The organism is Actinoplanes cyaneus, assembly GCF_016862095.1.
GTDB classification, from domain to species: domain Bacteria; phylum Actinomycetota; class Actinomycetes; order Mycobacteriales; family Micromonosporaceae; genus Actinoplanes; species Actinoplanes cyaneus.
This window is the reverse complement of record NZ_BOMH01000027.1, coordinates 1-114,315: the sequence shown is the minus strand read 5'-3', so window position 1 is coordinate 114,315 and position 114,315 is coordinate 1. Positions and strand designations below refer to the sequence as shown.

Here is a 114,315-nt window from a genome sequence, read left to right as displayed (position 1 = left end):
CGGGTGGGCTGTTCGTGCTGCGGCGGATGCTGCTGATGGCCGCGCCGCAGTGCCTGGGCGGGCACTGGCACGGCTGCCTCGACACGGACAACGGCGTGGTGCTCGTGACGCTGGCCGGGGTGCCGGTGGCGGGTCTGGTGGCGTGGCTCCTGGCACGGGTGCGGCGGGTCCCGGCCGACGTGTCCGCGTGGCGGCTGTCGCTGGCCGAGGTGGGCATGGTCTACGGGACCGTGCCGATGGTGTGGCTGACCATGATGCCCGGGCCGGCCGCCGGCCTGGTCGACGGGCGGGTCAGCCTGGTCCCGCTGCGTGACCTGGCCACGATGGGCACGCTCGGGATCGCCGGGAACCTGGTGATCTTCGCGGCGCTGGGCTTCTTCGCCCCGACCCGCTTCGCGGCGCTGGCGACCGCGCCACGGATCCTGGCGCTCGGGGCGGGATGCTCGCTGATGGTAGAAATCGGTCAGTACGTCCTGCGGCTGGACCGGGTCTCGTCCGTCGACGACGTGCTGCTGAACGCCGCCGGCGCGCTGCTCGCGGGGCTCGCGTCCCGGCACTGGTGGCGCACGGGCCGGCGTGATCGTTTCGCAAGCGAAGTGACGTACCCTCGTGCGGGTGAGCATCGGCAAAGGTGACATCGCCCCCGACTTCGAGCTGCCCGACCAGGACGGCACGCCGCGACGGCTGACCGCCCTCCTGGCTGACGGGCCCGTCGTCCTCTTCTTCTACCCCGCCGCGATGACGAAGGGGTGCACCGCCGAGGCCTGCCACTTCCGCGACCTCGCCGCGGAATACCAGGCGGCCGGCGTGCAGCGCGTCGGCATCAGCAAGGACGCGGTCGAGAAGCAGAAACTCTTCGCGGAGACCCACTCCTTCGACTATCCGCTGCTGTCCGACCCCGATTCACAGACCATCGCGGCGTACGGCGTGAAGCGCAAGATCGCCCTCGGCCCGCTGAGCACCAAGCGGCTGACGTTCGTGATCGGCACTGATCAGAAGGTGCTCGACGTGATCCACAGCGAGCTCGACATGAACCAGCACGCCGCGGACGCGCTGCGCGTGGCGGTCGCCGCGAACGGCTGATCCGGGGCCGGCCCGGCACGGCGTCGTCGTGCCGGGCGACCAGAAACCGGGGAACGCGGCGCGTCGCCCGTTTCTCAGAAGCCGGGGAACGTGGCGCGCAGCTCGTCGAGCGTGATGTTGCCGGTCGTGCCGACGCCGGCCGGGGTGTGCCGCGGCGCCAGCCGGCCGTAGATCAGCCGGATCGCGGCCTCCAGCGGCCCGTCGAACGTCGCGGTCACCGGCAGATCCTCGGTGGTGAGCCGCGCCTTGTCGTCGAGCACGATCCGGTACGGCGTCTTGGCGATCTCGACGACGGCCTGCTCCCGCTCCTCGGCCGGCTTGCCGATGAAGCCGAGCAGGAAGCTGATCCCGGCGCTGAGGTGCTCGGCGAGCAGCTGCGCGGACGGCTCGGCCACGGTCGCGGCCGGGTCGGTGCCGGCCCGCACGTCCCACGTGTGCGGGGCGACCTCGCTGAGCCGCATGGCCGCGAACGACGCGAACGGGATCGGCTCGGGCAGGAAGCCCATGTCGACGGCGAGGTCGTCGTGACGCTCCGCCGGGATGGCCTCCAGCGCCGCGACGAACGCCTCGTCCGCGGCGATCCAGCCGGCTGCCTGGTCCTGCGGCCTCAGCGCGTTCCACCGGTCCCAGATGCCCTGGTTGAAGCCGGGGCCGGGCTTCTCCGCCTCGCCCAGCGCGGCACGCAGGGTCGCGAGGTTGATCTCGGCGCCGCTGCCCAGGTGGGAGAGGACGTCCGCGATGGACCACTCGGTGGCGCCGGAGGGCCCGGTGAGCTGATCGGCGGTGAGGGCGGGGACCGCGGTGGCGAGCGTGTCGTGCTCACTGCGCAGGGCCGCGATCGTGCGGCCGGCGAGGGAAGTCATTCCACTGATCGTAGTCCCCGGCATGAGGGTGATTTTGATATGACCCGGCCCGGCAAGACATCCGTAGTGTTCGATCCCAGGTCCCCACCCCCCTGGAGGAACACATGCGGGTTCGTAAGCTCGCCTACGCGGGCGCCGCCGCCACTCTCACGGCTGTCCTGGCGCTCACCGGAGCGACCTACGCCGATGCCGCCCCGATCACCGCGGTCGCCGCCCCGATCGCCGTCGCCCCGCCGGTGATCAGCGCGGACGCCTCGATGGCGCATCTGCAGAAACTGATGGACTTCGCCCGCGCCAGCAACAACACCAGGAAGATCGGCAGCACCGGATTCACCTCCACGGTCACCTACATCAAGCAGCAGCTGGACGCGCTCGGCTGGAAGACCACCGTGCAGAACTTCACCACCGGTGGCAAGGCCGCGGCCAACGTCGTCGCCGAATGGCCGTACGGGGACGCTGCCCACGTGGTCATGGCAGGTGCCCACTCCGACTCGGTCGCGGCCGGCCCCGGCATCAACGACGACGGCTCCGGCGTGGCCGCCCTGCTGGCGAACGCCGCCGCGATCTCGCAGGCCAAGCTCGTGCCGGCCAAGCGCATCCGCTTCGGCTTCTGGGGCGCCGAGGAGCAGGGTGACGTCGGCTCGACCTACTACGTGTCGCACCTGGCCAGTGGTGAGCCGAAGAAGATCGACGCGTACCTGAACTTCGACATGATCGGCAACAAGCCGGAGAACGGCCGGACGGTCGGCTGGAGCCTTTACACCGAGGGCCAGTCGAACGGGCTCAACGCGCCGTTCCAGACCTACTTCACCTCGCAGGGCATCACGGTCAACCCGTCGCTGGACACCGACGACCGCTCGGACCACGCCGCGTTCAAGCGGGCCGGCGTCAAGGTCACCGGGGTCAGCTCGGTCCGCAGCCTCAACGCGCTCGGCGCCTGTTACCACAAGGCGTGCGACGACCTGACCGACGTCAGCGCGACCAGCATGGCGCTCGGCTCGAACGCCATCGCGGCCGCGGTCTGGTCCCTGTCCGGAGCGTAAGACCGCGCCGGCGGGCGGTGATCGGGGTGGCGGGTGGCCCGTGACCCCGGTCGCGCCTATGGTGGCGGAGCCGCACGCTCCGTCCACCCTTGAGGAAGCCCCATGTTCGCCGAACTCGGCTGGGCCGATACCCGTATCGGTGAGATCAGCCTGCGCCGACGTCGCGAACCGACGACGAGGACCGAGGTGTACGAGGTCAAGCTCGGCGACGAGTACCTGATGTCGAGCATGTTCACCGTCGCCGAGGAGGAGCTCGCCCGGCTCGGGCTCGCCGCGTGGCGGGACGGGCCGTGTGACGTCGTCGTGGGTGGGCTCGGTCTCGGCTACACCGCGCACACCGTGCTCGCCGACGATCGGGTCCGGTCGCTGGTGGTGGTGGAGGCGCTGGCGCCGGTGATCGACTGGCACCGGGAGGGACTGATCCCGGGCGGCCGGGAGCTCACCACCGACCCGCGCGCCGTGATGCTGAACGGCGACTTCTTCGCGCTGCTGCGTGACGGTGACGGCTTCGACCCGGCCGACCCGGAGCGGCTCTTCGACGCGATCCTGGTCGACATCGACCACTCGCCGGTGAACGTCCTCGATCCGACTCACGCCGACCTCTACACCCCGGCCGGGCTGGCCCGGGTCGGGGCGCGCCTGCGGCCGGGCGGCGTGTTCGGCCTGTGGTCGGACGACCCGCCGGACGACTCCTTCCTGACCGTCCTGCGGGAGTGCTTCGCCACGGCGGCCGCGCACGTGGTGACGTTCCCCAACCCGCTGACCGGCAGCCGCTCGGCCAACACCGTCTACGTCGCAACAGTGCCGCGCGGCTGACCGGCAACGACGCGGCGGTCTACTCCGGGACCGTGCCGCGCGGTTGATCCCCGCCCCGGCAGAGCGCAACGGCGTGGCGGTCTACGTCGCGATCGTCCCGCGCAGGTGACCGACGGCGTCGGAGGCGGCGCGGGCCAGCAGCGACGCGTCCGAGCCGACGCCGACGAACCGGAACCCGAGCGCGGTGTAAGCGGCCGCCTGCCGTGGGTCGCCGGCCAGGATCCCGGCGGCGATCCCGGCGTTCTTGGCGGCGGAGAGCACCTGGTCGAGCGCCGCCGTGAACTCCGCGGCCTCGAACCGCCCGGCGCACCCCAGGTCGGTGGAGAGGTCACGCGGGCCGACGAAGAGCACGTCCACGCCGGGCACCGCGGCGATCTCGGCGGTGGCGCGCAGGGCGCCGCGGCTCTCGATCTGCACGATCCCGACCACGCCGTCGTTCGCGGTGCCCAGTCCTTCCGGGCGCAGGCCGAAGTCGTACACCCGGTTGTAGGTGGCGACGCCGCGGTCACCCTCCGGCGGGTAGCGCAGGTGGCGGACCGCCGCACGCACCTCCTCGACCGAGTCCAGGCGCGGGAACATCACCCCGGACACGCCGGTGTCGAGCAGGCGCCCGGTGCGGATCCGCTCGGCCGACTCGACCCGGGCCAGCATCGGGACCCGGCGCGCCTCGCCGGCCAGTTGCTGGTGCAGCAGCGCCTGCTCGTCGCCGCCGCCGTGCTCGAGGTCGACCAGCAGCCAGTCGAAGCCGGCCACCGCGCACGCCTCGGTGGCCAGCGGCGAGCCGAGGCCCAGGAACGTGCCGAACAGGGTGTCGCCGGCGGCCAGCCGGGCTCGCAGGCCGCTCACCGGTTGCGGCCCGAGAGCTGCTCGACGCCGCGCAGCAGCACGCCGTGGTCGAGGTCGCCGTAACCGGCGTCGCGGACCGCCTCGACCAGCTGGGCGACCAGCTCGCCGACCGGCATCGCCACCTTCGCGGCGCGGGCCGCGTCCAGCACGATGCCCAGGTCCTTGTGGTGCAGGTCGACCCGGAAGCCGGGCTCGAAGCGCCGGTTCAGCATCGCGTCGCCCTTGCGGTCCAGGACCGTGCTGCCGGCCAGGCCGCCGCCGAGCACCCGGAGCGCTGGGGCCGGGTCGACGCCGCTCGCCTCCAGCAGCACGATCGCCTCGGCGACCAGCTCGATCGTGCCGCCCACGACCAGTTGGTTGGCGGCTTTGACGAGCTGGCCGGCGCCGGCCGGGCCGACGTGCACGACGGTGGTGCCGAGCGCCTCGAAGACCGGCCGGGCCCGCTCGAACGCGACCGCCGCGCCACCCACCATGATCGACAGTACGGCCTCGATCGCGCCCCGCTCACCGCCGGAGACCGGGGCGTCGAGCGCCTGCATGCTCGCGGCGCCGGCCGCTGTCGCGACCCGCTGGGCGGTCCGCGGCGCGACGGTGCTCATGTCGATGATCAGCGTGCCCGGAGCGGCGTGCCGGATCGCTCCCTCCGGGCCGAGCAGGACCGACTCCACGTCGGGGGAGTCGGGCAGCATCGTGATCACCACGTCGGCGCCCCGGACGGCGTCCGCGATCGAGTCGGCGTGCCGGCCACCCGCGGCGACCAGCCGGTCGGTGCCGCCCGCGCGCCGGGTGTGGCCGGCCACGTCGAAGCCGGCCTTCACCAGGTTGTCGGCCATCGGCGCGCCCATCACGCCGAGACCGATGAAGCCGATCGTCCACATATGTAGATGCCTATCCTGTAGTTGGATGCAGACCAACATAGGAAGCCTCTTTGCGTCGGTCAAGCTTCATTTACGTACGAGGATGTCTGTTAGGCTCGCGCCGACCGACACAGCGGGAGGTTTCGATGCGCATCCTGGTCACCGGCGGCGCCGGAAAGGTCGCCACGTCGCTGCGGACCCGGCTCGCCGCCACCGGGCGCGTGCTGCGGCTGTTCGACGTGGTCCGCCCGGCCGGGATCGAGGGCGCGGGCGCCGAGGAGGTGGTGCTCGGCTCGCTCACCGACCCGGACGCGGTCGCGGCCGCCTGCCGGGGCGTCGACGCGATCGTCCACCTGGGCGGGCAGAGCAAGGAGGCGGACGCCGGCGAGGTGCTGCGCGCCAACGCTCTCGGGACGTACCACCTGCTGGAGGCGGCCCGCCGGGAGGGCGTCACCCGGATCGTGCTGGCGTCGTCGTCACACGCCGCCGGGTTCCACGTGCGCGACGACGACACCTATCCGGACGGGTTGCCGGCCGGCGTGCCGCCCCGCCCCGACTCGCTGTACGGCTGGAGCAAGGCGGCCGTGGAGTCACTGGCCGGCCTCTACGCCGACCGGTTCGGCCTCGACGTGATCTGCGTCCGGATCGGGCTGTGGTTCGCCACCCCGCCGCAGAACCGAGGCCTGGCCACCTGGCTGTCCCTGGACGACGGCGCGCGCCTGGTCGAGGCGTGCCTCTCCGCGCCGAGCCCGGGCTTCCGGATCGTCTGGGGCGTCAGCCGCAACACCCGTCGCTGGTGGTCTCTCGCCGAGGGCGAGGCGATCGGCTACCACCCGAAGGACGACGCCGAGGTGTACGCGGCCGAGCGCATCGCCGAGTTCGGCGAGCCCGACTTCGAGCACGACCCGGAGCTCACCCGCGTCGGCGCCTGGTGGTGCGACTGGCCCCTCGCCCAGCGCATGGGCTAGGCGGTGTTCCGTGGTGCGGCCACGTCGAGCGCCTAGCGGATCCCCTCGCGGCGCAACGTGCGGGCGAGGTCGGTGACGTGCCGGGTCACCGCGTCGGCCACCTGCCGTACGTGCTCGGGGGTGGCCCGGTCCGCCGGCATCGAGCAGGACACCGCGTCGGTTGCCGGGATCCGGTAGCCGACCGCGACCGCCACGCAGGCCACACCCTCGGTGTTCTGCTCCCGCTCGAACGCCCAGCCCCGTTTGCGCACCGTGTCGAGCTCGGCGTGCAGCGCGGAACGGCTGGTGATGGTGGCCGGTCGCAGCCCTTCCAGCGTCGCCGGCAGCAGGGTGTCGACCTCGCTCTCGGTCAGCTCGGCCAGCAGCGCCTGCCCGAGCCCGGTGACGTGGGCCGGCAGCCGGCGGCCCACCCGCGACACCCGCCCGGCCGAGTCCCGGGCCTCCCGGCTGGCCAGGTAGAGCACGTGCGCGTCGTCGCGCCGGGCGTAGTGGATCGTGTAGCCGATCTCGCCACGCAGGTCCTCGATGGTCTCCTGGGCGAACCGCAGCGCCGGGTCCCGATCCAGGTACGCCGTGCCGGAGAGCAGCGCGTGCGGCCCCACCCCGAACGCCGAGCCGGTCTCGTCCGCCTCGACCCATTTGAGGTCGCGCAGCGTCCGCACCAGGGCGTGCAGGCTCGACCGTGGGTAACCCATCCGTTCCTGCAGCTCGGTGAGGGTGAGCCGGGTCGGTGACGCGGCGAGCGTCTCGAGGATCCGCACGGTGCGCTCGGCCGATTTCACCGGCGAGACGTCATTGGCCGATGTAGATCCGTCCACCACCTGCGGCATTGATACCCACCATCACGAAGGATTGTTTCCAGAGTGTTGACGGTCATCATACCGGCGGCTAGCTTGTCCCTACTCGCGTGACACAAACGAAGCACGCGTCCACATATGTAGACAGGAGGCAGTCGCGTGACTGGTCGGGGAGTGCTCGCCATGGCGGTGACCGCCGTCGTCACGGCCGGCTGCCTGGTGGCGTGCGGCAGCGACAGCCCGAAGACCGATCCCAAGGCCGAGCTGCAGATCTGGGTCCGCAAACCGCCCGGCTCCAGCACCGAGAAGACCGATCAGCAGCTGGCCGCCGCGTTCACCGCCAAGACCGGGGTGCCCGCGCACGTCACCGCGCTCTTCGACGACTTCGAGACCAAGCTGCAGCAGGCGGCCGCGCAGAAGAAGCTGCCGGACGTCGTCATCAACGACACCGACCGGCTCGGTGGCCTGGTCAAGCAGGGCCTGGTCCGCCCGGTCGACAGGGCGAGCCTGGCCGGGCAGGCCGATCTGACCCCCGCGTCGTGGCAGGCCGCGACCGGTGCGGACGGCAAGATCTACGGCGTGCCGTTCTCGGCGCAGTCCTTCGCTCTCTTCATCCGCAAGGACTGGCGCGAGAAGCTGGGCAAGCCGCTCCCGGCGACCTGGGCCGAGATGGACGCCCTGGCCACCGCGTTCACCACCGGGGACCCCGACGCCAACGGCAAACCCGACACCTACGGGTACGTGATCCCGGCCTCGACCAAGCGCGGCTACACCTCCTGGTACTTCGCGAGTTTCCTCTTCTCGGCCGGCGGCGACTTCCTCACCGGCGAGCCCGGCAAACTGACGCCGGCGATCGACAGCCCCGGGTCGCTGGCCGCCGCCCAGGAGTTCCAGAAGCAGTTCTGCACCGACAAGAGCGTGGTCCCCGGCTCGGTCACGGCCGAGACCACCCAGGCCCACCCCCTGTTCGAGACCGGCAAGGGCGGCATCTACCTGACCGGGCCGTACAACATGGCGCGTTTCGACAAGAACCTCGGCAAGGACAAGTACGAGGTCGTCGCGCTCCCGCCCGGCCCCGGCGGCAAGAGCGTCTCGCTGGCCGAGGGGGAGAACGTCTACCTGATGGCCGGCTCCGCCAACCCGTCCGGGCAGACCAGGTTCGCCGAGTACGCGACGTCCGTCGAGGGTCAGACGCTCGGCATGGCCGGTGACACCGACGGCAACGTCGTCCGCCTGCCGGTCAACACGAAGGTCGACATGGCCACGGTCCGCAAGGACACCCGCTGGCAACTGTTCGCCGGCATCTATCAGAACGGCGCCCGCTACGCCCCGGTGGTGCCGGACTGGACCCCGTTCCGCCAGGCTTCCGCCGACACCCTGAACGCGCTGGTCGCCGACTGCACCTCGGACCCGAAGGCCGCTCTGGGCAAGCTCGCCCGCACGTTCACCGACGAGCTGACCAAGCAGGGAGCCGGAGCATGACGGCGACCCTGGCCGCGCCACCGGCTCGGACGCAGGCGGCGCGCCGGGGACGCCGGCGGCGGCACCTGGGCGCCTGGCTCTGGCTCGCCCCCGCCCTGCTGCTCTTCGCCCTGTTCAAGTTCGTGCCGATGGCCCGGGCGATCAGCATGAGCTTCCACGAGGTCCGCCCCTACCTCGGCGATCGCTGGGTGGGGCTGGACAACTACCGGGCCGTCCTGGGCGACGACGCGTTCCGGGCCGCTGCCGGTCACACGATCGTCCTCGCGCTCGGCGAGACCATCGGCTCGATCGTGGTCGGCCTCGCCCTGGCACTGCTGCTGGAGGGCACCGCCCGGCACCTGTGGTTCGTGCGCACCGCGGTCTTCCTGCCCACGGTCACCGCGATGGCAGTGGTCGCCGCGCTCTGGCGGATCATCTACCACCCGGCCCCGGACGGCGCGCTCAACTCCGTGCTCGGCTGGATCGGGCTCGGCCCCGGCCAGTTCCTCGACTCGCCGCACACCTCGCTGTGGTCGGTGATGGCGGTCGGGATCTGGCGCGGCGCCCCGTACGACATGATGATCTTCATCGCCGGCCTGGCAGGGGTCGACCGCACGCTCTACGAGGCGGCGGCCGCCGACGGCGCCGGTCCGCTGCGCCGCCTCTGGCACGTGGCGTTCCCGGCGATGCGCCCGGTCTTCGGCATCGTCGTCACCCTGGCCGCGATCCGCGGGCTGCGCGTCTTCACCGAGATCTACCTGCTCACCAACGGCGGGCCGAACGGCTCCACCGAGGTGGTGATGACCCTGGTCTACAAGCTCGGGCTGGAACGCAACGAGCTCGGCATCGCCTCGGCCGGCTCGATGCTGCTGCTGCTCGCCACGGTCGTGCTGACCGTCGTGGCCCAGTCGTTGCGGCGGCGCGCATGAGGCAACTGGACACCGCGCTCGGGCTCGGCGCCGTCCGCGGCCCGCTCGGCCGGATCATCAAGATCGGACTGTACGCCCTGGTGGTCTTCGTCTTCGCCGGGCCGCTGCTGGCGCTGCTGGTCAGCGCGTTCGGCCGGGTCACCGACCCGACGAAGCTGTCGCTGATCCCGCACGACCTCACGCTCGACAACTTCCGCACCGCCGTCGACCAGGGTGTCCTGCGATACCTCGCGAACTCGCTGATCGTCGTCGGTGGCGGGCTGCTGCTGCAGATCTCGGTCAGCGTCACCGCCGCCTACGCGCTGGCCCGCAAGAGCTTTCCCGGCGTACGCCTGGTCCTGTTCCTGATCCTGTCGACCATGATGCTGCCGGAGGAGATCCTGGCGATCCCGTTGTCGCTGGTCCTCGCTGACGTCCCGGTCGTGCACGTCAACCTGGTCGGCACACTCGCCGGGATGATCGTGCCGGTCGGCGCGTGGGCGTTCGCGATCCTGGTGATGACCGAGTTCATGCGCGACGTGCCGATCGAGCTGGAGGAGGCGGCCCGCCTCGACGGCGCCGGTGACCTGCGGATCTTCTGGTCGGTGATCCTGCCGGTGTGCCGTCCCGCGCTCGGCGTGCTCGGCATCTTCGGCTTCACGATGATCTGGGACCAGTACATCCTGCCGCTGCTCGTCGCCCAGGACGCCGACCAGTTCACCCTGGCCCTGGCACTGCGCAGCCTGCGCGCCGACGAGCAGGTCGGCACCGGCGTCCTGATCGCGTCGGCGCTGCTCGCGCTGCTGCCCTCGGTCGTCGTCTTCCTCGCCCTGCAGCGCCAATTCATGCGCGGCCTGACCTCGGGAGCCATCAAAGGATGAGTCGTGTACGCGAGGTGACCGTCACCCCGGTCGCCTTCCCCGACCCGCCGCTGCTCAACTCGGCCGGCGTGCACCAGCCCTGGGCTCTGCGCGCGATCGTCCAGGTCCGGTCGGCCGACGGCGCGGTGGGGCTGGGGGAGACCTACGGCGACGCGCCGCACCTGTCGTTGCTGACCCGTGCGGCGGCGGCTCTGAAGAACGTGGACATCTTCGATCTGTCGGGACTTGTCCGCACCGTGGCGCGGGCGATCGGGGCGGTGGACGTCCCGGACCGGCACGGGCTGACCGGCGGGTCGACCACGGCGAAGACCCTGGCCAAGGTGGTGGCGCCGTTCGAGGTGGCGCTGCTCGACCTGCAGGGGCAGGCGATCGGGCGGCCGGTCCACGACCTGCTCGGCGGGAAGGTGCGCGACCGGGTGCCGTTCTCGGCGTACCTCTTCTACAAGTGGGCCGGTCATCCCGGCGCCGCCCCGGACGGCTGGGGTCCGGCGCTCGACCCGGACGGGATCGTGGCCCAGGCCCGCACCCTGATCGACCGCTACGGATTCCAGTCGATCAAGCTCAAGGGCGGGGTGTTCCCGCCCGACGAGGAGATCGCCGCGATCCGGGCGCTGCGCGACGCGTTCTCCGGCCTGCCGCTGCGGCTCGACCCGAACGCCGCCTGGACCCCGGAGACGTCGGTGAAGGTCGCCGAGCAGACCGACGGCCTGCTCGAATACCTGGAGGACCCGACCGGCGGGCTGTCCGGCATGGCCGAGGTCGCCGCGCTCGCCCCGATGCCGCTGGCCACCAACATGTGCGTAGTCGCGTTCGCCGACCTGCCCGAGGCGGTCCGGCGCAACGCGGTCCAGGTGGTGCTCGCCGACCACCACTACTGGGGTGGCCTGCGCGCTTGCGCCGAGCTGGCCGCGATCTGCCGCACCTGGGGGATCGGCGTCTCCATGCACTCCAACAGCCACCTCGGCATCAGCCTCGCCGCGATGGTCCACCTCGCCGCGTCGACCCCCGTGCTGACGTACGCCGCCGACACGCACACCCCGTGGCAGGACGGCGTCGACGTGGTCGCCGATCCGCTGCCGATCACCGGGGGAGCGGTGACCGTGCCCGACCGGCCGGGGCTGGGCGTGACGCTGGACCAGGACGCGCTGGCCCGGCTGCACGAGAACTACCTGCGCTGCGGCATCACCGAGCGCGACGACACCACGTACCGGCAGCGGTTCGAACCCGGCTACGTCAAGCGCAGGCCGCGATGGTGAGCGGGCACGCGTACCCGTGGGACGTGCTCGGCGATCCCGGCTTCCTGGACCGGGCGCCGCGACGGGTCACCCTCGCCGCGGCGTACCACTCGACCCGGGCGGCGACCCCGATGCACCCCGCACACCGGATGGTCGACGCCCGCTGGGCGGCGCTCTACCGTCCCGTACGCGAAGAAGCCTGGAAAGGTCAGGAGCTGCGGCCACTGGCGCCGGACTGGGCCGGCTCACCCGACGCGTTCGGCGACGCGGCACGGCTGCTCAAACGGGCCGGGCGCGAGGTCAGCGCGTGGATCGTGCTGACGCACAACACCCGCTTGGGCACGCTGCGCCCGGACGTCGCGGTGGTCAACGCCTTCGGCGAGGTCTACCGGTACGCGTTGTGCCCCGCCCACCAGGAGGTCCGCGACCACGCCGCGACCCTCGCCGCGGAAGCCGTCCACGACCTCGAACTCGACGGCGTCTCCCTGGAGGCGTGCGGCCAGCTCGGCGTCAGCCACCTGGGCCACCACGAGAAGACCGACGGCGCGTGGACGCCGGAGACCGCCCGGCTGCTCTCGATCTGCTGCTGCCCGGCCTGCCGCCGTGCGTGGGCGGAGGAGGGACTGGACCCGGAGGCGGTGGTCGCCGGGCTGCGTGCCGGCGAGGCCCCCGACGCCGATGTCCTGCTGGCGATCCGGCACCGGCACACCGACCTGCTGCGGGCGCAGGTGCTCGACGCGGTGCGCGGCCTGCCGGTCACCCTGCACGCCCACCCGGACCCGTGGGCCACCGGGCCGTCCCCGGGCCTGACCCCGGCCGCCGCCGCGGAGGTCGACGCGCTGCTCGTGCCGTGCTGGCCGCTCGGCTCGGAGGACCTGGTCCGGGCGGCCGCCAGGCACGGCAAGCCGGTCGACGCCTACGTCACCGTGCTGCACCCGATGGAACCCGGCGCCGTCCAGCCGCACCTCGAGGCGTTGCGGGCGGCCGGCGCGAGCCGCATCAGCCTCTACCACCTGGGCCTCGCCCCCGCCTGGCGCCAGGAGCTCCTCGCCACCGCCGACTGACACCGCCGACTGATGGAGTCCACCGTGTACCGGAAAGCAGCGGCGCTCGCCGTCGCCCTGTTCACCATCGCCACCCCCGTCCCCGCCCGCGTCGCCGCGACCGCCACGATCACCGTCGACACGGCCCACCCCGCCGGCCGGCTCGCCGCGGACGCGGTCGGGCTGTCGTTCGAGATCCGCGAGCTCGGCATCGGCAACCTCGACCCGGCCAAGGGCAACATGACCCAGCTCCTGCGTACGCTCGGGGCCAGCAACCTGCGCATCGGCGGCAACACCCTCGACCGGGACACGCTGTGGGTGCCGGCCGGGCAGCCGCCACCCGACCCCAAGCCGGACTGGGTGCAGGACATCGTCACCCCGAACGACCTGAAGCGGCTGCGCGGGCTGCTCGACGCCACCGGCTGGAAGGCCGAGGTCGGCCTCAACGTCGGCCGCTGGGACCCGGCGCTCGCCACCGACCAGGCCCGGGCGATGGACCGGATCCTCGGGAATCGCCTGGTCGCGGTCGAGTGCGGCAACGAGCCGGACCAGTGGGAGGGCAAGGCACTGCGCCCGGCCGGCTACGCCTACCCGCAGTACCACGCCGACTGGGCGGCCTGCGCCCACGCGGTCGGCCACCACCGGATCGCCGGCCCCGACACCGCGGGAACCTCCTCGGCCTGGGCGTCGTCGCTGGCCGCCGACGAACGGGAGCGGATGTCGATGCTGACCGTCCACCAGTACGCGTCCGGCCCCGACCTCACCATCGACCGGATGCTCTCCGCCGGACAGATCACCTCGCAGCTGAACGCGGTCGCCGGCAACCTGGCCGCGGCCACCGCGAACGGGCTGCCGATGCGCGTCGACGAGGCGAACTCGGCGTACAGCGGCGGCGTCGACGGCGTCAGCAACAGGTACGCCTCCGCGCTCTGGGTGATCGATTACGGACTGTCGATGGCGCAGGCGGGCCTGGCCGGCGTCAACATCCACGGCGGGCTCGGCGTCTGCAACGATCCGATCTGGAACGGCAAGTTCCAGCGCTACACCCCGATCTGCGCGCCGAACAAGGCGTACGAGCTGGCCCAGCAGTACCGGGTCATGCCGATCTACTACGGCATCTGGATGGCCCGGCAACTGGGCCCCGGCCGGTTCCTGCCGATCACGATCGACACCGATCAGAACCTTTCCGCGTACGCCGTGAAGGGCGACGACGGGTGCACCCGCATCGCCCTGGTCCACAAGGACGGCACCGCCCCGGTCGGCGTGACCCTCACCGTCGGTGGCCGCGACCGGTCCGCGTCCGTGCTGGCGATGACCGGGACCGCACTGGACCAGGAGGCGGCCGCCGTGCAGGGCGCCACCGTCGACGCGGCCGGCCGCTTGCACCCGGTCCCGTCGGCGGCGCAGGTCAAGGGCGGCAAGCTGACCCTGTCCGTGGACGCGGCCAGCGCCGTGGTGGTGACGCTGTGAAACGACGTACCCTCCTCGCGGCGGGGCTCGTGCCCTTCGTTCCCACCCCGTCGCGGCCCTCGGTGACGACGGTCGCGGCCGCCTCCGCCGCCCGCACGGACCGCCGGCCGGTCGCGGGTGGCGTGCACGACCCGTACGCGAAGAAGACCTTCATCTCCTGGGCCGGCTTCCAGGAGGACAACTACGTGCAGGAGTACGACCATCGGCGCGGCACCTGGTCGGCGCCGGTCCGGGTGGCCGGCGGCGACAACGACTCGCACAACTACCCGACCCTGATCCAGGCCGGCGACGGTCACCTGCTGGTCTTCCGTGGCCTGCACAACCGCGAGCTGTGGGTGGCCCGCTCACCCGAGCCGCACTCGATCGCCGGCACCTGGACCGACACGATCATCCCGGAGGGGCTCGGCGCCACGTACCCGATGCCGGTCAAGACGGCCACCGGTGACATCTTCGTCTTCATCCGGGAGACGGCCGGTGACTTCGATCCCGCGTTCCCCACCGACACCCGGCCGATGAAGTACGTGCGCTCGACCGACAACGGGCACACCTGGCAGAGCTCGGCAACGCTGACCGGCGACCGCTGGTGCATCGCCCCGCTCGGCCGGCCGGACAACATGAACGAGATCTACCTCGGTCAGCTGCGCCTCGAACCGGACGGGCGGATCGCGATGGTGTGGACCCTGGCCGGCGGCGGCCCGGAGGGTCACCTGCACGACCGTTACCACCGCAACATCTACCACGCCACGTTCTCGCCCGACGACCTGCGCTTCCGCTCCGCGGCCGGGCACGACCTGGGCACCACTGTCGACGACGCGGACCAGGAGCGGCACCTCAAGGTCGCCACGACGCCACTGCAGACCGTCAACCCGCGCTCGCCCGACTACATCAGCCTGGTCGGCTCGACACTCGGCGGGCGCGCCCCGTTCGTCGTGTGGATGCGCCTCGACGAGCAGGGCACGGTGCACACGCACAGCGCGGTGCACCTGCCCGGAACCGGCTGGCACGAGCGGGAACTGGGCGCCGGCGTGCGCGTGCGGGACATGGAACCGGCCGACGCGCTGTCCTGGCGGATCCACACGACCCCGGACCCGGCGGCGCCCGGGGTGGACACGTACCGGCTGGTCCCCGGCCTGCCCTGGCGTCACGAGTCAACCTTGGCCACGCCGCGGCCGATCCAGCGGATCGAGGTGATCGCCGGGCACCGGGCACCGGTCCGCCTGCTGCTGACCGGCGCCAGCAGCGCCCGCGACGTGTCAATCGCCGACGGCGACGTTTACGTCGCCTGAGCCGCCCGTATGGGGGACAAGAGGCTGTTTTGTCCTCGGCGCCGGGTAGTCCCTGAGTAACGCCGGCGGCACACACCGCAGCGCCGCACCGGACACCACGACTCAAGGAGCGATCGACATGGCCATGACCACCCACCCGCGCACCGAGGGCACCGACCACCACGTCCACCGGTCCCGTGGCGAGGAGACCAAGCCGTCCTACAAGACCACCGAGCTGATCGTCTACGTGCTGGCCGTCATCGGCGTGCTGATCGCCTCGCAGGTGCTCGGCGACGGCAACGCCGAGAACGGCGCCGACTACTTCGCGGCGGACAAGGCGTGGTGGTACATCACCCTGCTCACCATCGGATACATGATCAGCCGCGGTCTCGCCAAGGCCGGCAGCCGCAGCAACGACCACGACCCGCGCACCCACTGACCGGCCCCGGGCCAGCCCGAGTTTCCCCGGCCTTCCCCGGGGCTTCCCGGACTTCCCCCGGACCTCCCGGACTTTCCCCGGCTTCCGGGCCGATCAGGCGGACAGTGCCTGCTCGACCCAGCGGCGCAACGCCGCCGCCGGTGCCGCCCCGGCCTGCCGCGCCTTGACCTGTCCACCGTCGACGACCATCAGCGTCGGGACGGCCTGGACATCGAAACGCTGCGACAGCGCCGGGGCCCGGTCGACGTTCACCTTCACCAGCTTGACCCGGCCGGCGAAGTCACCGGCCACCCGCTTCAGCACCGGCCCGACCAGCCGGCAGGGAGCACACCAGGGCGCCCACATGTCCACCAGCACGGGCAGCGGCGACCTCTCGACCACCTCGGCGAACGTGTCGTCGTCCGCCTCGGCGATCCACGGCAGAGCGGCGCGGCACCTGCCGCAGACCGGCCGGCCCGCCGCCGTCGCCGCGATCCGGTTGCGCTGCCCGCAGGCGGGACAGGCCACGATGTCCGACATCGCGCTCACTTCCTGGCTCGGAGAGAACTGGCTGGTGCTGACGCCAGGAACGACAACGGGACAGCGCCGCGCATTCCTCGCTCAGGGAGACGGTGCCAGCGGTGCGGGTCCCCGGTCACGAAAGACCCGGCTGACCAGGAGGCCGCACGCCGCGGTGGCCAGCAGCCCGGCCAGCCAGACGACGATCAGGCCGGCGGTCGCCCATCCTGAGCGGCCGTGGGTCAGGAACACCAGGTCGATCGTCCACCCCAGGGCGAGCAGGCTGGCCCCGGGAAAGCAGATCATCAGCGGCAGGTACCAGTCGATCAGACGGTCCGGGCGCCGGTTCTCGGCCACCCATCGCGACCAGCCGAGACCGCCAGGGACTCGTGGGCTCAGTTTCTCGGTGATGTAGCGCGACGCCCAACGGATCGCGGACCGCTGGCCGATGTAGCGCCCACAGAGCAGATATGAACTCAGCGGCACGATCATCAGCAGGCCGATCGGAACGGGTTTGGACAGACCCAGCCCGAAGATCGCACTGGTGAGCGTGAGCTGCAGAGCCAGGATCTGCTGCTGGTACTTCGAGCGTGAGTCGATCTCGGCACGCAGGGCACTGAACTCCGCGAGTGCGCCGTCGTAGTTCTGGTCCGTCATCGCGGCCGGCCCTCCGTCCCATTCAGACCCGCCATGATCGGATCACGCCGAACGGCTCAAATCAATACGCCGTTACGATGAGCCACTCCGACTTCGCCGTGGGTAGCGTCCACCGTGCACCGTGGATCAATCCGACGCCCTACGGAATCGTGCTCATGATCCCTATCAATCCCGGTAACCACCTGAACGCGGACACCTGGGCCACCGCACTGAACGGCAGGCCCGCCACATCCCTGCGCGGCAAACGGGTGCTCGTCGACCTCAGCGAGCTGGAGTTCGCCGACTTCGTGACGCTCGGCCATCTGCTGATCTTCGTCCGTGCCGCAGCAGCGGCCGGCGCTGTCTGCACCGTGCGACTGCCTGGTGCCGACGAGCTGCCGGACATCACGGAACCAGATGTCCGGGTGGCACATCACATCGTCAAGCGTCACAACTGCCGCATCTATCTGGAGCAGGCGGGCGTGGTCGACGCGCTGGGGCCGCACGTCGACACCGGACAGTCGGACGGGGAGCCGACCGGGAGCGAGAGCGCGCCGAAGTACAACAACCCCGATCGTGATCCGCTCGTGACGCCGCCGACGTCGGGCCGCCCGCACCGGTATCGGCGGATCCTGCGCTACCAGTGGCTGCGCAGTGAGCACTACCGCACCATCACCCTCGTCACCAGGGCTCCCGACGCTGAGCGCACGCTGCGCGAGCTGGGATTGCCGGCTGAGGTCGCGTCTGCCGTCACCCGCGGCATACTGCTCGAACTCATGGAGAACGCCGCCAGATACTCCGGCCAGAGCGAGTTCCTCCTCGGTGGTGTGATCGTCGACGTGCCGACGTACCGGCAGCGGGCCGACGACTTCGACCCCGCATTGGCCGACTTCGCCGGGAGCGCCACCGAAGCGATGATCCGGCTCGTCGTGGCCGACACCGGTTCCGGTCTCGCGGCCGGGGTGACGGCGCTCGACGAGCGCTCGGCCGGGACCTCCGGCACGGCCCGTGCCCGGGGCATGTGGAAAGTCGCCCGGGTGGTGAGCGCGTACCAGGGCGCAATCCTGCTCACGTCGGGTGGATCGACGTCGGGCCGTGCCTACCGCGACGGCGAGGCTTTCGAGATCGCGGGGCGGACGACGGCGCGACTCCCTGGCCTCTTCGTCGAGTGCGACGTGCTGGCCCGCCCGAGCGAGACCGCGATGGCCGGGGCAGGTGAACTGAGCACGCCACGCCCGCTCCTGGGCGGTTCGCGCACCGATCTCGCCTGTCTGTCGGCTCCGGTCTTCTCGCCGTCCGGGCTGAGCGAGAAAGGCCGTGGGGTCATCCAGGCGACGCTGGCAGCCGAGGGTGACGTCGTCCTGGCGATCAACGTCCCGGGGGAACGCCAGGGCGCCAACGACGTCGAGATCGCGCACGCCATCAGCCAGGTCGCCGAAGTCGTCGCCGCGACCGGAGGCGACCGCTCGGCCACGGTGGCGTTCCCGAGCGTGAACCGTCCGCTGATGGCGGTCGCGGTGGAGTACCTCAACGCCGAGAGCGATGACCGGGCCGCAGCGGGCCACGCCCTCCCTCCCCCGATCCTCGTGCTCGCCGCGGGCAATCGGCACTACTGGGCCGGTGGCACCGCGGCCCAGCGGCGAGTGCTGGGACGTCTCTCCGGCGTGGCCGGCCCGGTGTCGCTGGACGTGTTCTCCCCGGATGAGGTGGAGATCCTGAACGGGATGGCCGGGCCGGTGTGGGCCGACGGCGACCGGGTGGCCCTGCGGACGCCACCCCGGGACGCGCTGACCGCTCTGGCGGCCTGGGTCGGAGAGCGTCTGGCCGCCGCCATCGATCGCCCGCCGGACGAGATCCAGCCGGGGGCGGTGTGGCGGGGGCGGTTTCTGACCCCGAGCCTGCGGGAGACCAGTCGCTGGTTCGATCTCGACGCCCTGCTGTCCGGCCTGGAACTGCGCGCCCTCGCCGGCGTCACGCTTGCTGCCCGCGCCGAGGAGGCCGGGGACACCGCGACAGTCGTCCTGCGGATGCCGCACACACCGGAGACGGTCGCCGCCGTGGTGGCCCGGGCCGTGACCGGCGGTGATCGCTACTACGACTCGGTGCGAGAGATTCCACCGGCCACCGGCGCAACCCGGGTGCTGCTGATCACCGAGGTGGTGTCCACCGGCACCACGGTGATCGGCATCCTCGGCGAGTTGGTCGAGCGCGGGCTGGAACCTGTTGCGGTGGCGACAGTGGTCGACGCGCGCCCCGAGGCCAGCCGTACCGCTCACCTCGAACTGTCCGGCCGGCGGGTCCCGCTGGTCAGCCTGGCAGGTGTGGACGTCAGCTCGACCGACGAGTCGGAGAAGCGCCACCCGATCGATCCGGTGCTCCGCCGGCCGGAGTACGGCTCCCGGCCGAGGCCCGGTCAGCTGGTCAGGCAACGGGCCTACCTGAACACCATGAACAGCAACGCGGCGACCCGTCTCGGGCACATCGGCCGCCCGGCTGACCGGCACTACACCGCCTACGTCGACCCGACCGTGCTCTTCCGCGACGCGGGCTGGTCCGAAACCGTGCTCGACGCCGTGGTGGCGAAGGTTGCGGAGCGTCACAGGAACACCTTCGCCGGCGAGTCCGCGAAAGTGACCGTCCTCTACCCGGAAGGCACCGCGGACGACCTCACCGTGATCGCCGAGCGACTGCGGCAGGAGCTGGCCAAGGCCGGCTCACGCCCCGGACTGGCCGAAGTCGATCTGGATGTGAGCGAAACGATCGTTCCGGTGCCGCGGGCGGCGTACGCGGAGCACTGGCAGTTGCCGGGGTCATCGATGGCCCTCACGATGGGCAGGCACGCTGTCGTCATCGACTCGGGTTCCAGCAGCGGGAGGACCGTCCGGCATCTGGTGGGACTGGCCGCCGACAACGACGTCACCACCATCACCGTCGTGCTGCTGCTCAACGGGATGAGCGACGGCGACGCCGTGAATCTACAACGCACCGGGACCGTGCGCCGGTCGGAGATCGAGGACGGGAACGATCGTGGCCAGGCCACGGTGGAGGTCTTCTACGTGTCGAGGACCGCGATGAGCAGCCGCAAGAAGAACAACTGCGGCGTGTGCGCGCTCCGGGACCGATACGCTTCGATGTCACTCTACGCTCCGGTTCCGGAGCTCCTCGAGAAACACCGCGAGTGGCTTGTGCAACTGCTCGACACCCGTACCAAACAGGACCTATTCGCGGAGCAGACGGCCGACCTGTTCGGCGCCAACGTCAGCCAGCCGGAGTGCGTGGAGTACCTGCGCTGGCGCCTTCGCCTGCGGGACGCGGAACTCAGCACCGACCACCGGCAGGTCGTCGTCGACCTGCTGGCCGTCGCCCGCCAGGACCGGCGGCTGCGCGATCCCCTGATCCGGCTCCTGGTGGCCGAGCCGCATTGGCTGGCCTCGGCGCCCCTGGCGTTCACCGACTGTCGCGCCACGGTCGAGGAGATGGCCATGGCCATCCTGGCCGGCAACGCCGCGTTGCTCCTCGAAGCCCGATTGCGCGTCCAGGCCGCGGTCCTGCTCGCTCAGCTGGCGCCCGAACGCTTCGCGCGGGAGCTGAACCAGATCCTGCGGGTCAATCGGGACGAAGGCCTGGTGGTGCCGCAGGTGCTGCTCGAAGTCCTGATGCTGCTCACCGCACCGCGGACCATCGCGCCGTTTCCCCGCCGCCAGGTGGTGGAGCAGTTGGCCAAGAGCCTCGAATTCACCTTGGACAGCCTGCGGGACCAGGAGAAGGCGCCGGGCATCGCCTCCGACTACGTGACCCTGATGCTGATCCGCTATCTGCTGCTGCACGCCCGGCGGCCGCTGCCGGAGCCGCCGGACAGCAAACAGGAGGCGTGGGAACGACTGCGCCACGAGATCGACTCGGCGGGGCACGACTTCTCCGACCCGTGGTGGAAGGTCCGGAGCGACATCGACCTGGCCGCGGTTGGTCGACCCGGATCCAAGCCGGAGAAGATCTGGGACAACTGGGCGACCTGCGTGGGTTACCTGCAGAGGTACGTCCTTCCGTACCTCCAGCCACTACGCGACATCCTGATGAGCAAGAGCGTGCTGACCGACATGCAGCCCGAAGAGGTTTCGCGCTGGGAGGAGACCCTGTCCCAGGACGGTCCGCAGGCGGTGGCGAAGACGACGGCCCGCGCGTTCGACGTGGTCGAGAAGCTCACCCGGGGCCTCGACCCCGGACCGGAACAGTACGAACTGCTCCGATCCGACCTGGTCTGGTGGGGACGCTTCGCGCTCGACAGCAAGGCTGCTCTGCTGAACGAGGTCATCTCGCGCGGCCCGGTGCACATTCTCCATGCCGTGGCCGAGTTCTTCGAGCCTGCTGAGATCGACGTCAGCGGTGTCCCGGCCGACCAGCGGGAGACCCTTCAGGCCTTCTGCACCGGTCGCCTGATCGAGCAGACGTTCCGGCATATCCGTCACAACGCGACGGCTACCCATCGGATCCCCGACACGCAGCAGGAATTCCGGGTGGACATCGGTTACGACACAGCGAGGATCCTCGTTACTGTTCGCAACACCGGCAGCAGTCCCGAGTCCCGTGGCGGCGGGAAAGGCCTGGAAACTCTCCGGCACCGGCTGGAGAGATTCGGGGGTTCCATCCGGGAGGCCGCCGCCGAGCCTCCCTGGACCTATGCCATCACGGTGGACCTGGAGAGTTGGAGGGGCCCCGCATGACAACGGAGCCGCGTGGCCTCATCGTCGACAACGAACTCGAGAACATCGAATACGTCCAGCGGGTCATGGACTTCGGCTTCTCGGTGCTGGGTGACTGGCGGGTGCGCTGGAGCACCGCCGTCGACCCGATCCAGGCGATCAATCTGATGCGGGACGAGGACTTCGATTTCGCGCTGATCGACTTCGAGCTCGACAAGGGGGACACCGGCCTGAGCGTGGTCAAGGAGCTTCGCCACCGCCGGGACGACTGCTTCATCCTGGTTCTCACCGGTAAATCGGACAGTTATCCGGATTTTCTCGACGACTCCAAGCACGCGGGTGCGGACCACGCCATCATCCGGACCAACCAGTTGACGGTGACCCCGTCGGCCAAGGGCGGCGAGGGCAAGTGGGACGCGACGAGTGTGGCCCGCCGGATCCGCCGCCGGATGCGCGTCTCCGGGCATGCCGACGGTTTCAAGATCGTGTTCGCGGAGGAGGCCGGCGTCCAGTCGATGCTGCACAGCCTGGGCGAACCGCCCGGTGAGCACGTCAACGCGCGAAAACGGGGCGAGCTCATCGCCCGGACGCTGGTCATCGAGTGCCTGGAGCGCGAGGACGACCGGGACACCACCCTCACGGTCCACCACCTTGCGGCGGGCCGTTCCGGTGCGCACGTCTGCAAGGTGGTCCGGGTGGCGCCCGACCAGGGCGAAGAGTCGTTCTTCCTCAAGATCGGATTGGGTCAGGCCGGCTTGGCCGCGGAGAAAGCCGCCAACGAGACCGCGGCGCGCGTGCTCGGCTCGACCGTCCTGATCCGGCTCGACCCCGAACTACGGACCGACGAGTCGTCCGGATATTCCGCGATCGCCGCCGAACTGGTCAATGACGCCGTCCCGCTGAACGAGTGGCTGAGGCAGCCCGGGGCGACCGCTGACCAGGCCGTCGAGCTCGCCGACGACCTGCACGGCCATCAGCTGATCGGTCTCCTGCAGCCCAGCTTGCGGCGCAAGGTGCCCACCGGGGATTGGCTCACGGTGTCGCCGGTCCTGCGCCTGCGCGTTCAGGACAGTCTGGCGGCGTACACCGAGGTCTGGAAGAGCGAGCACGGCGCCGGGCAGGCCGACGCCGAGACGAAGGCCGCGGCGTTGCTGGCGTTCGTCCACGACGGAACGCTCCCCGGCACGGATCGGGATCGCCCCGGTGACACCGTCCCGCACGCGCGGGGCTTCGGTGACCTGCACTCCGGCAACATCCTCGTGCAGAGCCTGAGCCGGCCTCGCCCGCTCCTGGTCGACGCCTCGCATTTCGGGGTCCATCACTGGGCCACCGACGTCACCCGCCTGCTGGTGGACCTGGTGCTGCACGTTCGCCGGCCAGGAGTCGAGTCGATGCTCTGGACCGAGGTCACCGCCGACGCCGCGTTCGCGAGCGGGCTGTGCCACTGCACCACCAGCCCGGCCACGACCGATGTCAACCCGGTCGACGCGTACCTCAATCACGTGGTCAGCCAGCGGAAACGATACCTCCGTCTGGATCAGCTGGAGCCCCGCGAGAAGGACTGGCACTGGCAGTGGCACGTGGCGCTCGCGCGGGAGTTCCTCCGCCTCGGATCACGGCCGGGTCTGCTGCCGACGCGGGCCGTGGTCGCGATGATCGCGGCGGCCTCGCACCTGGACCATGCAGCCGAGGTCCTGCGCGACTGAGTGGTGTGTCGTAGTGCGGCCGGGGCTGCGGCGTGGCCCGGAGCGCGCCTGGCAGCGACCGCGCCTAGGCCGCCGCCGGATGGTCGCCCGCGTGGTGGGTGAGCTGGTGCGGCGCCGGGCCCGACCGGCCGGCGCGCGGCTTCGAGTCGTGGGCACACCAGGGGGCGCACCACTGGGTGCGGTGACCGCGCTGCTCCAGCTCGTCCCGGACGAAGCACAGCCAGGCCGGTGGCTCGTCCGGGCTGCCCCGGCCGACCAGGCGGGCCGGGTAGTCCCGGTCGGCGACCGGGCGTGCTCTCCGGTGCAGGCACAGGTCCGCGAGGACGTCCTCGACGTCGTGCGGGGTGGCGGCCACGTGCAACACCCACTGGTCGATCATGACGAGTCACCTCCTGGCGACGGGTTTGAACACCTCTCAGAAATACTGATAAGACGTTGGCCGGGTCGCTGTCAACCCTGGTCAGGGCCACTTTTCCGACTGATGGCCGACAGCGGGAGAGAGGATGACTCCAGGATTCGTGCCGCGTCGATCAGCTGTCCTGCTCCCGCCGGTCAAGCCTGGGTTGACTGTGGAGCATGTGCCTTCAGCCCCGCCGCAGCCGCTCCCTCGATCGTGCTCCGGTCACGTATGTGACCGTCTCGGCGACCGCGGTGCTGCTGGGGATCGGGACCGGGCCGCTGGGGCTCTGCCCGCCCGGCGCGACGTTCGGGGCGCTGCTCGCCTGGGTGCTGGTGGCGGCGGCCGCCGAGATCGTCGTCGGGGGCCCGCGTCGGCTGAACGTGCTGCCCTGGGCGGTCGGCGCCACGATGCTCGCCGCGTTCTGCGGGCCGGGCGCGATCACGGCCCTGCTCGGCGCGGCGGCCGTCGTCTACGGCCTGACCACCGTCGCGATCGTGGCCCCCGTTCGCCGTGCCCCGTCGGTCGTGCGATCCGTCCCGTCGTTGGTGCGCCGTGTCTCTCCGGTGGTGCGCCGCGTCGCTCCGGTGGTGCGCCGCAGCGCGACGCCCGCGATGTCCGGTGGCCGGCCGTTCGACATCACCATCGACCTCAACGCACGGCCGGCCTCGGAACCGGCGGTCACCGGCTCGGTCCTGGCGCTCACCCTCACCTGACGCTGCCGCACGGATTCCGCCGGACGGCGCCTGTGCCGGGGCGCCGGGGCGGGCGATGATGGGCGGCATGCTGAGGATCGCGGTCGTCGGTTGCGGCATCGGCGGCCTTGCCGCGGCCGGATTTCTGCACCGGGCCGGGCTTGCGGTGACGGTGTACGAGCAAGCGCGTGAGCTGCGGACGGTCGGCGCCGGGCTGATGGTGGCGCCGAACGCGGCTCGCCTGCTGCGCCGGCTGGGCGTGCTGGAGCGGCTGCGGCGCACGGCGGTGCGGCTCGACGTCGGGTGGGAGTTCCGGCGGTGGCGGGACGGGACGGTGCTGTCCGCGGAGGATCTGACCTCGTGTGAGCAGCTCTACGGCGAGCACACGTACACCGTTCACCGGGCCGACCTGCTCGACGTTCTCCGGAGCTGCGTGCCGGCGGAGGCGATCCGGCTGGGGCGGCGGTGTGTCGGCGTGGACCCCTGCGGGCCGCTGGTGCGGTTCGCGGACGGGGCGGTTGCCGAGGCGGACGTCGTGGTCGGGGCGGACGGGGTCCACTCTGTTCTGCGCGGGCCGGCGGCGGTGACCGATTCCGGTCTGTGCGCGTTCCGGGCGCTGGTGCCCGCCGATCGGGCGCCGCCGTTCGCGCGCCGGCCGGCGCAGACACTGTGGATCGGTCCCGGTCATCACCTCGTCCACTACCCGATCTCGGCCGGACGGCTCGTGAACGTGGTCGCCGTCGCGCCGGCCCGCGAGCGCCGGGCCGAGTCCTGGACGGCGACCGCGACCGTCGAGGAGTTCCTCGGCGAGTTCGCGGGCTGGGACGACCGGCTGGGGGAGCTGATCCGCGCCGGCGGCACGCCCGGGCGCTGGGCTCTGCTGGACCGGGCGCCACTGCCCCGGTGGACGTCCGGCCGGGTGACCCTGCTCGGGGACGCGGCGCACCCGATGTTCCCGTTCTTCGCGCAGGGCGCGGCCCAGGCGATCGAGGACGCGGCGGTGCTGGCCCGGTGCCTGGGCGAGGGGGCGGCCGACCCCGCGGCGGCGCTGCGGCGGTACGAGGAGCTGCGGATTCCGCGGACGTCGCGCCTGCAGGCGGTGAGCCACGCCCGGTCACACGTCAACCACCTTCCCGACGGGCCGGAGCAGCGGGCGCGCGACGAGGCGCTGGCGGCGGGCGATCCGCTCGTCGCGAGCGGCTGGATCTACGGCTACGACCCGGCGGCCTGACCCGGCGATCGGTGACCGGTGGTGCCGGCCCTGGCCGCGCAGGACACGGGCCGGTTCCGCGGAACCGGTCACCGGTCACGCGGGCGCGCCTTAGGCTCGTGCCCGGGGAGGAGGCGACGATGCGTCAGGCCGTGTGGCTCGTTTTCGGCCTGCTCCTGCTCGCCCTCGGCGCGCAGGGCTGCATCCGGCTCCTGATCAACCATGATCCCGGCGCGCTGCGCGTGCTGCCGGGTGGATACGTCGTCCACCTCGGCGGCTACCTCGCGATGGCACTGATCGGCCTGCGCTGCGCCCGGCACAACCGCGTGCAGCCCGACCCGAAGAACGACCCCTATCGCTGACCGGCGTACCCCCTTCGGAAGACGGTCGTGGCGGCGGATCCGGTCAGAACCGCAACGGATCGGGCGGGAAGAGGTCGTGACCTTCCCAGGGGTCGACCGGCTCGGAGTAACCGGGCACGACCCGCTGCGCCCGGGTCGCGTCGGCGGTGGGAACGGGCTGCGCCACTGTCGCGTCGACGGTGGTGACGGGCTGGGCCGCGGTCGGGTCGGCGGCAGGAACCGGGTGCACCGCGGTCGGGTCGGCCACCGGGGCCGGGTGCACCGCTGTCGGATCGACTGCCGCGGGCGGGGACGGTGGCGGGGCGGGCGCCGCCAGCAACTGGGCGGCGGTGTCGCGCTCACGCCTCAACCGGGTGCGGCCGGCTTCGAAGACCGGACCGGTCAGCCCGCTCAGCGGTTCGTCCCGCCAGAGGTCGAGCGCCCGCCGGACCTGCAGGGTGGCGGTGTCGGACCGGCCGGTGCGCTGCTCGGCGCGGGCCTGTTCGAGCCCCGTCCGGAACCGGCCGGCGTCGATGGCGCTGTCGCTGACCCGGAGCACGTAACCGCCCTCGGTCAGGGCGATCAACGACGTACGCCCCGGGTCGAGGGCCCGCCGCAGGCCACCGATGTACCGCTGCACGAGGTCCACCCCGTTCTCCGGCGGGTCGTGATCCCACAGCGCCGTGACGAGCCGCGCGATCGGAACCGGCTCGCCGGCGTGCAGCAGCAGGACGGCGAGCACCGCCTGCTGGGTCAGCGGCCCGAGATCGACCGGCTGATCGTCGCGGAACGCCCGGAGCGGGCCGAGGATCTCGAACCGCAGCGCGCCGCCGATCATGTCGAGTCCCTGTTCAGCCGGTCCGGTGGTGCCAGCAGCATAGCCACGGCCCGGCCGGCGGGGCGAGCGCTGTCACCCGGCGGCCGGCTCCACGGCGTACGCGCGAAGGCTCTTGATCCTGGCGGTGAACCGCTCAGGCGAGGAGCAGCAGCACCCCGATGACCACCATGGCGGCAGCGGTCGCGAAGTGGATGCCGAAGGCGGCTGCTCTCGTGCCGCCGCTGCGCAGCACGCTCAGCCCGTCGACGATCGGGGAGACGGTGGTGACCAGCATGAACGAGCCGAGCAGAGCGGCATCCCCGTTGATCATCAGCAGGAACAGGACGAGCCCGAGGGTGATGTCGCGTCCCGCTTTGACGCGCAGCCAGGCCCGGACTGCCGGGTCGTCGATCGGGGTGGCGGGGATGCCGAAGCCGGCCGCGTTGCGCGGCTGCCACATCGCGAGGACGCCGATGAGGGTGATCCCCGCGCCGATCAGGCCGGCGAGAACGGTGGCGACGGTGCTGAGCATGGTTTCCTCCGATTAGCGGTGCATGGAAATCTAGCGGCGCTAGCTCTCGGAGCAAAGGTACATCTATCTGCGGCAGGATGTCTAGCACTGCTAGAATTGACTCATGTCCGCCATCACCGAACGCCGCGAACGCGAACGCGCCCAGCGTCATCAGCTGATCATCACGGCCGCCCGGGAGTTGGCCGAGACGGAGGGCTGGGAAGCGGTGACGACCCGCCGGCTGGCCGAGCGGGTGGAATACAGCCAGCCGGTGCTCTACAGCCACTTCAACGGCAAGGAGGCGATCATGCGCGCGGTCGCCCTGGAGGGCTTCGGCGAGCTCGCCGCGCTGCTGCGTGCGGCCCAGCCGGGTGGCCTGCGCGCCGTCGCGGGCGCCTACCTGGCGTTCGCGGCCGAGCGGCCCGCGCTCTACCAGGCGATGTTCGTGCTGCCGACCGACGTGAAGTTCGCGCACGCCGAGACGCCGCCCGCGCTGCGCGCCTGCTTCGACGCGTTCGTCGGCTGCTTCGCCGCCGGCCATCCACGGCGCGAGCTGTTCGCCGAGGTGAGCTGGGGCGCGCTGCACGGCATCGCGGCGCTGGCGGAGAACGGGCGCATCCCGCCCGAGGGCCAGGCGGACCGGCTCGACGTCCTGGTCACCCAGTTCGCCGGGGGGTGACCAGAAGAGCCGGGGCACGCGATCGCGTGCCCCGGCTCCGGCCCGGTCAGGTGGGGGGTGGCCCGCCGTTCCTGTCTCCTGGACGCCTCACGGTGGCGATTTGTGTAACGCGCGGAATCGCCGACCGCGCGGGCGCCCGGCGTGGGAAGCTCTCGGCAGGAGACCGCCGGCGGCATCGGTACGGGGGAGAACCATGCACCTGAGTCCACCTCTGCGACACTGGCACCCGCTTCGTGGCGGGCGGCGCGTGGTGACCGAGATGAGTCACACGCCCAGCGAGTTGCTCGTGATCGCCGGCGCCTGGCTGACCGTCGGGCCGCTGATCTTCGACCACCATGCGGCCACCGCGCCGTACGCCGGCTGGAGTGACGTCCTTTCCGGCCTGGTCCTGGTCGCGCTCGGCTATGTGGAAGCGGTTCATCCGGCCGGCACCACCAGGTTGACCCTGGTCACCGCGATGGTCGGGGTCTGGGTGATGCTGTCGCCGTTCGTCCGCGGCTACGCCGACTCGGCCGGCGCGACCTGGAACGACCTGCTCACCGGCGCGGTCGTGATCGCGCTGAGCACGGCCGGCTGGGTGACGAGCAGCGCCCAGCGCGCGTCGGAGGCGTGGATCCGCGAGATCGAGAAGGCGCGGGCCCGCCGCAGCCAGCGCGGCTACCGCTGACGCCCGCCCGCGCAGGCTGGCCGGCGCAGGCTGGTCGGCCTGACGCCTCGTGACGGTCAGGCTCCGCTGTAGGCGCCGCTCAAGATGTCCTCGATCAGGGTCGGTCCGGCCGGTTTCCAGCTCAGCAGCTCCCGGGTGTACGCGCTGGACGCGTGCATGTCAAGCCCGAAGAAGGTGCCGACCACCCCGAAGTGTGCGTCCGCCTCCGCCGGGCCGATCGAGGCCGTCGGCAGGCCGAGCGCTTCGGCGAGCGCCTCCGCGATCGCCCGCGTCGGCACCGACTCCTCCGCGACGGCGTGCAGCCGCACCCCGGCCGGTGCGCTCTCGAGACCGATCCTGATCAGCCGAGCGGCGTCCGTCCGGTGCACCGCCGACCACTGCGCCGAGCCGTCCCCGAGGTATCCGGAGACGCCCGAACGCCGCGCCGCCTCCGCGAGCCACGTCACGAACCCCCAGTCGCCGGCGCCGTGCACCGACGGCGCGAACCGGACCGCCATCGATCGCACACCCCGGCTCGCGTAGTCGAGCGCCAGGTTCTCGCTGCCGCCCCGGTCCGACCCGGGCCCGACGGCGGGCGACGGGTCGGATTCGAGGGCCGCGCGCCCCCGGACCAGCCCGGAGATCCCGTTCGCGATCGCGAACGGCCGCTCGCTGCCCGCCAGGGTCTCCAGCATCGCCTCGACCGCGGCCCGCTCCGTCCGATCATTGTCGGACGGGTTGGCCCAGTCGTGCTTGTTGGCGAGGTGGACCACGGCGTCCGACTCCCCGGCGCCGCGCCGCAACGAATCAAGATCGTCAAGATTTCCCCGTACGGCGACAGCGCCCTTGCCCTCGAGCGCCGCCGCACCGGCGTCGGAGCGGGCGAGCCCCGCCACCTCGTGCCCGGCTCCGAGCAGCTCGTCGACGGTCGCCGACCCGATCCAACCGGTCGCCCCGGTCACGAAAACACGCATGCGCGCTCCTGAGAACGTGGTACCTCCATTACGAGGCACCGTGTATCGAAACGCTAACACGTGTCTCGCATTAAAACGAGGCACGGTGTCTCGCTAAGATGCCCAGTGTGACGCAGCACAACGCCAAAGTCGGCCGCCCCCGCAGTGAGCAGGCCCGCGACGCCGTCCTCCACGCGGCCGACGACCTGCTGGAAGAGGTTGGCTACGCCGCGCTGACCGTGAAAGGCATCGCCGAGCGCGCCGGCGTCGGCCGCCAGACCGTCTACCGCTGGTGGTCCACGAAGGCCGAGATCCTGTTCGAGGCGTGCGTCACCGACGCGGAGGAGGAACTGTCCGTCCCCCGGGAGCCGGACCCGGCGGCCGACCTCGCGTCCTACCTGACCGCGCTCGTCACCTTCCTGGCCCGCTCACCGGCCGGCGCCGCGTACCGGGCGCTGCTCGCCGCGGCTCAGCACGACCGGGCCGTCAAGGAACTGATCGCGACCCGGGACGTTCTCGCCGACAGCGCGCGCACGGTCCTCGCCCGCAACGGCCTGCCCACGTCCGACGAGGCCGCCGCCCGCGTCATCGGCACCCCGTTCTTCTGGGTCATGAGCGGGCGGGACCCGGACGGGCTGCACCCCGGTGAGCTGGCTCGCGACCTGATGCGCGACCTCGCTCCGCCGAACTGAACCAGCGACCCGGCAGGCGCCGGGCATGGCCGTACGCGCCAGGCCCCGGTCCTGATCCGATCCGGTCAGAGAAGTGCGGAGGCGGTCAGCTCGACCGATCGGACGCGGTCCTCGATCTGCGTCGACTGGTGGGCGATGATCAGCTCGTCGGCCTGCGCCTCCTCGGCGAACGTGGTCAGATACGCGGCGACCTCATCCGGGGTGCCCACCGCCGAGTAGGTGAGCATCGCGGCGAGCTGACGGCCGTTCGGCGTGGTCAGGAACTCGTCGATCTCCTCGTCGGTGTAGTCGGCCGGGCCGGAGGACCGCGTGATCAGACCGCGCACGAGCGTACGGCGCGTCGTGGCGAACTGCCGCTGTGCGTCCTCGGCCGAGTCGGCGGCGACCACGTTCACGCCGGCGATCACGTACGGCGCGCTCAGCTGCTTCGACGGCGTGAACTCGTCGCGGTACAACGCGATCGCCTGCTTCAACAGGCCGGGCGAGAAGTGCGAGGCGAAAGCGTAGGGCAGCCCGTACGCGGCGGCGAGCTTCGCCCCGAACATCGACGAGCCCAGAATGTAGAGCGGCACGTCCGTCCCCGCGCCCGGCGTCGCCCGGACGCCCTCGACCAGGGACTCGTCGCTCAGATAGCCCTGCAACTCCAGGACGTCCTGCGGGAAGCTCTCCGCCGACATCGGGTTCCGGCGCATCGCCCGCATCGTGACCTGGTCACTTCCGGGCGCGCGGCCCAGCCCCAGATCGATGCGCCCGGGATACAGCGACTCCAGCGTGCCGAACTGCTCGGCAATCGTGAGCGGCGCGTGGTTGGGCAGCATGATGCCGCCGGCCCCGAGGCGGATCGTCGAGGTCCGACCGGCGACATGCCCGATCAGCAGGCTCGTCGCGCTCGACGCGATCCGCGCCATGTTGTGGTGCTCGGCATACCAGACCCGCTCGTAACCGTGCCGCTCGGCGGCCTGCGCCATCGCCACGGAGTTCCCGAACGCCTGCGCGACGGTGCCGCCGGGCGTGATCGGCGCGAGGTCAAGAACGGACAGGCGCGGCTTCGCCGAGAAAGTGCTCGTCATGAGGTTGTGCAACGCCCGGCCCGGCCGCTTCGTTCCCGCGCCGGACCGGGCGTTGATCACACCGGCCTCCGGCTCGCTGCCCGGGGTCCGGCTGGTGCTCATGGTCGTTATGAGGAACGAATAACGACCATGAGCACCAGCCGGGAGGGCTACTCGTCGGGGGAGGGTTCCCACAGCTCGTGGTGGCGGCGGGCCCAGGCGCGCGAGACGAAGCCGGTGCGCAGGCCGGCGCGCGCCTCCGGGTCGTTGGAGGCCATCCACATGTGGCCGGTGACCAGCGCGCCGAGCAGCAGCGCGCCCCAGTCGTGGACGAACGTCGCGCCGGTGCGATAGACCAGCGGCGCGAGCCGGGGGAACCACATGATCAGGCCGGTGCCGAGCATGACGAGGGTGCCGCCCGCGGCGAGCGACGCGTACAGCTTCTGGCCGGCGTTGAACTTGGCGGACGGGTGCGGGCGGCGGCGCAGCACGGAGCGCAACCAGCCCCGGTCGTGCGGGCCGAAACGGTTCAGCCGGGCGAGGTCGGCGCGGAACGCCCGGGACAGCAGCCCCGCCAGCACCGGGACGAGCGCGGCGATGCCGGACCACTCGTGGACGGTGACGAGCAGGTCGCGCCGGCCGGCGAGCTCGCTCAGCAGTGGCAGGTACAGGAACGCGGCGGTGACCATCGTCGTACCCAGCAGGGCGGCGGTCGCGCGGTGGATCCAGCGCTCGGCGACGGTGAAGCGCCGCAGCGGCGCGTCAGGAGGTGGGATGGTCATCACGCCCGTTCGAGCTGCCGACCCAGCCGTCGACGTCGTAACCGCGCTTCTCCCAGTACCCCGGGGTCACCTCGTCGGTGACGGTGATCCCGGCCAGCCACTTCGCCGACTTGTAGAAGTACATCGGGGCGGCGTACAACCGGACCGGGCCACCGTGCGCGTCGGTGATCGGCTCGTCGCGCATCCCGTAGGCGACGAGCATGTCCGGGCGCCGCGCCTGCTCCAGCGTCAGGCTCTCGGTGTAGACGCCGTCGAAACACGTGAACCGCAGCGCCATCGCGCCCGGCCTGACCCCGGCCGCCGCCAGCACGTCCGACAGCAGGACACCGGTGAACGCGGTCTGCGGCACGCGCCAGCCGGTCACGCATTGCACGTCCCGCACCAGACGAGTGCTCGGCAGGTCCTCTTTCAACTGCTTGAGTGTGTACGTCGTGGGCCGCTCGACCAGCCCGTCCACCGTCAACCGGTAGTTGTCCGCGGACCGGTGCGGGACACTCGCCGCGACGGAGTAGAACCGGAAGCCGCCACCACCCGGGAGCAGCCCGGTCAGGCCCGTCGGGTCCTTGCTGGCGACCGTCGCGAGCACGCCGTCGGTTGCTTTCTGCACCCGCGCGCCGACCGCGACCCCGGCGGCGCCCAGCGCGAGCACGCCGAGGACGACCCGCCGCCCGACCGGCGTGCCCCGGCGCTCGTCCGCTGTCATCGCCCGGCCGGCATTCAGCTCAGCATCTCGGCGACGTCCTTGCCGATCTCCTCGGGGGTGACCTTCGGCTCGTACCGCCGGATCACCGTGCCGTCCCGGTCGACCAGGAACTTCGTGAAGTTCCACCGCACGTCCTCGGCGGGGTCCACGTGCCCCCGCAGGTACTCGTAGAGCGGCGCGGCATCGGGCCCGTTGACGTCCACCTTGGCGAGGACCGGGAACGTCACGTCGTAGTTGACCGAGCAGAACTCCTGGATCTCCGCGTCCGTGCCCGGCTCCTGAGCGCCGAACTGGTTGCACGGGAACCCGAGAACCTGCAGGCCACGGTCGCCGAACTCGCGGTGCAGCGCCTCCAGCCCGGCATACTGCGGGGTCATGCCGCACCGGCTGGCCACGTTGACGATCAGCAGGACGCGGCCGGCGTAGTCGCTGAGCTGCTGCTTCCCACCGTCGGCCGTGGTGACGACGAAGTCATGGACAGTCATGGGAGGACTCCTTGTCGAGGCGAGCGCTCGCGCAACCGTACTGCAGGATGGTGAAACCCGATCGCGTCACCGGGCTGTCCGCGGAATCAGGTGTGGAGTCTGCCGTGGGGAGAGGCGGCGGCGGGCGGTGAGGTCGGCGGCGGCGGTCTGCCACCGCGGGTGGTCGAAGGTGAAGCCCGCTTCGGTGAGCCGGCCCGGGATGACGCGGCGGCTCTTCAGCAGCAGCTCGGTGTCGGAGCGAAGGGCGAAGGCGCCGAGCTCGGCCATGGGCCGGGTGGCGGGGAGACCGAACGGGATCCGCCAGGCTGAGCGCAGGTCTCGCATGAACTCGCGCTGAGGCAAAGGCGTGGGAGCGGCCAGGTTCACGGCGCCGGTGAGGTCGTCGTGGTCGATCAGGAAGCGGATGGCGCGGACGAAGTCCTGGTCGTGGATCCAGGAGACGTACTGACGGCCGCCCGCCACCGGGCCGCCCAGGCCGAGCCGGGCGAGGCGGCTGAGGACGTCGAAGACGCCTCCGCGGTCCGGGCTCATCACCATGGCGGACCGCAGGGCGACCTTGCGGGTGTGCGGAGTGGCTGCTCGTTCCTGCTCGGCCTCCCAGTTCTGGGCGATCCTGATGCTGTAGGACCAATAGCCGGGCACTCCCGGCTCGTGGCCGCCGATCAGGCCGGTGTGCTCGTCGTTGGGCGCGTCGAACCGGTGCGCGTAGATCGTCGCGGTGCTCATCTGCAGCCAGACCTTCGGCGGCCGGGCTGCCGCGGCGATGGCGTCACCGACCACGCGGGCGGACTCGACGCGTGAGTTCATCATCGCTGCGAGGTTCTCCCGGGTGTAGCGGCAGCTGACGCTTCGGCCGGCCAGGTTGATGACGACGTCGCTGCCGTCGATCTCGGCGGCCCAGTCCCCGAGCGTCGAGCCGTCCCAGTGGACCTGCCGCTCCCCTCGGGGTGAGCGGGTCAGGACCACCACGTCGTGTCCGTCGGCGGTCAGCGCCCGGTCGAGGATCGTGCCGACCTGGCCGGTTCCGCCGGGAATGACGACCTTCATGAGTCCCCCTGAATGACTGTTGAGCGGTCGCTCAAAACTCAGCATAGGTCGTTTTGAGCGACCGCTCAACACCGGGTCAGCGGGTCAGCAGCTCGCGGAGTTCCGCCGTGACCAGGGCGGGGTCCTCCTCGGCCATGAAGTGGCCGCACGTGACCGGCACATGGCGAAGGTCCGGGGCCCACGCCTTCCACAGCCCGGCCGCGTCGAAGCCGAGCATCGCGCCCCAGTCCTGCTGCAGGACGGTGACCGGCATGGTCAGGGTGCGCCCGGCGGCGCGGTCGGCCCGGTCGTGCTCGACGTCGACGCCGGCCGACGCGCGGTAGTCGGCGACGATCGACGGGATGGCGGCCCGGGAGGCGTCGAGGTACACGCGGCGTACGTCGTCGGGAATGGCCTTCGGGTCGTTGGTCCACAGGTCGAGGAAGTGGCCGAAGAACTCGTCGGACGCGCCGGCGATCATCCTCTCGGGCAGACCGGGCGGCTGGGCCATCAGATACAGGTGGAAGCCGACCTGGGCGCTCACCCCGTGCATGACGTCCCACATGTCGAGGGTCGGCAGCACGTCGAGCGACGCCAGGTGGGTGACGTTCTCCGGGTGGTCGAGGCCGGCGCGGATCGCGACCAGGGCGCCCCGGTCGTGTCCGGCCAGGGCGAACCTGTCCTGGCCGAGGGCTCTGGCGAGGGCCACCACGTCGGCGGCCATGGTGCGTTTGGAGTAGGTGTCCGGCCCGTCCCCGGCGGGCTTGTCGCTGGCGCCGTACCCCCGCAGGTCCGGGCAGATCACGGTGTGGTCGGTGGCCAGGTCGGCGGCGACGTGCCGCCACATCAGGTGGGTCTGCGGGAAGCCGTGCAGCAGGACGATCGGGCTGCCCGACCCGGCGATCGCGGCGCTGAGCTCCACGTTGTCGGCGACCGGGACGCGTACGTGCTGGAAGTTCATGAGAGCCACTCTGCGGTGGCCGGATGAGCAACGAATGAGCGCCAACGTAGCGTGACGAGGTGATCCGATTCGGCGTTCTCGGGCCCGTCGTCGCCGAGGACGAGCAGGGCCGGCCTGTCGCGCTCAAGGGCCCGATGCACCGGGCCGTGCTGGCGCGGCTGCTGGTGGCGCGGCGTCGGGTCGTACCCACCAATGACCTTGTCCTTGATCTGTGGGTCTCGCCTCCGGACGGCGCGGTGGCCGCCGTGCGGACGTTCGTGGCGGCGCTGCGCAGGGCGATCGAACCGGACCGCCCGGCGAGGGCGCCCGCGACGTTGCTGACCACCCAGGGCTCGGGGTACGCGTTGAGGTGCGCACCCGATCAGGTGGACGCCTGGCGGTTCGAGCAGGCCGTCGCGGACGTGAGCACGGCGGCACCGGCCACCGCCCTGGCCCGGCTGGACGAGGCGCTCGGCTGGTGGCGCGGTCCCGCGTACGCGGATTTCCCGGAGGCCGCCTGGCCGCGTGCCGATCGTGCCCGCCTGGCCGAGCTGCGGCTGCAGGCCGTGGAGCGGCGGGTCGAGGCGCTTCTCGGCCTGGGTCGCGCCGCCGAGGCGGTGCCGGAGCTGGACGAGCATGTCACCGCGCACCCGTGGCGCGAGCAGGGCTGGCGGCTGTTGGCCCTGGCGCTCTACCGGTCGGGGCGGCAGGGCGACGCGCTCGCCGTGCTGCGCCGGGCGCGGGAGCTGCTCGCCGGGCAGCTCGGGCTGGAGCCCGGCCCGGCGCTGCGCACCCTGGAGATCGACATCCTGCGGCAGGAGCCGGGCCTGGACGCTCCCGGTCGCCCGGATCCGGCCGGCGAGGTGCTGTCGCGGGCCGCGTCCGCCTACGAGCAGGTCGGCGCCGGGGCGCGGCTGGAGTCCGCGGTGGGGCTGCTGCGCAACCTGGCCGTCACCGGCGCGGGCGGCCTGGAGGTGGCCCGGGAGCAGCGGGCCGCCGCGGTCGCGGCCGCCGAGCAGCTCGGCGACCCCGGGCTGACCGCGCGGGTGATCGGCGCCTACGACGTGCCGGCGATCTGGCCCCGTGCCGACGACGCCGGGCAGGCCGCCGGCATCGTCGCCGCCGCCGAGCGAGCCCTCGCGGGGCTGCCCCGGACGGGCCACGACCCGGCCCGGGCCCGGCTGCTGGCCACCATCGCTGTCGAATCGCGCGGCACCCGTGATCCCCGGCCGCGGGAGTGCGCCCGGCAGGCCGAGACGATCGCCCGCGAGCTGGACGACCCCGCGCTGCTGGCGTTCGCGCTGAACGGCGTGTTCATGCAGAGCTGCCGTACGGCCGGCGGATCGGTGCGCCGTGACCGGATCGGCGCCGAGCTGGTGACCCTGGCGAACCGGCACGGCCTGGCGACAGTGGAGGTGCTCGGCCACCTGATCCGGCTGCAGTCGAGTTGCGCGGTGGCCGCGTTCGACCGGGCCGACCGGCACGCGCTGGCCGCCGACGAGCTGGCCGGGCGCCACGAGCGGCCCCTGGTCGGCGTGTTCACGCAGTGGTACCGGGCGCTGCGCGCCGACCTGGCCGAGCAGGTGCCGGCCGCGCGGGCCGAGTCGGCGTACCGTGCCGCGGCGGCCCGGCTGGACGAGGCGGGGATGCCGGGCATGCGGGACGGCCTGCTACCACTGGCGTTGCTGGGCCTGCGCCTGCGCCGGGCCCTGCCGCTGGTCTCCGGGGACGACGACTTCGGGCCGTACGAGCCCTGGGTGCGCCCCCTGCTCGAACCCGGCCGGGCCGCGCTCGCCGACGTGCCGGAACCACCCGCGGACCTGCTCGCCGAGGCGCTGTGGTGCCTGCTCGGGCGGGCCGCGATCGCCGCCGGCGACCCGGCCGCCATGGTCCGTGCCCGGCAGGCGCTGGCCCCGGCGGCGGGGGAGTGGGCCGGGGCAGCGAGCGGGGCGCTCACGGTCGGTGCCGTCGCGGATCACCTGGTGGCGCTGGACGCCGCCCTCGGTGAGGCGTGACCCCGGCGGAGGACTGGGTTCGCCGCCGCGACTTCCGTCTCCGCCAAAAGTCGTAGTGCGGTCCGCCGGGCATAGACCTTGGACGGATGACCACGGTGGAGCCCGGCGGGCAGGATCGCTTGCATGCGCCCGGCATGCTCACGGGGCGGCGCGACGGGGGAGGAAGAACGGATGTCGATCACGGGGGAACGGCCGGTGGAGACGCGCGAGGAGATCTCGCCTCGGTGGGTGCGGCCACCGTCGTCACGGCGCGCCGTGGCGCGGCTGGTGCAGTTCGTCGGCGCGGCCAGTGCGGTCTTCTCCGCGCTGCCACCCCGGCACCACCGGTTCTCGCTGCTGGCCGACATGATCCCGACCGCCGGGCTGATCACCGCCCGGGTGGCGGCCGCGGTCGTCGGCGTCCTGCTGGTCTACCTGGGCTCCGGCCTGCGCCGGGGCAAGCGCCGGGCCTGGCAGCTCGCCCTGGTCCTGTCGCTGATCGGCGTCGCGGCGCACACCGTCAAGGGCGGGCTGGTGCCGACGATCTTCGCGGGTGGCATCGCCGCGCTGCTGGTGGCCCGGCGGGACGACTTCACGGCCGAGGGTGACCGCCGCAACCGGTGGCGGGCATTGCGGGCCTGCGCGACGTTCCTCGGGGCCGGCTTCGCGCTCGGGTTCGCCGAGATCGCCGTCCGGGTCAATCACCTCGACGGGCGGCCGGGTGTGCTGACCTGGGCCGGGCACGCCGCGCTGGGGCTGCTCGGGGTCACCGGGCCGGTGCACTTCCGGTCGCCGCTGGGCGGCCTCACGGTGTCGATCACCACTGGCGCGTTCGGGTTGCTCGCGTTCGTGTCCGGCGCACTCCTGCTGCTGCGTCCCAGCACCGGGACGTGCGTCGCGGGAACCGGCGGTGACGACGACCGGGCCCGGCTGCGCGAGATGCTGGACCGGCACGGCGACGACGACTCGCTCGGCTACTTCGCGCTGCGCAGCGACAAGCAGCTCGTCTGGGCGCCGTCCGGCAAGGCCGCCATCGCGTACCGGGTGATCAACGGGGTGAGCCTGGCGTCGGGCGACCCGCTCGGCCTGCCGTCCGAGTGGCCCCGGGCGATCGGGCAATGGCTCACCGACTGCGCCGCCCACGGGTGGACGCCGGCGGTGCTGGGGTGTGGCACGAGCGGCGGGAAGGCATACCGGAAATCGGGTCTGGACGTGATCGAGCTCGGCGACGAGGCGATCGTCGCGCCGGCGCGGTTCTCGCTCGACGGGCGCGCCATGCGGGGCGTGCGGCAGGCAGTGGCCCGGATGCGCCGCGCCGGCTACACGTGTGCGGTCCTGCGGCAGCGCGACCTGCCGCCGGAGACCCTCGCCGAGGTGGTGAGCTGCGCCGACGCGCTGCGGGACGGCAAGGTCGAGCGCGGTTTCTCGATGGCGCTGTCCCGGCTCGGCGACCCCGCCGACGCTGATTGCCTGCTGGTGCTCTGCCGTGACGAGGCCGGCGAGCTGCGCGGGGTGCTGCAGTTCGTGCCGTGGGGCCGCCGGGGCCTGTCGCTGGACCTGATGCGCGGGGACCGGACCGCGCCGAACGGCCTGACCGAGCTGATGGTCGTCTCCGCGATCGAGGCCGCGGGCGCCCTCGGTGTCCAGCGGATCTCGCTGAACTTCGCCGTGCTGCGCTCGGTCTTCGCCCGTGCCGAGGAGCTGGGCGCCGGGCCGGTCATCCGGCTGTGGTGCCGGGTCCTGCGGGCCGCCTCCCGGCTGTGGCAGATCGAATCGCTGTACCGGGCGAACGCGAAGTACCTGCCGGACTGGCAGCCCCGGTTCCTCTGCTTCCCGTCGGCACGGGACCTGCCGCGCATCGCGGTCGCGGCCCTCAGCGCCGAGTCGTTCCTGCCGGCGCCCGGCACACCGGCCACGATCGCGGCGCGCGTACGACGCGCCGGGCCGGCGGCGTGAGGCTGACCGGGCTGCCGCTGATCCTGCTCGCCGGAGCGCTGACGATCGCCACGGTCGTCGCGACCGTGCGCTGGTGGCGGCGGCTGCCGATCCGGATCGCGGGCCTGCTCGTGATGGAGGTGCTGCTCGTGCTCGAGGCCGGCCTGATCGCCAATCGGATGGCCCGCTTCTACCCGTCCTGGCAGGCGCTCGGCGGCACGCCCGAGGTCGCGGTCGTGGCGGCCACCACGGCCGGGCGTCTCGACGCGTCCATCGCCGCCGGCGAGGCGATCCCGTGGACGCCGCCGGGATCCGGGAGCTGGGGCCTGGCCACCACGCCGCTGGTCGTCGTGCCGCCCGACTACCTGACCTGTCCGGATCGGAGGTTCCCGGTCGTCATCGTGCTGACCGGGGTCACGCCACGACCTGCCGAGGGTGTCCTGAGCGTCGTCCTCGCGCCGACCGCGCGGACCAACGCCGCGTCGCTGGCCACGGTCCCGGCAGCGCTGAGTGCCGACTTCCGGGTCACCGACACGTACGCGGTCGTCGCCGGACCGGGCCCGGCCCAGCCGGGGCTCCACGCGCTGCGATCGTTCGACGAGGCCGTCCGGGAGCTCCCGCCGCCGCTGACCGCGCCGCACCGGTTGCCGTCGTGAGCATCGACGCGTCCCGGACGGTCGTGGTCACCGTCGTGGTCGCGCTCGCGGCGACCGTCACGCTCGCGCTGCTCTGGTACCGGATCCGATGGGCGGGCCGCGCCGCGCTGATCACCGGGGTCGTGCTCAGCGTGATCGCGGCGGCGGCGCTGCAGGTCAACCGGCTCACCGAGACGTACCCGAGCTGGGGGGACCTCGTCGGCTCGGCCTCCGTGGCGACGTCGCCGGCCGGCAAGCCAGGTCAAGGGCGGGTTGTCTGGTACGTCGTGAGCGGCCCGTCCAGTGGCATGAGCATGCCGATGGGCGTCTACCTGCCCGCTGCCTACTCCAGCCGGCCCGACCTGAGGTTCCCCGTGGTGGAGGCGCTGCACGGCTATCCGGGGGCGCCCCAGACGTGGACCGAGCGGCTCGGCATCGCCGCGAACCTCGACCGGGAGATCGCGGCCGGCAGGATGGCACCCACGGTCGTGCTGCTGCCGTACCTGACCCCGCAGCGGCTCGTCGACACCGAGTGCACCAACCTCACCGGGGGGCCGCAGGCGGAGACGTACCTGACCCGGGACGTGCCGGCCTGGGCGCTGGAGCACCTGCGTGTCCGGCCCGAGCCGGCCGCCTGGGGGCTGGCCGGCTTCTCGGCGGGCGGGTTCTGCGCGATGAACCTGGCGCTGCGCCATCCCGACCGGTACACGGCGGCGGCGAGCCTGTCCGGATACGCCGACCCCGGCATCAAGGTCGGCGACCACAGCGAGCGGACCGGCAACAACGTCGCCTGGCGGCTGACACACCTGCCGCAGCCACCGATCGCCCTCTGGGTCGGCTGGGCCGACGACGACCACGCCGCCCGCGACGGGTCCCGCCGCATCGCCCGGCTGGTCCGCGCGCCGCTGACCGTGACGACGGCGGTCGTCCCGCACGGCGGTCACAGCCTGGCGGTGTGGCGGCAGATGTCGGCGCCGGCCTTCGACTGGCTCTCGGCCCATCTGGCCCGGCCGCTCCCCGCCTGACCGATAGCCCGTTCGTGCCGGCCGATGTGCTCCGATGACATCGTCAGGGGCAGATGCGGCGGTACGGGAAGCCACTCGCGTAGGTCTGCCATTCGTCCCGCGTGAGGTCCCGGCCCACCAGCTCGCAGACCCGCCGCAACGCCACCTCGGCGCCGAGCAGGTGATCCGCGAGGACACCGCCGTCCGCAACGATCACCCGGGCGCCGTCGGCGGTGAACATCACCGGGCTCGAATTGAGCCGATAGATCTTGTGGATGAGGTGGCCGCTCCCCAGGTCGCGGACCTCGATGGCGACGCCGCGCTGGTCGGTGGTCTGCATCTCCAGGGCGATCCGGGCGCCCTGCCGGTCGAAGGCGGCGACACCGATGGAGTGGAAGCGCCGGAACTCGGTTCCGGTCGTGAGGTCCCGCACCACGACGTCGTTCCCGGTCGTCAACCCGAGCCATCTGCCGTCCGGGCTGAACACCGGGTTGCCGGCGGAGTAGGGCAGCGGGACTGCCGTGGCCGTGCCGGACGAGGTGTCCCACAGCACCGAGCGATGCGAGTCGGCGTCGCCGGCGAACAGGTACCGGCCGCCGGGGCCCAGTGCCAGCTCGGCCGGGAAGAACCCGTCGCCGAACGGGACGGGCACGATGGCTCCGGTCGCGGTGTTCACGACGTAGGCCCGGGATTCCTCGATCGCCACGAGGGAGGTGCCCGCATGGTCGGACATGACCGTCCGGAGCCGGCGCCACGGGCCGGGGAATGCCCGCGAGGTGGTGGGCCGGGTCTCGGTGTTCCACAGCCGCACCTGGTGAGCCGGGTCGACCCCGGCGATCATGCCGGCGCCGTCGCTGAGAGCCATGTCCTGTGGGTCGGCCGGGTCCCGGCTGATCTCGATCCTGGTACTCACCTCGGATCTCGGTGGGTCGAGCGTGACGGTTGTCGCCACCGGGCGTTCGAGCAGGGTCACGTGACGTCCGTCGGCCCACAGACCGAGGCTCGGTTGCGACTCCGGCACCGGTACGGGATCGAAATCGCCGAGGTGGACGATCTGGACCGGTCCGTCCTGGACGAAGGCGACGGTGCTTCCGTCCCCGCTCAGCGCGACGGTCTTGCCGCTCGACGAGGAATCGGTCGGCACGGTCCGCACCCGTGCCCGATCGCTGAGCCGGACCACGGCTCCACTCTCGAAGAACGCCCATCGGTTGTCGGCGCTGAACACCGGCAACTCGCCGACGCTCCTCTCGGGGCTGAACCCGGGACGTGGTGCCCGGCGCTCCAGATCCCACCAGACCATGCCGCCGCGACTCTGAACGGCCGCGACGCGACCGTCCCGGGTGCCGGCGAGACCGGTGATGGTTTCCTTCCTGTCGAGGCCGAACATCCGTAGCTCATCCGCCGGAAGGCTCACCTTGACCAGGTTCTGCCGCTGCCCGGTCGAGACGTCCCAGGTCACCAGGTCGGTCCCGTCGGCGACGGTGATCGTGGCGCTGTCACTGTTCCAGGCGAACTGGCAGCCCTGCTCGGCGGCGGGGCGGGGAATCGTGACCCCCTTGGCCAGCCGGTCGACGGACCACGACAGATAACCGTTCTCCGTGCACGCCACGAGGCGCCGGCCGTCCGGACTGAATCTCAGTTCGGACACCGACTCGGTCAGCTTCTTACCCGTCGGCAGAAGGACCAGGTCACCGGTGGCGTGCCGCCAGAGCTTGACCCTGGTCTCCCGCTGTCCGGTCTCGGCGAAGGCCACCACGTCACCGGCCGGCGCGAAGTCCATCGCACTGCCGCCGTAGGCATAGCCGACCACCGGCACGGCGTGCACGAGTGTCCGTCGTTCGACGTCCCACAACTCGATGCGGTTCGCTCCGGACACCGCCAGCAGGTGAGGATCGGACGGACTGAAGACGATCGCGCCGGCCGAGGCTTCGACCGGCAGGAGATGGGACACGAAGCGGTACCTGCTGGCCGCGAAGGTGAGGTTGCCCGTGGTCTCGTCGTTGGGGAAGAACCGGTAGGCGGCGGCCGCCAGAAGGAGCCCCAGGTCCTTGCGCGTGTCCGCCGAGCCACTGATCTCCTCGGCCTGACCGACCAGGTAACGGGCCTGCGACTTGTTCGCCTGTCGTGCCTTGTCCCGGCCCTGCTCGAGCGCGATCACCCCGAGCCCGGCCGCGACCAGCCCCAGCACGGTCAGCGCCGCGACGATGGCGCGTAATCGGCGGACCGAACGACCCTGATAGACCTTGCTCGCCACGATGTAGCGCCGCTCGGCGTCGCCGATGTCGTCGTCCCGCTCGCCGAGCCAGCGCACCGCCTCCGCCAGCGGCATCCCGCGCAGCAGCGTCCCCACGTCCCGGTCGAGCTTCTGCCATTCCAGGACGTCCTTGCGTACGTCCTCCTGCCAGGCGCGGAACGCATGGTCCTCGTCGGCCCACTGCCGCAGCCGGGACCATCCGTCGATGAGCGCCTCGTGCACCAGCTCCAGCGTCTCCGACCCGAGCGCGTCCCGTCCCGCTGTCACCAGCCGGGTCGCGGCCAGCCGCTGCCCCAGTTGCCAGCGCCGTTCGCCGAGCTCCGCGCGCCGGGCCACCCGCCGCACCGGCTCGCCGCTCTCGCCGGGCCGGACCAGTTGGGTGAGCAGCCGCCGGAACGGCTCCCGGTCGGCCGGCTCGACCTGCTCCTGGTAGACCTGCTCGGCATATCGGGCCAGGGCACCCTTCACCCCGCCCAGCTCGTGGTAGGCAGCGTGCGTGAGCCGCCCGTTCTCCTGCCGCTCCCAGAGCAGGGTGAGGGCGAACTCCAGCAGCGGCAGCCGGCCCGCCTCGTCGCCCACGTCGTCGAGGATCCGGTCGACCAGGCCCGGCTCGTACGCCATGCAGGCCGGCAACGGCTCCTCGATCACCTGCCGCAGCCGGTGCCGGTCCATCTCGCCGACCGCGGTCACCGACTCGCCCAGCGCCTCGGCGAGGGCCGGCAGTTGCAGTGCCTGCCCGAGGAAGTCGGCGCGCAGCGTGATCACGGCGGTCACGCCGCCCTCACCGAGACCGCTCAGCACGATCCCGGTGATCTCGGCCGCGTCCGCCGAGCCGAACACCTCCTCGAACTGGTCGACGATCAGCAACAGCCGCCGCGCCCCGGCGCGGGTGAGGATCCGGTCGACCACGTCGCGCAGGTGACCGTCGCGCAGCACCCCGGTGAGCCGGGCCAGGGCGGCCAGGCGCTCGGTCTCGGTCTGGTCCGGCTCCAGCAACGGCAGCAGGGCAGCCGCCAGGGCGGCGACCCCGGACGAGGCCCGCGCCGCCCGCATGGTGGCGGTGACCCAGTCCGGGCGCTGATGCACCACGGGCAGCAGGCCGCTGAAGACCAGCGAGGACTTGCCGGTGCCGGACGGGCCGACCACCGCCACGAAACTGCGCCGGCCGATCTCCTGCACCAGCTGGGCGGTGCGGTCCTCGCGGCCGAAGAACACCGCCGCGTCCTGTTCCCGGAACGCGGCCAGGCCACGGTACGGACACGGTGGCCGGGTGATGTCGGACAGCGACGTCCAGGCGCGGGTCAGCAGAGCGGTGGGAATCATGTACGCGGCGCGCAGATCGCCGTCGACCTCGGCGGCCACCGCCATGCCGACCACCGCGGCCAGCTCGTCGTCCCAGACCGGTGCCCCGCTGAAGCCCGGTTCGACGGTGTACCCCGTGGTGCCGCTGCTCTCCAGTTGCACCCAGCCGATGGCCTGCCGGCCGCGCAGGATTCCCGCCGCCCACACGCCGTCCTCCCGGCCGCCGGAGAAGCCGAACAGCCGGCACGGGTGACCCCAGAGCTCGTCCTCGACGGCCATCCGGGCCGGGCGCGCGGCGGGTGGCGGATCCTCGGCGAGCGTGAGCACCGCGATGTCACCGGTGCCGTCGGCCAGCGCCGGCAGCAGCGCGGTGATCTCCGCGTCCAGCGTGGACGACCCTGGGAGCAGCGGAAACTCGACCCGCGCGCGGCCCGCCCGCTGCACGACGTGCGCGCAGGTCAGCACCGTGCGCCCGGCGACCAGGAAGCCGGCTCCGACAGCCGAGCCGTCCTCGCCGCGAACGCGGACGATCGCCGGCTCCAGCCCGCCGGCCAGTGGCGTCGCGACCGGAACCGCGAGCTCAGGCATTCCGGGTCCACTTGAGAATCACCTTGAAGTGGGCCTCGCCGCTCGACTCCGCGATCACGAACCCGGCCTTGGCCGTCAGCTTGAGCCCCAGCTCGACGTCGACCGCGTCGGGCGGGAGCGGGACCGCTCGCGCCTGGCGGATCGCCTCCTGCCCCATCCGCGTCACCTGCGCGAGGGCACGGTCGAAGCTTTCCGAGGCGCGCCCGACGACCTCCCCGGCGCCGGCCCGCACCACTCCCTGGCCGCTCACTTCGACAGTCACGTGGTCGTCGTCCCCGACGGGAAGCTCAACATAGGCAGCCATACGGCCGTCCTACCAGCCCGGCGACGCCCCGGTGCCGACTCGGCGATCATTCCACCGATCTGCGACAGCGCCGTGCCACGGCGGGTTCCCACGGTGGTCGTCCGGGACGAGCAACCACCGTGCGGACCAGCCGAGCCGGGTGCGATCTGGCCACGCCGCAGCCCCGGCCGCACCGCGGACCACCGCCTAAACGCTGCGCAGGGCTTCGGTGGGGGAGAGGCGGGCGGCCCGCAGCGCCGGGTAGAGGCCGGCGCAACCGCCGATCAGCACGGCAGCGGCCAGGGCGGCGCCGACGGCCGGGGCCGGGATCAGGGTCTGCCAGCCGCGCACGGTTGCCATCGACCAGGTCATCAGGCTTCCCAGTACGACGCCGGCCACGCCTCCGGCCGCTCCGAGCAGCACGGACTCGGTGAGGAACTGGGCGCCGACGTGGGTCCGGGTGGCACCCAGGGCACGGCGCAGACCGATCTCGCGGCGGCGTTCGAGAACCGAGATGATCAGCACGTTGGCGATGCCGATGCCACCGACGAGCAGCGCGACCGCGCCCAGGCCGAGCAGCAGGACCGTGGTGGCGCCGGTGACCGCGATTCGCGCGGTCAGCGCCTCCGACGGCCGGCTCACCGCGACCTGCTCCGGGTGGGCCGGGTCGGCCGCACGGCCGAGCAGCCCGGCGACCTCGGCGGTCCGTGACGTCAGCGCCCGTACGAAGATCCGGGTCGGATGCCCGGTGTAACCGAACGCCTCGCTCGCGACGGGCGCGCCGATCAGCGCCGCGGTGTCCAGTTCGGGCGCGAGGTCGACGGGCGCGAGAATGCCGACGACGCTGAACCAATGGCCGCCCAGCCAGACCCGTGGCCCGTCGGAGACGTCCGCGATCCCGAGCGCCCCGGCGGCGTAGTGGCCCAGCACCACCGCCGGATAGCGGGCCAGCGCCGGATCCAGGAACCGGCCGTCCACCAGCGCCGCGTCGAGCGTGCCGAGCAGGCCGGGGTCGGCGACCCGCACGGAGAGGCCACCGGTGCGGCCCGCGGGGATCCGGTCGTTGCGGTAGACGTGTTGCGGCACGGTCGCCGTCGCCGCGGCGGACAACACTCCCTCGGTACGGGCGATCGCCGCCCCCGCCGTCACCGGCAGCTCCGCCTCGGCCCCGCGGATGGTCTTGCCGTTCGCGACGGTGAGCAGGTTCGTCCCGGTCCGGTCGATCTGGGCGAGCACCTCCGCCTGGCTGGACCGGGTCACGCCGAGCACGGCGACCATCGCAGCGATCCCGATCGCCACGCCGAGGATCGACAGCGCCGTGCGCCCGGGCCGGGCCCGCAACCCGGCCGTGCTCACCGGCAGCAGGTCAGCCAACCGCAGGCGCGACCTCACGACCCACCCCCGGTGTCCGCGACGACCAGCCCGTCGCGCAGCGACACCCGGCGGCGCATGGACGCCGCGATCCGCTCGTCGTGGGTGATCACGACGATGGTGACGCCGCCGGCGTTGAGATCGTGCAACAGGGCGACGACGCTGTCCCCGGCGGCCGAGTCGAGGTTGCCGGTGGGCTCGTCGGCGAGCACGACGGCGGGGCGGCCGACCAGGGAGCGGGCGATCGCGACCCGCTGACGTTCGCCGCCGGACAGGTGCGCGACCGGGAAACCGGCGCGGTGGGCGAGCCCGGCCCGGTCCAGGGCGGCGTGGGCGGCCCGGCGGCGTTCGGGCGCGGGCACGCCGCGGTAGAACAGCCCGGTGGCGACGTTCTCCAGCGCGGTGCTGCGTTCGAGCAGGACGAACTGCTGGAAGACGACGCCCAGCCGGTGTGCGCGCACCCCGGAGAGCTGCCGGTCACCGAGCCGCTCGACCGGCTCGCCGGCGATGCGGACCGAGCCGCGGGACGGCCGGTCCAGCCCGGCGGCCAGGTTGAGCAGGGTGGTCTTGCCGGAGCCGGACGGGCCGACGACCGCGACCAGGTCGCCGGCGTGCACGGTGACCGTGACCCCGCGCAGCGACGCGACCGGCGGCGTGCCGGGATAGACCTTGTGGACGTCGCGAAGTTCGAGGACGGGGGTCATGTCGCGGGCACCTCCACGGTCTGGCCCTCGGCGAGCCCGCTGAGGATCTCGACCCGGCCGCTGCTCTCGTCGAACCAGCCGGGCTCGACCCGCGTGACAGTGCCGCCGGTCAGCCGCACCTGATAGCCGCCACCCGGGCGGGCCAGCAGCGCGGCGATCGGCACGAGCAGCACGTCGTCCCTGGTACGGGTGGTGATGTCCACGGTCACCGGCGCGGTGCCGAGGGTGACGCCGCGTGGCGGGCGGACCGCGACGGTCACCGGCACGGTCGCCGTGTTCGCGTCCGGGTCCTGCGGTCCGTCGCCGGCCGGAACGCTCGCCGCCTGACCGATCTCGGACACCCGGCCCGGGATCGGATCCGCGTCCGGCAGCGCCACGCCGACCTGGTCGCCGACGTGCACCGAGCCGAGGTCGGACGTGTCGACCCGGGCGATCACCGCGCGGGCGGTGGACGTCGCGGTGAGCACCGTGGTCCCGGGGCCGACCGCGGCGCCGACCCGGGACGCCTGCGCGGTGATCCGCACGGGCACCGGGAGGAAGACGACGTCACCCTGGGCCAGGCGTCCGGTGCGCTGCGACCACGGGCGGCCCCACGACGCCTCCCACCGGCGGATCGCCGCGGCGGTCGCGGCGCTGAAGTGCCGATCCACTGTCATCCGGTGGTACGGGTCGAAGCCCATCGCCGCGAGATTCCGCTCGAGCTGGCGGACGTCGGGGCCGTCGCTCATGCCGTACGCGAAATCGCGGAACGCCGGGACGACGCCCAGCAGCAGGCGAGCCGGATGATCAGCCACCCGGTAGAGGATCCGGCCGCGGCCGACGGTCGCGCCCGGCGCGGCCGAGGCGGTGAGGATGCCCGGCGGGCCCTGATGGTCTATCGGGTACGACCCGGCCCACCCCAGTTCGCCGCTGACCTGCGTCGTCCGGGTGAGCGTGCCGCGCTGGGCCGTCGCCGTGCCGGTGGCGATCCCGGCGGCCGCGGGTTGCGGGGCGGGCTGCTCGGAGTGCACGGCCCAGGTGACTCCGGCGGCCAGCGGCGCGGTCAGCGCGACGGCGAGAACGGCTGCCCGGCGGCTCATTTCTTGCCGCCGCCCGTCCCGCCGGTGATCTTGACGGCGCCGTCCCAGACGCTGTGGCAGGCGGCGTCCGCCTGGTCGCGCAGCTGCCCGGGGATCCCGCCGGCCAGCGCGGTCCCGCTGAGGTCGAACTCGCCCGCCTCGTTCGGATCCGGGAACGCGGGGATGCCGTGCTCGCGGACGCAAGCCGCGTACGCGGCGAGCTTGCGCAGGTCGTCGGCGGAGAACTTGTCCTTGGGCCGGAACGCGTTCGGCGGATACCGATCCTCGATCGACTGGCAGGCGTCGATGATGTCCCGGTGCTTGCCCAGGTCGGCCTTCCAGTTGTAGTCGCCGGCCGGGAACTGGAGATAGCCGTCCTGGGAGATCTCGGCGTCGGGCATCCGGGTCAGGCCGTGCGAACGCAGGCACTGCGTCCACTCCTGGCCGAGGGCCAGAAGCGTGGAGGAGCTCGGTGCGGCGGTGGGCGCCGGGTGGTTGCCACAGCCGGCGAGCCCGGCCGTGACCAGCAGCGGAAGGAGCAGTGTGAAAACTGTTCTGTTCATCGCCTCAGCCTGGCCGCCGCGAAGATCGAAGACTTCCTACCGCGGTCGGCACTTCGGCCGGGCCCGGCACCACCGATGTAGCACCTGAGTCTGACGACGGCGGCCGATCCGCTTCCTACGATGGAGTACGTGCTGCGTCGCTTGCGAACCGACGCCGTGCTCGCGGCGGCGCTGATGGTGCTGACCGTCGGGCCCGGAGCCGTGTCCCTGCTGATGGGGGACCAGAAGCCCGGCGCGACCGTCCCCGTGGACGCCGCCTGGTGGCTGCTGGCCGCCCCGGTCGTCGCAGGACTGCTGGTGCGCCGGTCGCGGCCGTTGCTCGCGCTCGCCCTGACCGCGATCGGGACGACCGGGCATCTCCTGCTGCAGACCAAGTTCCAGCTGCTGGATCTGGCGTTGCCGCTGGTGCTCTACACGGTCGCGACAGTGGCCCGGCACCGCCGCGCCGCCACCGCGCTGCTCGGGGTCGTCATGCTGCTGACCTACGCGGCGATGTTCACCGGCCGGGTGCGCACCGACCTGACGGCCCTGCGTGCCGGCAAGGCCGAGACGACGCAGGTCACCGGGGAGAAGATGCCTGGCAAGGGGAAAGAGCTGGTCGCGGTGGACACCACCGGGGTGTGGGGCGAGGCGTTGATCAGCACCAGCCAGCAGGTGCTGGAGATGTGGCTGCTGCTGGTCGCCGCGTTCGCCGTCGGTGACGGGATGCGCAGCCGTCGCGCGCACCTGGACACCCTCGAACAGCGCGCCGCCGACCTGGCCCGGGAGCAGCAGCAGCGGGCCGCCCTCGCGGTCGCCGCCGAACGCGCGCGGATCACCCGCGAGCTGCACGACGTCGTCGCCCACGGCATGTCGGTGATGGTGGTGCAGGCACAGGGTGCGGCGGCCGCCCTCGACCGGCACCCGGAACGCACCGCGACCGCCCTGCACCACGTGATCGAAACCGGACGGTCGTCGCTGGCCGAGATGCGTCGCCTGCTCGCCGCCAACCGCACCGGACCGGCCGGGGACACCGAGCTCGCCCCGCAGCCCGGCCTCGGCGCGGTGCCGGCCCTCGTCGATCAGCTCCGGTCCGCGGGGATGCGGATCGAGCTGCACGTCGACGGCGCGCCCGACGTGGTGCCGGTGGGGGTGGACCTGTCCGCCTACCGGATCGTGCAGGAGGCGCTGACCAACACGCTCAAGCATGCCGGGCCGGGCGCCGCCGCGCGGGTGTGCCTACGCTTCGAGGCGACCTGCCTGCACGTCGAGGTGACCGACGACGGTGCCGGGCCGGCCGTCAACGGTGCCGGGCCGGCCGTCGACGGTGCCGGGCCGGCCGGGGACGGCGCCGGGCTGCGGGGCATCGCGGAACGGGTCGCGATGCTCGGCGGCACTCTGGAGACCGGGCGCGGTTTCCCTGCCGGGTTCCGGCTCGGCGCGACGCTCCCGCATCACCGCCCGTCGCCGGCCGGGTGAGCCGATGACCGTCCGGGTCGTGCTCGTCGACGACCAGACCCTGGTCCGCACCGGGTTCCGGCTCGTCCTCGACGAGACCGGCGACCTCGAGGTGGTCGGCGAGGCGGCCGACGGGGCGCACGCCCTGGACGTGGTCGCACGCACCCGGCCGGACGTCGTGCTGATGGACGTGCGCATGCCGGGCCTCGACGGCATCGAGACGACCCGTCGCATCCGCACCGGCCCGCACCCCGCCAAGGTGATCATCCTGACCACGTTCGACCTGGACGAATACGTGCTCAGCGGGCTGCGGGCGGGCGCCAGCGGCTTCCTCCTCAAGGACGCCCTGGCCGCCGATCTGATCTCCGCGGTACGGGTCGTCGCCGCCGGCGAGTCGGTCGCCGCGCCCAGCGTGACCCGCCGGCTGATCGCCCACTACCTGGGCAGCACCACACCGGCGCCGGCGGCCGCGGACCGGCGCCTCGCGACGCTGACCAGCCGCGAGCGGGAGGTCCTGACGCTGGTCACGCGTGGTCTGTCCAACGCGGAGATCGCCGCCGTCCTGGTCCTCTCGGAGAGCACGGTGAAGACGCATCTGGGCCGGATCCTCGCCAAGCTGGGCCTGCGGGACCGGGTCCAGGCGGTGATCCTCGGCTACGAGTGCGGCCTCGCGCAGCCGTGATCGGTGCGGTTCGCCGCGTGCTCAGTCGTGATCAGGACGCCTCGCCTCGTGTTCGGCCGTGATCGATGCGGTTCGCGCCCGCCGCGTCCCTGACGTCGCCGGTTCCGGAACCGACGCCGCGTATTGACATCGATTGATGTGAGTGACAACGCTGTCATTCCCATGTCATGTCCGAAGGGACGGCACCAATGATCCGTGCCCTCGCGACCGCGGCCCTCCTCGCCGCCGCGGCCCTGTCGATCCCACAGGCGGCCCACGCCGCGAACCTCGACCTCACCGGATACGTCAACCCGTTCGTCGGGACCGACGACAGCAACTCACCCAACCCGGTCGGCGGCGGCGCCGGCGGCAGCACCTTCCCCGGCGCCACCGTGCCGTTCGGCATGGTGCAGTTCAGCCCGGACACCCCGACCGGCTCGCCGTCGGGCTACCGCGACTCCGACCGGACCATCGAGTCGTTCAGCCTCACCCACTTCAACGGGGCCGGCTGCCCGAACAACGAGGACCTCCCGATCCTGCCGATCACCGGGAATCTCGGCTCCTCGCCGGGCAACGCCTGGACGTCCTACGCCAGCGCCTACACCAAAGCGAACGAATCCGCGGCGCCCGGCTATTACAAGAACCGATTGGACAGGTACGGCGTCGACGCCGAACTGAGCGCCACGACCCGCACCGGCGCGCTGCGCCTGACCTACCCCGCCTCGACCACCGCGCGCGTGCTGATCAACGCGTCCCGGTCGGCCACCGGCGACCGGGCCGGGAACGTCACGATCAGCGGGAACCGGGTCTGGGGCGAGCACACGGCCGGCGGGTTCTGCGGCGGGCGCACGTTCAAGATGTACTACTCGATCCTGTTCGACCGCACGCCGACCGGGACCGGCACGTTCAACGGCGGAACCGTGACCGCCGGGGGCACGAGCGTCAGCGGCAACCAGGCCGGCGCGTACGTCACCTTCGACACCACCTCCGATGCCGTCGTGAACGCGACGGTCGGCATCTCGTTCGTCAGCGTCGCCAACGCGCAGAACAATGCGACAGCCGAGGCGGGCGCTTTCCCGGCCGTACGCGCAAATGCTCTCGGCTCCTGGAATTCCGCCCTGAACCGGATTCAGGTGACCGGCGGCGGGACGACCGATCTGCAGAAGTTCTACACCGCGCTCTATCACGTGCTGATGAACCCGAACGTCGCCAGTGACACCAACGGGCAGTACATGGGATTCGACGGTGTGGTGCACTCCGCCACACATCCGGTCTATCAGAACTACTCGGGCTGGGACATCTACCGTTCCTGGGCGTCACTGACCGCGCTGATCGCGCCGGACGTGATGACCGACATCGTCAAGTCCATGGTGCTCGACGGCCAGCAGGGCGGACTGCTGCCCAAGTGGTCGCACCAGAGCGTCGAGGACTTCGTGATGCCCGGCGACCCGGGGCCGATCGTCGTGGCCAGCGCCTACGCGTTCGGGGTCCGCGGCTTCGACACGGCGGCGGCGCTCGCGCTGATGAAGAAGAGCGCCACCGGCGGCAGCACCCAGGGAACCGTGCTGCGCGGCAATCGCGCCTCCTACGAGAGCGGCCATTACATTCCCGGAAACCCGTCGGAGACCCTGGAATACGCGTCGAGTGATTTCGCCATCAGCCAGTTCGCGAAGGCGCTCGGCGACACGGCCGGGTACAACACCTATGCGACGCATTCCCAGTATTGGCGCAGCCTGTTCAACGGCGAATCGTCCTACATCCACACCCGGGGCGGCGACGGCGCGTACACGTGGCCGCTGAACCCGGCCACCGAGAGCCCCTACACCGAGGGCAACGCCGCCCAGTACACCTGGATGGTGCCGCACAACCTCAGCGCGCTGATCACGCTGATGGGCGGCCCGTCCACCGCCGTGCAACGGCTCGACCATCACTTCACCGAGCTCAACGGCGGCCTGTCCCGGCCGTACTACTACGTCGGCAACGAACCCGAGCACAACGTTCCGTGGACCTACAACTACGCGCGCAAACCGGCCGGCGCCTCCGACGCGGTGCGCCGCGTGATGAGCGAGTCGTTCACCACCGGCGCCGGTGGGCTGCCCGGCAACGACGACCTCGGCGCGACCAGCTCCTGGTACGTCTGGGCGGCGCTCGGCCTCTACCCCGTCACGCCCGGCGCCGACACCCTCGCGGTGCACGGCGGCCTCTTCCCGCAAGCGCTGATCCAGCGGCCGGGAGGCAACATCACGATCACCGGGGGCAGCGCCACCAGCCGTTACGTGCAATCGCTTTCGGTCAACGGCGCGACCACCAGCCACAGTTACCTGCGATACCCCGACATTGCCTCCGGCGGCACCATCGCGTACGGCATGGCAGGCTCGCCCGGCACCTGGGGAACCGGCGCCGCCGACGTGCCGCCCAGCTTCGGCGACGGCGCCCAGCAGCCGCCCGCCGAGCCCGACCTCGGGCCGAACCTGGCGCTCACCAAGCCGGCCACCGGTGGAGCCGCGTCGTGCAGCAGCACGGAAGCCCCGGCCAAGGCGGTCGACGGCATCCTCGAGGACAACAGCAAATGGTGCACCGGCGGGACGCCGCGAACCCTGACCGTGGACCTCGGCTCGGCGCAGAACGTGTCCTCGTTCGTCGTCAAGCACGCCGGGCTCGGCGGTGAGCGGACCAACTGGAACACCGGCGCGTTCACGATCGCCACCAGCACCGACAACGTCAACTGGGCAAACGCGGTCATTGTCGGGTCCACCCGGGCGAGCCGGACCTACGCGCCGATCCCGGCTCGCACGGCCCGCTACGTCCGGCTCGACGTGACCACCCCGGCCGGCGACAGCAGCGGCGCCGCGCGGATCTACGAACTCGAGGTGTACGGAGCGAGCAGCGCCCCGGCCGACCTGGCACTGGCCCGCCCGGCCACCGCCGACTCGTCCTGCAGCGCCACCGAGGGGCCGGACAAGGCGGTCAACGGCAGCTGGCTCGGCGGCTGGAACGACAAGTGGTGCTCCACCGGCGCGGCCAAGTGGCTGCAGACCGACCTGGGCAGCACCAGACACGTCGGCTCGGTCGTGATCCGGCACGCCGGCGCGGGCGGCGAATACCCGTCCTGGAACACCAGGGACTTCGACGTGCTCACCTCTGCCGACGGCGCTACCTGGACCACTCGGGCGCAGGTGCGCGGCAACACCGCCGACAGCACCACGACGACGATCGACGCGGACGCCCGTTACGTCCGCCTGAACGTCCTCACCCCGGCGAACGACGGCAACACAGCAGCCCGCATCTACGAACTCGACATCCGAGCCTGACCCCTTCAGCGACGCCGGCCCGTTGTCGTCAGCGGGCCGGCGTCGTTCGTCAGCGGCGGCCGGTTGTCGTCAGCGCGTCGTTCGTCAGCGCGCGAGGCTGTCACCGGTTGCGGCCGCGACGCGGGTCGCTGTTGCGGGCTGGTTCTCATGGGCGTTATCCGGCACGGATAACGCCCATGAGAACCAGCTGGTCGGCCGTGCGGCGCGTGGCGGCCTGGACTTGGCCGGGGCCCGCGAGGCCGGCGCCAGTTGCGGCGGAGACGCGGGTCGCTGCTCTCGGCTGGCTCTCACGGTTGTTTCCGGGCCCGATAACGACCGTGAGAGCCAGCCGGCCAACCACGCGGCGCGTCGCGGCCCGAGCTCGGACGGCGCTCGCGCGGCGGCGTAGTTCAGGCCGGGCTGGTGGTGGCGGTTGTAACGGTGGGGTGGAAGCAGCCGTCAGTGCCAGCCGATCGCGGCGAGCTGGTGCTGAGGGTTGTAACGGTGGGGTGCAAGCAACCGTGAGTGCCAGCTGGGCGAGCCGGGCTGGTGGTGGGGGCTGGAACTGCGGGGTGGAGGCAACCGTGAGTGCCAGCTGGGCGCGGCGAGCTGGGACTGGGGTGTCGGGGTTGAGGTGGTGATCGGGACGGCCGAGCCCCGGGACGGCGAACGGAGGAGGGCGGATCGGCCGGGCGGTTGATCAACGGTGGTGAACCTCCTCAATGGATGGGAGCGCCGTTAGGCTGCACGCCATGCGGCTGGGCGTGAACCTTCCACAGACGAACCGGTACGACCTCGGACGTGACGTGACCACGTTCGCGCGCGCCGCCGAGGAGATCGGCTACGACAGTCTGTGGGCGTACGAGCGGATCCTCGCCCCGGAGGACACCAGCGGCCCGCACGGTCTCTACGGCGTTCCCGGCCTGGCCTGGCCGGAGAGTTACGCGCACACCACGGACGCGCTGGTCACCCTCGGTCTGGCCGCGGCCGTGACGAGCCGGGTGGAGCTGGGCACCAGTGTGCTGGTCCCCGGGCTGCACCTGCCGTTCCGGCTGGCCCGGACCCTGGCCGCGCTGGACACGGCCAGTGGCGGCCGGGTGATCGCCGGGCTGGGCAGTGGCTGGTCGATCGACGAGTTCGCGGCGACCGCGCCCCGGCCGATCGAGGAGCGCGGGCAGGCCCTCGACGAGTTCCTGGACTACGCGGCAGCGGTCTGGGGGCCGGACCCGGTCGTGTTCGAGAACGAGCGGTACCGGCTGGCGCCGAGCCGGGTGAACCCGAAACCGGCCCGGCGGGTTCCGCTGTTCCTGGCCGGCTCCAACCGGACGGCGCTCGGCCGGATCGCGCGGCGCGGCGACGGCTGGCTGCCCACGGGCGTGCCGCCGGAGAAGGCCGGGGAGATCCTGGCCGGTCTCCGGGAGCAGGCCGCCGCACACGGGCGGGACCCCTCCGAGATCGGCTGCATCTTCCAGCTGGGCCTCCGCGATCTGGCGGAGGTGCCGTCGGAGGGCCGGCAGCCGTACACCGGGAATGTCAAGCAGATCGTCGAGGACATCGCGGCGCTCGGGGAGGCCGGCGTGGATCACGTCTACGTGACGCTGGCCTCGGCGGCGAACGGCCTCGGCGAGCTGATCGAGGCCGCGCACAGCCTGCACACCGAGGTCCGCGCCGCGGGCCTGTAGAACCGTCGGCCCGTGCGTCAGCGCACCGGCTCGTAGCTGGTCACGACGATCTGACCGTCCAGCAGGCGGGACCCGGTCGCCCGCAGGGACAGGCGCTGCTTCGGCTCGGCGAACAGTCGCTTCCCGCCGCCGAGGACCACGGGATGCACGGCGATGTGGTACTCGTCGATCAGCCCGTGCTCGGTGAGCGCGCCGGCCAGCCCGGCCCCGCCGGTGAGGAGCAGGTCACCGCCGGGCTGCTCCTTGAGGGCGGTGACCTCGGCGCGCAGGTCGTCACGGATGATGCGGGCGGTCCAGTCGTCACCCTCGTACGTGCGGGAAAAGACGATCTTCGGGGTGGCACGCCAGAACGGTGCGAACGCCCTGGTGTGGGGATCGTCGGAGATCGACTCGGCGCGGGGCCAGAAGCCGACCATCATCTCCCACACCGGCCGGCCGAACAGCAGGGTGTCGACGGTGCGGTCGAGGCCCTCCGAGTACGCGGACAGCTCCGGGCCCATGACCGGCCAGTCGAATTCTCCGTCGGGCCCGTTCACGAACCCGTCGACCGACGTGTGCACCCAGTAGATGATCTTGCGCATGATGACTCCTCCGGCGGACCTGGTGAACTCGTTCGCCTGTCAGTCGGAGCCGGCCGGCGGTTCTGCACATCGCCGCGGACCCTGGCCCGAAGTTCCTCAAAGATCATGCAGCGGTACGACGTAACGGAGCACCCCGGCGGTGGAAGGTAAGCCGTCCCCTGCGGACCCGTCGCCGAGCAGACCTTCTAGGGTCGGCTCCGTGCGGATCGCGAGTGTCAACGCCTGGGGCGGCGCCCTGTTCGACCAACTGGTGACGTGGCTGCCGGAAAGTAAAGCGGACGTCGTCTGCCTGCAGGAGGTGACCCGGACACCGGGCCTGCACGGGTGGACGCGTTTCGAGGACGCGCATCGGAGCCTGCCCCAGCGCGCCGCCCTGTTCGACGACGTCCGGGCCGCGCTGCCCCGCCACCAGGCGATCTTCGTGGCCAGTGACTCCGGCCCGGTCCAGGACGGGCGCCGGCGCCCGCCACCGGCAGGACTTCGGCGTGGCGACTCTGGTCGGCGAGCACGTGCCGGTCACCGGGGTCGACTCCGCGTTCGTGCACGGGGAGTTCACCGACCACGACGAGTGGGCCGCCGGCGACCGTCCCCGCGTCGCGCTCGCCGTGCGCACCGTCGACCGCTCCGCGCGACGCCCGGTCTGGGTCGTGCAACTGCACGGGTTGCGCGACCCGGCCGGCAAGGGCGACACCCCGGCCCGCCGGCAGCAGGCGGCACGGCTCGTCGAGCTGCTGCACCGGATCCGCGGGCCGCGCGACCTCGTGGTGGTCTGCGGCGACCTCAACCTGCTGCCGTCGAGCGAGACGTTCGGCATGCTCGCCGAGGCGGGCTTCACCGACCTGGTCGGGGCCGCCGACACACGCACCTCGCACTATGCCAAGCCGGTGCGGCACGCCAGCTACCTGCTGGTCTCGGACGTCGCGGCGGTCGAGCACTTCGAGATCCTGACCGAGCCGGAGGTCTCCGATCACCGCGCCCTGCTCCTCGACGTGTAACCCCTCCGGCAGCTGCCCGGCCCGGGCGGCGAGACGGGCCGGGCCCCGGCTGGCACTCACGGCTGGTTTCCGGGCTGGGTCGAGCCGTGAGTGCCAGCCGGGTGCCTGCGGCTGGCGGTCACGGTTCTCGGGGCCGGGTTGCGGATCGAGCGCTACCAGCCGCAGCCGTCGTTCGCGGTCGCTGCGCGGGATCAGGTGGGTGAGTCGGCGACCTGGCGGCGGCGGACGGCTCGTCGGAGGGGCTCCCAGCGGGTGCGCAGGCCGGCGAGACCGCCCGGGACGAAGTAGACCGCCAGGATGAACAGCGTGCCGAGGAGGAACAGGGGTTCGCTGAGCGGGCCGGGCAGGTCGCCGCCGAGCCGGGCGAGGCGCTGGTCCAGGTAGGCGTAGAGGAGGCCGCCGGCCAGGGCGCCCCATCGGGTGCCGGCGCCGCCGAGGACGGCCATCACGATCAGGGCGAGGGTGAGGTCGGAGGAGGCGACGTGCGGTGACGCGCCGCCGACGACCAGGGCGTGGACGACGCCGCCGAGTGCTGCCAGGGCGCCGGCGACGACGAAGGCCAGGAGCTTCACGCGGTACGGCGACAGGCCCACCACCGCGATCCGTCGCTCGTCGTCGCGCAGCCCGATGAGGGTGCGGCCCAGCGGCGCCCGGTCGATGGTGTGCACGACCAGGACGATCACCACGAGCACGGCCAGCGCCAGCCAGTACAGGTTGACCGTGTTGGTGACCCCGACCAGCGCGGACGGCAGCCCGGCGGTGACCATCGGCAGCCCCTCCTCCCCGCCGGTCAGGCCGCCCGGGTCGCGGTTGACCAGGATGAACCCGACCTGCGCGAAGGCGAGCGTGACCATCGAGAACGCGATCCCGGAGGTGCGCAGCGCGACCGATCCGAGCAGGGCCGCGAGCGTCGCCGCGCCGAGCACGGCCACCGGGGCCGCGGCCCACAGCGACCAGCCGTAGTGGCTGACCAGGATGTCCACGCCGTAGGCCCCGGCCGCGATGTAGAGCGCGTGCCCGAACGAGAGCAGACCGGCCCGCCCGAAGAGCAGGTCGTAGCCGAGTGCCAGCGCGCCGAAGACCAGGCAGACGGCGAGCAGTTGCAGCGTGCCGGGGGAGTTCAGCGGCCCCTCGAACAGCCCCGGCACGGCGAGCGTGGAGAACGGCGCCACCGCGGCGAGCAGCAGCAGGGCCGGCGGGACGAAGCGTTTCACGCGGTGACCGCCTTTCCGGCGACGCCGGCCGGGCGCAGCAGCAGCACCGCGGCGAGCAGCACCACCACGCTGACGTCCCCGGCCCCGGCCGTGCCGTAGTAGTTCACGAACTGCTGGAGCAGCCCGACCCCGGCCGCGGCGACCGCCGAGCCGGTGATCGAGCCGAGGCCGCCGATGACTACCACGATGAACGCGAAGATCAGCAGCGACGCGCCCTGGCCGGGGGAGATCGACGTGAAGTACATGCCGCCGAGGATCCCGGCGAGCCCCGCGAGGGCCCCGCCGATCGCGAAGACCAGCGTGAACGCGTTCCGCACGTCGATGCCGAGCGCGCGGACCATGGCCCGGTTCTCCACGCCGGCCCGGATGATCAGGCCGTACCGGGTCCAGCGCAGGAACGCCAGCAGCGCGACCAGGACGAGGACGGCCGCACCGATCAGCAGGAACCGGTCGTCGGGCACGTTCGCGCCGAGGATCCCGGTCACCTGCGACGCCCACGCGGGCCGGAGGAAGACCCGCGCGTCGGCGCCCCACACGGACTGCAGCAGGGCCACCCCGGCCAGCGACAGGCCCACGGTGACCAGCACCTGCTCGGTGTGCCGGGCGTAGAGCGGCCGGATCAGCACCAGCTCGACGAGCGCGCCGGTCGCGGCGGCGGCGACGATGCCGAGCACGACGGCCAGGGGCAGGCCGACGTGCGGCGCGGCCCACCAGGTCGCGTAGGCGCCGGCCGACAGGAACAGCCCGTGCGCGAAGTTCAGGACCCCGGCCAGCCCGAAGACGAGCGACAGTCCGGAAGCGATCAGGAAGTACAGCGCTGCCAGGCCGAGCCCGGTCAGCGTCAGCAGAATCACGGTGGACATCGTCAGTGCCTCCCGACGCCGAGCAGGGATCGCGTCGTCTCGTTGTCGCCGAGCAGCTCGTCCGCGGGGCCGCGCCACGCGACGCGTCCGGCTTCGATCACCACGGCGTCGTCGGCGAGCTTGCGGACGACCGCCAGGTTCTGCTCGACGAGCAGCACGGGCACCCGGGCGGCGACCCGCCCGAGCACCGTGGCCACGGCGCTGACCACGGCCGGGGCCAGGCCTTTCGTGGGTTCGTCGACGAGCAGCAGCCGGTTCGGGTTCAGCAGCACCCTGGCGATCGCGACCATCTGCTGCTGCCCGCCGGACAGCGTGCCCGCGCGCTGGGCGGCCCGCGCCTTCAGCTCCGGGAACAGCTCGTGGACCAGGGCGTAGTCCGGGTCCGGAACCCGCTCGGCGAGTCGCAGGTTCTCCGCCACGGTCAGACCCGCGAAAACACACCGATCCTCCGGTACGTACGCGAGACCGTCCCGCACCAGCCGATGGGTCGCCCGCCCGAGCACCGCCCGCCCGTCGTACTCCACCGTTCCCCGCGCCGGCACCTCCCCGAGGATCGCCCGCAGCGTGGTCGTCTTGCCGGCGCCGTTGCGCCCGAGCAGCGCGGTGACCCCGGCCGGCGCCACGTCGAAGGTGACGCCCTGCAGGATGTGGGAGCCGCCGAGTCGCACCGAGAGCCCGGCGACCCGCAGGATCGGATTCACAAGCCCTCCCCGAGGTACGCCTCCTGGACGAACGCGTCGGCCATCACCGCAGCCGGGGTGTCGCAGGCCAGCAACGCGCCGTGGTGCAGGACGGCCACCCGGTCGGCGAGGTCGAGCACCACCTCCATGTGGTGCTCCACCATGAGGACGCTGCGCCCGGTGCCCGCCGTCAGCCCGCGGATCACCTCGACGAGCGCGGGCACGTCCTCCGTGCTCACCCCGGCCATCGGCTCGTCGAGCAGCAGGACCCGCGGCTCACCGGCGAGCAGCAGCGCGATCTCGAGCTTGCGCTTCTCGCCGTGCGCCAGGGAGCCGGCCGTGCGCCCGGCGCGGTGCTCGAGACGTACCTCGGCAAGAATCTCCGCGACCCGCAGGGTGAGGTCGCGGTCGGAGCGGCGACGCCAGGCACGCATCGCGCCGCCCCGGCGGGCCTGCACGGCGAGCGCGACGTTCCCGGCGACGGTCAGCGAGCCGAAGACGGCCGAGGTCTGGAAGGTGCGGCCCAGGCCGTGCCGGGCCCGCCGGTGCGGCGCCTGCGCGGTGATGTCGTCGCCACCGAGCAGGATCCGCCCTGAGTTGGGCCGGCGCAGGCCGCTGACCAGGTTGAACAGTGAGGTCTTGCCGGCGCCGTTCGGCCCGATCAGGGCGACGAACTCGTCCGGTTCGAGGTGCAGGGTGACGTCGTGGACGATCGGCACGGCGCCGATCGTCCAGGACACCCGCTCGACGGTGAGGGCCGCCATCTCAGCCCTTCATGGCGGCGGCCGGCGGCGCGGCGGCGTCCGGGGTGATCGTGCCGGTCAGCGTGGCCTTCCCGCCGCTGAGCCTCGCCTGGAACATCGGCTGGAGCAGCGCGTGGTCGTCGGCGCGGACGGTCAGCCTGCCCTTGACCGAGTCGAAGCCGTAGCCCTCCAGCGAGGTGACCATCTTGTCCACGTCGTCCGGGCTGGTGGTGAGCGCGTGCACGATCATCTGCGCGGCGGCGAACCCGTCCGGGTGGAACAGGTCGGTCCGGCCGCCCGGCACGGCAGCCTTGAGCGCCTGGTACGCCGGGTTGTCCACGGCCCCGTCGAAGTAGTGCGCGAGCAAGTTCAGCTTGTCCGCGCCCGGCCCGAAACCGGCCCAGCTCGCCTGGATGTCCAGGCCGGTGACCACCTTGGTGCTCGCGAGCACCCCCTGCTGGTCGAGCGCCTGCCACATCGCGCCGGCGGTCGTGCCGGCCCAGGCGACGAAGACCAGGTCGGGCCGGGCAGCCTTGATCTGGCTGGCGAACGGGGTGAAATCGGTCGCGCCGGCCGGCACCGCGATGCTCGTGACGTCCTTGTGCAGGGCGTTCTTGACGGCGTCGACGTTGGACTTCCCGAACGCCGAGTCGGGCGCGAAGACGACGACCTGCGCACCGTCGCCCAGGAACGACTTCGCGGTCAGGACGTCCTGGTACGACTGCCGCCCCGACCGGAACGTGTACCTGTTCGCCCCGGTGATCGCGTCGGTCGCGGCCGGCCCGGAGACGAAGAGCACCTTGTTCTCGGCGGCGAGCGGCGCCACCTGCAGCGCCACGCCCGAGCTGGTCGACCCGGCGAGCACCCGGTAGCCCTTGCCGATCAGGTCCTTCGCCGCGGAGACCGCCTTCACCGGGTCGCCGGCGTCGTCGGCCCAGCTGACGTCGATCGTCCGGTCGCCGATCTTGTTCGTGTTGTCCGTCGCGTACGCGAGCCCGGCCTTGAAGCCCTCCGCGTACTGCGCGCCGTAGCCGGCGAGCGGCCCGGACTGCGAGTAGACCACGCCGACCTTGATCGACGAGTCGTCACCGGCTGCCTGTTTCGGGCTGCCGCATCCGCCCGCACCGAGCGCGGCGGCGGTCAGCACGGCGCCGAGCAACGCGCGCCGGGAGGTCGACAAAGACTGCATCGCACGCCTTCCGTCAAGGAACTGTTTCGTGTGGCCACAAGCTACGGGCGTCGATGTGACGCAGGCCATCCACGACGTTCACAGGGGTTGACGTCCTCTTGTGTGGCGCGGCCACATACCCCGGTGCGGGCGTCGATCCGTACGGTCACCGGCATGACGACGGCACGGGTGGTCGACCTCGACCTGACAGGACGGACCGCGCTGGTCACCGGCGCGGGCAGCGGCATCGGGCGGTCCTGCGCCGAACGGCTGGCCGCGGCGGGCGCCGACGTGATCGCGGTGGACCTCGACGAGCGGACGGCGAAGGAGGCGGCCACGGCGATCGGCGGGCGGGCCATCGGCGCCGACCTGTCCGACCTCGACGCCGTCGACGCGCTGCCGGCACAGGTGGACGTCCTGGTCAACAACGCCGGCCTGCAGGTCGTGGCGCCGCTGCCGGACTTCCCGCCGGACAAGTTCACGCTGATCCAGCGCGTGATGGTGGAGGCGCCGTTCCGGCTCGTCAAACTGGTGCTTCCCCACATGTACGACCGCGGCTGGGGCCGGATCGTCAACATCTCCTCGGTGCACGGGCTGGTCGCGTCGCCGTTCAAGGCCGCGTACGTGACCGCCAAGCACGGCCTCGAAGGCCTCTCCAAGGTGACCGCCCTCGAAGGCGCGCCGCACGGCGTCACCTCGAACTGCGTGAACCCGGCCTTCGTGCGGACCCCGCTGGTCGACAAGCAGATCGCCGATCAGGCCCTCGCGAACGGGATCCCCGAGTCCGAGGTCGTCGAGAAGATCATGCTGGACCGGGCGGCGATCAAGAAGCTGATCGAGCCGGAGCAGGTCGCCGAGCTCGTCGCGTACCTGTGCAGCCCCCCGGCCTCGTTCATCACCGGCTCCTCGATCATGATCGACGGCGGCTGGACCGCGCACTGATGGGAGATCCGATGGCGCAGGAGATCGACGTCCCGGTCGCCGGGGGAACGCTGCGGGTGCTGAGCTGGCCCGGGGACGGGCCGCTGGTCGTCGCCGCGCACGGGATCACGGCGAACGCGCTGTCCTGGGCCGCGGTGGCGCACGCTCTCGCCGGTCGGGTGCACCTGGTCGCGCCGGATCTGCGGGGACGGGCGTTCAGTTCCGCCCTGCCCGGCCCCTTCGGGATGTCCTCGCACGCCGGCGACCTCGTGGCGATCGCTGATCACTTCGGCGTGGACAAGGTGCCCCTGGCCGGGCACTCCATGGGCGCTTTCGTCGTCGCCGCGACCGCCTTTCATCACCCGGACCGGGTCGGCCCGGTGCTGATGGTCGACGGCGGGGTGTCGTTCGGGATGCCGGCCGACGTCGACGTCGACGCTGTTCTGGACGCGATGGTCGGGCCCGCGGTCCGCCGGTTGGCGATGACGTTCCCGTCCGCCGGGGACTACGTCGCCTACTTCCGTGCGAATCCGGCGCTCGACCGCTACTGGACGCCGGAGATAGAGGCCTACGCCCTGCGCGACTTCACCGGGAGCCGGTCGAGGTGCAACCCGGACGCCGTCCGTGCCGACGCCACCGACATGCTCCGCAACCCGCTCCCCGCGCCGTACCCGCTGCTCTGGGCGCCCCGCGGGATGACCGACGAGCCGGCCGGCCTCTACCGCGCCGACCAGCTCGACGGCGTCGACGCCGAGCTGGTCCCGGACGTCAACCACTACACGATCCTGCTCGGCTCCGGCGCCGCCCGCGTCGCCGACCGGATCGTCGCGCTCGTCTGATTGCGGATCGGCCCGACCAGCAGCAACGCGGCGACGACGGCCAGGCTCACCCCCTCGCGAGGCGTGAGTCGCGCCACGGCCCGGCACGGAGGCGGGATTGGCGGCGGCTTGTTGGCTGGTCACCACGGTGGTTGTCGACGGCGTTAACGACGGTGAGAGCCAGCTGGCAAGCGTGAGTCGCGCCGCGGCCCGGCACGGGAGCGGGGCCGGCGGCGGGCGGGGTCAGCGGTGGGGCGCGGGGTGCGGTGTCATGAGGGGGACCTTGGACCAGTCGGTGTCGGAGGCCAGGTAGAAGCTCGGGTAGGACGGCTGGTTGTACGTGGTCTGCTGGCGGGCCACCTCGACCCGGTACTGCGGGTCGTGCATCAACGTGTAGAGCTTGTGCCCGGTGACCTCGGTGCTCGTGAAGATCCGCACGGCGCTGCTGTCCGCCGTACGCAGGAAGAGCTCTTCTCGCCAGTCCCCGAGGACGTCGGCGATGAGGGAGGCGTTGCCCTTCGTGCCGTTGTTCGACAGCGTGCCCGTCGCGGTGAGCAGGGTGCCGCGCCGCCAGTCGTCGACGGTCGGCGTGACCGTGCCGGCGCCGTTGAGGATCTGCGTGGTCAGGTCGGCCGACCAGCGGATGCTCTGGTTGGTGCCGGGCAGGGTGTCGGCGACCTTGCGGCCGTCGGCGGTGTAGAGGCCGAGCGCGCCCGAGCCGCCGGGCAGACTCGCCCACGCCTCCAGGCCGGGCTCCCCGGGCAGGACGTCGCCGATCATGCCGCGGCCGGTGTCGACGCCGGAGTAGGTGCCGAACACCACCTTGCCGGTACGGGCGTCGCGCATCGCCATGCCGTACGGCGCGGCGGTCGCCCCCTCGTGCACCGTGAAGATCTCCAGACCCGGCCGCCTCGGATCAATGTCGGTCACATGCATGGCGTCGCCGTGCCCGAGGCGGGCCGTGGTCCCGTCCGGCAGCGTGCCGGAGGAGGAGTAGAGCAGCGACCCGTCGTCGTCGATGGTGGCGCTGCCGTAGACGATCTCCTGCCGCCCGTCGCCGTCGACATCGGCGGCGCTGAGCGAGTGGAAGCCCTGCGTGGTCAGCGTGCCGAACTCCGGCGAGGTGCCGTCGCGCCCGTGCGGCGTGTCGTTGAACGGGTTGGTCATCGGCGTCCAGCCACTGTCCACGAACCAGTCCTTGACCAGGTGGCGGCCGTTCCAGCGGTAGGCGATCAGGGTCGTCCGGCTGTAGTAGCCGCGGGCGAAGACCGCCGACGGGTGCCGTCCGTCGAGGTAGGCGACGCCGGCCAGGAACCGGTCGACGCGGTTGCCCGGCTCGATCCGCGGCATCGCGTAGTCGCCCCACATCAGCCCGTCGTCGGTGCGGGCGGGCTGGTAGGGGATCGTCTCCAGCTGCCGCCCCGAGGCGCCGTCGAAAACGGTCAGATACTCCGGGCCGTCGAGGATGAAGCCCTCGAAGGCGCGCAGCACGTTCCGGGTGCTGCGGGCCGGCGCGTAGACGTCCATGAAGTAGTCGACGAGCGCTGACGCGTCGGCGCGACTCAGCGGGTACGAATACCGCGGCTCGATGCCGAACGCCTGCTCCAGCGTCGCCGGCCAGTGCCCGGCCCGCACCTCGGGATGCTCGGTCCAGCCCTGGAACATGGTGACCAGGTGCTCGTGATAGCCGGCCGCGCTGAGCCGGCGATCTTCGGTGACCGGGTGCCCGGGCGTGGTGATCGGGCGCCCGCGGCCGTCCCGGGTGCCGGGCGCGGTCTTCATCATGAGCTCGGAGCGGCCGTCACCGTCGAAGTCGTAGACCAGGAACTGGGTGTAGTGGGCGCCCGCCCGGATGTTCACGCCCAGGTCGATGCGCCACAGCAGGGTGCCGTCCAGCTCGTACGCGTCGACGTACACCTTGCCGGTGTAGCCGACCTGGGAGACGTCCTTGGAGTTCGACGGGTCCCACTTGACGATGTACTCGTACTGCCCGTCACCGTCCACGTCGCCCACGCTCATGTCGTTGGCCGTATAGGTGTAGGCCGCCCCGGCCGGGGTCACCCCGTCGGCGGGCTTGCACAGGGGCAGGTCGTAGTGGTTCCCGGCCCACGGCGTGACCGGTCTGCTCCGCGCGCCGCCGGCCGGGGCCACCTGGTACGCCGACGTGACGGTGCCGCCCGGGTCGAGGTAGTTGGTGCTGTCGGTGACCGTGGCGATGCGCCGGCCGTCGCGGTAGACGTGGAAGGGTGCGCTGGTCAGCCCGGTGGCGGAGTGCCCGGTGGCCTCCGGCCCGAGCAGCCGCCAGCTCACGAGGACGCCCTCACTCGTGGCCGCGGCGACCAGGCCCCGGTCGAGGCGCTCCAGCCGTCTCGTCCCGGCGGCGTCCGCTGGTGTTCCGACGCCCAGCAGCAGCATGACGACGGAGATCAGCAGGGCTCGTCTCATCGGACCCTCCTCGACGGGAAAGCGCATTCCCGCAGATCCTCTACCCGGCCGAGGCTCCGGTCAACAGCTGGGTGAATCCTTTCAGATCAAGCCGATACCACCCCGCTCGACGCGACGGCGACAGTGCCGGCGCCGCGCCGCTCCGATCCGTTTCAGCTGGAGCCGCGGACCGTCAGGGCGGTCGGCAGGCGGGCGGGCGGCGGCAGGGCCGGGTCGAGCAGGTGCTGGACCGCGGAGGCGGCCTCCTCCTCGGCCGGCATGAAGATCGAGGACAGGTCGGCCGCGTCGGCCAGGGCGCTGCCGTCGAAGCCGACCACGGCGACGTCGTCGGGGACGCGGCGGCCGGCCTCGCGCAGTGCCTGCAGGACGCCCATCGCGGAGACGTCGCAGGCCGCGAAGATCGCGTCGAGGCGGGGCTCGCGGGCCAGCAGCTGTTTCGCGGCGGCGTACGCGGTGGCGCGGGTGAAGTCGCCGTGTGCGGAGACCACTGTCAGGCCGGCGCCGGCCATCATCCGGAGGAAGCCGTCCTGGCGTTCGCGGGCGCACGGGGTGTCCGGGCCGAACACCGCGCCGACCCGCCGCCGACCGGTCGTCACCAGGTGAGCGGCGGCCTGGTGACCGCCGCCGCGGTTGTCCGGGGCGACGAACGGCACGCCGGGTGCGGACGCCCCGAGGGCGATGTTGCGGCCGTGCCGGGCATACGCCGCGGCGGGCAGTGGCGGCATGTTGATCAGGATGCGGCCGAAGGGCGGATCGCCGTCGACGGACGGCGGGGCCGGGACCAGCTTCAACTCCAGCGCGACGTCGTGCCCGGCGAGCGCCTGGGCCGCGCCGGTGAGCACCCGGCCGTAGAAGGGCTTGGCGCTGAGCGCCTGCGGATCCGGGTCGACGATGACGATCTCGATGCGTTCCCGCGAGCCGGCGCTGGCCCGGCCGGTCGCGAGCGCGCGGGCCGCCCCGTGCGGCTCGAAACCGAGCCGGTCGGCGACCTCGCGCACGCGCCGGCGCACTTCTGCCGAGACGCCGTAACCACCGTTGAGGGCCCGCGACGCGGAGGCCCGGGACACCCCGGCCACCCGCGCCACGTCGGCCAGCTTGACACGCCGATCTTCCATCACCGAACGATAACCGACGATGGGATCGGCTTTACCGGATCGAAGGGACCGCAGTCGTCAGGACCGGGCCGTCGTCGGCCGGGTCCCGAGCGCCTCGGCCTTGATCTGCTCGAACTCCACAGTGTCGATGGCGCCGGAGTCGAGCAGCGCCTTGGCCGAGGTGATCTGCTCGGCGGCGCTGCCCCGGCCGGTGTCGGAGGCGGCGACCGTCCGGATGTATTCGTCCTGTCGGGCCCTGGCCGCGGCCTGGGCTTCCATCGCCCGGGTCGACATGCCGTGGCCGCGGGCGAGCAGGTAGGCCAGCGACCCGATGATCGGCAGGAAGATGAGGAACAGGGACCAGATCGTCTTGCCGAACCCGCCGAGGTCCCGGCTGCGGAACAGGTCGCCGAAGATCCAGAACAGGCACATGAACCAGGCACAGAAGATGAAGAACTCGATCGTCGCCAGGAGGAACGATCCGTTGTCGTCGAACACCGTGGCACTCCTTCGGGGGTGGGTGGGCCGCTGCGTCGCGCTCAGCGGTGACGGGCCCGGCGCTCACTCCGTTGTGGCGACGGACCGGCCGCCGCTGTGCGCTTCGTGCCCGGCCATGCCGTACAGACTTCGGGTCGCGGGTGCCCCGGCGCATCGTCCGGCGCGGATGAGCCGCCCGGCGCGGATGAGCCGTCCGTCGTGCAAGCCATCCGCGCGGAATGAGGAAGCGCGCGGCCGGTGATGGCTGACTGGTCTGGTGCGATTGCCAAGCGGCTACGGACGGGACCTGATCGCCGGCACGGTGCTGACCACCCTGCTGGTGCCACAGGGCATGGCGTACGCGGAACTCGCCGGGCTGCCCGCGATCACCGGCCTCTACACGTCGATCCTGTGCCTGCTGGCGTACGCGGTCGTCGGTCCTTCGAAGGTCCTGGTCCTGGGCCCCGACTCGTCGCTGGGACCGATGATCGCCGCGGTGATCCTGCCGATGGTCGTCGCCGGCGACGATCCGGGCCGGGCGGTCGCGCTCGCCTCGATGCTGGCCCTGATGACCGGCGTGCTGCTGACCGTGGCCTCGGTGGCCAAGCTGGGTTTCGTGGCCGATCTGCTGTCGCGTCCGACCCAGCTCGGTTACATCAACGGTCTGGCGCTGACCATCCTGATCGGCCAGTTGCCGAAGCTGTTCGGCTTCTCGGTGGACGCCGACGGACTGTTCGCCGAGACCGCCGGTTTCGTGCGCGGGGTGGCGGACGGCGAGACGGTGCCCGCCGCCCTCGCGATCGGGGCTGCCGGGCTGCTGCTGATCCTGCTGCTGCGCCGGTACGCGCCGAAGATCCCGGGCATCCTGGTGGTGGTGGTCGCCTCGATCCTCGCGGTGTCGGTGTTCGATCTGGCCGATCGCGGCGTGCAGGTGGTCGGCACGCTGCCACGGGGCCTGCCGCCGTTCACCCTGCCCTCGGCCGGCTGGGACGACCTGGGCCTGCTGGCCGCCGGCGCGCTCGGCATCACCCTGGTCTCGGTGACCGACACCATCTCCACCGCGTCGACGTTCGCCGCCCGGTCCGGGCAGGAGGTGCGCGGCAACCGGGAGATGCTCGGCATCGGCTCGGCCAATCTGGCGGTCGCGTTCTTCCAGGGCTTCCCCGTCAGCACGAGCGGGTCACGGACCGCGGTGGCGGCGCAGGCCGGTGCGCGCAGTCAGCTGACCGGGGTGGCCGGCGCGGCGCTGATCGCGCTGATGCTGGTGCTGGCGCCCGGCCTGCTGCGCAACCTGCCCCAGCCGATCCTGGCCGCGGTGGTGATCGCGGCCTCGCTGTCGCTGGCGGACGCGGCCGGGGCGCGCCGGCTGTGGCGGCAGCGCCGGGTGGAGTTCAGCCTGGCGGTGGCCGCGTTCCTGGGGGTCGCCCTGCTCGGGGTGCTGCCCGGCATCGCGGTCGCGGTCGGGTTTTCGGTGCTCAACGTGTTCCGCCGCACCTGGTGGCCGTACTGGACGGTGCTGGGCCGGCCGGCGGGCGTCAACGGCTACCACGACATGACCTCGTATCCGGAGGCCGAGCAGATCCCCGGAATAGTGATCTTCCGGTTCGACGCGCCGCTGATCTTCGCGAACGCCCGGACGTTCCGGGAGGAGGTCCGCGCGCTGGCCCGGGCCGAGCCGAAGCCGCGGTTCATCGTGGTGGCCGCCGAGCCGATCACCGACGTCGACACCACGGCCGCGGACATGCTGGAGGATCTGGACGCCGAGTTGAACGCGGCCGGGATCTCGCTGGTGTTCGCCGAGCTGAAGACCCCGGTGCGGCAGAAGATCGACAGGTACAAGCTGACCCGCTCGATCGACCCGGCGCACTTCTTCCCCACGGTCGAGGACGCGGCCTCCGCCCTGCGCGGTGGCGGGCCCACCAGGGTGGGCCCGCCACCCGGCTAGCCGAAGGCCTTCACCTCCAGCAGGCCGACCGAGGCGGTGCCGCTGGTCAGGGCGACCCGCAACCGGGTGGTGCTCAGTTGCGGGAAGGTGACCACGTTGTACTGGTTCGCGGCGGTCGGGTATCCGCTCGCGGACGGAACGTCGGCGTACGCCGTGCCGGTCCAGTACTGGAGTTTCCACGACGCGGGCAGGTCGATGCCCTCGCCGTCGTCGAAGAAGTAGACCTGGGCCGAGCGCAGCGTCCGCGCCGAGGACCACGTGAGCTCGGCCCACTGCTGGCCGGTGTTCGGCCACGTACCCCATCGTGGGTTGATCGTGTCGTTGGAGGACGGCGGGTCGATGCCGTCGTTGAGGGCGTTCACCGACTCCCACGACGAGGTGTAGGAGGCGCTGGGGGTGGCGGCCGGCGCGAGATTCTGGGCCGGCGGATCCACGACCGTGCCGCGCTGGTACAGCTTGACCTCGGTCAGCCCGGTCTTGGCGCTGCCGGTCGGCTGGGTGACCTGGATTCGCAGCCGGCTGGTGCTCACCCCGGCGAAGCTGACCTTGTTGTAGTTGGACTGCGGCGTGGTCGGCGTCTTCACCTGCGACGACGCCGCGACGAAGGCGGAGCCGTTCCAATACTGCACGGTGTACGACGCCGGCGGCCGATATCGGTTGGCGGCCCGGTCGTTGCGGAAGTAGATCCGCGCCTCGTCGACCGTCCTGGCCGAGCCGAGGTTGATCTCGTACCAGTCGGTGGCGTTCGGGCTGCCGTAACTGCCCCACAACGGCGAGTTCGTCGGCAGCCCGTCGACAGCGGCGGCCGTGCTGGTGCCCGAGGTGGTGTAGGAGGCCGAGGTCGTCGCGCCGGACGCCAGGTTCGGCGCGGCCGAGGTCAGGTCGACGCCGGCCTTGGCGAAGACGTCCACCATCCGCGCGCTGCTCTGCACCACGTTCTGCGGCGCCTGCAACGACGGGAAGGCCGTGGTGTACGCGACGGTCCCGGTCCCGGACGGGAAGGTGACCGCCCCGGTCGCCGGGTTGTAGACGAACCGGGTGAGCTGGTCGACAGTGGCGACCCGGGTCCCGTTCAGGAAGATCGAGTACCCCTGCGGGACCCCGGCGTACTTGACCACCCCGTCGGCCGGGTCGTCCCAGACGATCGAGAGGTCCGCGTTGCGGTAGCGCAGGTTGTTCACCGCGAAGTTCGGCCAACCTATGTTGATGGGGGACAGTTCGATCTGCGCGTCGTTGCGCGGCCGCAACCCCGCCACGTCCTCGATGATCGTCCAGTTGCTGCTGCCCAGGATGTTGTGGTGGATCCAGGAGCGGTACGTGATCGCGTTGCCGTTCCAGTCGGCCCAGAACTCGTTGGCGTCCGGCCAGTCGGTGTTGCCGCCGACGTACTGCGCCCAGCTGTTCCAGTAGAGCAGTTTCTTGTAGTCGTCGGCGCTCATCCACTGGTTCGGGTAGTTGCGCAGCACCGACGAGTAGAGCCGGAACTGCACCGTCGAGTTGATCGTCGAGAAGTTGTTGCTGCCCGGGTTCCCCGCCGCGGCGGCCGCCGCCTTGTCCTTCTGGTTCGCGGTGTAGAACGGGAAGACCGGGTACTCGGCCGGGTCGGCGAACAGCCGCAGGGCCTGGCGGTACTCGGCCGTGTTCGGCATCAGGCCCACGGCGTACGGATAGTAGTTGTTGATCTCCTTCCAGGGCACGAACGTGCCGGTCGCGACGTGCTTGTGCTCCAGCAACTGGTCAGCCGGGTTCCAGAGGGTGCCGACCACGCCGTTCTTGATCCGGTCGGCGAGCGTCTGCATCTCGGTCGCCTTCGCGGTGTTCCCGGCCAGCGCGTACGCGTCCCGGGCGGCGTTCGCGGCCGACCAGACGTACGCCGTCTCGGCCCGATCCAGGTTGCCGGCCTTCCAGTGGAACGAGACCGCGTCGGCGTCGTTGCCGGTCATCGCGCCCCAGTCGTACTCGATCACCCCGTTGTTGTTCGTGTCGTAGGTCGCCAGCTGACCCTTGGCGTCGCCCTCGGCGTACCGGGCGAAGTTGGTCAGCATGGCCGGCTGGCCGCCGTGGATCTGATACGCCCGCCACGCCGCCTCGGCGATGTACTGCGTGTACGAGTTGGACCAGTTCTCCGGGTCACCGGGGTTGTCCATGAACCGGCCGTTCGCCGAGTACTGCCCGACCGCGAGGTACGGCCCGTAGGAGTACTCGGCGTTGCGCAGATACTTCAGGTCGTCGATGTGCATCGGCTGGGTCAGCGCGATCGCGTTGTTGTACCCGGTCGCGCCCTCCACCGACTGCGGGAACTGGAAGTCCTGCCCGGGGATGTCGGCGTCCAGGTGGTTGAAGCGCATCAGCCACCAGCGGTAGTAGATGTTCTTCTTGATCGCCGGATCGGGCACGTCGATGTAGGGGACGTTCTCGGCCCACCACTTGTTGTACGCCCGGACGTGCGTCGCGAACGCGTCGGCCGGGCTCCGCCCGCGGTACGCGGTGTAGTCGGCCAGCGACGCCGGGATCTCGTTCGCCACCATGCCGAGCTGCGTCTTCGTGGTCACCGTCGCGCCGGCCGCCACGGTCACCGAGCGGGTCAGCGCGCCGCCCACCGCGGTGAACCCGTCCCCGGAGAACCGCGGGTAGATCGTGGTCAGGTTGTTCTTCACGGCGCGGGTGCCGGTCAGCTCGGTGCCGCTGACCGTGGTCGCGTAGGGCGAGGTCGCGTTCAGTGTGACGGTGGCCGGGGCGGCGCCGGTGTTCACCACCGCCAGGTTGGTGACCATGACGTTGTTGTCGGTGATGAACCGGGTCGCCTCCAGCCGGATCGAGCCGCTGGTGTGCACCGTGCGCGCATACGACGGGGTCTGCCTGCGTTGCGCGGCCTGCTCGGTGAACGTGCCCGGGGAGGCGGTGATCGCGTACGCGTTCTGGCTGCTCAGGTTATCCCAGTAGGCCGCGTGGCCGCCGAAGCCGATCACGGCCGGGTCGTAGGTGTACATGAACGCCGCCCGCCCGCGCGTCATCAGGAAGTTGCCGGCCGGGTCACTGCCGTTACGGGCGAGCAGCCGATCCATCCAGAAGTCGGTGCCTCCCGACTCGGCGTCGTAGATCGCCTTCATCGTGTCGCCGGTGCTGTAGGCGACCGGGGGCTGCGGGACGGCGCTCCCGGAGAACGCCGGGAAGCCGATCGGCTGGGCCGCCCGGGCCGGCGCCGGCAGCCCCAGGGTCCCGGCCACCAGCAGGAGGGTCATGGCGAACGCGCGTTTCATGCTTGGAACGCCTTCCACTCGAGGACGCCGGTGGAGTAACCGGCCCGGGAGGTGATCGAGAGTCGCAACCGCGTGGTGCTGACCGTGGGGAACGTGACGACGTTCTCGGTGTTTCCGGCAACCCCACAGGACGATTGCCCGGGTACGGCGACATAGGCGCTGCCGTTCCAGTACTGCACCTGGCAGGAGGCGGGCAGGTCGATGCCCTGGTCGTCGTCGAACCAGTAGACGGACGTCTTGTCGATCGACTTGGCGGCCGGCCACTGGTACTCGATCCACTGCGTGCCCTGTTGCGGCCAGTTGCCGTACGCCGAATGGGTTCTGTCCTGTGAATTCGCCGGTGTCCCGCCGTTGTTGACCGCTGCCAGCGACTCCCAGGACGACACATAGGAGGTGGAAGCCGTTGCCGAGCCGGCGAGGTTCGTCCCGCTGGAGGATCCGGTTGTGGGGATCACCCGCTGGATCGTGCCGTCGTTGTTGAAGGACATCTTGTCCACCGCCACGGAACGGCGGAAGTTGCCACCGCCCGGCGCGTCGGCCGTGTGATAGACGAGGTACCACTGCCCGTTGAACTCGACCGCTCCCGCATGACTGGTCGTCGACGACACCTGGCCGAGCACGATGCCGCGCTGGGTCCACGGGCCGAGCGGATTCGACGCTGTCGCATAGCGCTGGCAGGCGTAATTCGAGTTCGTGACGCAGCCGTTGGTGTCATTGGCCGCGTACATCAGGTAATAGGTGCCGTTTCTCTTGAACATCCACGGCGCCTCCCAGTAATCGGTGAGGCCCGACGGCGTCACCACGGAGCCGACCGTGGTCACCATGTCGGCGGCGAGCTTGACCGCGCGCGGCCCCCAGTAGCCGCCCCAGTACAGGTAGGCCTGCCCGTCGTCGTCCACGAACACCGTCGGGTCGATGTTGAGCCCCGACGAGTTCGGCGTGCTGTCGCTGATCAGCGGCCCGCCCTTGGCGTCGGTGAACGGCCCGAGCGGGCTGTTGCCGACCGCGACGCCGATGTCCATCCAGCCGGCGCCGTTCCCGTTCACCGAGGTGTACCAGTAGTACTTGCCGTTGCGGGGCTCGACCTCGCCGGCCCACGCGTCCGCGCCCGCCCACGGAAACGTCGCGATGCTCGCCTTCGCGCCGTTGTCCGTCCACGAGTTCGCGTCGGTCGAGGAGAGCACGTGCCATTCGTGCATGACGAAATTGTTCGTTCCGGCCGGCGCCTCGTCGCGCCCGGCGTAGACGTACATCGTGCCGCCGACGACCAGGGGCGCCGGATCGGCGGTATAGATGCTGGTGATCACCGGATTGGCGGCCCGCGCGGGAACGGCGGCCGCGGCGACCGCCATGATCACGCCGCAGACGGCGGCCGTCCATCTTCTGCTGGACATACGAGCTCCTCTACTGAAGCTGGGAAATCTCGGAGGCGGAAAGGGCCCGGCTGTAGACGCGGAAGTCGTCCAGGGCCGCGGCCAGATAGGGGTCGCCCGCATACTGCGAACGGCCGATCCAGTTCTGCGTGGTGGCTCCGAGAGCGCCGGGCGCGACAGTGAGCGCGCTGTTGCGAGCCGCTTCGGCGCCGTTCACGTAGAGCACGCCGAGGGTGCCGGTGTGCGTGACGGCCACGTGCGTCCAGGCGCCGGCCGGCAGCGCGGCCGGGGCGTTGATCTGCTGCTCAGCCCCGGCTCCGCCGCTGGTGATCGCGTACCGCGCGGTGCCGGCGCTGCTGCGGGGCGTCAGGAACAGGTACGCGCCGGTCCCGGTGCCGAGATCGAAGACGCGCGACCAGGTGGTGACGGCGTCGAGGCGTACCCAGAAAGCGATGGTGAACGCGGTCGCGCCGGTCAGAATCCCGGACGGCAGATCGACGTACGCGTCCGAGCCGTTCAGCAGCACCGCGCCGCCGGTGCGCCCGGTCGTCCGGGTCGCGCCGCCGGCGAGGGTGCCATGGCGGCCGCCGCCACCGGCGTCGAGCACCGCGCCGCCCGACGTCTCGTCGAACGGATAGTGGACGGTGGTGGCCGGAGCGCCGGTGACGGTCCAGTAGACCGAGTATCGCTGCCCGTGCGTCTTGTAGAACGGCCGCAGCAGCACCGACCCGGCCGTGTACTCCAGCGGCACGCCGGTGGCCCGCAACGACGCGGGGTCGAGCGTGGGCAGCGCGGTCAGGTTCTGGGTGCCGAACTGCCCGGCCAGCACGATCGGCCCGTGCCTGACCGAGCGCACCGCGCTGTTGTCCGGCGCCGCCTCGGTCGTGAGCGCCATCGGCAGGCTGAGGTCGACGGTGTCGCCGCTCGCCCACATGCGGTTGATCGTCAGGTAACTGCCGGGCACGGGGCTGCCGGTGAGGGTGCCGTTGACCCGCACCTGCGCGCCGGAGGTCCAGGACGGGATGCGGATCCGCAGGTCGATCTGCCCGGAGCCGGTCACGGTCAGCCGTGACGTGGACGTCTCCGGATAGGTGGTGGCCTGCGTGATCGTGATGTCGCGCCCCGGCCAGGTCAGCGTCGAGGCGATGAACAGGTTCACGTAGAGCGTGGTGCCGTTGTGGAAGTAGATGCTGTCGCCGAACTTGGTGTTCGTCTCCATGCCCGTGCCGTGGCAGCACGTGAAGTTGTCGTAGTCGTTGCTGTAGCTCTTGATGCCGCCGGCCCGCAGCGGCACGTAGTAGCAGTGGAAACCGTGCGCCGACGACGGGTTCTGCGCGCCGAGCAGGTGGTTGTAGAGCGCCTTCTCGTAGAAGTCCATCCATTCCGCGGCCCGGCCCGGATCGGTGAAGAACAACTGCCGGGTCAGCTTGAGCATGTTGTAGGAGTTGCAGCACTCACAGGTGGTGTCCGACAGTTCGCTCGCGATCCGGTTCGGCGCCTGGAAGTACTCGCCGTTGGAATTGCCCCCGATCGCGTACGAGTGCCGGCGCACCACGAAGTTCCAGAAGTTGACCGCGATGTCGCGATAGCGGGTCGTGCCGGTGGCGTGGAATCCACGGATCGCCGCGATCGCCTTCGGAATCTGCGTGTTCGCGTGGAAACCGGCCAGCGCGTCGGTGTTCGCGGCGAGCGGGTCGAGGATCTGGGCGTGGTCGAAGTACTGCGCTGTGGTCAGGTGCGCCGCGTTCTCGGTGACCTGGTAGAGGTTGAACAGCGTTTCCCCGAGGCCACCGAACTCGGTGCGCAGGACCTGCTGGCGCTGGGCGTACGTCAATCGGCTGTTTCTCGATCGGATCCACTCCGCCTTGCGTTCCAGAATGGTCCGCGCCTGCGCGTTTCCGGTGAGCTGGTACATGTCGAGCAGCCCCGCCACGATCTTGTGCAGCGTGTAGTAGGGCGCCCAGACGCTCTGGCCGCTCTCGAGACGATCGAAGAAGCTTTCCGGGTACGCGGACAGGAAGCCGTTCGCCTTCTGGCAGAGCGCGAGCTGAGCGACCAGGTAGTCGCCCTTGGTCTTGAACGCGGTGTCGCCCGTGCCGGCATACGCCTGCGCCAGCGCGGACAGCATGTGCCCGGTCGAATGCCCACGCAGTTCCGTGGACGGCGACTCCCAGCCGCCGCACGGGGCGGCCGACGAGGACAGCCCCGCGGTGACGCGGAACATGTGCAGCAGCCGATCCGCGTCGATGAAGCGCAGGTAGGCCTGCGTGCGACCGGCGTTGTCGGCGAACGGGCCGGCGCCGAGACGGACGGCGGTGAGCGGGAACGCGTACGCCGAGACGCCGGTGTCCGGGCGGGCGAGGGCGGGGCCGGGCAGCAGCGCCCCGGCCGCGCCGGCGGCACCGGCGAGCAGGACGGTGCGCCGGGAGAGGGTGGGTTGGTGCATGGGGGATCCCTTCCGTCGGAGCGGGACGAAACGGTCATGCATCGACAGACGTCGATCAATGTGGATGGACTCCATCCCGCGCGCGGGTGCTGCGGAGCCGGTCACCGGGGGCGGTGGGGTGCGGGTGGGTGACCGGATACCCGGTCCATCCTGGAGGCCAGCGTTCCTTACGAAAACGTTTTCGGCAAGATGTCAAGCGCGTTACGAAGAGAAACTCATGAATGGCAATCTCGCTGGTGACGTCCCTGCAGGCGAGCCGCGGCGATCAGCACGACGGCGGGCCGCCGCCCTGCCTCGGTGTTTCGGTCGGCGGCCGGGGTGTTTCGGTGCCGGTGGGGCGCGACCCTGGTGGGACGGCGCGGACCCGGCCGGAGCGGCCGGCCGATTAGCATCGGGCGGCATGACGCCAGTGCGCGAAGCGGTTCGTGAGGCGGTGCGGCGTGGTGATCTTGCCTGGCTCTCCGCCCACCTCGGGGCGGCGGACTGCACGCCGGCCGTCCTGCGGCTCCTCGTCCGCCAGGATGACCCCCGCCTGCGCCACCTCGGCCTGGAACGCCTCGGCGCGCGGGCCGCGCGAGCCGGCGAGCCCGAGTCGGCCGAGCTCGCCGGGATGCTGCCGCAAACCCTGGACGGGCCGCCGGAGACCGCGCTGCTGCTGGCCGGGCTCTACGAGCGACTCTGGCGTCACGTCCCGCCGCGGCGCCGGCCGCGATGGCGTACCGCCGGCCTGCCCGCCCCGGTGCGGATCGCCTGGCTGCGCGCCGAGATCCTGCACCAGCCGGAGACCGTTCGCACGGAACCGGCCGGTGAGGTGCTCTGTCAAGCCGTCGACGGGATCACCGCCGACGCCGCGACCCGGCTCGCGGACCTGGTGGGTGAACTGGCCGGCACCGGAGACCCGGTGTTGCGCGGCGCCGCGCTGCGGCTGACCCGGGCCGGGCTGCACGCCGCGCTGCTGGCCCCGGGCCGGGCCCGTGCGCTGATCGGCGGGCTGCTCGACACCCCGGACGCCGGGGTGGCCGTCGCCGCCCTGCGGGAACTCGCCGAGCCGTGGGCCGCGTTCGCCCCGGTGCCGCGCGCCGCTCTGACGCCGTTCCTCCACCCGGCTGCCCCGGCCCCTTCCGGCGCGGCAATCCCCGCCGGGACACCCGGACCCGCCGGGATCGATGCTGCGATCGCGGTCGCGGCGCGGCACGGGCACGACGACCTGCTGTGGGACGTCGTCGTGGACGAGGCGGCACCGCCGGGCACACGGCAGGCGGCGCTGCGAGCGCTGGGTGATCTGGCCGGACGCGACGACATCTCCCGGGTCACGGCGGCCGCGGCCGCCGACCCGCTGCTGCTCGGGGTGGCCGCCATCGACTGCCTGCGGGCGATGCACCGGCGTGGTGAGTTCCCCGGCGATGAGGACGCCGCGGCCATCGTGGACCTGGCGCTGGCCGACCACGCGGTCGCCCCGGCCGAGGCCGCCACGATCCTGTTCACCTGCCGGCACCGGGCGTTCCGGGCGCTGCTGACCGAGGACCCCGGCGACGTGCGATGGCCGCGCCGGTTGGAACTGCTGGTGGGTCTCGCCGCGCAGGGCGGCGGCGACCTCGCGGTGGGTGACGCCGTCGCCGCTGTGCTGCCCGCGCCGTCACGCCCGGAACCGTTCCTGGACGCGATCCGCGCGCTGCGTCACCACCCGGCGGAAGCGGCGGTCATCGACGCGTTGCCGCGCTCGCCCGGATCGGCCCTGGGCGCGCTGGAGGCCATCGGCGGCCCGCGCACCGTGGCGGCGCTCGCCGACGGGCTCGGCCTGAACCCGCGGGGCGTGACGGCACCGGCCGGCGACCCGGTCCCGCCAGGCCCGGATCCCGCGATCGGCGTCGTCGCACCCCACCTGCGGCCGGTCCGCCATCGTGCGCTCGCGCTGCTGTGGCACCTCAACGACGACCCGGACCTGCGGCGTACGATCCTGGCCCGGCTGGACTCGCGCGACCTCCCGCCCCGGATCGCCGCCGACCTGGGTGCCGCCGACCCCCGGGAAGTGGCGCTGCTGACCGCCGGCGCCGATCCGGACAGCCCGGTACAGGCGCTGACCGGGCTGGCCCGTGCCGGTGACCCGGGCACGCTGACGACCATCACCGGTCTGCTGCTGCGGATCGTGTCCGACCTCGCCGGATCCGCCGTGCCCGGGCCCACGGCCGGCCCGCCGGTGGGTGAACCCGCCGTTCCCGTCGAGGTGGTGACGGCCATCCACGCGCTCGGTGCCCGCCTGCACGAGCGCGGCAAGCTCCGGCCGTTCTGCGTGGGTGCGGCGGGCAGCGCCGACGAGGCCGGGCACGCGCTGGTCGCGACCATCGGGCTGGACCTGCTGGACCGGCCCGGCCTGTCGAGCGGCGAGCAGGCGGTCCTGCTCGCGCTGCTGCGCGACGCGCCCTGGGCGGGCACCCGCGCCAGGGTGCACCGGCTGTTACGGCACCGCGACCGGCACGTCCGCAAGCAGGTGATCGCCCTGCTCGCCGCCGGGACCGGGACCGACGACGACAGCGCCGACGTGATGTCGGCGAGCCTGATCGCGCTGACCCGCGCCCGCGACCGGCAGACCGTCCGGCAGGCACTGATCGCTCTCGGTCAGGCTCGGGCCCGGTGGGCCGCGCCGGCGATCGCCGCGGGTCTCGAGCACCCCGCCATGAACGTCAAGAAGACCGCCGCCGAGGCGCTGGTCCGCGCCGGCACGCCGGCGGTGGTGCCCCGGCTGTCGTCCTGGCTCGGCCGCCATGACAACCCCGGCCTGCGCGCGACCCTCGTCGAGGCGCTCCGGGCGATTCTCGGCGACGCCTACCCGGCTACGGTCCTGGCGGCGGCCGAACAGGCGCCCGACGACCGGACCCGCGAGCTGCTGCTGGCCGGCGTCGACCGGATGCTGTCGGCGCGGGCGGTCGCCGCTCTGGCGCAGCAACGCTCACCGGTCGCGCCGCTGCTGCTCACGCTGGTCGCCACGGGCCGCGTCAGACTCGGCTCCGGAACGGTCGAGGACCTGGCGGAGCAGCTGGCGGCCTACGGTGTCGCCGGCCCGCCCCGCCCGGAGCCGGACACTGACGGCCCGGCCGACGACGACGTCGACACGCTGGTGCTCGACGGCTGGGACACCACGACCGCCCGGCGGATCGCGGATCGCCATCAACGCCGGCCCGGCGACCTGAGCCCCGATCAGCTCGACCGGCTCCGGCCGATGCTGGCCGACTGGCTGCGGCTCGCCGAGTCCTGGCCGGCCGCGCTCCGGCTCACGCTGCGGCTCTGCCCCGCCCCTTGGCGGGCGGACGAGCTCAGCACCTTCGCCGGGTCCGCCGCCACCCTGGCCGGTGGACTGGGCGACGTGACCGGGCCGGACCGCGACGACCTCCTCGCGGTCCTCGATGCGGTGGCGCCGACACTGGGCACAGCCGAGGCGCTGGACGTCGCCACCCGCATCCGCGCGACGCCGCCCGCCGCGGCCGGGCGCCGGTCACCGCTGGCGGTGCTGCGCCGGTGCGGTGCGGTGCTGACCCGTTCCGACGTGGAGTGGGCGATCGCGGCGGCCGGGCTCGGCCCCGACCCGTGGCTCGCCGTGAAAGCCGTGCTGCGCGAGGCCTTCGACGTCGATCCCGGGCACGTCACCACTGCGGCCGTCTCCACCGGGGCCCTCTCCACGGGGGCCGTTTCCACGGGGGCCGTTTCCACGGGGGCCGTTTCCACGGGGGCCGTTTCCACGGGGGCCGTTTCCTCGGCGGCCGTTTCCTCGGCGGCCGTTTCCTCGGCGGCCGTGACGTGGCGGCTCGGGCTCGAGACCGCCGTGCGGGGCGGCGCGGTCAGCGAGTTCCGCGCCCGCGACGACGCGACGATCCCCTCCCGGGAGTGCCTCGCCGCGCTGATCGACGTCTACCCCGAGGCCGGCCCGGACACCCGCCCCGAGCTGCTGGACTGGATGGACACCGTCCAGCCGGTCGGCGCACCACCGTGGACCCTGGCGGAGAGCGCCCGGCGGCCCGCCGTCGTGACTCGGATCCCGCACGACGGCGACCTCGACCAGCCCCGCTCGGCGGCCCAGCGGGAACGCCTCCTCGCCGCCCTCGCCGCACCCGCCGCGAGTCGGCGTGACGCGGCGGCCGCGACCCTGCGGGACTGGCCCGAGCCGGAGACCAGGCAGGCGGTGCTCCGCGCGTTCCTGCGCGGCGACGCCGAGGTGGCGATCACCGCCGAGCTCGCCGGGGCTCTCGGCGGCCTCGACGAGGTGCAGTTGCGGGCCGGCGCGCCCGCTGTCCTCCCGGAACGGGTGGCCCGCGTCGCGGCGCACCTCGGCCCGCCCGGCCTCCTCCGGCTGCTGCCGCTGCTGCTGGACTGGTGGGAGCACGGCGACCGGGCCCTGCGAGAGGCGGCGGAACGCGCGCTGCGCGCCGTCCCGGAACTCGCCGACGCCATCGCCGAGCACGTGCGCCCCCGCCTCGACGCGGGGGAGTGGGGCTTCCTCGACCTGCTCGTCGGCCGGCCCCTGCTGCGCACCCCGGCGTTGACCGCTACGTGCCGGCGACTGCGCGCCGACGGGCGCGACGACCTGGCCGGCAAGCTCCGTCTGGTCGACGGTCCGCTGCGTGGTCCGGGCGCTGCCGAGGACGATGCGGCGGGGCTCGCGGCGCTCGCCGGGCGGCCGCTGCCCACGGCCGGCGCGGCCGATGACGGTCCGGTGCGCGACGAGCTGTTCGACCTGATCCGTACCGGTCACACCGAGCAGGTCCGTCGCGCGTTGACCCAGCTCGCCGAGGCGTTCGAAGACGACCCGGGGACAGGCCCGGACCCCGAGCTGGAGAGCGTGCTGGCCCAGCTGTTGCACCATCCGGAGGGCCGGGTGCGACTGCACGCCCACCGTGTCGGCCGCCGTGTCCTGAGCCGTACCGACTACCTGCGGCACACCACGGTCCTGCTGGACGATCCCCGGCCGGAGGTGATCCGGTCCGCGGTCGGCACTCTCAGCCACGCCGCGTACCCACCGGCGATCCCCGCCATCGTGGGTCTGCTCGCCCACGCGGACACCGCCGTGCGCCGGGCCGCCGCTGACGGCCTGGTCCACCTCGGGCGCTCCGCCGTGCCCGCCCTCACCCACGCGGCCGGCCGGGCTCGCCCGGACCGGCGGCACCTCTACACCGAGATCCTCAACCGGATCGACGTGCTCGCGGCACCGGCGGCCGGGACGGCGTGACAGCTTCCGGAGACGTGGCGGCCGGGCTCAGGCCGGTGGGTTGAGGGCCCACTCCACGCTGATCGTCACCGACACGTCCTGGCGGCCCGGCTCGACCGGCGCGGCCTGATCCGCGTAGGCCAGGCCGCGCAGGCCGGTGCCGCCGGAGAAACCGGCGCTCTCCTCGCTCACCCTGATGACCCGGCCCAGCGGGCGGCCGGCCTCTCGCGCGTACAGCTCGGCCTTGCCGCGAGCGTCGGCGAACGCCCGCTTGCGGGCCTCGGTGAGCAGCGCGCCGTCGTTCTCGATGGCGAACGACGTGCCGTGCAGCCTCGCCGCGTCGCCGCCGGCCGTCATGGCCGCGGAGATCACCGCACCGGCCTTCGGCAGCGTCCGGATCTTGGCGGTGAGGCCCTGACTCACGGTGTACCCGGTGATCTTGGTGCCGTTCCGCCGTGAGTTGACGCTGACGTCCGAGGTCTGGAGATCGGCCTTGGCGACCCCGGCCCGGATCAGCGCGTCGCGCATCCGGGTGGACGCCGTGGCAGCCCGGTCCAGAGCCGGCCCGACCGCCGGAGCGTCGGTCTCCACCCCGAAGCTGACGGTGAGCACGTCGGGCTCGCCGGACACCTTGCCGGTGCCGCTGACGATCACGCTTTCGCGCGTCTCCTCGCCGGTCCCACTGACAATCACGCTTTCCCGTGTTTCCCCGGCGGCCGGCGCGCTCTCCCCGGCGACCGGCGCGCTCGCGGCGGCGGCCGGCCGGCCGCCGGCCAGCAACGACGGCCCGGCAAGCGTGGCCAGAACAACAAACGCATGCGCGACGTGTGACTTCTTCATATACCCGCCCTCGACGTTACATTTCCCCCATACTCGTGCCTGATGTCGGTTATGAGCGGCATATCTGACGTCTGTGAGGCGGAAGTGTCGGCAGCGGCGGCTCGCAAGGTCCGTCCGCTGCGTGTGGGGCCAGTACGATTGCGTGTTGCATCAACAGGACGGGCGGCGCCGCTGGGTGAGCTGTGGAGCGTCACACCGCGTTCCGCTGCGAGGGTCGCCAGGCAGGCCGTCGAGCCACTCCTGGATGTGGCGGCCGGCTCCTTCGTACCGTCGAATCGGTGGGGGTCCCGGGTCTGGGGTGGCGGTCAGCCGGCGGTGAGCCGGCGGAAGACCGTGCCGCAGATGTCGAGGCAGTGGGCCAGGGTGACGTCGGCCGGGAGTGACCCGGTGGTCGTGAACACGAACGCCTCGCGGTCAACGCGCTCGACCGTGCCGGTGAACGCCGCGGCCGCCAGGGTCTCCTCGAAGAGGTCGCTGCCGTCGGGGGCGGACAGGTCGAACCAGGTCAGCGCCTCGTCGCCGAACGCCAGGCCCCATTCCCGGCCGTCCCTCGTGCTCAGTGCCAGCGAGAACGGCAGGTACGCCAGGGCCGGGTCGCGGGGCAGCCGGGCGAGGGCGCCGGCCACCACCGGCCGAGCCGCCAGGGTGTCGCCCTCGTAGATGTCCCAGCCGGCACTGTTGCGGTGCGGCGCGACGCCGTCGACGGCGTACACCGGGCGGGAACGTCGCCACCAGCTCATCGATCCACTATCGGGCCGGGAGGAAGGGAAAGCACGCCTACCTGCGGGCCCGGGTGGGTATGCGGCAGAGACGTCACGAGAAGAAAGAGGTACCCGGCATGGACAAGAGCACCATCGTGCGGGCGGCGCTGCCCGTCGCCACGACCGCCGCCACCGCGTGGATCATGCGGAAGACGCGTCTGCCGGCCGTGGCCACGCCGGTCGTCAGCATGGCTGTCGGTGGCGTCGTCGCGAAGCTGGCGCAGCGCATCCGCTGAGCCGGTGGCGCTCCCGGCGTGATGGCGTAGGTTGATGACGCTCGAGCGCGATCGACGAGAGGCGAGACGCCTGATGGTGGCAGTAACTGGCAACGGCGCCAACGAGGATCTGCGGGCGCTGTTCGGGCAGTCCACCGCGGTGTTCGCGTCGCTGGCCGGGCCGCGGCACGTGGTGGAGACGGCGAGCCCGGCGTTCTTCACGGCGATCGGCCAGGACGGGGCCGGCCCCGGCGACGCGCTGGTGGACGGTCCGGCCGGTTTCCCGGCCCTGCTGGACGAGGCCTATCGCACCGGCGAGCCGCAGACCGCCCGTGACGTGCAGGTCGTGCTCGGCGCCGGCGAGCACGAGCGGGCGGCGTCCTTCGACTTCACCTGCGAGCCCCGCCGCGATGCCACCGGTCAGGTGATCGGCGTGCACGTGATCGGGGTCGAGACCACCCAGGTCAAGCAGACCCAGCGGTTGATGGCCGAGCATCGTGCGTTGCTGGAGCAGATCGCCCGGCAGGCCGCTCTCGGCGAGGTGCTGGACGGGATGGCCCGCAGCATCGAGGAGCTCGCGCCGGAGGAGGTGCTCGTCTCGGTCCTGCTGGCCGACGCCGACGGCCTGCATCTGCGGCACGGCGCCGCGCCGAGCCTGCCCGGCTTCTACAACGAGGCCATCGACGGGATCGCCACCGGTGAGGGCGTCGGCTCGTGCGGCACCGCCGCGCACCGGCGCGAGCCGGTCATCGTCACCGACATCACCACCGATCCGTTCTGGGACGACTTCCGGGAGCTGGCCGGCCGGGCCGGCCTGGCCGCCTGCTGGTCGACGCCGATCCTGGCCCGGGACGGCGCCCTGCTGGGCACCTTCGCGATGTACCACCGCACGCCGCGTGTCCCGGAGGAGGCCGACCTGGCTCTGGCGCGGGTCTTCGCCGGCACCGCGGCCCTGGCGATCGAGCGTCACCACATCGAGGAGGCCAAGGCGGCGGCCGAGGAACGTGCCCGGGTGGCGCACGACGAGCTGGCCAAGGCGGTCCGTGCCGAGCAGGAGCTCCGGGCCGACGCCGAGCGGCGTGCCACCGCCGCCGCGGAGCTCGCCGACCGGATGAGCGCCGCCGCGACCGCACAGGCCGTCAAGCCGCACCCGGAGCTCTGCCAGCTCGGCGGCGCTCAGGGGTGCACCGCCCCGGCGGAGATCAAGATCGCCGATTCGTGGGGCGACGCGGCGTGGGGCTGCTCCACCCACGTCGAGGAGGCCATCATCAACGTGCGCTCGGTGTTCATCGCCAGCGAGGAGCTCGGCGGCCTCGCTGCCTACCTGAGCCGCTGAGCAGTCCTGGTACAGCCTGCTGTACCAGGAATCGGGTAGTTGGCGGGATCGATGCCGGCGGCCGCCGGAAATAGCGTTTCCCTCATGACACCGAGGACGAAGTACCGCAGCCTGGCGGTCACCCTGACCGCCGTCACCGTGCTGGCCGGCGGCGCCGGCATCGCCGAGGCGCAGGACACGGGCGCCGCGCAGAAGGCGGCCGTCGCACAGGGGTCGGGCTGGGCCGGCATCACCCGGGAACAGGTCCGGATCGACTTCGGCGAGGGCTGGGTCACGCAGGCCGAGCTGACCTACCCCAGCCGGGCGAAGGGCCGGCTGCCGCTGGTCGTCCTGCTGCACGGCAGCGGGCACAACGACATGAACCAGACCCTGCCCGACGGCGGAGGCTCGACGTTCGTGCCGCTGGCGCAGGCCGCCGCCCGGGAGGGCTACGCGGCGCTGCGCTTCAACAAGCGCGGGGTGACCGGCATCGGCCCGGTGGAGAGCACCGATCCCGCGCAGCTGAACCCGAAGAACCCGTACGACCGGATCCAGCGGGACGCGGCCGCGGTGGTGCGGTTCGCAGCCGCCTCGCCCCGGGTGAACCCGTCCAAGATCTTCCTGCTCGGCCACAGCGAGGGCACGAACGTGGCCGCCAACCTGGCCGCCGATCCGAAGGCGTTCGGCATCCCCGCTCCGGCCGGCGTGATCGCGATGGGCGTGGTCGGTCAGAACATCAGGGACTTGCTGACGCTGCAGCTCTACGGCCGGCTGCTGCTGCAGCTGCACGATGAGTTCGACGTGGACGCCGACGGCAGGTTGACGGCGGCCGAGGCGATCGACGGCCTGATCGGTCAGCCGAAGGAGGCCGCCGATCAGTTCCGGTCGGTCCTGCTCGACGGCGACCGGGTGCTGGGCAGCACCGACACCGACCACGACGGTCAGATCGCGATCGACGCCGAGGCCGGAGCGGTGTTGCGCAAGGCCACCGGCATCGACAACTACCCGGACGTGCCGGGCCTGGAGACGCTGCAGGAATACGTCGCCGACATCGCGCGGTTCCCGACGGTGACGCAGGCCCTGCCCCGGTTCACCGGCCCGACGCTGCTGCTCAACGGTGAGAACGACCTGCAGACCCCGGCACGGGCGGCGCTGGCCGCGGATGCCGCTGTCGGCGCCGCGGGGAACCGGGACCACCGGATCGTCATCTACCCGGGGATGGCGCACACCATGAACGTCACCCCGAAGTTCACGCCGCGGTTCGCCGAGCCGGACCGGCAGGTCGTCGCCGACATCCGCGCCTGGCTCCGCTCCCACCGCTGATCGCACGCCGGGGGGCGAAGGCCGGTGGGAGGAGACTCCCACCGGCCTTCGCCGGGCCGTTGTCAGTGCCCGCGATCAGTGCAGGATCACCGGTGCGGCATCGGCGCCCGCCCCATCGGCGAGGTGCACGTCCTCGCGCTTGCGGGGCAGGAACAGCGCCGAGACCACGGTGACCGCGACCAGGGCGGCCGCCACCCAGTACGTGTGCGCGAACGCCTCCGCGGCCTGCTCCAGACCCTGCGCGATCCCGGCCGGGCCGAGCTGCGCCGCGATCGCCGGGTCCTGCCGGGACGCGATCGCCGGGCCGGCCAGCGAGGCGTCCTTCAAGCCGTTGGTCAGGATCACCGACATGATGGCGACACCGACCGAGCTGGCGATCTGCTGGGTGATGTTGAGCAGCGTCGACCCGCGGGCCACCTCGGCCTGCCGCAACGTCTTGAGCGCCGAGGTCATGATCGGCATCATCGTGCCGCCCATGCCCAGACCCATCACGAACAGGGTCACGATCAGATAGGTGTACGACGTCGTCGCCGTGATCTGGGTCAGACTGATCATGCCGCCCAGGATCAGCAGCAGGCCGAACGGCACGATCCGGCCGACCGGGAACTTGTCGCTGAGCGTGCCGGCGATCGGCATGGTCAGCATCGCGCCGATGCCCTGCGGGGCGACGAGCAGGCCGGCGTGGAGCACCGACTCGCCGCGGATCTGCTGGAAGTACGTCGGCACGAGCAGCAGGCCGCCGAAGAACGCCACCGCGAACAGGAACATCGTGATGATGCTGACCGCGAGGTTCCGGTTCTTGAACAGCCGCAGGTCGAGCAGCGGATGCTTGGGCCTGAACGAATACAGGACGAACGCGGCCACCAGGGCCAGGCCGATGATCCCGGGGATCAGGACCTTCGCCGAGCCGACCTTGCCCTCGGCGGGGATCGACGAGACGCCGTAGAGGAACAGCGCCAGACCCGGCGACATCATCAGCATGCCGACGAAGTCGAACGTCTCGGACGGGTGCGGCGCGTCCCTGGGCAGCACCACGAACGCGTAGATCAGGGCGATCACGCCGATCGGCAGGTTGATCAAGAAGATCCAGTGCCAGCTGGCCGCGTCGATCAGCCAGCCGCCGAGAATCGGGCCGCCGATCGGACCGAGCAGCATCGGCACGCCGAGGATGGCCATCAGCCGGCCCATCCGCTTCGGGCCCGCCGCCTTGGTCATGATCGTCATGCCCAGCGGCATCAGCATGCCGCCGCCGAGGCCCTGCAGGACCCGGAAGGCGATCAGCATGTTGATGCCGGTCGCCATGGCACACAGCACCGACCCGATCGTGAACAGCCCGATCGCGGTCATGTAGAGCCGTTTGGTGCCGAACCGGTCGGCCGCCCAGCCGGTGAGCGGGATGACGGTGGCCAGCGCGAGGGTGTAACCGGTGACCGTCCACGCGACGGTCGAGTAGGGGAGGGGCTGACCGGGCTCCCCGAACGTGGTCTGGAAGGTGGGCAAGGCGACGTTGACGACAGTGATGTCGAGGATCGACATGATGGCGCCGAGCACGACGACGCCGGCGATCTTCAGGATGTCGCCGGTGATCCGCTCGTCGTTGGTGGTGGCGGGTGGAGCAGCCTCTGTCATAGTTCCTTCTCCGGGCCAGTGACGCCGTCTTCCGTGAATCGCTCCGAGTCTTCCGCGCCCCGCTGGCACGGAGCGCACAGGACACTGGCACGGCACGGTCGGCGTATCCTGCGTCGACGGTAGTCCCGGAGGCCCGATTCCGGGGTGCCCTCCTCGCGGTCCGCACCGAATCCGACTCGGCCGGGTGGCACATTTCCGCGCCGCGGCGGCCGGTGCGAGCGTGCCGGTGCAACGATGTTGACCATGACGGTCGACCACACCGTGCGCCTGCGGTTCTCCGACGACTCGCGGGCGGCGGCAACCCACACCAACCTTTCCGCGGTACGTCGTGACGGCCCCGTCCTCTGGATCGCCGGTGACGAGACCGCGACCGTCGAGCGGCTGCTCGCCGACAACCCGGACAAGCCCGCCGAGTTCGGGGAGGAGACCCGCTTCCGCCTCGCCGACCTGGTCGACCTGCCCGGGGCGGACGCCGACGAGGAGGCCGACGTGGAAGGGCTCGCCCGGACCGGGCACTTCCTGTGGGCGGTCGGCTCGCACAGCCTGCGGCGCAAGCAGATCCGCGGGCATCACGACGGCCCCAAGGCGCTCAAACGGCTCGCCCGGGTCGAGGGGCAGGACAACCGGCAGATTCTCGTACGGCTGCCGGTCGCCGACGTCGGGGGAGTGCCCACGCCCGTACGGGAGAAGGTGGTCGATGGTGTCGTTCATCGTGCCGCGGCGCTGAGCGGTCGTGACGACCTGCGCCGGATGCTGCGCGACGACGAGCACCTGGCGCCGTTCCTGCCGATCCCCGGCAAGGACAACGGGCTGGACATCGAGGGGATCGCGGTGCGCGACGACCGGGTCTACCTGGGGCTGCGGGGGCCGGTGCTGCGCGGGTGGGCGTTCGTGCTGGAGCTGCGGCCGTACGTGACCCCGGACGCCCCGGCGCGGTTGCGGCTGCGGCCGTTCGAGGACGGGCGGCCGTACCGTAAGCATGTCCTGGATCTGGACGGGCTCGGCGTGCGTGACCTGTGCCCGGACGGCGACGATCTGCTGGTGCTGGCCGGGCCGACGATGGCGCTGGACGGGCCGGTGCGCGTCTACCGCTGGCACGACGCCGCCCGCACCGGGATGCCGTCGGTCGTGCGCGGCGAGCTGATCAGCCGGGAGCTGGAGCTGAGCTTCGGCGAGGGGGACGACCACGCGGAGGGGCTGAGCACGTACGGCGACGATCGGATCCTGGTCGTCTACGACAGCCCGGCGCTGTCCCGGCTGACCGCGGACGGCGCGGTGATCGCCGACGTGCTGCGCCTGCCCCGCTGAGCGCCTTCGTCGCGGTTTGCTGTGCGCCGGCCGGCTCCGTCGTGCTTTCGGCTGCGGCCGCCGCCCACTCTCCCGGCTGGCACTCACGGTCGGAAAAGCGCCCGGATCGAACCGTGAGTGCCAGCTGAGCTGCCTGAGCTGGTTCTCACGGTCGTGATGCGGCGCGGGTTGAACCGTGAGTGCCAGCCGGAGTCTTGCGTGGGCGGTTTCGGTGGTGGCTCGGCTCAGCGGGTGGTGCTTCGGCGGCGCTCTGCGGAGCTTTACGCCGGGGGCGAATCCGTTGATCCGCTGGCCGGTCGTTTCCGTATTAGGACATACGCATCTATTTACATCGTCATCCGAGCGGTGGGACGCGCTGGTTTTGTCGGCGGGAGCGGGTAGGTTCTGACGCGGCCCGAGGAGGATGGAGGAGCCGCCGGTGACTGCGCCGACAACGACGAAGGGCACGCCCGGCCCGGAGAAGGGCACGCCCAGCCCTGAGAAGGGCACGACGATCGGCTCCCTCGAGGTGCTGGCCGTGGTGCTCGTGCTGCTGGTGCTCGCCCGTGGCCGCATCGCCGGGCTGATCTCCGGGGCGGCGCTGCAGACCTGGTCGACGGTGTTCGTCTCGGTGCTGGTGCAGGCCGTGCCGTTCCTGGTCTTCGGCGTGGTGCTCTCCGCCGTGATCGCCGTCTTCGTGCCGCGCGGCTTCTGGGCCCGGGCGCTGCCCAGCCACCCGGCGCTCGCCGTGCCCGCGGCCGGCGTCGCGGGCGTGATCCTGCCCGGCTGCGAGTGCGGCAGCGTGCCGATCGCCGGCTCCCTGATCCGGCGCGGGGTGACCCCGGCGGCCGCGCTGGCGTTCCTGCTGGCCGCCCCCGCGATCAACCCGATCGTGCTGACCGCGACCGTGATCGCCTTCCCCGGCGAGCCGATGATGGCGGTCGCCCGGGGCGTGGCCAGCCTGGTCGTCGCGGTCGCGATGGGCTGGCTCTGGCTGCGCGTCGGCAAGCCGGAATGGATCAAGCTGCCGCACCGGCCGGATCTGGACGACGAGTCGAAGGCCCGGGCGTTCTGGGCGGCCTGCCGCCACGACATCATGCACGCCGGCGGCTTCCTGGTCCTGGGCGCCGCCGCCGCGGCGACGATCAACGTGGTGATCCCGGCCGCGTGGTTGCAGAGCCTCGCGGGCTATCCGGTGCTCTCGGTGATCGCGCTGGCCACCCTGGCCGTGCTGCTCTCCATCTGCAGCGAGGCCGACGCGTTCGTGGCCGCGTCGCTGTCCCAGTTCTCGCTGACCTCGCGCCTGGTCTTCCTGGTGGTCGGCCCGATGGTCGACCTGAAGCTGATCTCCATGCAGACCGGGGTCTTCGGCCGCCGGTTCGCGATGCGCTTCGCCCCGGCCACGTTCGTCGCCGCCATCCTGGTCGGCTCCGCCTTCGGGGTGGTCCTGCTGTGAGCCGGATGACCCAGGCCGTGATCATGCTGCTGTTCGGCGGCGCCATCATCAAGGCGACAGTGACCGATGTCTTCCTTCGCTACGTCAAGGCGGGGCTGCAACCCTTCCTGCTGGTCGCGGGCATCCTGCTGGTCGCCGCCGCGGTCATGACGATCTGGTATGACCTGCGCGCCGCCCGGCGTGGCGAGGCCGGCCACGACGACCACGAGCCGGACGACGGGCACGGGCACGGCGCCCACGAGCCGAAGGTCGGGTGGCTGCTCCTGCTGCCGGTGCTCGGGCTGCTGCTGATCTCACCCCCGGCGCTCGGGTCGTTCGCGGCGGGCCAGGCCGGAAGTGTGGGCCCGGCCGCCGCCTCGGACTATCCACCGCTGCCCGCCGGCGACCCGGTCGAGCTGAGCCTGCTGGACTACGCGTCGCGGGCGGTCTTCGACGGCGGCAAGAGCCTGGCCGGGCGCACCGTCAAACTGACCGGCTTCATCACCCCGGGGCCCGACGGGAAACCGATGCTCGCCCGGATGGTCCTCACCTGCTGCGCCGCCGACGGCCGGCCCATCAAGGTCGGGCTCAGCGGCGTCCCGATGGACGCGCCGCCGGACGCCTGGGTGGAGGTGGCCGGCGTCTACAGCAACCAGGTCGGGACCGATCCGGTGAACCAGGCGCAGGTCGCCTACGTCGAGGTCAAGTCGTGGCAGGAGATCGACCAGCCCAAGCAGCCCTACGCCTGACCGGCCCGCCCCGGACTCGTGGCCACGCGCCCGCTTCCTGCCGTTCGCGTGCCGCTGCCGGACGCGGTCCCGGCCCGATCGTCGCCGGCCAGAAACCGGCACAGGGTGATCCCGGATCGCCGCCCTCGCGGTGGCCGTGCCACGGCACGGCACGGCCGGACAGCAGACCACGTCACCAGCCGTGGCACTCCAGCGCGTCGGCGTGGGCGGGGTCGCTGAGGTCGACGGTGGCGGTGATGCTCCGGTACTCGGCGGCCAGCAGCTCTGGCGGCTTCCGCCCGGTGTCGCGCAGCCAGGCACGGACTGCCGCCACGGCTTCGGCCGGCTCGTGGCCGTCGTCGACCAGCGCGGCGTGCAGCATCCAGTAGACGAGCGAGGCCACCCGGTCCGGCACCGCCCCGGCGAAGCCGATCACCGAGGTGAAACCGCCGGTCAGCAGCGCGTCGGCCAATGACGACAGGGCCACCGGGTCGGGCGGCAGGATGGCCACGCCGCCCGGGCGCGGCGGCAGGATGGCCACGCCGCCCGGACCCGGCGCGGCGGCGGACTCCGCGGTGGCGGACTTCGCGATGGCGGCCGGGGTCAGGAGTGCGCCGCCGGCCAGTTCCAGGTCGCCGGTCGCGGTGACGCCGCAGCCCAGGTGCAGCAGTGAGGCGTTCAGGTGCGCGGCGACCCGGTCCGGCGTTGCGTCGCCGTCGGTCTGCTCGATCGTCACGCCCAGGCCCGTGGACCGTGGGTGGAACGCGCGGCGCAACCGTAACGCGTCCATCGTGGCATTCTCCCGGTCGCCGCGCGGGTTGGCGACGAACACGACGGCCTCGGCGATCGGGCGACGGCCGCGGCGGATCAGGGTGAGCAGCCGGGCCGCGGTCGGGACGTGCGACACCGCGGCCGTACCGCCGATCGGTGTGGTGGTGGCGACCCGGCCGGTCCAGTCGGCGCCGGGCGCGACCGGCTCCCAGTCGCCAGCGGAGGTCAGCGCCGCCGAAGGGTAGACGAGCGCCTTCAGGCCGGCGTCCCGCATCGCCGTGGCGACGTCGGCGAAAGCCGACTCCAGCGGCGTCGTGCCGGGCAGGGCGGCGGCGACGCGAGCGGCCAGCTCGACGTCCGCCGGGGGCAGACCGGGCAGGCCGGCGGCGATCCGGTCGAGGCAGCGGGCGGCGATCGCCAGGTCATCGGGGCCGTCCGGCCAGCCGCTGCCGTCGCCGACCTGGTGGCGGGCGATCAGGGCGTCGGCCAGGGCCAGCTCGTCTGCGGGCCGGTTGCCGGGCGCCGCGGCGATCGCGGCGGTCAGGGCGACCCGCTCGTCGATCGCCTCGGAACAGGTCTCCAGCAGGGCGCGCAGGTCAGCGGCGGGCGTCGCGGGGATCGGGGCGGGCCGGGGGCGGGGCTCGGGGCCGCCGGTCGGCACCGGGCCGTCGACCACCGCGACCCGGCCCGGGTCGAAGGGCAGGTCCGGCTGGTCACGCTCGTCGAACGGATGCCAGGAGCCCGGGGACTCCACCGTCGCCTCAGCAGGCCGCGGCGTGGCGGTCGGCTCAGCGGACCGCGGCGTGGCGGTCGACTCGGTGGGCCGCGGCATGGCGGCCGGCTCAGTAGGCCGCGGCGTGGCGGTCGCCTCTGTGGGTCCTGGCACGGCCGGCGCGTCGGCAGGCTTGCGAGCGGCCGGGATGAAGACCGACGGATCCGGCATGGGCGGCGGGGTCATCCCGCCGCCGCGCATCTGCTGCTGGAAGCTCTGCATCGCCCCGAACGCCCGGGTCAGCTTGCCGAGGTCCATGCCGCCCGGCCCGCCGAGCATGCCGTGCAGCGCCTCCGCGACGGTGAGCAGGGTTCGCGCCGACGAGGTCAGCTCCGCGCTGACCGGCGGCCCGTCCGCGACCTCCCGGAACAGCGCGATCGCCCGGTCCGCGTCGCCGGCGCCGTCCGCCCGGCCGCCCTGCAGGAACGCGCCGGGCGAGGTCATCCCGGCTGTCATCCCGGCCATCAGCAGCTGCCCGAGGATCAGCTTGGAACCGCCTGCCAGTACGGGCGACTGGCCGGGGAACCCCAGCGACTCGTCGAGCAGGTGGACGGCGGCGGTCCGGTCGCCGGCGGCTCCACCGTGGGCCAGGTGCCGCATGCCGTGCAGCCATCCCAGTTGCGCCGCGACCTGCCCGCGCAGCGTCTCGGCCGGTTCGATCCGCTGGTACGCCTTCTCCAGCACGGTGATCGCCTCGTCGAGGTGCGGTCGGGCGGCCGCCGATCCCGGCCCGGCCCGCAGGTACCGGTTGGTCAGGTCGGCGCCGTGCTCGACCAGCGCGCGCAGGCCCTCGTCGTCGTCGGGCATCACAGCATCCTCTCGATCATCACTGGCCGCCGTGGACGAACGCGGCCCAGGCGGCCACGGCGGTCAGGTCGGTTCCCGCCAGCCGGTCACGCAGCGCCGCGGGCATGTCCTCCGGGACCTCCCGGTGCGGGTCGAGCATCCACAGCTGGGCGTCCCGGAGAGCCGCCCACGACGGCCGGCCGGCCACCCGCAGGTTGCGGTGCACCATGAACATCAGGGCCGAGGTGGCGCTGTCCGGCACGTTCCACTGACTGGACAGCACGGTGCGGGCGCCACCGGCCAGGAACGCGGTGCCGAGGCTGTACGCCTCGTCGAAGCCGTTGAGGGACAGCCCCGTCTGGCAGGCGGCGAGCACCACGAGACCCAGGGCTCGCTCCGGGACGGCGCCGAGCAGGGCGACGAGCTCCTCGGCGGTCAGCTGACCGGTGTCCCCCTCGTCCGCGGCGAGCTGCAGGTAGGCGGTGGCGCGGGGACCGCCCGTACGGACGAATCCGTGACATGCCAGGTGCAGCGTGCCACCGGAGACCGGCCCGGGAGTCCCCAGCCAGGCACGGACCTCCGCGGGGGTGCCCCGGCCGGTGCGGCTGGGCGAGCCGTCCGGACGGCGGCCCAGATAGCGGGCTCCGGGATAGAAGAGCTGCCTGATCGCGTACGCCTCGAGGCGCGCCGCAGGCAGTGACGGCACGCGCTCCCCGGCCTCGGGGTCGCCGACGATCAGCCCGGTCACGGTGTGCGGCACGGGTGCCAGGGCTGCCGAGCGCACCAGCATCCGGGCCGAGGCCGCCTGCGACACGGCGATCAGCTCGACGGCGTAGCGGCCGTCGCCCCGGCGGGCGGCCTGCCACGGGATGCGCGACAGGTCACCCATCGGGATCAGCACGATCCGGGGCGGCCGGCCCGGGACCGCGGGCAGCCTCGGCAGGTACGTCTCGATCAGCGGGCGCATCGCGGCGTCCCACGCCCAGCGCCCGATGCCGGCCAGCCGTGCGGTGAGCTCCTCCTCGTCCTGCCCGTCGGCGTCGCCGATGTCGCGCTGGGCCAGCGCGGAGAGGTACTCGTCGAGGCGTGGCGCGGCGTCGGTGGTCAGTCCCATCAGGGTGAGGAAGCTCGGCGGGCCGGATGCCGGCGCGATGACGGCGTGCCCGGGCCGGACCTTCTCGCCGGGCACCAGATAGACCAGCGCGTCGGCGTCGAGGCCGGTCAGCGCCTGCTGGATCTCGGCGTAGCCGGGCGGGTCGAGCAGCGCCGCGGCGGTGCTGTGCCGGCTCAGCGCGGTCATCACGTCGCGGCGCAACTCGGCGGGGAGCGCCGCGGGGTCGCGGGTGGCTGCGGCGGCCCGCCATCGCTGTGCCAGCGAGGTCTCACCGGCCGTGGCGAGCCGGTCGGCGAGCGATCCGGTCTCGGTGGCGGCGAACAGGGCCAGGCCGCGCCCGGCGTCGAGCGCGGTGATCGCCGCGGCCGGATCGGTGGCGGCCAGACATTGCCGGGCCACCTCGATGGCCTCGTCGCCGGCGGTGCGCACCGCGGCCGTGGCGGCGACCAGGTCGGGCTGCACCAGCACCTGCCAGACCGTGCCGCGCAGCCCGTCGAGGGCGGTGAGGTGGGAATCGGGCCGGTCGCCGAGCAGCCGGCCGATCTGCCCGGTCATCTCGCTGACGATCTGCCATTGCGGGTGGTGCGGCCCGCCGGCCCGCGACCGGGCCTCGCCGACCACGCCGGCCGCCTCGCGCAGGGCCTCGCCGTCGCCGGTGAGCTCGTGCCGGCGCAGCAGCGCGGTCCCGAGCACGCCGAGATGGAAGACGCGCTGCGGGTCGTCCGGGCCGGCCGTGGTCACCGCCTTGCGCAGCTGGCCGAGGCCGAGCGTGATGCGCCCGGGGTCGGTCTCGCGCCCGGCCCGCAGCGCGGCCAGGCCGGCCTGGCTGTGCAGCAGCGCTCGGTCGCCGGGGGCGAGGCCGGGCTGCTCACTGTGGGCGACGAACGCCGACAACTCCTCGTCGGACAGCCGCGGCGCGTCGTCGCGGGCCAGGCCGGCGAAGGTGGACAAGCCGGCCGAGGCCTCGTCGAACGCGGCGCGGACCGGGCCGTCCGGCAGGGTGTCGATGGTGTCCCGGATGGTCGCCGGGTCGTAGTCGCGGTCGGCGAGCATCCCGGCCATCCGGGTCAGGACGCCGGCCTCGGGCCGGCTCGCAGCCTGCGGGGGCAGCCCGGCCAGGAACCCGGCGATCTCGTCGGGCAGGTGCGCCATCGCGCCGGCGTCGCCGTGCTGGACGGCGGAGGCGAACCTCAGCGCCATCCGGCCGGAGGCGAACAGCGGCCGCAGACCGGCGTCGCCGGCGTGCTCGGCGGCCAGCTCCTCCAGGCGGGCCAGGCCGGCGGCCGGGTCGCCGGTCGGCTGGGCGAGCAGCAGGACCTCGGCGGCGACCCGGGTGCGCCGCCAGCCGGGGGTGTCCGGCGGGTCGCTGTCGGCGGCGGCGAGCAGGCCGGGCATTGCCCGGGTGGCCGCGGGACCCGGCACCGTCCCGGTCTTGAAGATCGCCTCCACCAGCCCGGCGGCCAGCCGCGCCCGGCCCGGCGAGCCGTCCGGCAGCCGTGCGAAGTCGCGCGCCGCGCCGTCGAGGTCGCCGTGCCCGGCCACCGCGGCGGCGATGGTGGCATACAGCGCGACCACCGCGTCCTTATCGCTCACCCGGTCCTCCGTCCCGTTCGATCCGTGCACTCCCTCTCTGACGGACCGGTCGCCGCGCGGCCGCGAGAGGCGGACCGGTTGCCGCCCGGCCGCGAGGGGCGGACCGGTCGCTGTCCGGCCGCGAGACGCGGGGAGGCGGGCCGGTCGCTGTCCGTCAGAGAGGGGCAGCGTCCGGGAAGGGGAGCCGATGATCGAGGAGTTGCACGCCGGTGAGGTGCTGGGTCACCTGCCGCTGATCCCGGCGGGCGGCCGGGACCCGGACGGTGGGCCGGTCGCGCCGCCGGCCGGGGTGCGGTGCGGTCACCCGCTGGTGTATCCGATCGCGGCCGGTGACCTGCCGGGTCCGCTGGCGGCCCGCGCGGACGCCACCGGCTGCCGGTACCTGGGGATGCTGCTGGCGTTCGACCTGGACCCGCTGCCGGCCGGCGCGAGGTACACGGCGGCGCGGTTCGACGTGACCCTGACCGGCCCGGGGGCCCGGGCGGTACGCCTCGACGACGGCGACTCGCTGGGTGTCACCTTCGAGGGTGACGCCGCGTCGGCGATCGCCGCGCAGACCGTGTGGGCGGCACGGGCCCGGCCCGGCTGGTTGCGCCGTTTGACCGGCCGGGCCGGAGCGCCGCGGGCGTGGGCCACCGGCGCGCAGTCCGCGTCGTTCGGCTGGGTCTTCGACGACCCGGCCGGTGAGCTGCTGGTTCCGCGCAACGTCGGGATGCACGCGCTGCTGGAGGTCCCGGCGGGCAGCACCGAGATCAACGGCCTGATCACGGTACGGGCGGAGATCGCCACCGGCCGTGGACGCCGGTCGGCGGAGGTGGCCGAGGCGGTGGCGTTCACCGAGCCGATCAGCGCCCCGGGTAAGCCGTCGGAGCCGGCCGGAGCCGTTGGCGAGCAACCGGAGCCGGCCGGCGCGTCGGTGCGGCTGTGCATGGCGGCCGACGTCGCCGGATACAGCCGCCGGCGCAACGACGAGACCGAGCGGATCCAGGAGCGTCTGGTGGAGCTGCTGGCCGTCGCTCGCCGGGCGGCCGGGATCGGCGAGGAGCAGGTCAGCCCGCAGCCGCAGGGCGACGGCCAGTTCACCGTGCTGCCGGCCGGCCTGGACGAGTCGGTGGTGATTCCCCGGCTGCTCACCGGCCTGTCCGCCGCGTTGCACGACGTCAATGCCGTGGCCGAGCCCGCGGATCGGATCCGGCTGCGGGTCGCCCTGCACCGCGGGCTGGTCAAGGAGGGCCGCAACGGCTGGATCGGGACCGCGCCGATCGCCGTGCACCGGATCCTGGACAGCCCGCCGCTGCGGCACGCGCTGGCCGAGCACACCACTGCCGGGTACGTGCTGGGCGTGCCCGACCTGCTCTACCGCGACGTGCTGGTGCACGGGGACGGGCCACCGGCGCCGGCCGAGCTGGTCGCGATGACGGTGGACCTGCCGGACAAGGACTTCCACGAGCGGTGCTGGTTCTACGTGGCGCCGGAGCCGGCCCGATGAGCACTGTCTACGCGCTGCTGGTCGGGGTGGACCGGTACGCCGCCCCGGACCTCGAGGTCCCGGATCTGCGCGGCTGCGTCAACGACGTGACCGACGTGCTCGCCATGCTGACCACCACGCTCGAGCCGGGCGTGAAGCTGGAACCGCTGGTGTTGCTCGACGGGGAGGCGACGCTGGCCGCGGTGATCGCCGGGCTGCGTACCCACCTGGGGCAGGCCGGACCGGAGGACACCGCCCTGTTCTGGTTCAGCGGGCACGGCTCGCAGGCCCCGGCGCCGCCCGGCGCGTGGGTGGTGGAGGGCACCGGCATGGTGCAGACGCTGGTGTGCCACGACAGTCGCGCCGGTGGCGTCCCGGATCTGTGGGACAAGGAGCTCTCCGGGCTGCTCGACGTGATCGCGGCCGGGGCCCGGCACGTCGCGGTGGTGCTGGACTCCTGCCACTCCGAGGGCGGCACCCGCGAGGTCGGCTCCCGGTGGCGGGCGGTGCCGCCGGGCCCGGCCCGGGACGTCGGGTCGCTGCTGCCGGAGACGCCGCCGCCGACCGGCCCGGCGCCGGACGGGCCGGAGCACGTGGCGCTGGCCGCCTGCCGCCGCGACCAGCGGGCCGAGGAGCGGCTGCTGGAGGGCGTCCCGCGCGGCCTGTTCACCTGGTCGCTGCTGCGTGCGCTGAAACGGCTCGGCCCGGCGGCCACCTACGCCTCGCTGCTCGCCGCGGCCCGCAGCGAGGTGGCGCAGCACCGGGCGTTCGAGCAGTCGCCGCAGCTGTATCCGGCGGCCTCCGCGCTGGCGGACGAGGTGTTCCTGCTCGGGGAGGCGGGCACGACCGGCACCGGGGTCGTGCTCTCCTACGGCCTGCACGGCTGGCAGATCGACATGGGACGCGCGCACGGCCTGCCGGCCGAGCCGGCCGGGCTGTCCTTCGCGGTCCGCGGCGACGGGCGGCGGGTGCGGGTCGGCGAGGTGCGGCCTGAGCTGAGCCTGGTCGAGCCGCTGAACTGGGTGCCGGATCGGGATCGGCAGTACGCGATGGTGGTCGCCACCCTGCCCCGGCCACGGGCCACGGTCGCCGGGTTCGAGGTGCCGGAGTCGCCGTACCTGCGGAACGCTCGCGAGGACGAGCCGGTGGCGCTCACCGTGCGGACCGGGCCGGGCGGGGCGCGCATCACCGACCACCAGGGCCGGGGCACCGACGTGGCGGGCACGCCGGAGCAGATCCTGGCCGCGCTGGAGCACCTGGCCCGCTGGCTGTGGCTGCGCGACCAGCTGCGCAATCCGGACTCGCGGCTGGGCGAGCCGATCCGGCTCGAGGTCGTGCCGGCCGGCCCGGGTGACGTCGTCGAGGTCACCGACGGTGCCGTCCGGGTGGACTACGCCTGGACGGGGTCCGGCTGGACCGCGCCGGAGGTCTACATCCACCTGTACAACACGTCGAACCGGCTGCTCTACGTCACGGTGCTGGACCTGACCCCGCGGTTCGCGGCGCACGCCCGGCTGTACCCGCCCGCGCCGATCGCGGCGGGCCACCGCACGGCGGCGCGGGAGGGCCGCCGGCTCCGCATCTCGCTGCCGGCCGGCGAGCAGCCCCGGCCCGGGCTGGAGGTCAGCGAGTGGCTGCTGGTGGTGGCCTCGGAACGGCCGTTCGGCGCCGAGCCGTACCTGCTGCCGCCGCTGGCCGGGTTCGTCCACCCGGTGCGCGACGTGGACGACGCCGACCCGCCGGCGGGCGATGGGACGGACTGGACGGTGCAGCGGTTCGAGATCCGGACGCGGGTCCCGCGGCTCACGTGACGCCGGCGGCGAGCGCCCGCAGCCCGTCCGGGTCGAGCACGGTGATCGTGCGGTACCCGGTGCCGACCAGGCCGTCGTCGCGCAGGCTGCGCAACGCCCGCTGAACGGTGTCCTCGGCGGCCCCGATCAGGGCGGCCAGCTCGGCCTGGTTGAGCTGGACGCCGAGCGGGCCACCCCGGCCGCCGGGAGTGCCGCACCCCTCGGCGATGTCGCGCAGCACCCGGGCGAGCCGGACCGTGACGGGGTACGCGGTGAACTCGGACCGCCGCGCGTTCGCCCAGCGCAGCCGTTCGCCGACCGTGGCGGTCACCTCCTGGCCGACGCGGGGATGCTGTGCGACGTACCGCAGGAAGTCGGCGCTCCTGATGACGGTGGAGACCACGTGGCCGCAGGCGGTCACGGTGGCGCTGCGCACCCCGCCGGTGATCGGGGCGAGCTCACCGAGCAGGTCGCCGGGCAGCCGGATCGCCAGCAGCCGGGACGTGCCGGCGGCCTCCGAGGTGATCTTGACGTAGCCCCGGCGGAGCACCTCGACGTGGGTGCCCTCGGCGCCCTCCACGAACAGCCGCGTGTGCGGCCGGATCGGGCGGGTCACGCCGAGGGCGAGCAGGGCGGTGCGGTCGGCGGGCGGCAGCCGGGCCATGAAGGAGCGGGGCGCCCAGGCCGGCGCGCCGATCCCGTCATATCCCGGCATCGTCGCCGGCCACCGGTGCTGGGATGGTCCCGGAAGGAGGGACGGGCGATGGAGTCACATCGATAGCTGGCACGGGCACACCTCCACGGGTATCTGACGGACCGGACGCGGTCCGTCAGATACCGGTGACGTTCCTGGAGGTGACGGTCATGGTGAGGCACACTGTCGTGGTGATCATTCGCTGCGGTGGACGGCCGGTCGCATGACGCTCACCGAGCACCAGCGGGAGCGGCTGCACCGGCTGCTCACCGACGAGTTGCGGGCCGCCCTCTCAGCCGGCGACCGTGCCGTGCCCGCCGAGACGCTCGCCGCCCGCCGGGCCGCCCTGGCCGCCGACGATCAGCAGCGCCTCGCGGACGATCCGGTCCACGACCCGGGGGTCGGCGAGCCGGACTGACCCGAGCCGGTCGTCGCCGAAGACGGCGCGCAGCACGCTCACGATGCCGGTCCGCGGATCCTCGCCGTTCCCCAGCCGCGTCTCGATCGCGGCGACCGCCGCGCCGGCCAGTTCCTGCAACCGGCGTTCGGCCTCGTCGTCAGCGCTCTGCGGCACCAGCGGCCGCGGGTCGCCCGGCCGGTCGCCGGGCGGCGGTGCGAGCGGCGGCGTCTTGGCGCCCAGCGGCCGTTCCACGTAGTCGGCGTACCAGCGGTGCCGGCGCCGCATCGCGGCCAGGACCCGGTCGAGGTCGTCACGCAGCGCCGCGACCGGGGCCGGCCGCCCGGTGAGCTCGCCGCGCCGGGCCGCCCAACTGTCCACCGGCCAGATCTCGTGACCGGCCGACTCCGGCACGCCGACCCAGTCCAGGACCCGGGTGGCCAGCTCGACCAGCCACGGATCGCGGGCCAGCTCGGCGGCCAGCCAGCCGGGCACCCGGGGCCGCTGCTGGGCGCCGCGCTCGCCACGACGGCGCCGATGGCCGTCCACGGTGGCGGCGGTGAGCCGGGCCGACATCCACGCCTCGACGTCGCGTACCGGGGTGCGGGCGTTGCGCAGCAGGTCGGTCACGACGGCCTCCACGTCGTCGTGGAACCGGTCCACGCAGTCGTCGGTCAGCCGGGTCAGGCCGGTCGAGCAGCGCCAGTGCCCGCGCCGCCGCTCGGCAGGGCGGGTCACCCGCTGGTAAACCAGGGGCCACGCCACCTCGTACGCGGCGGCGCACAGCTCGGCGCGTCCGGCCGGATCCGCCCCCCGCACGGCGCCGGCCAGAGTGCCGGCGCCGGCCAGCGCGCGCAACCGTCGTACGGCCTCGCTGCCCCCGTCCGTGTCCCGCATCGCGCGCCCCCGATCGGCCGGTGGCCACCCCGCCATCGACAGCAGCACTATGGAACCGCCACGCGGCCGGGCGGAAGGACAAACCCTGGCCACAGTGGTGGCACCGGCGCTGCCGAAAAGCGACACCGGCTTCCCGCCGTCAGCCGGGATCGCGCTCCCGCGGGCCGGTCACGCTGCCTGCATGACCGACGATCTGCTCGCCGAGCTGCTGCGGTTGCGGCGCGGCCGGGGACTGCACGAGCCGCACCTGGCCGTCCGGCTCGGCCCGGAGCTGCGCACCCTGTGCTCGGTGCTGCTCGGCGACGCCGACGGCCCGGCCCGGGCCAAGGTGATGGCCACGCTCGGTGCGCTGGCCGGGCAGCTCTCACCGGATCTGCGCCGGGCCGCCGAGCTGGCCCTGGCCATGGGGGAGCGGCCGGCGTCCCGGCTGAGCCGCCGCGCCGAGGATCTCGCGGCGATCCTGCACTGCAGTGAGCGGACCGCCCGCCGGCGGATGGACGAGGCGCTCGCACTGATCGCCGGCGCCGCCACGCGGGCCGGCGAGGCGCCGCCCGGCCCGGCGTGGCGGGTGCGGCGCTTCACGGCGCTGCTGCGCCTGGACACGCCGTCGCCGGAGCTGTACGAGACCCGGACGATCTACGCCGAGCGGCACCTGGACTCGGTGACCGTCACGCTGGACGTGCCGGCGCGCGCGGACACCGACGAGGCGGCGGGACCGCTGGAGGTGGAGGCTGTCCGGGGCGCCCGGGTCAGCGGCATCGAGACCGGCCCGGACGGCCGGCATCACCGCGTGACAGTCCAGCTGGGCCGGCGGCTGTGCCCGGCCGAGCGGCTCAGCTTCACCCTGCGCTACCGGCTGCCGCCCGGCGCGCGCATCCGGGAGCACTGCGTGCTGGTGCCGCTGCATCCGTGCGACACGGCGCTGATCCGGGTCCGGTTCGCGGCGCCGCCGTCAGTGGCGTGGCGGGTGGACGAGGTGGCCCCGCGCCAGCTCGACGCGGCGACCGGCGCCTGCACGGCCACGCGGCTGACACCCGACCGGGTGGGCGAGATCGAGGCGCAGTTCGGGCGGCTGGTGCAGGGACACGCGTACGGCGTGGCGTGGCGGGCCGTTCAGTGAGGGCGGCCCAGGATGGACAGCGCCGTGGTGACGATCCGCTGCATGGTGGCCATGTCGGTCAGTGCCCGGGACACGTCGCCGAGCGGTTCCGCGACCGTGTGCGGCGCCCGGTCGAGCGTCGCCGCGACGGTCCCGCCGAACACCGTGCGGATCACGTCGGCCACGATGTTCTCGGCCGAGCCGCCGGCGCCGAGCCGGTCCTCGATGGCCTGGACGGCGTCGGCGGCCAGTTGCAGCAGCTCGGCCTCGACCCGGTCGTCGGGGTCGTTGAGGGCCAGCGGCGTGACGGTGTCCCCGGCGTCGAGCGCGACGGGCGGCTGCTTGGCGCCGAGGGGCCGTTCCACGTACGACTCGTACCACTCGGGGCGGCGGCGCATCACGGCCAGGACCGTGTCGACGTCCCGGGCCACCACGGCCGGGGTGCTGGCAGCCCAGTCGCCGGTGACGATCGCCCGGCGGTGCGCCCAGGTCTCCACCGGCCACACCTCGGCGCCCGCGGTGACGCTGATCCCGACCCAGGTCAGGATCTCCAGTGCGAGCGTGGTGAGCCAGGGGTCGCGGCCCAGGCCGTCGGCGATCCAGCCGGGCACCCGGGGCCGTTGCAGGGCGCCGCGCGCGCCACGGCGGCGCCGGTGCCCGTCGACGGTGGCCGCGACCAGGCGCCGGGTGATCCACGCCTCGAGCTGACGGACCGGCTGGCGGGCGTGCTGCAGCAGATCGTCCACGACGGCCTCGACGTCGTCCTGGAACCGGTCGAGGCATTCGTCGGCCAGGTTCGCCACCCCGGTGGCGCAGACCGGGTGCCCGCGCACCTGCTCGAAGCGGCGGGTGACCCGGGCGTAGACGATCGGCCAGGCCACGTCGTAGGCGGCTCCGGTCAGCTCGGCGCGCCGGTCGGGCCCGGCGGAGGCGGCCGTGGCGGCGAGCGTCCCGGCCGCGGCGAGCTCCCGCAGCCGCTGCACCCGGTCGGGCCGCTGCCGCTGCCGGGGGATCGGGATCGCACCGGGCGCCGGGGCCGAGGTCGCCGGGATGGTGTGCGCGCCGGCCGGTGGCCCGTTCGGGGTCCGGCGGCGGGAGTTGCGGATCTGGGCCGGGGCCGGCCGCCCGGCGTGTTCGTTCGCGACGCCCACCTGCGCTCCTTCACGTTTCGGCAGCGGGGTGACAGGTCCGTCCACATCGGCGGCCGGTCACCCGGAAGCATGGACCAGACACGGTGTGCACACGGACCGGAACGGGCCGTTGCTGCCGGTTCGGGGTTCCATTTCGTCCGTTCAGACAGACCTGCGCCGGATGATCGTCGATCAGGCCCTCGGACACCTCCCAGCTGTCCGTCAGATACGCGCGTCCCTGTCCACGGATCTCGGGTGGTCGCACGTGAGCGGTGAAGTGGGAGTCGTCATGGTGGCGCCGGCGATCGTCGGCATCGGACTGGTCGCCGGCGCCGGTTATCTGGCCGCGCGCGGGGTCGGCGCGCTGGCCGGCGCGGCCGGTGACCGGCTGGCCGCCCGCCAGTCCCGGGGCTGGGCGGTGGCCGACCGGATCGCCCGGGTGGTCGCCGACCACCGGTTGCTGCAGGATCAGATCGGGCGCGGTCAGGCCCAGTTCGCCGGCGCGATCTCGGACGGGCCGGTGATCGGCGACGCTCCCGGTGGCCTGAACCTGGACCGCGGTGAGCAGTGGGCGGCGTGGGCCGAGGCCGCCGTCGAGCAGGCCGGCGCCCGGTTCCGCCAGGAGATGGCCGCGGCCCGGACCGGCTGGGTGATGGACGAGGTGGCCGCCGCTCTGGACCGGCTGCCCCGGCCGGCGCCCGTGCCGGGCCGCCCGGCGGTGGCCAGGGCCGTGCCGGCGCCCAGCGTCAAGGTCGCCGAGTCGTTGCGGCGGGTGCTGGGCCGGATGGACGGTGGTGTCCCGCCGACGCTGGCCACGACCCTGCAGAAACGTGCCGCCGACGCGCTGGCCGCGGTGTCGGAGGCGACCCAGCTGCAGCTGCTCGACGACCTGCGGTACACCGTGGACCAGGCCAACGAGCAGGTCCGGCGCCGGCACGCCACCCTGCGGGAGCTGACCGCCCGGCTCGCCGGTTACACCGGGCCGGCCGTCGACGAGGCGCTCGCCGCGATCAGCGCGGCCGGGGCCGACCCCGGCCCGGACCTGCCGGCGCTGTCCGACACTGTCGACGCCGCGATCGCCGCGACCCTCGCGCCGATGGTGCGCGAGTACGCCCACCAGGCGCTGCGCGACTCCCTCGAGGAGATCGGCCTCGCGGTCGAGGAGGACTTCGACGTGGCCCTGGGCACCGAAGGGCTGGCGCACCTGCACCGCGACGGCTGGGACGACCTGGCCGTACGGGTCCGCAGCCGCGGCGAGGACGCCTACTACTTCAACATGGTCGCCCCGGCGGGCGCCGATGAGACGGACGTGGCCGCGGTGGAGCACCAGTGGTGCTCGGCGGTCGACCGGCTGCTGCCCGTCCTGGAGGCGCACGGCCTGCAAGTGACCACCACCCACCGCAGCGAGGAAGGTGATCCGCACGTGCAGACGGTCGCCAAGTTCCCGTTCGAGCGTCGCCGCCGCGACGATCGACGACGTGACGAGGACGTACGCCGCCGGCGGGAGCTGCCGCGATGAGCGACGGATACCCGGCCTGGCTGCGTGAGGTCCGCACCGCGCTGTCGATCAACTCCCAGGTCGTGCTCTACGGCAACGTGCGTGACGTGTTCCTGCTGCCGGCGCCGACCGGCTGGGAGCCGTGCGACCTGCAGACCGGGCTGCACCGGGTGCTGGCCGCCGAGGGCTACCCGCACCTGGTGGTGGCCGACGCGATCGCCGGGCTCGGGGTGCTGCCGGCCGACCCGGTCGCCGCCAAGGCCGCGGCCGAGGTGGTGCAGCGCGACAACCGCCCGGCCTGGGGGCCGTGGAAGGAGAAGGACGGCCAGCTCGGCCCGCTGTCGGACATCATCGAGCGGGTCGCCGGCGCCGACAACGAGCGCAGCGCGGTCCTGATCGACTTCGCGTCCCGGCTGATCCTCGACCCGGGCCGGCTCGACCCGGCCGAGCACGCGTTCTTCGCCCGCTGCGACCGGCTGTCCCGGGTGGCGTACCCGAAACCGGCGGCCACCGACCCGCGTCCCCTCTACAACCCGGTGATCTGGGCCGTGAACAACGAGCGGGACCTGCCGATCTGGCTGACCGCCGGCAACGACGACATCCGCAAGATCGCGGTGCCGCTGCCCGAGTTCGGGGTCCGGGAGACCGCCGCCCGCTGGCTGGCCAATGCCATGACCGGGTACCGCGAGGCGAGCGAGGAGGACCAGCGCTCCCTGGAACGCCGGCTCGCCGAGCAGACCCAGGGCATGACGTTGCGCAGCATGATGGCGATCGCGCGGCTGGCGGCGCGGATGCGTACCCCGATCGCGGACATCGACGAGGCGGTGCGCTGTTACCGCGTCGGCGTGCACGACAACCCGTGGCGGGCCACCCACCTGCGCAGCCGCATGCAGACGGCGACGGACCGGATCTCCTCCCGGGTCAAGGGCCAGCGCGAGGCGATCCAGCGGTCGGTCGACATTCTCGTACGGGCGGTGCTCGGCCTCTCCGGCGCGCAGGCCGGCGGCAACGCGTCGCGCCCGCGCGGGGTGCTGTTCTTCGCCGGGCCCACCGGGGTCGGCAAGACCGAACTCGCCAAGGAGCTCACCCAGCAGATCTTCGGCGACGCCCGCGCGTACACCCGGTTCGACATGAGCGAGTTCTCCGCCGAGCACTCCGCGGACCGGCTGATCGGCGCGCCGCCCGGTTACGTCGGCCACGATGCCGGCGGGGAGCTGACCAACGCCGTACGGCAGCGGCCGTTCAGCCTTTTGCTCTTCGACGAGATCGAGAAGGCGGCGCCGCGGATCCTCGACAAGTTCCTGCAGATCCTCGACGACGGGCGCCTCACCGACGCGAGCGGCTCCACCGTCTACTTCTCCGAGACGGTGCTGGTGTTCACGTCCAACCTGGGCATCAGCGCCGAGGAGTACGAGATCCAGGCACAGTCCGACCCGCTGCACGCCCCGTTCACCAGGGAGGAACTGGAGGACCGGGTCCGGCAGGCGGTCAAGCACCACTTCTTCAGCGTGCTCAACCGGCCGGAGCTGCTCAACCGGCTCGGCGACAACATCGTGGTGTTCAACTTCATCGACGCGCCGACCGCCGCCGAGATCTTCGACGTGCTGGTCTCGCACGTCCGCGAACGGCTGCGCGCCGAGCACGGCGTCGACCTGCGGCTCAGCGACGAGGTCCGGCAGCAGTTGCTCGACGGCGCCACCGCGAACCTCGGGATGGGCGGCCGCGGCATCGGCTCGCACCTGGAGAGCGCCCTGGTCAACCCGCTGGCGCGGGAGCTGTTCCGCCGGGAGGACCTGGCAGGCCGGCAGATCACCGTCGCCGGCCTGCGCCACGCCGACGGCATCTGGCAGGTGAGCCTGACATGAGAATCCGGATCAACCGGGTCCACTACCCGGTCGTGGTGCTCGGCTACGGGCGCCGCGCCGGGATCTGGACGCAGGGCTGCGGCATCGGCTGCGAGGGCTGCGTCTCCCGCGACACCTGGGATCCCGACCCGGCCACCGAGGTCGGCGTCTCCGACGTCCTGGACTGGTGCGCGGCGCTGCCCGACGACGTGGACGGCGTCACGATCAGCGGCGGCGAGCCGTTCGACCAGCCCGAGGCGTTCCTGGCCCTGCTCGACGCGCTGCACGCCTGGCGCGCCGGCCGCTCCCGGCCGATCGACCTGCTCGCCTACAGCGGCCGCAGCCCCGCCGTGCTGCGCGCGCGGTTCGCCGAGCACCTGGCCCGGCTCGACGCGGTCATCCCGGGCCGGTTCGTGGCCGCCCAGGCGCCCGGCAACCGGTGGCGCGGCTCGGCCAATCAGGAGCTGATCCCGCTCACCCCGCTCGGCCACGAACGCTACGACGCCGAGGTGGAGCGCCCGGCCGGGCGTACCCACCTGCAATTGGGCACCGACGGTGACCGCGTCTATCACATCGGGGTGCCTGCGCCCGGCGACCTGGCGGCGCTGGAGGCGGCCCTGGCCCGGCGCGGCCTGACCTACGAGGAGGCGTCATGGCGCAGCTGATCTGTCCCGGCTGCAAGGCCGAGATCCAGCCCGGCGAGCAGTACTGCCGGTCCGCGTGCTTCCTGACGCCGATCTCGAAACCGGCCGAGGACCCGACCACGCCCGAGTTGACCCCGGTGCCCGAGCCGGCCCCCATGGTCGTTACCCCCGCACCGGCGCCGGCCGCGTCGCCCTGCGGCGACCCGGACTGCCCGCACGGCGGCCGGGCCCCGGCGGCCGGCTGCCGGGCCTGCGGCCTGCGCGGCGCGGCCGCGGCCACGACGCTGCGGTTCACCGGCTTCGTCATCGCCGTCGGCCCGGACCGGCCGCTGGTGGTCGGCAGGGAGAACTCCCCGCTCGCCGACCGCATCACCGGCTACCCGAACGTGTCGCGTCAGCACGCCGAGATCCGCTCCGACGGGACCGCGCTGACCGTGGTCGACCTCGGCTCGATGAACGGCACGTTCGTCAACGACCGGCGGCTGCCGCCCCGCGAGCCCACCGCGGTCCGCGCCGGCGACCGGGTCCGCTTTGCCACCAGGCTCGAAGCCACCGTGACGGGAGAGACATCGTGAGACAGCTCGACGTGGTCGCCGTGACCCACCGCGGCCGGGCCCGCGACTACAACCAGGACACCGTCAGCGTCGCCGGCTTCCAGTCCGGCGTCCTGGAGGGCCAGCCGGTACGGTTCGCCGTCGACCCGGTCCGGCCGGTGATCTGCCTGGTCGCCGACGGGCTCGGCGGGCTCGCCGAGGGGAGCCGGGCCAGCCGGCTGGCCGCCGCGACGATCGCCGACGCGGCGCCGTCCCTGCACGACGGGCGCGCGGTGGCCGACGCCGTACGCGCCGCCAACGACGCCGTCTACGCCGAGATGGCCGTCCGGCCCGCCTGGTCCGGCATGGGCACCACGATCGTGCTGCTGGTCGTGGCCGGCGAGCGGATCATCTGCGCCAACGTCGGGGACAGCCGCTGCTTCCTGCTGCGCGACGCGCACCTGGTGCAGCTCTCCCGGGACGACTCGGTGGTGCCGCCGCCCGGCGAGGCGACCGTCGCCACCGTCGTCACCCAGTCCCTCGGCGGACGTTCCGAGCCGACCCCTGTCGCACCGCACCTGATCGAGGTCGACGTCAGCCCCGGCGACCGGTTCCTGCTCTGCAGCGACGGGCTGACCGACGAGCTGGAACCCGAGCGCATCGAGGCCGAGCTGGTGAAGGCCGACGACCCCGTCGCGGCCGTGACGGCGCTGCTCGGCGCGACGCTCGAGGCCGGCGCCCGCGACAACGTGTCGATCGTGCTGGTCACCGTGCCCACCGAACCACCGGCCGAGCAGGCCGGGACCGCCCAGGAAGGAACCGTCCCGTGACGGACAACGGCTACCACGCCCAGGACAGCGGCTCGACCGGGCGGCACGCGGCCCCGGGCACGACCCGCGACACGACCGGCGCTCCCGGCACGACCCTGGACGCGACCAGCGCTCCCGGCACGACCCTGGACGCGGGCAGCGCGCCGGGCACGACCCTGGACAACGGCAGCGCACCGGGCACGACTCTCGACGCGACCAGCGCTCCCGGCACGACGCCGGACTCGGGCAGTGGCCTTTCCTCCCCCCGTACGGCGGGGGAGCGCTTCATCCGGGTCAACCTGCCGCCCGCCCTGCTGCAGAAGTACGAGGTCGACCGTGACCTGGGCGCCGGTGGCGAGGCCGACCTGCTGCTCGTCAAGGACCGGGTCAGCGGTGGCCCGTGCGTGGTCCGGCTCTACCGCCGGCAGGACCTGCCGCTGGACGAGGACAAGCTCGGCCGGTTGATGCGGGCCGACCGGCAGCACCTGATCCGGCTGCTCGACTACGGCCGCGGCGACGGCTACGTGTGGGAGATCCTGGAGTACGCCGCGGAGGGCTCCCTGGAGGACCTGCTGCGCCGCAGCCCCGCGCCGTGGGACCCGCAGCAGGTGTTCAGCGTCTTCGACCAGCTCGCGCCGGCGATCGCGTACGCGAACTCGCTCGGCATGGTGCACCGCGACATCAAGCCGGGCAACGTGCTGATCCGTTCGCTCCTGCCGCTCGACCTGGTCCTGGCCGACTTCGGGCTGACCAAGTTCATCGCCGCCACCCAGCACATCGGCACCAACTCGCGGACGTCGGCGTACGCGCCGCCCGAGGCGATCGGCGGCGGGTACTCCCGGTCGAGCGACTGGTGGTCGCTCGGCATGGTCCTCTACGAGCTGCTCGTCGGACGCAGCCCGTTCCAGCGGCTGGACGGCACCTGGATGGACGACCGGTTCATCACCACCCAGCTGATCAGCCGCGAGATCGACGTGTCGGCGGTGACCGACGACCACTGGCGGCTACTGCTGCGCGGCCTGCTCACCAGGGCGCCGGACAAGCGCTGGGGCCCGCAGGAGACCGCGATGTGGCGCGCCGGTGGCAAACCCGCGGTGGCCGACCCCGAGCCGGCGCAGTCCGCCACCACCACCGGGCCGGCCAGCAACGCCACGTACGTCTTCGCCGGGGTCGGCTACAACGACCCGGTCGAGTTGGCCGCCGCCTTGCGCCGCGACTGGAACGAGGGGCTGCGCGTGCTGGCCGGCCGCAAGCTCAAGACCCCGCAGTACCTGGCGCTCAAGGACTGGCTGGCCAAGCACCAGCGGGCCGAGGCGGTGCAGGCGCTCGACTACGGCGTCGACGAGCGCCCCGAGCGTGGCCTGATGCAGGTCGCCATGGCGCTCGACCCGAACGTGGTGCCGGAGTTCAACGGGTACCACCTCGACGACGCGCACCTGCGTGACCTGCTGCGCGACGCGGTCGCCGGCCAGCCCGCCGCCCGCCAGGTGGTGGACCAGATCTTCGCCGACGGCATCCTGACCATCTGCGACGGGACGCCGGGCTGCTCCGGCTACGCGATGCTCGACGACCGCTGGCACCGCTCGGTCGAGACCGCGCTCGCCCGTATCCAGCGCACCGGCGCCCGGATCTCGGACGCCGACCTGCAGTCGATGCGCCTGCAACTGTTGGTCACCTCGTACGAGGGTCAGTCGCACCAGTTCATGGAACCGGCCCGGCAGGCGGCGCTGAACAGCGAGGCGTTGTACCAGCCGTGGTTCCGCGAGCTCGCCGGCGAGCAGACCGCCGAGCAGTACCAGGCAGCCCAGCACGCCGTGATCATGGCGACCGCGCCGATCGCCGAGCGGCAGACCATCGACCAGCGGGCCGAGGCCGAGCGCCAGCGGATCGCCGCCGAGCAGCGGGAACTCGCCGAGCGCCGGAACCAGATCGACAAGTGGTCCGTTCCGCTGGGCGTGATCTGCGGTGTTCTCGCCTTCTGCGTGCCGGTGCTCGGCCTGTTCTCCGGGCCGGCCGCGATCTATCTCGGCGTCCGCGCGCGCCGAGTGTCCACGAGTGCCTCGACCTGGGCGATCGGGCTCGGCGGGGTCGGCACGCTGCTGCAGTTCACCGTCCTGATCCCCGCTGCCTTCAGGTAGCCGGCGAACCGCTCACACGGTACGGAGGTCGAGGCTGTTGCGGACGAACGACGACTGGTCGCCGGTGGACCACCACAGCACCCCGGCCCGGTACGAGATGTTGCCCGCGTCCGGGCTGACCAGGATCAGCTGCCGATTGCTCAGGTCGTGGACGAGCAACTGCTGGTTCCCGGTCAGGTCGGACTGCGCGGTGGTCTTCGCGAGCACCTCGAACCGGTCCAGCACCGCCACGTCGGTGATCGCGGTGGCCACGTTGCCCTCGATGACCTTGCGGCGGGCGGAGCCGTCGGGGTGGGACAGCTCGATCCGTGAATACCCGTCCTGGTTGATCGACACCAGCTGGCACCAGACGGCGCTGCACGCGGTCACGCTCCGGTCCGCCGACGGCACCGCGACGGTCACCCCGGTCGACAGGTTGCGCAGCGTGGTCGCGCCTCGCGCCGAGGTCTGCCCGTCGACCGCGAACGGCCAGGCGGCCAACCCCCACGTGCCCTTCTCCCTCGTGACGGTGACGGCGCCACCGGTCACGGCCACCGACCGGAACTCGGTCTCGTCCCCGACGCCGCTGGACACCCAGCGCACCCGGCCGTCCGCGACGATCAGGTCGTGCTCGGAGTCGTAGAACTGCATCGCCCCGACGTCGGCGGTCAGCATCCGCGCGGTCCGCGGGTCACGCCTGTCAGCCGACCAGAGCTGCTGCTTGCCGGAGATGCTCTCCACCCAGAACAGCTCGTTCCCGCTGCTGGTCAGGGCCGCGAACGGCGCCCGGTGCTCGGCCGGCACGTTCCGCAGCTCCAGCAGTTTGCCGTCGCCGTCGCGGATCACCAGGCGCAGCGTCGCGGAGTCCGCGCTCTGCGCCGTGCCGATCGCGGTCCTGGCGTCGAGGAACAGCGCGGGGGAGAACTCGCTGCCGTCCGGCAGCTTCGACGGGATGTTGCCACGCGCCGCGTTCGGCCAGGCGGCGGCGAGGGGGAGCGGCTGCGGTTCCCCCGACTGCGCGGGCGAGCCGAAGAGCAGCGCGGCGCCCGCGGCGAGCGCCACGCCGAGACCGACCACCATGCGCGCGAAGCGCCCCCGCCCTGACATCACGCGATGTTAGCTCGCCCGCTGCTCGCGGCCGCGGTCAGTCGCCCTTGACGTTCACCAGCTGGCGCAGGGTGTGGCGGATCTCGACCAGGTCGTCCGCGTCCTTCATCACCACGTCGATCGGCTTGTAGGCCTGCGGGATCTCGTCCAGGAACGCGTCCGTGTCCCGGTACTCGATGCCCTTCATCGCCTCCCGCAGCTGCTCGCGCGTGAACGTCTTGCGGGCCTTCGAGCGCGAGTACGCCCGCCCGGCCCCGTGCGGCGACGAGTTCAGCGACGCGGCGTTGCCCTTGCCGACGACCACGTACGACGCGTCGCCCATCGAGCCGGGGATCAGCCCGGGCACCCCGGCCGCCGCGTTGATCGCGCCCTTGCGGGACAGCCAGACCTGCTTGCCGTAGTGCGTCTCCTGCTCGGTGTAGTTGTGGTGGCACTGCACACGTTCCACCTCGTGCACCGGCCCGCCCGCGAACTCGGCGAAGCAGGCGACGACCCGGTCCATCATCTCGTCGCGGTTGGCGAGCGCGAAGTCCTGCGCCCAGCGCAGCTCCCGCAGGTAGGCGTCGAACTCGCCGGTGCCCTCCTCCAGGTACGCCAGGTCACGGTCGGGCAGCTCGACGCCGCGCTTCTGCTGCAGCTCCCGGGCGACCTGGATGTGATGGCCGGCGATCCGGTTGCCCACGCCGCGCGAGCCGGAGTGCAGGAACAGCCACACCGAGCCCCGCTCGTCGCCGCACACCTCGATGAAGTGGTTGCCGCTGCCGAGGGAGCCGAGCTGGAGCTTCCAGTTCTTCGCGTACTGCGCGGGGTCGAAGTCCGCTGCCGCCTCCAGGCGGGCGACGCGGCGCTGGGCGGATTCGGTCAGCTGCCGGTTGTAGCCGCCGGCCGACAGCGGGATGGCCCGCTCGATCGAGGTCCGCAGCGAGCCGCGGTCCGGCCGCAGGTCCTCCACTTTGTACTGGGTGCGCACCGCGGCCATCCCGCAGCCGATGTCGACGCCGACCGCCGCCGGGATCAGCGCGCCCAGCGTCGGGATGACCGAGCCGACCGTCGCGCCCTTGCCGAGGTGCGCGTCGGGCATCAGCGCGATGTGCGGGTGGATGAAGGGCAGCCGGGACGCCTTCTCGGCCTGTTCCAGGGTCTCGTCCCCGATCAGGCTCGCCCAGTTCATCAGTCGCTCGTTGATCTGCCGCACGTCAGGTTCCTCCCGTGAAATCGCAAGGATCCTTGCACGTACGGCCGGTGCCCGGGACCGATTTACCCGCCGCCCGGATACCGCGCGCCGCGGCGGGCGGCC

The 114,315-nt window shown here is 72.5% G+C and carries 93 protein-coding genes (1 of these 93 only partly in view); 49 read left to right on the top strand and 44 right to left on the bottom strand.

Annotation, left to right across the window (positions count from 1 at the left end; genetic code table 11):
- Together Acy02nite_RS17515 and Acy02nite_RS17510 are read left to right on the top strand one after the other, a co-directional pair.
- Positions 1-635, top strand: the 3' portion of a protein-coding gene (locus Acy02nite_RS17515) for a VanZ family protein (RefSeq protein WP_203741870.1). It extends 22 nt beyond the left edge of the window; only the last 635 of its 657 coding nucleotides appear in the window; the start codon falls outside the window, past its left edge; it ends in the stop codon at positions 633-635.
- Entirely contained in the window at positions 616-1,083 is a 468-nt protein-coding gene (locus Acy02nite_RS17510) for a peroxiredoxin (RefSeq protein WP_203741868.1), read from the top strand. Before Acy02nite_RS17515 ends, Acy02nite_RS17510 begins: the two co-directional genes overlap by 20 nt.
- Positions 1,084-1,157: 74 nt before the next feature.
- Here the strand turns inward: Acy02nite_RS17510 and Acy02nite_RS17505 are convergent, their stop codons facing one another.
- Positions 1,158-1,946, bottom strand: a complete 789-nt coding sequence (locus Acy02nite_RS17505) for a maleylpyruvate isomerase family mycothiol-dependent enzyme (RefSeq protein ID WP_203741866.1) — start codon at positions 1,944-1,946, stop codon at positions 1,158-1,160.
- Positions 1,947-2,050: 104 nt separating this feature from the next.
- Between Acy02nite_RS17505 and Acy02nite_RS17500 the strand changes: the two genes are divergently transcribed.
- On the top strand, positions 2,051-2,989 hold the full coding sequence (locus tag Acy02nite_RS17500; protein WP_203741864.1) for a M20/M25/M40 family metallo-hydrolase: 939 nt from the start codon (positions 2,051-2,053) through the stop codon (positions 2,987-2,989).
- A 102-nt stretch (positions 2,990-3,091) separates the two neighbouring features.
- Positions 3,092-3,805 (top strand): polyamine aminopropyltransferase, encoded by a 714-nt coding sequence (locus tag Acy02nite_RS17495; protein ID WP_203741862.1) that lies wholly within the window; start codon positions 3,092-3,094, stop codon positions 3,803-3,805.
- A gap of 81 nt (positions 3,806-3,886) precedes the next feature.
- Here Acy02nite_RS17495 and Acy02nite_RS17490 read toward each other — a convergent pair whose 3' ends face one another.
- Positions 3,887-4,651: an HpcH/HpaI aldolase family protein gene (locus tag Acy02nite_RS17490; protein ID WP_203741860.1), complete on the bottom strand. Its 765-nt coding sequence runs from the start codon at positions 4,649-4,651 to the stop codon at positions 3,887-3,889.
- Positions 4,648-5,568, bottom strand: coding sequence for a 2-hydroxy-3-oxopropionate reductase (locus Acy02nite_RS17485; RefSeq protein WP_264653313.1), 921 nt, complete (start codon positions 5,566-5,568; stop codon positions 4,648-4,650). The genes Acy02nite_RS17490 and Acy02nite_RS17485 overlap by 4 nt, the downstream gene beginning before the upstream one ends.
- Before the next feature lie 86 nt (positions 5,569-5,654).
- On the opposite strand from Acy02nite_RS17485, the gene Acy02nite_RS17480 reads away from it, so the two are divergent.
- Positions 5,655-6,476: an NAD-dependent epimerase/dehydratase family protein gene (locus tag Acy02nite_RS17480; protein WP_203741856.1), complete on the top strand. Its 822-nt coding sequence runs from the start codon at positions 5,655-5,657 to the stop codon at positions 6,474-6,476.
- Positions 6,477-6,508: 32 nt separating this feature from the next.
- Here the strand turns inward: Acy02nite_RS17480 and Acy02nite_RS17475 are convergent, their stop codons facing one another.
- Positions 6,509-7,306 (bottom strand): IclR family transcriptional regulator, encoded by a 798-nt coding sequence (locus tag Acy02nite_RS17475; RefSeq protein WP_203741854.1) that lies wholly within the window; start codon positions 7,304-7,306, stop codon positions 6,509-6,511.
- A gap of 126 nt (positions 7,307-7,432) precedes the next feature.
- Between Acy02nite_RS17475 and Acy02nite_RS17470 the strand changes: the two genes are divergently transcribed.
- The 8 genes from Acy02nite_RS17470 (at position 7,433) to Acy02nite_RS17435 (ending at position 15,975) form a co-directional block, all read left to right on the top strand.
- The gene (locus Acy02nite_RS17470) at positions 7,433-8,755 is read left to right on the top strand and encodes a sugar ABC transporter substrate-binding protein (protein ID WP_239174957.1); all 1,323 of its coding nucleotides are present in this window, start codon (positions 7,433-7,435) and stop codon (positions 8,753-8,755) included.
- A complete protein-coding gene (locus Acy02nite_RS17465; RefSeq protein ID WP_203741852.1) occupies positions 8,752-9,663 on the top strand; it encodes a carbohydrate ABC transporter permease in 912 nt (303 codons plus the stop codon). The genes Acy02nite_RS17470 and Acy02nite_RS17465 overlap by 4 nt, the downstream gene beginning before the upstream one ends.
- The gene (locus tag Acy02nite_RS17460; RefSeq protein WP_203741850.1) at positions 9,660-10,523 is read left to right on the top strand and encodes a carbohydrate ABC transporter permease; all 864 of its coding nucleotides are present in this window, start codon (positions 9,660-9,662) and stop codon (positions 10,521-10,523) included. The genes Acy02nite_RS17465 and Acy02nite_RS17460 overlap by 4 nt, the downstream gene beginning before the upstream one ends.
- A complete protein-coding gene (locus Acy02nite_RS17455) occupies positions 10,520-11,779 on the top strand; it encodes a glucarate dehydratase family protein (RefSeq protein WP_203741849.1) in 1,260 nt (419 codons plus the stop codon). Before Acy02nite_RS17460 ends, Acy02nite_RS17455 begins: the two co-directional genes overlap by 4 nt.
- Positions 11,773-12,822, top strand: a complete 1,050-nt coding sequence (locus tag Acy02nite_RS17450; RefSeq protein WP_203741847.1) for a DAHP synthetase I family protein — start codon at positions 11,773-11,775, stop codon at positions 12,820-12,822. Before Acy02nite_RS17455 ends, Acy02nite_RS17450 begins: the two co-directional genes overlap by 7 nt.
- Positions 12,823-12,834: 12 nt before the next feature.
- The gene (locus tag Acy02nite_RS17445) at positions 12,835-14,271 is read left to right on the top strand and encodes a glycosyl hydrolase family 79 C-terminal domain-containing protein (RefSeq protein WP_203741845.1); all 1,437 of its coding nucleotides are present in this window, start codon (positions 12,835-12,837) and stop codon (positions 14,269-14,271) included.
- The gene (locus tag Acy02nite_RS17440) at positions 14,268-15,557 is read left to right on the top strand and encodes a BNR-4 repeat-containing protein (RefSeq protein ID WP_203741843.1); all 1,290 of its coding nucleotides are present in this window, start codon (positions 14,268-14,270) and stop codon (positions 15,555-15,557) included. Before Acy02nite_RS17445 ends, Acy02nite_RS17440 begins: the two co-directional genes overlap by 4 nt.
- A 118-nt stretch (positions 15,558-15,675) precedes the next feature.
- The gene (locus Acy02nite_RS17435; protein ID WP_239174955.1) at positions 15,676-15,975 is read left to right on the top strand and encodes a hypothetical protein; all 300 of its coding nucleotides are present in this window, start codon (positions 15,676-15,678) and stop codon (positions 15,973-15,975) included.
- Between the two features lie 93 nt (positions 15,976-16,068).
- On the opposite strand, the gene trxA is transcribed toward Acy02nite_RS17435, so the two are convergent.
- Together trxA and Acy02nite_RS17425 are read right to left on the bottom strand one after the other, a co-directional pair.
- Entirely contained in the window at positions 16,069-16,494 is a 426-nt protein-coding gene (trxA, locus tag Acy02nite_RS17430) for a thioredoxin (RefSeq protein WP_203741841.1), read from the bottom strand.
- Positions 16,495-16,575: 81 nt separating this feature from the next.
- Positions 16,576-17,130 (bottom strand): hypothetical protein, encoded by a 555-nt coding sequence (locus Acy02nite_RS17425; RefSeq protein ID WP_203741839.1) that lies wholly within the window; start codon positions 17,128-17,130, stop codon positions 16,576-16,578.
- A 155-nt stretch (positions 17,131-17,285) separates the two neighbouring features.
- Here Acy02nite_RS17425 and Acy02nite_RS17420 point away from each other — a divergent pair, with 155 nt between their 5' ends.
- Positions 17,286-21,830: a hypothetical protein gene (locus Acy02nite_RS17420; RefSeq protein WP_203741837.1), complete on the top strand. Its 4,545-nt coding sequence runs from the start codon at positions 17,286-17,288 to the stop codon at positions 21,828-21,830.
- A complete protein-coding gene (locus Acy02nite_RS17415) occupies positions 21,827-23,515 on the top strand; it encodes a response regulator (RefSeq protein ID WP_203741835.1) in 1,689 nt (562 codons plus the stop codon). The genes Acy02nite_RS17420 and Acy02nite_RS17415 overlap by 4 nt, the downstream gene beginning before the upstream one ends.
- Positions 23,516-23,579: 64 nt before the next feature.
- Here the strand turns inward: Acy02nite_RS17415 and Acy02nite_RS17410 are convergent, their stop codons facing one another.
- Positions 23,580-23,894 carry a hypothetical protein gene (locus Acy02nite_RS17410; protein ID WP_203741833.1) on the bottom strand — a complete coding sequence of 105 codons (315 nt, stop codon included), beginning with the start codon at positions 23,892-23,894 and terminating at the stop codon, positions 23,580-23,582.
- A 197-nt stretch (positions 23,895-24,091) separates the two neighbouring features.
- Between Acy02nite_RS17410 and Acy02nite_RS17405 the strand changes: the two genes are divergently transcribed.
- From Acy02nite_RS17405 to Acy02nite_RS17395, 3 genes are all read left to right on the top strand, one after another.
- Positions 24,092-24,628 carry a hypothetical protein gene (locus Acy02nite_RS17405; RefSeq protein ID WP_203741831.1) on the top strand — a complete coding sequence of 179 codons (537 nt, stop codon included), beginning with the start codon at positions 24,092-24,094 and terminating at the stop codon, positions 24,626-24,628.
- 67 nt (positions 24,629-24,695) lie between these two features.
- Positions 24,696-25,838 carry an FAD-dependent monooxygenase gene (locus Acy02nite_RS17400; protein ID WP_203741829.1) on the top strand — a complete coding sequence of 381 codons (1,143 nt, stop codon included), beginning with the start codon at positions 24,696-24,698 and terminating at the stop codon, positions 25,836-25,838.
- Between the two features lie 119 nt (positions 25,839-25,957).
- Complete coding sequence (locus Acy02nite_RS17395) at positions 25,958-26,179, top strand: hypothetical protein (protein WP_203741827.1); 222 nt, start codon at positions 25,958-25,960, stop codon at positions 26,177-26,179.
- Between the two features lie 43 nt (positions 26,180-26,222).
- On the opposite strand, the gene Acy02nite_RS17390 is transcribed toward Acy02nite_RS17395, so the two are convergent.
- Positions 26,223-26,996, bottom strand: a complete 774-nt coding sequence (locus tag Acy02nite_RS17390) for an AfsR/SARP family transcriptional regulator (protein ID WP_203741824.1) — start codon at positions 26,994-26,996, stop codon at positions 26,223-26,225.
- A 133-nt stretch (positions 26,997-27,129) separates the two neighbouring features.
- The gene (locus tag Acy02nite_RS17385) at positions 27,130-27,507 is read right to left on the bottom strand and encodes a DUF4267 domain-containing protein (protein WP_203741822.1); all 378 of its coding nucleotides are present in this window, start codon (positions 27,505-27,507) and stop codon (positions 27,130-27,132) included.
- A 103-nt stretch (positions 27,508-27,610) separates the two neighbouring features.
- Here Acy02nite_RS17385 and Acy02nite_RS17380 point away from each other — a divergent pair, with 103 nt between their 5' ends.
- Both Acy02nite_RS17380 and Acy02nite_RS17375 read left to right on the top strand, forming a co-directional pair.
- A complete protein-coding gene (locus tag Acy02nite_RS17380) occupies positions 27,611-28,165 on the top strand; it encodes a TetR/AcrR family transcriptional regulator (protein WP_203741820.1) in 555 nt (184 codons plus the stop codon).
- A 259-nt stretch (positions 28,166-28,424) separates the two neighbouring features.
- Positions 28,425-28,832, top strand: coding sequence for an SPW repeat protein (locus Acy02nite_RS17375; protein WP_203741818.1), 408 nt, complete (start codon positions 28,425-28,427; stop codon positions 28,830-28,832).
- A gap of 56 nt (positions 28,833-28,888) precedes the next feature.
- Here the strand turns inward: Acy02nite_RS17375 and Acy02nite_RS17370 are convergent, their stop codons facing one another.
- Positions 28,889-29,785 carry an SDR family oxidoreductase gene (locus Acy02nite_RS17370; protein WP_203741816.1) on the bottom strand — a complete coding sequence of 299 codons (897 nt, stop codon included), beginning with the start codon at positions 29,783-29,785 and terminating at the stop codon, positions 28,889-28,891.
- Positions 29,786-29,892: 107 nt separating this feature from the next.
- Between Acy02nite_RS17370 and Acy02nite_RS17365 the strand changes: the two genes are divergently transcribed.
- On the top strand, positions 29,893-30,456 hold the full coding sequence (locus tag Acy02nite_RS17365; RefSeq protein ID WP_239174953.1) for a TetR/AcrR family transcriptional regulator: 564 nt from the start codon (positions 29,893-29,895) through the stop codon (positions 30,454-30,456).
- Between the two features lie 65 nt (positions 30,457-30,521).
- Here Acy02nite_RS17365 and Acy02nite_RS17360 read toward each other — a convergent pair whose 3' ends face one another.
- The 6 genes from Acy02nite_RS17360 to Acy02nite_RS17335 form a co-directional block, all read right to left on the bottom strand.
- The gene (locus Acy02nite_RS17360) at positions 30,522-31,628 is read right to left on the bottom strand and encodes an LLM class flavin-dependent oxidoreductase (RefSeq protein WP_239174951.1); all 1,107 of its coding nucleotides are present in this window, start codon (positions 31,626-31,628) and stop codon (positions 30,522-30,524) included.
- A gap of 47 nt (positions 31,629-31,675) precedes the next feature.
- A complete protein-coding gene (locus Acy02nite_RS17355; protein ID WP_203741812.1) occupies positions 31,676-32,287 on the bottom strand; it encodes a cytochrome b/b6 domain-containing protein in 612 nt (203 codons plus the stop codon).
- Positions 32,268-32,990, bottom strand: a complete 723-nt coding sequence (locus Acy02nite_RS17350; RefSeq protein ID WP_203741810.1) for a molybdopterin-dependent oxidoreductase — start codon at positions 32,988-32,990, stop codon at positions 32,268-32,270. Before Acy02nite_RS17350 ends, Acy02nite_RS17355 begins: the two co-directional genes overlap by 20 nt.
- A gap of 14 nt (positions 32,991-33,004) precedes the next feature.
- Positions 33,005-33,475 (bottom strand): glutathione peroxidase, encoded by a 471-nt coding sequence (locus Acy02nite_RS17345; RefSeq protein WP_203741808.1) that lies wholly within the window; start codon positions 33,473-33,475, stop codon positions 33,005-33,007.
- Positions 33,476-33,541: 66 nt separating this feature from the next.
- On the bottom strand, positions 33,542-34,522 hold the full coding sequence (locus tag Acy02nite_RS17340) for a TIGR01777 family oxidoreductase (protein ID WP_203741806.1): 981 nt from the start codon (positions 34,520-34,522) through the stop codon (positions 33,542-33,544).
- A 76-nt stretch (positions 34,523-34,598) separates the two neighbouring features.
- A complete protein-coding gene (locus Acy02nite_RS17335; protein WP_203741804.1) occupies positions 34,599-35,462 on the bottom strand; it encodes an alpha/beta fold hydrolase in 864 nt (287 codons plus the stop codon).
- 59 nt (positions 35,463-35,521) lie between these two features.
- On the opposite strand from Acy02nite_RS17335, the gene Acy02nite_RS17330 reads away from it, so the two are divergent.
- From Acy02nite_RS17330 to Acy02nite_RS17315, 4 genes are all read left to right on the top strand, one after another.
- Complete coding sequence (locus Acy02nite_RS17330; RefSeq protein ID WP_239174949.1) at positions 35,522-37,456, top strand: AfsR/SARP family transcriptional regulator; 1,935 nt, start codon at positions 35,522-35,524, stop codon at positions 37,454-37,456.
- A 171-nt stretch (positions 37,457-37,627) separates the two neighbouring features.
- On the top strand, positions 37,628-39,391 hold the full coding sequence (locus Acy02nite_RS17325) for a phosphatidylglycerol lysyltransferase domain-containing protein (RefSeq protein ID WP_203741803.1): 1,764 nt from the start codon (positions 37,628-37,630) through the stop codon (positions 39,389-39,391).
- On the top strand, positions 39,388-40,026 hold the full coding sequence (locus tag Acy02nite_RS17320) for a hypothetical protein (RefSeq protein WP_203741802.1): 639 nt from the start codon (positions 39,388-39,390) through the stop codon (positions 40,024-40,026). Before Acy02nite_RS17325 ends, Acy02nite_RS17320 begins: the two co-directional genes overlap by 4 nt.
- On the top strand, positions 40,023-41,030 hold the full coding sequence (locus Acy02nite_RS17315; RefSeq protein ID WP_203741800.1) for an alpha/beta hydrolase: 1,008 nt from the start codon (positions 40,023-40,025) through the stop codon (positions 41,028-41,030). The genes Acy02nite_RS17320 and Acy02nite_RS17315 overlap by 4 nt, the downstream gene beginning before the upstream one ends.
- 43 nt (positions 41,031-41,073) lie before the next feature.
- Here Acy02nite_RS17315 and Acy02nite_RS17310 read toward each other — a convergent pair whose 3' ends face one another.
- The 6 genes from Acy02nite_RS17310 to Acy02nite_RS17285 all read right to left on the bottom strand — a co-directional run bounded on the left by Acy02nite_RS17310 (position 41,074) and on the right by Acy02nite_RS17285 (position 49,132).
- Entirely contained in the window at positions 41,074-45,153 is a 4,080-nt protein-coding gene (locus Acy02nite_RS17310; protein ID WP_203741798.1) for an nSTAND1 domain-containing NTPase, read from the bottom strand.
- The gene (locus tag Acy02nite_RS17305; protein WP_203741796.1) at positions 45,146-45,457 is read right to left on the bottom strand and encodes a CU044_2847 family protein; all 312 of its coding nucleotides are present in this window, start codon (positions 45,455-45,457) and stop codon (positions 45,146-45,148) included. The genes Acy02nite_RS17310 and Acy02nite_RS17305 overlap by 8 nt, the downstream gene beginning before the upstream one ends.
- Before the next feature lie 186 nt (positions 45,458-45,643).
- Positions 45,644-46,828, bottom strand: a complete 1,185-nt coding sequence (locus Acy02nite_RS17300) for an ABC transporter permease (RefSeq protein ID WP_203741794.1) — start codon at positions 46,826-46,828, stop codon at positions 45,644-45,646.
- Positions 46,825-47,511 (bottom strand): ABC transporter ATP-binding protein, encoded by a 687-nt coding sequence (locus Acy02nite_RS17295; protein WP_203741792.1) that lies wholly within the window; start codon positions 47,509-47,511, stop codon positions 46,825-46,827. Before Acy02nite_RS17295 ends, Acy02nite_RS17300 begins: the two co-directional genes overlap by 4 nt.
- The gene (locus Acy02nite_RS17290) at positions 47,508-48,590 is read right to left on the bottom strand and encodes an HlyD family efflux transporter periplasmic adaptor subunit (protein ID WP_203741790.1); all 1,083 of its coding nucleotides are present in this window, start codon (positions 48,588-48,590) and stop codon (positions 47,508-47,510) included. The genes Acy02nite_RS17295 and Acy02nite_RS17290 overlap by 4 nt, the downstream gene beginning before the upstream one ends.
- The gene (locus Acy02nite_RS17285) at positions 48,587-49,132 is read right to left on the bottom strand and encodes a hypothetical protein (RefSeq protein ID WP_203741788.1); all 546 of its coding nucleotides are present in this window, start codon (positions 49,130-49,132) and stop codon (positions 48,587-48,589) included. Before Acy02nite_RS17285 ends, Acy02nite_RS17290 begins: the two co-directional genes overlap by 4 nt.
- Before the next feature lie 129 nt (positions 49,133-49,261).
- Between Acy02nite_RS17285 and Acy02nite_RS17280 the strand changes: the two genes are divergently transcribed.
- From Acy02nite_RS17280 to Acy02nite_RS17265, 4 genes are all read left to right on the top strand, one after another.
- Entirely contained in the window at positions 49,262-50,590 is a 1,329-nt protein-coding gene (locus tag Acy02nite_RS17280) for a sensor histidine kinase (RefSeq protein ID WP_203741786.1), read from the top strand.
- A gap of 4 nt (positions 50,591-50,594) precedes the next feature.
- Positions 50,595-51,251 (top strand): response regulator, encoded by a 657-nt coding sequence (locus Acy02nite_RS17275; RefSeq protein WP_203741784.1) that lies wholly within the window; start codon positions 50,595-50,597, stop codon positions 51,249-51,251.
- 188 nt (positions 51,252-51,439) lie between these two features.
- Complete coding sequence (locus Acy02nite_RS17270; protein WP_203741782.1) at positions 51,440-54,541, top strand: GH92 family glycosyl hydrolase; 3,102 nt, start codon at positions 51,440-51,442, stop codon at positions 54,539-54,541.
- 731 nt (positions 54,542-55,272) lie between these two features.
- Positions 55,273-56,202, top strand: a complete 930-nt coding sequence (locus Acy02nite_RS17265) for a TIGR03619 family F420-dependent LLM class oxidoreductase (protein ID WP_203741780.1) — start codon at positions 55,273-55,275, stop codon at positions 56,200-56,202.
- Between the two features lie 17 nt (positions 56,203-56,219).
- Here the strand turns inward: Acy02nite_RS17265 and Acy02nite_RS17260 are convergent, their stop codons facing one another.
- On the bottom strand, positions 56,220-56,783 hold the full coding sequence (locus tag Acy02nite_RS17260; RefSeq protein WP_203741778.1) for a dihydrofolate reductase family protein: 564 nt from the start codon (positions 56,781-56,783) through the stop codon (positions 56,220-56,222).
- A gap of 485 nt (positions 56,784-57,268) precedes the next feature.
- On the opposite strand from Acy02nite_RS17260, the gene Acy02nite_RS17255 reads away from it, so the two are divergent.
- A complete protein-coding gene (locus Acy02nite_RS17255) occupies positions 57,269-57,778 on the top strand; it encodes an endonuclease/exonuclease/phosphatase family protein (protein ID WP_203741776.1) in 510 nt (169 codons plus the stop codon).
- A gap of 191 nt (positions 57,779-57,969) precedes the next feature.
- Here the strand turns inward: Acy02nite_RS17255 and Acy02nite_RS17250 are convergent, their stop codons facing one another.
- From Acy02nite_RS17250 to Acy02nite_RS17230, 5 genes are read right to left on the bottom strand one after another with little or no spacing between them, the layout of a single operon-like run.
- Entirely contained in the window at positions 57,970-58,992 is a 1,023-nt protein-coding gene (locus Acy02nite_RS17250; protein WP_203741774.1) for a branched-chain amino acid ABC transporter permease, read from the bottom strand.
- Positions 58,989-59,855 carry a branched-chain amino acid ABC transporter permease gene (locus tag Acy02nite_RS17245; RefSeq protein ID WP_203741772.1) on the bottom strand — a complete coding sequence of 289 codons (867 nt, stop codon included), beginning with the start codon at positions 59,853-59,855 and terminating at the stop codon, positions 58,989-58,991. Before Acy02nite_RS17245 ends, Acy02nite_RS17250 begins: the two co-directional genes overlap by 4 nt.
- 2 nt (positions 59,856-59,857) lie before the next feature.
- Positions 59,858-60,556 carry an ABC transporter ATP-binding protein gene (locus Acy02nite_RS17240; protein WP_203741770.1) on the bottom strand — a complete coding sequence of 233 codons (699 nt, stop codon included), beginning with the start codon at positions 60,554-60,556 and terminating at the stop codon, positions 59,858-59,860.
- A complete protein-coding gene (locus tag Acy02nite_RS17235; protein WP_203741768.1) occupies positions 60,553-61,299 on the bottom strand; it encodes an ABC transporter ATP-binding protein in 747 nt (248 codons plus the stop codon). The genes Acy02nite_RS17240 and Acy02nite_RS17235 overlap by 4 nt, the downstream gene beginning before the upstream one ends.
- A gap of 1 nt (position 61,300) precedes the next feature.
- A complete protein-coding gene (locus Acy02nite_RS17230) occupies positions 61,301-62,467 on the bottom strand; it encodes a substrate-binding domain-containing protein (protein ID WP_203741766.1) in 1,167 nt (388 codons plus the stop codon).
- 153 nt (positions 62,468-62,620) lie between these two features.
- Between Acy02nite_RS17230 and Acy02nite_RS17225 the strand changes: the two genes are divergently transcribed.
- The gene (locus tag Acy02nite_RS17225; RefSeq protein ID WP_203741764.1) at positions 62,621-63,388 is read left to right on the top strand and encodes a 3-hydroxybutyrate dehydrogenase; all 768 of its coding nucleotides are present in this window, start codon (positions 62,621-62,623) and stop codon (positions 63,386-63,388) included.
- Between the two features lie 11 nt (positions 63,389-63,399).
- Positions 63,400-64,206, top strand: a complete 807-nt coding sequence (locus Acy02nite_RS17220) for an alpha/beta hydrolase (protein WP_203741762.1) — start codon at positions 63,400-63,402, stop codon at positions 64,204-64,206.
- Between the two features lie 222 nt (positions 64,207-64,428).
- Here Acy02nite_RS17220 and Acy02nite_RS47200 read toward each other — a convergent pair whose 3' ends face one another.
- The 3 genes from Acy02nite_RS47200 to Acy02nite_RS17205 all read right to left on the bottom strand — a co-directional run bounded on the left by Acy02nite_RS47200 (position 64,429) and on the right by Acy02nite_RS17205 (position 68,222).
- Positions 64,429-66,630, bottom strand: a complete 2,202-nt coding sequence (locus Acy02nite_RS47200; RefSeq protein WP_203741760.1) for a rhamnogalacturonan lyase — start codon at positions 66,628-66,630, stop codon at positions 64,429-64,431.
- Between the two features lie 152 nt (positions 66,631-66,782).
- The gene (locus Acy02nite_RS17210; protein ID WP_203741758.1) at positions 66,783-67,745 is read right to left on the bottom strand and encodes a LacI family DNA-binding transcriptional regulator; all 963 of its coding nucleotides are present in this window, start codon (positions 67,743-67,745) and stop codon (positions 66,783-66,785) included.
- A 57-nt stretch (positions 67,746-67,802) separates the two neighbouring features.
- Positions 67,803-68,222 (bottom strand): SHOCT domain-containing protein, encoded by a 420-nt coding sequence (locus Acy02nite_RS17205; protein ID WP_203741756.1) that lies wholly within the window; start codon positions 68,220-68,222, stop codon positions 67,803-67,805.
- A gap of 256 nt (positions 68,223-68,478) precedes the next feature.
- Here Acy02nite_RS17205 and Acy02nite_RS17200 point away from each other — a divergent pair, with 256 nt between their 5' ends.
- On the top strand, positions 68,479-70,146 hold the full coding sequence (locus Acy02nite_RS17200) for a SulP family inorganic anion transporter (RefSeq protein WP_239174947.1): 1,668 nt from the start codon (positions 68,479-68,481) through the stop codon (positions 70,144-70,146).
- Here the strand turns inward: Acy02nite_RS17200 and Acy02nite_RS17195 are convergent.
- The 3 genes from Acy02nite_RS17195 to Acy02nite_RS17185 are packed head-to-tail and all read right to left on the bottom strand — an operon-like array spanning position 70,143 to position 77,225.
- The gene (locus Acy02nite_RS17195) at positions 70,143-73,406 is read right to left on the bottom strand and encodes a discoidin domain-containing protein (RefSeq protein WP_203741754.1); all 3,264 of its coding nucleotides are present in this window, start codon (positions 73,404-73,406) and stop codon (positions 70,143-70,145) included. The genes Acy02nite_RS17200 and Acy02nite_RS17195 overlap by 4 nt on opposite strands.
- Complete coding sequence (locus Acy02nite_RS17190) at positions 73,403-74,800, bottom strand: family 43 glycosylhydrolase (RefSeq protein ID WP_203741752.1); 1,398 nt, start codon at positions 74,798-74,800, stop codon at positions 73,403-73,405. Before Acy02nite_RS17190 ends, Acy02nite_RS17195 begins: the two co-directional genes overlap by 4 nt.
- A 10-nt stretch (positions 74,801-74,810) precedes the next feature.
- Entirely contained in the window at positions 74,811-77,225 is a 2,415-nt protein-coding gene (locus tag Acy02nite_RS17185) for a beta-L-arabinofuranosidase domain-containing protein (RefSeq protein WP_203741750.1), read from the bottom strand.
- Between the two features lie 400 nt (positions 77,226-77,625).
- Here Acy02nite_RS17185 and Acy02nite_RS17180 point away from each other — a divergent pair, with 400 nt between their 5' ends.
- Positions 77,626-82,443, top strand: coding sequence for a HEAT repeat domain-containing protein (locus Acy02nite_RS17180; protein ID WP_203741748.1), 4,818 nt, complete (start codon positions 77,626-77,628; stop codon positions 82,441-82,443).
- 27 nt (positions 82,444-82,470) lie between these two features.
- On the opposite strand, the gene Acy02nite_RS17175 is transcribed toward Acy02nite_RS17180, so the two are convergent.
- Both Acy02nite_RS17175 and Acy02nite_RS17170 read right to left on the bottom strand, forming a co-directional pair.
- Positions 82,471-83,262: an SIMPL domain-containing protein gene (locus tag Acy02nite_RS17175; protein ID WP_203741747.1), complete on the bottom strand. Its 792-nt coding sequence runs from the start codon at positions 83,260-83,262 to the stop codon at positions 82,471-82,473.
- 305 nt (positions 83,263-83,567) lie between these two features.
- On the bottom strand, positions 83,568-84,002 hold the full coding sequence (locus tag Acy02nite_RS17170) for a hypothetical protein (RefSeq protein ID WP_203741746.1): 435 nt from the start codon (positions 84,000-84,002) through the stop codon (positions 83,568-83,570).
- 98 nt (positions 84,003-84,100) lie between these two features.
- Between Acy02nite_RS17170 and Acy02nite_RS17165 the strand changes: the two genes are divergently transcribed.
- The 3 genes from Acy02nite_RS17165 (at position 84,101) to Acy02nite_RS17155 (ending at position 86,876) form a co-directional block, all read left to right on the top strand.
- A complete protein-coding gene (locus Acy02nite_RS17165; protein WP_203741745.1) occupies positions 84,101-84,259 on the top strand; it encodes a hypothetical protein in 159 nt (52 codons plus the stop codon).
- A gap of 73 nt (positions 84,260-84,332) precedes the next feature.
- Positions 84,333-85,574, top strand: a complete 1,242-nt coding sequence (locus tag Acy02nite_RS17160; protein ID WP_203741744.1) for a GAF domain-containing protein — start codon at positions 84,333-84,335, stop codon at positions 85,572-85,574.
- 84 nt (positions 85,575-85,658) lie between these two features.
- Positions 85,659-86,876 carry an alpha/beta hydrolase family protein gene (locus tag Acy02nite_RS17155; protein ID WP_203741743.1) on the top strand — a complete coding sequence of 406 codons (1,218 nt, stop codon included), beginning with the start codon at positions 85,659-85,661 and terminating at the stop codon, positions 86,874-86,876.
- A 75-nt stretch (positions 86,877-86,951) separates the two neighbouring features.
- Here Acy02nite_RS17155 and Acy02nite_RS17150 read toward each other — a convergent pair whose 3' ends face one another.
- Positions 86,952-88,505: a DHA2 family efflux MFS transporter permease subunit gene (locus Acy02nite_RS17150; protein WP_203741742.1), complete on the bottom strand. Its 1,554-nt coding sequence runs from the start codon at positions 88,503-88,505 to the stop codon at positions 86,952-86,954.
- 243 nt (positions 88,506-88,748) lie between these two features.
- Here Acy02nite_RS17150 and Acy02nite_RS17145 point away from each other — a divergent pair, with 243 nt between their 5' ends.
- From Acy02nite_RS17145 to Acy02nite_RS17135, 3 genes are all read left to right on the top strand, one after another.
- Positions 88,749-89,813: a DUF3616 domain-containing protein gene (locus tag Acy02nite_RS17145; protein ID WP_203741740.1), complete on the top strand. Its 1,065-nt coding sequence runs from the start codon at positions 88,749-88,751 to the stop codon at positions 89,811-89,813.
- Between the two features lie 403 nt (positions 89,814-90,216).
- Positions 90,217-91,248 carry a permease gene (locus Acy02nite_RS17140; protein ID WP_425548095.1) on the top strand — a complete coding sequence of 344 codons (1,032 nt, stop codon included), beginning with the start codon at positions 90,217-90,219 and terminating at the stop codon, positions 91,246-91,248.
- A gap of 5 nt (positions 91,249-91,253) precedes the next feature.
- Positions 91,254-91,976 carry a TIGR03943 family putative permease subunit gene (locus Acy02nite_RS17135; protein ID WP_425548094.1) on the top strand — a complete coding sequence of 241 codons (723 nt, stop codon included), beginning with the start codon at positions 91,254-91,256 and terminating at the stop codon, positions 91,974-91,976.
- Positions 91,977-92,148: 172 nt separating this feature from the next.
- Here the strand turns inward: Acy02nite_RS17135 and Acy02nite_RS17130 are convergent, their stop codons facing one another.
- Both Acy02nite_RS17130 and Acy02nite_RS17125 read right to left on the bottom strand, forming a co-directional pair.
- On the bottom strand, positions 92,149-94,305 hold the full coding sequence (locus Acy02nite_RS17130) for a hypothetical protein (protein ID WP_203741734.1): 2,157 nt from the start codon (positions 94,303-94,305) through the stop codon (positions 92,149-92,151).
- Between the two features lie 19 nt (positions 94,306-94,324).
- Positions 94,325-96,991, bottom strand: coding sequence for a CHAT domain-containing protein (locus Acy02nite_RS17125; RefSeq protein WP_203741732.1), 2,667 nt, complete (start codon positions 96,989-96,991; stop codon positions 94,325-94,327).
- A gap of 187 nt (positions 96,992-97,178) precedes the next feature.
- On the opposite strand from Acy02nite_RS17125, the gene Acy02nite_RS17120 reads away from it, so the two are divergent.
- Positions 97,179-98,480 carry a hypothetical protein gene (locus Acy02nite_RS17120; RefSeq protein WP_203741730.1) on the top strand — a complete coding sequence of 434 codons (1,302 nt, stop codon included), beginning with the start codon at positions 97,179-97,181 and terminating at the stop codon, positions 98,478-98,480.
- On the top strand, positions 98,477-100,270 hold the full coding sequence (locus Acy02nite_RS17115) for a caspase family protein (protein ID WP_203741728.1): 1,794 nt from the start codon (positions 98,477-98,479) through the stop codon (positions 100,268-100,270). The genes Acy02nite_RS17120 and Acy02nite_RS17115 overlap by 4 nt, the downstream gene beginning before the upstream one ends.
- Here Acy02nite_RS17115 and Acy02nite_RS17110 read toward each other — a convergent pair.
- Both Acy02nite_RS17110 and Acy02nite_RS17105 read right to left on the bottom strand, forming a co-directional pair.
- On the bottom strand, positions 100,263-100,964 hold the full coding sequence (locus Acy02nite_RS17110) for a Crp/Fnr family transcriptional regulator (protein WP_203741726.1): 702 nt from the start codon (positions 100,962-100,964) through the stop codon (positions 100,263-100,265). The genes Acy02nite_RS17115 and Acy02nite_RS17110 overlap by 8 nt on opposite strands.
- A gap of 271 nt (positions 100,965-101,235) precedes the next feature.
- Positions 101,236-102,237: a hypothetical protein gene (locus Acy02nite_RS17105; RefSeq protein ID WP_203741725.1), complete on the bottom strand. Its 1,002-nt coding sequence runs from the start codon at positions 102,235-102,237 to the stop codon at positions 101,236-101,238.
- A 181-nt stretch (positions 102,238-102,418) separates the two neighbouring features.
- On the opposite strand from Acy02nite_RS17105, the gene Acy02nite_RS17100 reads away from it, so the two are divergent.
- Positions 102,419-103,357: a hypothetical protein gene (locus Acy02nite_RS17100; protein ID WP_203741724.1), complete on the top strand. Its 939-nt coding sequence runs from the start codon at positions 102,419-102,421 to the stop codon at positions 103,355-103,357.
- Here the strand turns inward: Acy02nite_RS17100 and Acy02nite_RS17095 are convergent.
- Positions 103,351-104,487: a hypothetical protein gene (locus Acy02nite_RS17095; RefSeq protein ID WP_203741723.1), complete on the bottom strand. Its 1,137-nt coding sequence runs from the start codon at positions 104,485-104,487 to the stop codon at positions 103,351-103,353. The two genes, Acy02nite_RS17100 and Acy02nite_RS17095, sit on opposite strands and share 7 nt — an antisense overlap.
- A 244-nt stretch (positions 104,488-104,731) precedes the next feature.
- On the opposite strand from Acy02nite_RS17095, the gene Acy02nite_RS17090 reads away from it, so the two are divergent.
- From Acy02nite_RS17090 to Acy02nite_RS17065, 6 genes are read left to right on the top strand one after another with little or no spacing between them, the layout of a single operon-like run.
- Positions 104,732-105,985 (top strand): hypothetical protein, encoded by a 1,254-nt coding sequence (locus Acy02nite_RS17090; RefSeq protein ID WP_203741722.1) that lies wholly within the window; start codon positions 104,732-104,734, stop codon positions 105,983-105,985.
- Positions 105,982-107,829, top strand: coding sequence for an AAA family ATPase (locus Acy02nite_RS17085; RefSeq protein ID WP_203741721.1), 1,848 nt, complete (start codon positions 105,982-105,984; stop codon positions 107,827-107,829). The genes Acy02nite_RS17090 and Acy02nite_RS17085 overlap by 4 nt, the downstream gene beginning before the upstream one ends.
- The gene (locus tag Acy02nite_RS17080) at positions 107,826-108,473 is read left to right on the top strand and encodes a 4Fe-4S cluster-binding domain-containing protein (protein ID WP_203741720.1); all 648 of its coding nucleotides are present in this window, start codon (positions 107,826-107,828) and stop codon (positions 108,471-108,473) included. Before Acy02nite_RS17085 ends, Acy02nite_RS17080 begins: the two co-directional genes overlap by 4 nt.
- The gene (locus tag Acy02nite_RS47195; RefSeq protein ID WP_275407297.1) at positions 108,461-109,027 is read left to right on the top strand and encodes an FHA domain-containing protein; all 567 of its coding nucleotides are present in this window, start codon (positions 108,461-108,463) and stop codon (positions 109,025-109,027) included. Before Acy02nite_RS17080 ends, Acy02nite_RS47195 begins: the two co-directional genes overlap by 13 nt.
- The gene (locus Acy02nite_RS17070; RefSeq protein WP_203741718.1) at positions 109,024-109,815 is read left to right on the top strand and encodes a PP2C family protein-serine/threonine phosphatase; all 792 of its coding nucleotides are present in this window, start codon (positions 109,024-109,026) and stop codon (positions 109,813-109,815) included. Before Acy02nite_RS47195 ends, Acy02nite_RS17070 begins: the two co-directional genes overlap by 4 nt.
- Positions 109,812-111,932, top strand: a complete 2,121-nt coding sequence (locus Acy02nite_RS17065) for a protein kinase domain-containing protein (protein WP_203741716.1) — start codon at positions 109,812-109,814, stop codon at positions 111,930-111,932. Before Acy02nite_RS17070 ends, Acy02nite_RS17065 begins: the two co-directional genes overlap by 4 nt.
- Positions 111,933-111,944: 12 nt before the next feature.
- On the opposite strand, the gene Acy02nite_RS17060 is transcribed toward Acy02nite_RS17065, so the two are convergent.
- Complete coding sequence (locus Acy02nite_RS17060) at positions 111,945-113,018, bottom strand: hypothetical protein (RefSeq protein WP_239174945.1); 1,074 nt, start codon at positions 113,016-113,018, stop codon at positions 111,945-111,947.
- 37 nt (positions 113,019-113,055) lie between these two features.
- Positions 113,056-114,213: an RtcB family protein gene (locus Acy02nite_RS17055; RefSeq protein ID WP_239174944.1), complete on the bottom strand. Its 1,158-nt coding sequence runs from the start codon at positions 114,211-114,213 to the stop codon at positions 113,056-113,058.
- Between the last annotated feature and the right edge of the window lie 102 nt (positions 114,214-114,315).

Excerpts from the sequence above, each read along its gene's own strand:
- Acy02nite_RS17505 (WP_203741866.1), bottom strand. The coding sequence starts at position 1,946 with ATGACTTCCCTCGCCGGCCGCACGATCGCGGCCCTGCGCAGTGAGCAC.
- Acy02nite_RS17500 (WP_203741864.1), top strand. The coding sequence starts at position 2,051 with ATGCGGGTTCGTAAGCTCGCCTACGCGGGCGCCGCCGCCACTCTCACG.
- Acy02nite_RS17495 (WP_203741862.1), top strand. The coding sequence starts at position 3,092 with ATGTTCGCCGAACTCGGCTGGGCCGATACCCGTATCGGTGAGATCAGC.
- Acy02nite_RS17485 (WP_264653313.1), bottom strand. The coding sequence starts at position 5,568 with ATGTTGGTCTGCATCCAACTACAGGATAGGCATCTACATATGTGGACG.
- Acy02nite_RS17480 (WP_203741856.1), top strand. The coding sequence starts at position 5,655 with ATGCGCATCCTGGTCACCGGCGGCGCCGGAAAGGTCGCCACGTCGCTG.
- Acy02nite_RS17475 (WP_203741854.1), bottom strand. The coding sequence starts at position 7,306 with ATGCCGCAGGTGGTGGACGGATCTACATCGGCCAATGACGTCTCGCCG.
- Acy02nite_RS17465 (WP_203741852.1), top strand. The coding sequence starts at position 8,752 with ATGACGGCGACCCTGGCCGCGCCACCGGCTCGGACGCAGGCGGCGCGC.
- Acy02nite_RS17460 (WP_203741850.1), top strand. The coding sequence starts at position 9,660 with ATGAGGCAACTGGACACCGCGCTCGGGCTCGGCGCCGTCCGCGGCCCG.
- Acy02nite_RS17455 (WP_203741849.1), top strand. The coding sequence starts at position 10,520 with ATGAGTCGTGTACGCGAGGTGACCGTCACCCCGGTCGCCTTCCCCGAC.
- Acy02nite_RS17450 (WP_203741847.1), top strand. The coding sequence starts at position 11,773 with ATGGTGAGCGGGCACGCGTACCCGTGGGACGTGCTCGGCGATCCCGGC.
- Acy02nite_RS17445 (WP_203741845.1), top strand. The coding sequence starts at position 12,835 with ATGGAGTCCACCGTGTACCGGAAAGCAGCGGCGCTCGCCGTCGCCCTG.
- Acy02nite_RS17435 (WP_239174955.1), top strand. The coding sequence starts at position 15,676 with ATGGCCATGACCACCCACCCGCGCACCGAGGGCACCGACCACCACGTC.
- trxA (WP_203741841.1), bottom strand. The coding sequence starts at position 16,494 with ATGTCGGACATCGTGGCCTGTCCCGCCTGCGGGCAGCGCAACCGGATC.
- Acy02nite_RS17425 (WP_203741839.1), bottom strand. The coding sequence starts at position 17,130 with ATGACGGACCAGAACTACGACGGCGCACTCGCGGAGTTCAGTGCCCTG.
- Acy02nite_RS17420 (WP_203741837.1), top strand. The coding sequence starts at position 17,286 with ATGATCCCTATCAATCCCGGTAACCACCTGAACGCGGACACCTGGGCC.
- Acy02nite_RS17415 (WP_203741835.1), top strand. The coding sequence starts at position 21,827 with ATGACAACGGAGCCGCGTGGCCTCATCGTCGACAACGAACTCGAGAAC.
- Acy02nite_RS17410 (WP_203741833.1), bottom strand. The coding sequence starts at position 23,894 with ATGATCGACCAGTGGGTGTTGCACGTGGCCGCCACCCCGCACGACGTC.
- Acy02nite_RS17405 (WP_203741831.1), top strand. The coding sequence starts at position 24,092 with ATGTGCCTTCAGCCCCGCCGCAGCCGCTCCCTCGATCGTGCTCCGGTC.
- Acy02nite_RS17400 (WP_203741829.1), top strand. The coding sequence starts at position 24,696 with ATGCTGAGGATCGCGGTCGTCGGTTGCGGCATCGGCGGCCTTGCCGCG.
- Acy02nite_RS17395 (WP_203741827.1), top strand. The coding sequence starts at position 25,958 with ATGCGTCAGGCCGTGTGGCTCGTTTTCGGCCTGCTCCTGCTCGCCCTC.
- Acy02nite_RS17390 (WP_203741824.1), bottom strand. The coding sequence starts at position 26,996 with ATGATCGGCGGCGCGCTGCGGTTCGAGATCCTCGGCCCGCTCCGGGCG.
- Acy02nite_RS17385 (WP_203741822.1), bottom strand. The coding sequence starts at position 27,507 with ATGCTCAGCACCGTCGCCACCGTTCTCGCCGGCCTGATCGGCGCGGGG.
- Acy02nite_RS17380 (WP_203741820.1), top strand. The coding sequence starts at position 27,611 with ATGTCCGCCATCACCGAACGCCGCGAACGCGAACGCGCCCAGCGTCAT.
- Acy02nite_RS17375 (WP_203741818.1), top strand. The coding sequence starts at position 28,425 with ATGAGTCACACGCCCAGCGAGTTGCTCGTGATCGCCGGCGCCTGGCTG.
- Acy02nite_RS17370 (WP_203741816.1), bottom strand. The coding sequence starts at position 29,785 with ATGCGTGTTTTCGTGACCGGGGCGACCGGTTGGATCGGGTCGGCGACC.
- Acy02nite_RS17360 (WP_239174951.1), bottom strand. The coding sequence starts at position 31,628 with ATGAGCACCAGCCGGACCCCGGGCAGCGAGCCGGAGGCCGGTGTGATC.
- Acy02nite_RS17355 (WP_203741812.1), bottom strand. The coding sequence starts at position 32,287 with ATGACCATCCCACCTCCTGACGCGCCGCTGCGGCGCTTCACCGTCGCC.
- Acy02nite_RS17350 (WP_203741810.1), bottom strand. The coding sequence starts at position 32,990 with ATGACAGCGGACGAGCGCCGGGGCACGCCGGTCGGGCGGCGGGTCGTC.
- Acy02nite_RS17345 (WP_203741808.1), bottom strand. The coding sequence starts at position 33,475 with ATGACTGTCCATGACTTCGTCGTCACCACGGCCGACGGTGGGAAGCAG.
- Acy02nite_RS17340 (WP_203741806.1), bottom strand. The coding sequence starts at position 34,522 with ATGAAGGTCGTCATTCCCGGCGGAACCGGCCAGGTCGGCACGATCCTC.
- Acy02nite_RS17335 (WP_203741804.1), bottom strand. The coding sequence starts at position 35,462 with ATGAACTTCCAGCACGTACGCGTCCCGGTCGCCGACAACGTGGAGCTC.
- Acy02nite_RS17325 (WP_203741803.1), top strand. The coding sequence starts at position 37,628 with ATGTCGATCACGGGGGAACGGCCGGTGGAGACGCGCGAGGAGATCTCG.
- Acy02nite_RS17310 (WP_203741798.1), bottom strand. The coding sequence starts at position 45,153 with ATGCCTGAGCTCGCGGTTCCGGTCGCGACGCCACTGGCCGGCGGGCTG.
- Acy02nite_RS17305 (WP_203741796.1), bottom strand. The coding sequence starts at position 45,457 with ATGGCTGCCTATGTTGAGCTTCCCGTCGGGGACGACGACCACGTGACT.
- Acy02nite_RS17295 (WP_203741792.1), bottom strand. The coding sequence starts at position 47,511 with ATGACCCCCGTCCTCGAACTTCGCGACGTCCACAAGGTCTATCCCGGC.
- Acy02nite_RS17290 (WP_203741790.1), bottom strand. The coding sequence starts at position 48,590 with ATGAGCCGCCGGGCAGCCGTTCTCGCCGTCGCGCTGACCGCGCCGCTG.
- Acy02nite_RS17285 (WP_203741788.1), bottom strand. The coding sequence starts at position 49,132 with ATGAACAGAACAGTTTTCACACTGCTCCTTCCGCTGCTGGTCACGGCC.
- Acy02nite_RS17275 (WP_203741784.1), top strand. The coding sequence starts at position 50,595 with ATGACCGTCCGGGTCGTGCTCGTCGACGACCAGACCCTGGTCCGCACC.
- Acy02nite_RS17270 (WP_203741782.1), top strand. The coding sequence starts at position 51,440 with ATGATCCGTGCCCTCGCGACCGCGGCCCTCCTCGCCGCCGCGGCCCTG.
- Acy02nite_RS17265 (WP_203741780.1), top strand. The coding sequence starts at position 55,273 with ATGCGGCTGGGCGTGAACCTTCCACAGACGAACCGGTACGACCTCGGA.
- Acy02nite_RS17260 (WP_203741778.1), bottom strand. The coding sequence starts at position 56,783 with ATGCGCAAGATCATCTACTGGGTGCACACGTCGGTCGACGGGTTCGTG.
- Acy02nite_RS17245 (WP_203741772.1), bottom strand. The coding sequence starts at position 59,855 with ATGTCCACCGTGATTCTGCTGACGCTGACCGGGCTCGGCCTGGCAGCG.
- Acy02nite_RS17235 (WP_203741768.1), bottom strand. The coding sequence starts at position 61,299 with ATGGCGGCCCTCACCGTCGAGCGGGTGTCCTGGACGATCGGCGCCGTG.
- Acy02nite_RS17230 (WP_203741766.1), bottom strand. The coding sequence starts at position 62,467 with ATGCAGTCTTTGTCGACCTCCCGGCGCGCGTTGCTCGGCGCCGTGCTG.
- Acy02nite_RS17225 (WP_203741764.1), top strand. The coding sequence starts at position 62,621 with ATGACGACGGCACGGGTGGTCGACCTCGACCTGACAGGACGGACCGCG.
- Acy02nite_RS17220 (WP_203741762.1), top strand. The coding sequence starts at position 63,400 with ATGGCGCAGGAGATCGACGTCCCGGTCGCCGGGGGAACGCTGCGGGTG.
- Acy02nite_RS47200 (WP_203741760.1), bottom strand. The coding sequence starts at position 66,630 with ATGAGACGAGCCCTGCTGATCTCCGTCGTCATGCTGCTGCTGGGCGTC.
- Acy02nite_RS17210 (WP_203741758.1), bottom strand. The coding sequence starts at position 67,745 with ATGGAAGATCGGCGTGTCAAGCTGGCCGACGTGGCGCGGGTGGCCGGG.
- Acy02nite_RS17195 (WP_203741754.1), bottom strand. The coding sequence starts at position 73,406 with ATGAAACGCGCGTTCGCCATGACCCTCCTGCTGGTGGCCGGGACCCTG.
- Acy02nite_RS17190 (WP_203741752.1), bottom strand. The coding sequence starts at position 74,800 with ATGTCCAGCAGAAGATGGACGGCCGCCGTCTGCGGCGTGATCATGGCG.
- Acy02nite_RS17185 (WP_203741750.1), bottom strand. The coding sequence starts at position 77,225 with ATGCACCAACCCACCCTCTCCCGGCGCACCGTCCTGCTCGCCGGTGCC.
- Acy02nite_RS17180 (WP_203741748.1), top strand. The coding sequence starts at position 77,626 with ATGACGCCAGTGCGCGAAGCGGTTCGTGAGGCGGTGCGGCGTGGTGAT.
- Acy02nite_RS17175 (WP_203741747.1), bottom strand. The coding sequence starts at position 83,262 with ATGAAGAAGTCACACGTCGCGCATGCGTTTGTTGTTCTGGCCACGCTT.
- Acy02nite_RS17170 (WP_203741746.1), bottom strand. The coding sequence starts at position 84,002 with ATGAGCTGGTGGCGACGTTCCCGCCCGGTGTACGCCGTCGACGGCGTC.
- Acy02nite_RS17165 (WP_203741745.1), top strand. The coding sequence starts at position 84,101 with ATGGACAAGAGCACCATCGTGCGGGCGGCGCTGCCCGTCGCCACGACC.
- Acy02nite_RS17160 (WP_203741744.1), top strand. The coding sequence starts at position 84,333 with ATGGTGGCAGTAACTGGCAACGGCGCCAACGAGGATCTGCGGGCGCTG.
- Acy02nite_RS17155 (WP_203741743.1), top strand. The coding sequence starts at position 85,659 with ATGACACCGAGGACGAAGTACCGCAGCCTGGCGGTCACCCTGACCGCC.
- Acy02nite_RS17150 (WP_203741742.1), bottom strand. The coding sequence starts at position 88,505 with ATGACAGAGGCTGCTCCACCCGCCACCACCAACGACGAGCGGATCACC.
- Acy02nite_RS17145 (WP_203741740.1), top strand. The coding sequence starts at position 88,749 with ATGACGGTCGACCACACCGTGCGCCTGCGGTTCTCCGACGACTCGCGG.
- Acy02nite_RS17140 (WP_425548095.1), top strand. The coding sequence starts at position 90,217 with ATGGAGGAGCCGCCGGTGACTGCGCCGACAACGACGAAGGGCACGCCC.
- Acy02nite_RS17135 (WP_425548094.1), top strand. The coding sequence starts at position 91,254 with ATGACCCAGGCCGTGATCATGCTGCTGTTCGGCGGCGCCATCATCAAG.
- Acy02nite_RS17130 (WP_203741734.1), bottom strand. The coding sequence starts at position 94,305 with ATGCCCGACGACGACGAGGGCCTGCGCGCGCTGGTCGAGCACGGCGCC.
- Acy02nite_RS17120 (WP_203741730.1), top strand. The coding sequence starts at position 97,179 with ATGATCGAGGAGTTGCACGCCGGTGAGGTGCTGGGTCACCTGCCGCTG.
- Acy02nite_RS17115 (WP_203741728.1), top strand. The coding sequence starts at position 98,477 with ATGAGCACTGTCTACGCGCTGCTGGTCGGGGTGGACCGGTACGCCGCC.
- Acy02nite_RS17110 (WP_203741726.1), bottom strand. The coding sequence starts at position 100,964 with ATGCCGGGATATGACGGGATCGGCGCGCCGGCCTGGGCGCCCCGCTCC.
- Acy02nite_RS17105 (WP_203741725.1), bottom strand. The coding sequence starts at position 102,237 with ATGCGGGACACGGACGGGGGCAGCGAGGCCGTACGACGGTTGCGCGCG.
- Acy02nite_RS17100 (WP_203741724.1), top strand. The coding sequence starts at position 102,419 with ATGACCGACGATCTGCTCGCCGAGCTGCTGCGGTTGCGGCGCGGCCGG.
- Acy02nite_RS17085 (WP_203741721.1), top strand. The coding sequence starts at position 105,982 with ATGAGCGACGGATACCCGGCCTGGCTGCGTGAGGTCCGCACCGCGCTG.
- Acy02nite_RS17080 (WP_203741720.1), top strand. The coding sequence starts at position 107,826 with ATGAGAATCCGGATCAACCGGGTCCACTACCCGGTCGTGGTGCTCGGC.
- Acy02nite_RS47195 (WP_275407297.1), top strand. The coding sequence starts at position 108,461 with ATGGCGCAGCTGATCTGTCCCGGCTGCAAGGCCGAGATCCAGCCCGGC.
- Acy02nite_RS17060 (WP_239174945.1), bottom strand. The coding sequence starts at position 113,018 with ATGTCAGGGCGGGGGCGCTTCGCGCGCATGGTGGTCGGTCTCGGCGTG.